General features: G+C 53.7%; 84 protein-coding genes and 2 pseudogenes (2 of these 86 cut by a window edge). 36 read left to right on the top strand and 50 right to left on the bottom strand.

Annotation, left to right across the window (positions count from 1 at the left end):
• On the bottom strand, positions 1-820 hold the 5' end (the start) of the coding sequence (locus tag NYE69_RS05780) for a beta-mannosidase (RefSeq protein WP_340925049.1). It extends 1,727 nt beyond the left edge of the window; only the first 820 of its 2,547 coding nucleotides appear in the window; the start codon lies at positions 818-820; its stop codon lies off the left edge, out of view.
• 258 nt (positions 821-1,078) lie between these two features.
• Between NYE69_RS05780 and NYE69_RS05775 the strand changes: the two genes are divergently transcribed.
• The 5 genes from NYE69_RS05775 to NYE69_RS05755 all read left to right on the top strand — a co-directional run bounded on the left by NYE69_RS05775 (position 1,079) and on the right by NYE69_RS05755 (position 7,638).
• Positions 1,079-2,398: an ABC transporter substrate-binding protein gene (locus NYE69_RS05775; protein ID WP_445744753.1), complete on the top strand. Its 1,320-nt coding sequence runs from the start codon at positions 1,079-1,081 to the stop codon at positions 2,396-2,398.
• Positions 2,399-2,415: 17 nt separating this feature from the next.
• Entirely contained in the window at positions 2,416-3,312 is an 897-nt protein-coding gene (locus NYE69_RS05770; RefSeq protein WP_155620729.1) for a carbohydrate ABC transporter permease, read from the top strand.
• Positions 3,309-4,142: a carbohydrate ABC transporter permease gene (locus NYE69_RS05765; protein WP_155620730.1), complete on the top strand. Its 834-nt coding sequence runs from the start codon at positions 3,309-3,311 to the stop codon at positions 4,140-4,142. The genes NYE69_RS05770 and NYE69_RS05765 overlap by 4 nt, the downstream gene beginning before the upstream one ends.
• A 9-nt stretch (positions 4,143-4,151) precedes the next feature.
• Positions 4,152-5,951, top strand: coding sequence for a cache domain-containing sensor histidine kinase (locus NYE69_RS05760; protein ID WP_445744752.1), 1,800 nt, complete (start codon positions 4,152-4,154; stop codon positions 5,949-5,951).
• Between the two features lie 151 nt (positions 5,952-6,102).
• A complete protein-coding gene (locus NYE69_RS05755) occupies positions 6,103-7,638 on the top strand; it encodes a response regulator transcription factor (RefSeq protein WP_155620732.1) in 1,536 nt (511 codons plus the stop codon).
• A 92-nt stretch (positions 7,639-7,730) separates the two neighbouring features.
• Here the strand turns inward: NYE69_RS05755 and NYE69_RS05750 are convergent, their stop codons facing one another.
• Both NYE69_RS05750 and NYE69_RS05745 read right to left on the bottom strand, forming a co-directional pair.
• On the bottom strand, positions 7,731-7,961 hold the full coding sequence (locus NYE69_RS05750; RefSeq protein ID WP_036626639.1) for a hypothetical protein: 231 nt from the start codon (positions 7,959-7,961) through the stop codon (positions 7,731-7,733).
• A gap of 169 nt (positions 7,962-8,130) precedes the next feature.
• The gene (locus NYE69_RS05745) at positions 8,131-9,168 is read right to left on the bottom strand and encodes a tellurite resistance/C4-dicarboxylate transporter family protein (RefSeq protein ID WP_340925041.1); all 1,038 of its coding nucleotides are present in this window, start codon (positions 9,166-9,168) and stop codon (positions 8,131-8,133) included.
• Between the two features lie 225 nt (positions 9,169-9,393).
• Between NYE69_RS05745 and NYE69_RS05740 the strand changes: the two genes are divergently transcribed.
• The 6 genes from NYE69_RS05740 (at position 9,394) to mmsB (ending at position 17,972) form a co-directional block, all read left to right on the top strand.
• Positions 9,394-10,407, top strand: a complete 1,014-nt coding sequence (locus NYE69_RS05740) for a substrate-binding domain-containing protein (protein WP_155620733.1) — start codon at positions 9,394-9,396, stop codon at positions 10,405-10,407.
• Positions 10,388-12,259, top strand: a complete 1,872-nt coding sequence (locus NYE69_RS05735) for a cache domain-containing sensor histidine kinase (RefSeq protein WP_445744751.1) — start codon at positions 10,388-10,390, stop codon at positions 12,257-12,259. Before NYE69_RS05740 ends, NYE69_RS05735 begins: the two co-directional genes overlap by 20 nt.
• Complete coding sequence (locus NYE69_RS05730) at positions 12,252-13,529, top strand: response regulator transcription factor (protein ID WP_340925037.1); 1,278 nt, start codon at positions 12,252-12,254, stop codon at positions 13,527-13,529. Before NYE69_RS05735 ends, NYE69_RS05730 begins: the two co-directional genes overlap by 8 nt.
• Before the next feature lie 437 nt (positions 13,530-13,966).
• The gene (gene chvE / locus NYE69_RS05725) at positions 13,967-15,136 is read left to right on the top strand and encodes a multiple monosaccharide ABC transporter substrate-binding protein (RefSeq protein ID WP_340925035.1); all 1,170 of its coding nucleotides are present in this window, start codon (positions 13,967-13,969) and stop codon (positions 15,134-15,136) included.
• Between the two features lie 138 nt (positions 15,137-15,274).
• Positions 15,275-16,804, top strand: a complete 1,530-nt coding sequence (mmsA, locus tag NYE69_RS05720) for a multiple monosaccharide ABC transporter ATP-binding protein (RefSeq protein WP_340925033.1) — start codon at positions 15,275-15,277, stop codon at positions 16,802-16,804.
• 4 nt (positions 16,805-16,808) lie between these two features.
• Positions 16,809-17,972 carry a multiple monosaccharide ABC transporter permease gene (gene mmsB, locus NYE69_RS05715; RefSeq protein ID WP_340925031.1) on the top strand — a complete coding sequence of 388 codons (1,164 nt, stop codon included), beginning with the start codon at positions 16,809-16,811 and terminating at the stop codon, positions 17,970-17,972.
• A 690-nt stretch (positions 17,973-18,662) separates the two neighbouring features.
• Here the strand turns inward: mmsB and NYE69_RS05710 are convergent.
• From NYE69_RS05710 to NYE69_RS05680, 7 genes are all read right to left on the bottom strand, one after another.
• A complete protein-coding gene (locus NYE69_RS05710; protein WP_340925029.1) occupies positions 18,663-22,076 on the bottom strand; it encodes a GAP1-N2 domain-containing protein in 3,414 nt (1,137 codons plus the stop codon).
• A gap of 2 nt (positions 22,077-22,078) precedes the next feature.
• Positions 22,079-23,335 carry a TRAFAC clade GTPase domain-containing protein gene (locus NYE69_RS05705; RefSeq protein WP_036626650.1) on the bottom strand — a complete coding sequence of 419 codons (1,257 nt, stop codon included), beginning with the start codon at positions 23,333-23,335 and terminating at the stop codon, positions 22,079-22,081.
• A 262-nt stretch (positions 23,336-23,597) separates the two neighbouring features.
• Positions 23,598-24,245 carry a beta-mannanase gene (locus tag NYE69_RS05700; RefSeq protein ID WP_155620746.1) on the bottom strand — a complete coding sequence of 216 codons (648 nt, stop codon included), beginning with the start codon at positions 24,243-24,245 and terminating at the stop codon, positions 23,598-23,600.
• A gap of 20 nt (positions 24,246-24,265) precedes the next feature.
• Positions 24,266-25,558, bottom strand: coding sequence for a vWA domain-containing protein (locus NYE69_RS05695; protein ID WP_340925025.1), 1,293 nt, complete (start codon positions 25,556-25,558; stop codon positions 24,266-24,268).
• A 395-nt stretch (positions 25,559-25,953) separates the two neighbouring features.
• Positions 25,954-28,323, bottom strand: coding sequence for a transcription initiation factor TFIID (locus NYE69_RS05690; RefSeq protein WP_340925022.1), 2,370 nt, complete (start codon positions 28,321-28,323; stop codon positions 25,954-25,956).
• Positions 28,323-31,712, bottom strand: coding sequence for a tubulin-like doman-containing protein (locus NYE69_RS05685; RefSeq protein WP_326043895.1), 3,390 nt, complete (start codon positions 31,710-31,712; stop codon positions 28,323-28,325). The genes NYE69_RS05690 and NYE69_RS05685 overlap by 1 nt, the downstream gene beginning before the upstream one ends.
• 231 nt (positions 31,713-31,943) lie before the next feature.
• The gene (locus tag NYE69_RS05680; protein WP_445744750.1) at positions 31,944-33,758 is read right to left on the bottom strand and encodes a vWA domain-containing protein; all 1,815 of its coding nucleotides are present in this window, start codon (positions 33,756-33,758) and stop codon (positions 31,944-31,946) included.
• Between the two features lie 368 nt (positions 33,759-34,126).
• Between NYE69_RS05680 and NYE69_RS05675 the strand changes: the two genes are divergently transcribed.
• Together NYE69_RS05675 and NYE69_RS05670 are read left to right on the top strand one after the other, a co-directional pair.
• Entirely contained in the window at positions 34,127-35,080 is a 954-nt protein-coding gene (locus NYE69_RS05675; RefSeq protein WP_340925014.1) for a hypothetical protein, read from the top strand.
• Positions 35,070-37,145, top strand: coding sequence for a hypothetical protein (locus NYE69_RS05670; protein ID WP_340925012.1), 2,076 nt, complete (start codon positions 35,070-35,072; stop codon positions 37,143-37,145). Before NYE69_RS05675 ends, NYE69_RS05670 begins: the two co-directional genes overlap by 11 nt.
• A 686-nt stretch (positions 37,146-37,831) precedes the next feature.
• Here NYE69_RS05670 and NYE69_RS05665 read toward each other — a convergent pair.
• The 12 genes from NYE69_RS05665 to NYE69_RS05610 all read right to left on the bottom strand — a co-directional run bounded on the left by NYE69_RS05665 (position 37,832) and on the right by NYE69_RS05610 (position 55,290).
• Positions 37,832-38,911, bottom strand: coding sequence for an NAD(P)-dependent alcohol dehydrogenase (locus NYE69_RS05665; protein ID WP_340925009.1), 1,080 nt, complete (start codon positions 38,909-38,911; stop codon positions 37,832-37,834).
• Positions 38,912-38,946: 35 nt separating this feature from the next.
• Complete coding sequence (locus NYE69_RS05660; RefSeq protein ID WP_340925007.1) at positions 38,947-40,629, bottom strand: glycoside hydrolase family 13 protein; 1,683 nt, start codon at positions 40,627-40,629, stop codon at positions 38,947-38,949.
• Between the two features lie 34 nt (positions 40,630-40,663).
• Positions 40,664-41,608, bottom strand: a complete 945-nt coding sequence (rbsK, locus tag NYE69_RS05655) for a ribokinase (protein WP_340925004.1) — start codon at positions 41,606-41,608, stop codon at positions 40,664-40,666.
• A 2-nt stretch (positions 41,609-41,610) separates the two neighbouring features.
• Complete coding sequence (locus NYE69_RS05650; protein WP_340925001.1) at positions 41,611-42,615, bottom strand: LacI family DNA-binding transcriptional regulator; 1,005 nt, start codon at positions 42,613-42,615, stop codon at positions 41,611-41,613.
• Between the two features lie 46 nt (positions 42,616-42,661).
• Complete coding sequence (locus NYE69_RS05645; protein ID WP_340924999.1) at positions 42,662-44,797, bottom strand: ADP-ribosylglycohydrolase family protein; 2,136 nt, start codon at positions 44,795-44,797, stop codon at positions 42,662-42,664.
• A gap of 16 nt (positions 44,798-44,813) precedes the next feature.
• A complete protein-coding gene (locus NYE69_RS05640) occupies positions 44,814-45,656 on the bottom strand; it encodes a carbohydrate ABC transporter permease (protein WP_340924995.1) in 843 nt (280 codons plus the stop codon).
• A complete protein-coding gene (locus tag NYE69_RS05635) occupies positions 45,653-46,522 on the bottom strand; it encodes a carbohydrate ABC transporter permease (protein WP_340924992.1) in 870 nt (289 codons plus the stop codon). The genes NYE69_RS05640 and NYE69_RS05635 overlap by 4 nt, the downstream gene beginning before the upstream one ends.
• Before the next feature lie 74 nt (positions 46,523-46,596).
• Positions 46,597-47,853: an extracellular solute-binding protein gene (locus NYE69_RS05630; RefSeq protein WP_340924988.1), complete on the bottom strand. Its 1,257-nt coding sequence runs from the start codon at positions 47,851-47,853 to the stop codon at positions 46,597-46,599.
• 382 nt (positions 47,854-48,235) lie between these two features.
• Positions 48,236-49,126: a nucleoside hydrolase gene (locus tag NYE69_RS05625; protein ID WP_328269572.1), complete on the bottom strand. Its 891-nt coding sequence runs from the start codon at positions 49,124-49,126 to the stop codon at positions 48,236-48,238.
• A 656-nt stretch (positions 49,127-49,782) separates the two neighbouring features.
• The gene (locus tag NYE69_RS05620; protein WP_328269571.1) at positions 49,783-50,694 is read right to left on the bottom strand and encodes a TetR/AcrR family transcriptional regulator; all 912 of its coding nucleotides are present in this window, start codon (positions 50,692-50,694) and stop codon (positions 49,783-49,785) included.
• A gap of 83 nt (positions 50,695-50,777) precedes the next feature.
• Positions 50,778-53,927: an efflux RND transporter permease subunit gene (locus NYE69_RS05615; RefSeq protein ID WP_328269570.1), complete on the bottom strand. Its 3,150-nt coding sequence runs from the start codon at positions 53,925-53,927 to the stop codon at positions 50,778-50,780.
• The gene (locus tag NYE69_RS05610; RefSeq protein WP_340924985.1) at positions 53,920-55,290 is read right to left on the bottom strand and encodes an efflux RND transporter periplasmic adaptor subunit; all 1,371 of its coding nucleotides are present in this window, start codon (positions 55,288-55,290) and stop codon (positions 53,920-53,922) included. Before NYE69_RS05610 ends, NYE69_RS05615 begins: the two co-directional genes overlap by 8 nt.
• 166 nt (positions 55,291-55,456) lie before the next feature.
• Between NYE69_RS05610 and NYE69_RS05605 the strand changes: the two genes are divergently transcribed.
• From NYE69_RS05605 to NYE69_RS05595, 3 genes are all read left to right on the top strand, one after another.
• Complete coding sequence (locus tag NYE69_RS05605) at positions 55,457-55,834, top strand: MerR family transcriptional regulator (RefSeq protein WP_340924981.1); 378 nt, start codon at positions 55,457-55,459, stop codon at positions 55,832-55,834.
• 344 nt (positions 55,835-56,178) lie between these two features.
• Positions 56,179-56,922, top strand: coding sequence for an SDR family oxidoreductase (locus tag NYE69_RS05600; protein WP_036626677.1), 744 nt, complete (start codon positions 56,179-56,181; stop codon positions 56,920-56,922).
• A gap of 250 nt (positions 56,923-57,172) precedes the next feature.
• The gene (locus tag NYE69_RS05595; RefSeq protein WP_340924977.1) at positions 57,173-58,126 is read left to right on the top strand and encodes an Rpn family recombination-promoting nuclease/putative transposase; all 954 of its coding nucleotides are present in this window, start codon (positions 57,173-57,175) and stop codon (positions 58,124-58,126) included.
• 173 nt (positions 58,127-58,299) lie between these two features.
• Here the strand turns inward: NYE69_RS05595 and NYE69_RS05590 are convergent, their stop codons facing one another.
• From NYE69_RS05590 to NYE69_RS05565, 6 genes are all read right to left on the bottom strand, one after another.
• Entirely contained in the window at positions 58,300-58,485 is a 186-nt protein-coding gene (locus NYE69_RS05590; protein WP_328272443.1) for an aspartyl-phosphate phosphatase Spo0E family protein, read from the bottom strand.
• Positions 58,486-58,710: 225 nt separating this feature from the next.
• Positions 58,711-59,046: a hypothetical protein gene (locus NYE69_RS05585; protein WP_340924973.1), complete on the bottom strand. Its 336-nt coding sequence runs from the start codon at positions 59,044-59,046 to the stop codon at positions 58,711-58,713.
• Positions 59,047-59,314: 268 nt separating this feature from the next.
• Positions 59,315-60,310 carry a 2-keto-3-deoxygluconate transporter gene (gene kdgT, locus NYE69_RS05580; RefSeq protein ID WP_340924969.1) on the bottom strand — a complete coding sequence of 332 codons (996 nt, stop codon included), beginning with the start codon at positions 60,308-60,310 and terminating at the stop codon, positions 59,315-59,317.
• Between the two features lie 41 nt (positions 60,311-60,351).
• The gene (locus tag NYE69_RS05575) at positions 60,352-61,386 is read right to left on the bottom strand and encodes a tripartite tricarboxylate transporter substrate binding protein (RefSeq protein ID WP_340924965.1); all 1,035 of its coding nucleotides are present in this window, start codon (positions 61,384-61,386) and stop codon (positions 60,352-60,354) included.
• A 170-nt stretch (positions 61,387-61,556) separates the two neighbouring features.
• Entirely contained in the window at positions 61,557-63,893 is a 2,337-nt protein-coding gene (locus NYE69_RS05570) for a helix-turn-helix domain-containing protein (RefSeq protein ID WP_340924962.1), read from the bottom strand.
• Positions 63,894-64,072: 179 nt separating this feature from the next.
• On the bottom strand, positions 64,073-65,044 hold the full coding sequence (locus NYE69_RS05565) for a DMT family transporter (RefSeq protein ID WP_340924958.1): 972 nt from the start codon (positions 65,042-65,044) through the stop codon (positions 64,073-64,075).
• 144 nt (positions 65,045-65,188) lie between these two features.
• Here NYE69_RS05565 and pdxR point away from each other — a divergent pair, with 144 nt between their 5' ends.
• Positions 65,189-66,589 carry a MocR-like pyridoxine biosynthesis transcription factor PdxR gene (gene pdxR, locus NYE69_RS05560; protein ID WP_340924954.1) on the top strand — a complete coding sequence of 467 codons (1,401 nt, stop codon included), beginning with the start codon at positions 65,189-65,191 and terminating at the stop codon, positions 66,587-66,589.
• A gap of 582 nt (positions 66,590-67,171) precedes the next feature.
• Here the strand turns inward: pdxR and NYE69_RS05555 are convergent.
• A complete protein-coding gene (locus NYE69_RS05555; RefSeq protein ID WP_036626687.1) occupies positions 67,172-67,498 on the bottom strand; it encodes an L-rhamnose mutarotase in 327 nt (108 codons plus the stop codon).
• Between the two features lie 260 nt (positions 67,499-67,758).
• Here NYE69_RS05555 and NYE69_RS05550 point away from each other — a divergent pair, with 260 nt between their 5' ends.
• The 8 genes from NYE69_RS05550 (at position 67,759) to NYE69_RS05515 (ending at position 78,998) form a co-directional block, all read left to right on the top strand.
• Positions 67,759-69,375, top strand: coding sequence for a spore germination protein (locus NYE69_RS05550; RefSeq protein WP_036626689.1), 1,617 nt, complete (start codon positions 67,759-67,761; stop codon positions 69,373-69,375).
• A 51-nt stretch (positions 69,376-69,426) separates the two neighbouring features.
• Positions 69,427-70,632: a Ger(x)C family spore germination protein gene (locus tag NYE69_RS05545; RefSeq protein ID WP_340924947.1), complete on the top strand. Its 1,206-nt coding sequence runs from the start codon at positions 69,427-69,429 to the stop codon at positions 70,630-70,632.
• A 7-nt stretch (positions 70,633-70,639) separates the two neighbouring features.
• Positions 70,640-70,879 carry a hypothetical protein gene (locus NYE69_RS05540; RefSeq protein WP_340924945.1) on the top strand — a complete coding sequence of 80 codons (240 nt, stop codon included), beginning with the start codon at positions 70,640-70,642 and terminating at the stop codon, positions 70,877-70,879.
• A gap of 47 nt (positions 70,880-70,926) precedes the next feature.
• Positions 70,927-72,042 carry a GerAB/ArcD/ProY family transporter gene (locus NYE69_RS05535; protein ID WP_340924943.1) on the top strand — a complete coding sequence of 372 codons (1,116 nt, stop codon included), beginning with the start codon at positions 70,927-70,929 and terminating at the stop codon, positions 72,040-72,042.
• Positions 72,043-72,302: 260 nt separating this feature from the next.
• Complete coding sequence (locus tag NYE69_RS05530; protein ID WP_340924939.1) at positions 72,303-73,271, top strand: phosphodiester glycosidase family protein; 969 nt, start codon at positions 72,303-72,305, stop codon at positions 73,269-73,271.
• 1 nt (position 73,272) lies between these two features.
• Complete coding sequence (locus NYE69_RS05525; RefSeq protein ID WP_340924936.1) at positions 73,273-74,292, top strand: bifunctional glycosyltransferase family 2/GtrA family protein; 1,020 nt, start codon at positions 73,273-73,275, stop codon at positions 74,290-74,292.
• Between the two features lie 976 nt (positions 74,293-75,268).
• On the top strand, positions 75,269-76,498 hold the full coding sequence (locus NYE69_RS05520; RefSeq protein ID WP_340924933.1) for a nitrate/nitrite transporter: 1,230 nt from the start codon (positions 75,269-75,271) through the stop codon (positions 76,496-76,498).
• Positions 76,467-78,998: a molybdopterin oxidoreductase family protein gene (locus NYE69_RS05515; protein ID WP_340924930.1), complete on the top strand. Its 2,532-nt coding sequence runs from the start codon at positions 76,467-76,469 to the stop codon at positions 78,996-78,998. The genes NYE69_RS05520 and NYE69_RS05515 overlap by 32 nt, the downstream gene beginning before the upstream one ends.
• Before the next feature lie 410 nt (positions 78,999-79,408).
• Here NYE69_RS05515 and NYE69_RS05510 read toward each other — a convergent pair whose 3' ends face one another.
• A complete protein-coding gene (locus NYE69_RS05510; RefSeq protein WP_340924927.1) occupies positions 79,409-79,849 on the bottom strand; it encodes an Hsp20/alpha crystallin family protein in 441 nt (146 codons plus the stop codon).
• A gap of 313 nt (positions 79,850-80,162) precedes the next feature.
• Between NYE69_RS05510 and NYE69_RS05505 the strand changes: the two genes are divergently transcribed.
• Positions 80,163-80,369: a hypothetical protein gene (locus NYE69_RS05505; protein ID WP_340924925.1), complete on the top strand. Its 207-nt coding sequence runs from the start codon at positions 80,163-80,165 to the stop codon at positions 80,367-80,369.
• A 13-nt stretch (positions 80,370-80,382) separates the two neighbouring features.
• The gene (locus NYE69_RS05500; protein WP_340924922.1) at positions 80,383-81,009 is read left to right on the top strand and encodes a TetR/AcrR family transcriptional regulator; all 627 of its coding nucleotides are present in this window, start codon (positions 80,383-80,385) and stop codon (positions 81,007-81,009) included.
• A 37-nt stretch (positions 81,010-81,046) separates the two neighbouring features.
• Here the strand turns inward: NYE69_RS05500 and NYE69_RS05495 are convergent, their stop codons facing one another.
• Positions 81,047-82,111: a copper amine oxidase N-terminal domain-containing protein gene (locus NYE69_RS05495; protein ID WP_340924920.1), complete on the bottom strand. Its 1,065-nt coding sequence runs from the start codon at positions 82,109-82,111 to the stop codon at positions 81,047-81,049.
• Positions 82,112-82,299: 188 nt separating this feature from the next.
• A complete protein-coding gene (locus tag NYE69_RS05490) occupies positions 82,300-83,034 on the bottom strand; it encodes a DsbA family protein (RefSeq protein ID WP_340924917.1) in 735 nt (244 codons plus the stop codon).
• A gap of 195 nt (positions 83,035-83,229) precedes the next feature.
• Here NYE69_RS05490 and NYE69_RS05485 point away from each other — a divergent pair.
• Together NYE69_RS05485 and NYE69_RS05480 are read left to right on the top strand one after the other, a co-directional pair.
• Positions 83,230-83,472 (top strand): annotated as a pseudogene (locus tag NYE69_RS05485) (acetyltransferase); the annotation flags it as partial.
• 1,544 nt (positions 83,473-85,016) lie between these two features.
• Complete coding sequence (locus NYE69_RS05480; protein ID WP_340924914.1) at positions 85,017-85,550, top strand: hypothetical protein; 534 nt, start codon at positions 85,017-85,019, stop codon at positions 85,548-85,550.
• 61 nt (positions 85,551-85,611) lie between these two features.
• Here the strand turns inward: NYE69_RS05480 and NYE69_RS05475 are convergent, their stop codons facing one another.
• Both NYE69_RS05475 and NYE69_RS05470 read right to left on the bottom strand, forming a co-directional pair.
• Positions 85,612-86,151 (bottom strand): DoxX family protein, encoded by a 540-nt coding sequence (locus tag NYE69_RS05475; protein WP_340924911.1) that lies wholly within the window; start codon positions 86,149-86,151, stop codon positions 85,612-85,614.
• 791 nt (positions 86,152-86,942) lie between these two features.
• Positions 86,943-87,644, bottom strand: a complete 702-nt coding sequence (locus tag NYE69_RS05470) for an SDR family NAD(P)-dependent oxidoreductase (RefSeq protein ID WP_340924908.1) — start codon at positions 87,642-87,644, stop codon at positions 86,943-86,945.
• A 241-nt stretch (positions 87,645-87,885) separates the two neighbouring features.
• Between NYE69_RS05470 and NYE69_RS05465 the strand changes: the two genes are divergently transcribed.
• Positions 87,886-88,329: a hypothetical protein gene (locus NYE69_RS05465; protein WP_340924905.1), complete on the top strand. Its 444-nt coding sequence runs from the start codon at positions 87,886-87,888 to the stop codon at positions 88,327-88,329.
• A 118-nt stretch (positions 88,330-88,447) separates the two neighbouring features.
• On the opposite strand, the gene NYE69_RS05460 is transcribed toward NYE69_RS05465, so the two are convergent.
• Positions 88,448-89,233 (bottom strand): protein-glutamine gamma-glutamyltransferase, encoded by a 786-nt coding sequence (locus tag NYE69_RS05460; protein WP_340924902.1) that lies wholly within the window; start codon positions 89,231-89,233, stop codon positions 88,448-88,450.
• A 158-nt stretch (positions 89,234-89,391) separates the two neighbouring features.
• Between NYE69_RS05460 and NYE69_RS05455 the strand changes: the two genes are divergently transcribed.
• The 3 genes and pseudogenes from NYE69_RS05455 (at position 89,392) to NYE69_RS05450 (ending at position 94,138) form a co-directional block, all read left to right on the top strand.
• Positions 89,392-91,359, top strand: a complete 1,968-nt coding sequence (locus tag NYE69_RS05455) for a BglG family transcription antiterminator (RefSeq protein ID WP_445744749.1) — start codon at positions 89,392-89,394, stop codon at positions 91,357-91,359.
• Positions 91,360-91,762: 403 nt separating this feature from the next.
• Positions 91,763-92,054 (top strand): annotated as a pseudogene (locus NYE69_RS33625) (PTS fructose transporter subunit IIB); the annotation flags it as partial.
• Positions 92,055-92,152: 98 nt separating this feature from the next.
• Positions 92,153-94,138, top strand: a complete 1,986-nt coding sequence (locus NYE69_RS05450) for a fructose-specific PTS transporter subunit EIIC (protein ID WP_445744817.1) — start codon at positions 92,153-92,155, stop codon at positions 94,136-94,138.
• A gap of 833 nt (positions 94,139-94,971) precedes the next feature.
• Here the strand turns inward: NYE69_RS05450 and pyk are convergent.
• The 4 genes from pyk to NYE69_RS05430 form a co-directional block, all read right to left on the bottom strand.
• A complete protein-coding gene (pyk, locus tag NYE69_RS05445; RefSeq protein ID WP_340924893.1) occupies positions 94,972-96,387 on the bottom strand; it encodes a pyruvate kinase in 1,416 nt (471 codons plus the stop codon).
• Positions 96,388-96,495: 108 nt separating this feature from the next.
• On the bottom strand, positions 96,496-96,834 hold the full coding sequence (locus NYE69_RS05440; RefSeq protein WP_036626738.1) for a DsrE family protein: 339 nt from the start codon (positions 96,832-96,834) through the stop codon (positions 96,496-96,498).
• Positions 96,831-97,214 (bottom strand): hypothetical protein, encoded by a 384-nt coding sequence (locus tag NYE69_RS05435; protein ID WP_340924885.1) that lies wholly within the window; start codon positions 97,212-97,214, stop codon positions 96,831-96,833. Before NYE69_RS05435 ends, NYE69_RS05440 begins: the two co-directional genes overlap by 4 nt.
• Positions 97,211-97,537: a hypothetical protein gene (locus tag NYE69_RS05430; protein WP_340924882.1), complete on the bottom strand. Its 327-nt coding sequence runs from the start codon at positions 97,535-97,537 to the stop codon at positions 97,211-97,213. The genes NYE69_RS05435 and NYE69_RS05430 overlap by 4 nt, the downstream gene beginning before the upstream one ends.
• Before the next feature lie 106 nt (positions 97,538-97,643).
• On the opposite strand from NYE69_RS05430, the gene NYE69_RS05425 reads away from it, so the two are divergent.
• A complete protein-coding gene (locus tag NYE69_RS05425) occupies positions 97,644-98,684 on the top strand; it encodes a serine hydrolase domain-containing protein (protein WP_340924880.1) in 1,041 nt (346 codons plus the stop codon).
• Positions 98,685-99,189: 505 nt separating this feature from the next.
• Here NYE69_RS05425 and NYE69_RS05420 read toward each other — a convergent pair.
• The 7 genes from NYE69_RS05420 to NYE69_RS05390 all read right to left on the bottom strand — a co-directional run bounded on the left by NYE69_RS05420 (position 99,190) and on the right by NYE69_RS05390 (position 108,241).
• Positions 99,190-100,026, bottom strand: coding sequence for a carbohydrate ABC transporter permease (locus tag NYE69_RS05420; RefSeq protein ID WP_328269838.1), 837 nt, complete (start codon positions 100,024-100,026; stop codon positions 99,190-99,192).
• The gene (locus tag NYE69_RS05415) at positions 100,026-100,901 is read right to left on the bottom strand and encodes a carbohydrate ABC transporter permease (protein WP_340924877.1); all 876 of its coding nucleotides are present in this window, start codon (positions 100,899-100,901) and stop codon (positions 100,026-100,028) included. The genes NYE69_RS05420 and NYE69_RS05415 overlap by 1 nt, the downstream gene beginning before the upstream one ends.
• A 105-nt stretch (positions 100,902-101,006) precedes the next feature.
• On the bottom strand, positions 101,007-102,284 hold the full coding sequence (locus NYE69_RS05410) for a sugar ABC transporter substrate-binding protein (protein WP_340924874.1): 1,278 nt from the start codon (positions 102,282-102,284) through the stop codon (positions 101,007-101,009).
• A 200-nt stretch (positions 102,285-102,484) separates the two neighbouring features.
• On the bottom strand, positions 102,485-104,050 hold the full coding sequence (locus tag NYE69_RS05405) for a response regulator (protein ID WP_340924871.1): 1,566 nt from the start codon (positions 104,048-104,050) through the stop codon (positions 102,485-102,487).
• Entirely contained in the window at positions 104,028-105,809 is a 1,782-nt protein-coding gene (locus NYE69_RS05400) for a sensor histidine kinase (RefSeq protein WP_340924868.1), read from the bottom strand. Before NYE69_RS05400 ends, NYE69_RS05405 begins: the two co-directional genes overlap by 23 nt.
• 375 nt (positions 105,810-106,184) lie before the next feature.
• Positions 106,185-107,297 carry a mechanosensitive ion channel family protein gene (locus NYE69_RS05395; protein WP_340924865.1) on the bottom strand — a complete coding sequence of 371 codons (1,113 nt, stop codon included), beginning with the start codon at positions 107,295-107,297 and terminating at the stop codon, positions 106,185-106,187.
• A 59-nt stretch (positions 107,298-107,356) separates the two neighbouring features.
• Entirely contained in the window at positions 107,357-108,241 is an 885-nt protein-coding gene (locus NYE69_RS05390) for a LysR family transcriptional regulator (RefSeq protein ID WP_340924862.1), read from the bottom strand.
• Between the two features lie 266 nt (positions 108,242-108,507).
• On the opposite strand from NYE69_RS05390, the gene NYE69_RS05385 reads away from it, so the two are divergent.
• Together NYE69_RS05385 and NYE69_RS05380 are read left to right on the top strand one after the other, a co-directional pair.
• The gene (locus tag NYE69_RS05385) at positions 108,508-109,464 is read left to right on the top strand and encodes a YeiH family protein (protein ID WP_340930286.1); all 957 of its coding nucleotides are present in this window, start codon (positions 108,508-108,510) and stop codon (positions 109,462-109,464) included.
• 183 nt (positions 109,465-109,647) lie between these two features.
• A complete protein-coding gene (locus NYE69_RS05380; protein ID WP_340924857.1) occupies positions 109,648-112,518 on the top strand; it encodes a YhgE/Pip domain-containing protein in 2,871 nt (956 codons plus the stop codon).
• Positions 112,519-112,940: 422 nt separating this feature from the next.
• On the opposite strand, the gene NYE69_RS05375 is transcribed toward NYE69_RS05380, so the two are convergent.
• The 4 genes from NYE69_RS05375 to essC form a co-directional block, all read right to left on the bottom strand.
• Positions 112,941-113,099, bottom strand: a complete 159-nt coding sequence (locus NYE69_RS05375; protein ID WP_340924854.1) for a hypothetical protein — start codon at positions 113,097-113,099, stop codon at positions 112,941-112,943.
• A gap of 273 nt (positions 113,100-113,372) precedes the next feature.
• Entirely contained in the window at positions 113,373-113,678 is a 306-nt protein-coding gene (locus NYE69_RS05370; RefSeq protein ID WP_340924851.1) for a WXG100 family type VII secretion target, read from the bottom strand.
• Between the two features lie 89 nt (positions 113,679-113,767).
• Positions 113,768-114,058, bottom strand: a complete 291-nt coding sequence (locus NYE69_RS05365) for a WXG100 family type VII secretion target (protein WP_036626770.1) — start codon at positions 114,056-114,058, stop codon at positions 113,768-113,770.
• 8 nt (positions 114,059-114,066) lie between these two features.
• A protein-coding gene (gene essC / locus NYE69_RS05360) for a type VII secretion protein EssC (RefSeq protein WP_340924845.1) crosses the window boundary here: on the bottom strand, positions 114,067-115,343 show its 3' portion. It continues 2,851 nt past the right edge of the window; the window shows 1,277 of its 4,128 coding nt (coding positions 2,852-4,128); its start codon lies off the right edge, out of view; it ends in the stop codon at positions 114,067-114,069.

Genomic DNA, 115,343 nt, shown 5'->3' with positions numbered 1-115,343 from the left:
CCCCCAAGCCCCGGCACCACCACAGCTTCGGCTGCGCCAAGTTCAGCGGCAGCTCCACCTCCTGCTGTCCCGGCTTCAGAGCAACCTGCCGCTCCCATACCGCTTCCCCGGCGGAGACGCGCAGCCGGCCTTCCCACGCGGCGGCCGCTTCCACCTCCACGACCGCCGCCAATTCGGCAGCCTCCGGCGCAACGCGGTCCTGGCGGATGAACACATCGCGGAGGACCGGACCGCCCCACGCTTCGATCCGGGCTTCCCGCCAAATGCCGCACGTCACCAGCCGCGGTCCCCAATCCCAGCCGTAATGGTAAGGAGCTTTGCGGGCAAATACGCTGACTCTGCGGTCCCCAAGCCCGCCCAGCTCCGCTTGGTCGTTCGAAGCCGGCAAATCGTAACCTAGCCGCTCCAGCTTCGGCAAATCTTCGGCGATCGGGGAACGGAAGCGCACCGTGACCGTATTCGTTCCTTCGCGGAGCAGCGCTTTAATGTCCGCCCGCCAGGAGCGGAACATATTGTCGGCCGACAAAACATGCCGGCCGTTCACCGAAACGTCCGCATACGTGTCCAACCCTTCAAACACGATTTCGATTCGCGGCAGCTTCGCCCACCCTTCATGCAGTTCAAACGAAGTTTGATACTCCCAATCCTTCTTGTCGATCCACTGCAGCTCATGCTCATTCGTGCCATAAAACGGGTCGGGAATCAGCCCGTTCAGCCGCAGGTCCGTATGCACCGTTCCCGGAACCCGCGCCGGCAGCCACTCCGCTTCATCGCACGCCTTGAATTGCCAATCGCCGAGCACATATCGTTGGTTGTTCATAAGCCCTCCTCAAGTTGTAAGTTATGAACCCTATTATAGTCGATAATCGTTATTTTTTGTTATATTATTTGTTAGCAACATAACTGCCATGTTTATTCCGAAACTATCATATAAATAATCTATTTCCATCTACTCCTCCGCCTAAAAACAAGCAAAACAAAGACAATAAAAAATAACACAAGACATTTTCATTATTATAACAAAGCGATACAATCAATCTGTAAGCGCTAACATATCTTTGTAAAAGGGGCGATCACATTGAAAAAACAACTCCTGATGACTTTCATGCTGATCTTTACATTCGCAACCGTACTGGCCGGGTGCGGCGGCGGAGGGAGCGCGAACGGCGGCGGGAACACAGCTCCGCCGCCGGATAACGGAACCACCGCCGCGGATAACAAATCGGGCGGCACAAGCGGACAGCTTAGCGGCAAGGTGACCTTTCTGACCAACCGCACCGACATGATCGGCAAGGAATACGACGAATACGTCAAACGGTTCCACGAGAAGTATCCGAACATTGAAATTGAATTCGAAGCCAGCCAGACGGACTACAACCAGCAGGCCAAAGTCCGCATGGCCAGCGGCGAGCTGCCGGACCTGATGTTCGTCCCGGACATTCCGAACTCCGATTTGCCGAAATATTTCGCGCCGCTGGACGATTTGGGACTGAGCGCGGAAATTACGTTCAAGGATTTCAAATCTTACGACGGCAAGCTGTACGGTATTTCGACGGGCAACTCCACGTCCGGGATCGTCTACAACAAAAAAGCGTTCGCCGACGCCGGCATTACGGAAATCCCGAAAACCTGGGACGAATTCCTGGCCGCCTGCGAAAAGCTGAAGCAAACCGGCGTCATTCCGCTGGCCTCCAACTTCAAGGACAAATGGCCGCTGAACAACTGGGTATTCGATTTGCCGAGGGTGATTGAAAACAACAGCAACTTCCCCAACGAAGTGATCAATACGGACGCTCCGTTCACGATGGATAACGGGTACGGCAAAGCGATGTCCCTCATCAAGGAGCTGGCCGACAAAGGCTACCTGGAAAAAGATATCAACTCCACCAACTGGGAGCAATCCAAAAAAGACCTGGCGAACGGCAAAATGGCCATGTACTTCCTGGGCAACTGGGTGATCAACCAGGTGATCGGCGTCGGCGCGGAGTCCGACAACATCGGGTTTTTCCCGCTGCCGTTCGATGACTCGGGCGCGAGCAGAGCCGCGCTTAGCCCCGATTTCTTCTATGCCGTCAACAAAGACAGCAAAAACCTGGAGGCGGCGAAGGCTTTTCTGAAATGGATGCTCGAGGATTCCGGTTACGAGGATTTCGCCGGCTTTATCTCTCCGTTGGAAGGCCGCGAATCCAAGCTGTCCCAATTGGCCGAGTTCCAGGCGAGCGGCGTGGAGCTGCAGGAAGGCACGCCCGATGATCCGAAGGTAGTCGAAATCCGCAACAAGGCGCAAATCGATCTGCCGGCGATCGCCCAGGAATTCGTCTTGGCCAAAGACCCGCAGGCCGTGCTGGACAAATGGAACAAAGCCTGGGCCAAAGCGAAGCAGGAGCTGGGCTACTAAGAAAGAAGGGGAACGGCATGTTTGGAACGCTGTCTTATAAAGCGCAGAAAAATATCATTATCGTCTCGTTTTTACTCGTCCCGCTCGCTTTGCTCCTGCTGTTTACCTACTATCCCGCGCTGAAGCTGGTCATGTTCAGCTTCACCGATTGGGACGGGTACAGCCCGGAGAAGCCGTGGGTCGGGCTGGCCAATTACCGGGAAGTGTTTACCAACCCGGACATTTTCGGCGTATTCGCCCATAACTTCGCCTATTTTGTCATGGGCATCATCCAAAATATCATCGCGATTTACTTCGCCGTGATTTTGAACAGCAGGCTGCGCGGCCGGAACTTTTTCCGGCTGCTGCTGTTCCTGCCTTACATTATGAACGCCGTGGCCGTCGCTTTTATGTTCGGCTATGTTTTCGATACGACCCAGGGTTCGCTGAACCTGTTCCTGCAAAGCATCGGGCTGAAGCATCTCGGCGAAACGAGCTGGCTCGGCACGGCCGGCCTGGTCAACTATTCGCTTGCTTCGACCGGGCTGTGGCGGTTCATGGGCTATAACATGGTGATTTACATCGCCGCTTTGCAGGCGATCCCCCGCGACATGTACGAAGCGGCCAAAATCGACGGCGCCGGGGCCATGCAAACGTTTTGGCGGATTACGCTGCCGAACATGAAGCCGGTCATCCAGTTGAACCTGTTCCTGACCGTCACCGGCGCGCTGGAGGTGTTCGATCTTCCGTTCGTCCTGACCAAAGGAGGGCCGGCCGGCGCGAGCCAAACATACGTGCAGCGGGTAATGGAGACTGCTTTTGCTTACAACCATTACGGGCTTGCTTCGGCGATGAGCATCATTTTGCTGATGTTCGTGATCATCGTCGTGGGGCTTCAACAGTTTGTGCTTAGCAGAGGAGGAAACGGCAAATGAGCGGACGTAAATTCACTTTCCCGGATGCGCTGAAATACCTGACCTTGCTGATCGGGGTTTTTGTCGTGCTGTTCCCTCCATACGTCGTCATCGTCAACTCCTTCAAATCAAGCGATGAATTTAATACCGCCAGCACGATGGCGCTGCCGCAAAGCTTTTTCAATTTTGAAAATTTCAAGATCGTGTTTGAACGGGGCGGCCTATTGAGCGGGTTCGGCAATACGCTGGTCATTATTTGCGTGTCCCTGGTCTTCAATATCCTGTTCGGAACGATGGTGGCTTACGTGCTTGGGCGGTTTTCTTTTAAGCTGAAAAAAGCGGTTTTCGGCCTGTATCTGTTTGCGACCGTCATTCCCGGCATTACGACCCAGGTCGCTACCTTCGGCATCATCAAATCGCTGGGCCTGTACAACACGCTGGGAGCTCCGATCATCCTGTACGTCGGCGCGGACGTGATCCAGATCATTTTATATTTGCAGTTTATCCGCAACATTCCCGTCGACCTCGACGAAAGCGCCATGGCCGAAGGCGCCTCCCTGTTCCGGATTTACCGTTCGATCATTTTTCCGCTGCTGACACCGGCGACGGCCACGCTGATCATTTTGAAGACGATCAGCATTTACAACGATATGTACACGCCGTACCTTTACATGCCGAAGCAAAGCCTAGGCGTGGTGACGACGGTGCTGATGCGCTTCCAGGGCGTCAACGTGGCCGACTGGAACCTGATTTGCGCGGCGATCCTGCTGATTCTGCTGCCTACCGTGGTGCTGTATTTTTTCCTGCAAAAATATATCTTTGAAGGCGTTACCAGCGGTGCGGTAAAATGAGGTATGATCTTGCGAGCCTTGTTCCGAAAAGCCTGGTTGTTATTCGCCAACTTATCCATGCAAAAAAAGCTGGTGATCGTCTTCGTCTTTCTCATTTCGCTGCCGGTCACCTATTTCAGCTACACTTCGTACCGTTCCAGCTTCAGACTGGTGCAAAGCAGCACGACCGAGGCCGCCCGTCTGATGACGGACAACGCGATGGACAAAGTGGACCGTTATATCGCCGATTTGAAACGGTACACAAGCCTGCCCTTGTACAACAAAGAAGTGCAAAAATATTTGGACCAGCGGGGAACGGATTGGGACAAGAGCACCTCCATCGATATTTTTCTGATGTATTTGAACAATACCAAGGATGAAATTTTGTCCGCCTACCTGGTGGACCGTTACGATATGGTTTATTACAACCGGAAGCCGGGCATCAACGTACTGTACCCGGAAACGCGGCTCAGCGAGTGGAAGGCATTGGCGCGTAAGTCCGGTTCGTCTCCCGCCCTCGCCGGCACACATGCGATCCGCGTGAACGAAACGGAGAGCCGCCAGGTGTTCACCGTCGTCCGCCCTATCCGTTCGGTCAGCTCCTTGCACGATATCGGTCTGATCGCGATCGATGTCGACGCGAAGCTGTTCGACGGGATCATCGGGCCGCTGAATGCCGTGACCCATGGCGACGCCCTGATCGTGGACGAATACGGAAAGGTCGTGTACAACGCCGATCCCGGCAAGCTGGGCGAGGATTTAAGCGGCAGCCCTCTGCTGGCGCCGGCCGCAGGCGCGCGGGGCAGTTTCCAGCTGGCTATCGGCGGCCGGCCTTACATTTGCGTCTACACTTCGTCCGCGCAAACCGGCTGGAAAACGCTGGTCTACATTCCTTTGACCGAGCTGCTGGCGCCGATGAAGCAAAACCGCGATAAACTGATAATCACGACGTTGTCCGTTATTTTTTTCGCCCTGCTTGTGGCCATGGTTATCTCCTACGCGCTCACGAAGCCGCTGAAACGGACGGTGCAGCTAATGAAGCAGGTGCAGCGCGGCAAGCTCGACGTTCGGGTCAACGTCAAATACAATGACGAAATCGGCCTTCTGGGCAGCCAGTTCAACCGGATGATCGCCCGCGTGAAGGACCTGCTCCATGAGGTGGCCGAAACGGAAAAGAGCAAGCAAAAAGCCGATATGCTGGCGCTGCAAAATCAGATCAACCCGCATTTTATCTACAACACGCTGGAAGCGATCCGCATGCTCGCCGAGCTGAACGATGATGACCGGGTCGCCGAGCTGACCTATCTGCTGGGTCTGCTGCTTCGCTACAGCATTACCCGGAGCGCCGACGAGCAGGTGACGGTGGCCCAGGAAATCGACCATGTGCGGAACTACCTGCTGCTGCTGCAAATCCGCTTCCCGGACAAATTCAGCTTCCGTGTGGAGATTCCGCAGTTTTTTTATCCGCTGCCGATCGTTAAGCTGGTTTTTCAGCCGATTGTGGAAAACGCGGTGTTTCACGGTCTGGAAAAAAGAGAGGGGCCTGGCACCATTACGATCCGAGCGTGGAATGAACTTGGCGACGCCATCTTCACGGTGCATGACGACGGCGTCGGGATGACCGAAGAACGCCTCGCCTCCCTGAACCATAGCCTGACGGACGGTAAAACGGACAAATTCGGAATCGGGCTGCGCAATGTCCAAGAGCGGATCCGGCTTCATTACGGCGCAGGCTCCCGGTTGACCGTCAGCAGCCGGGCGGGCGAAGGCACGACGGTCACGGTGAGAATCGCCGGCTTGCTCCGTAACGGCGCGGGGGGAGTTGGATGAGCCAGTTAAAGGATGACCATGGCTGGCTTGGAGGCCTGACCACGGCTTCGACCAAGTCGAAATGCCGAGACGTAAAGCCATATTGCCGAGGTGCTGACCGTAATGCCGTACTTGCCGGACGTAAACGGAATGATTCAAAGGGGGAAATCCTATGCTGCGAATCGCGATCGTGGACGACGAGGCTTCGATTCGGGAAGGACTGGGTAAGATGATCGGCAGGGAGAGCGGCCGCTTCGTCGTCGACGGTTTGTTCTCCAATGGGCAGGACGTCCTCGATTATCTCGGGGAAGCCGACCTCGACGTCATCGTCACCGATATCCGCATGCCCGTGGTGGACGGACTGGAGCTGAGCAAACAGGTAAAGGCCATCAAGCCGGAAATCCGCTGCATCATCATGAGCGGGTTTAAGGATTTCGAATATGCCCGGCAGGCCATCCGGTATTCCGCCGTGGACTATCTGCTCAAGCCGATCGACAAGAAGCAGCTGTTTGCCCTGCTTTACGCGCTTGATGAGGAGAAAACGGCGGCCCGCGGCAAGGAGCGGCAAATCCGTTCAGGATTATTGCTCTCTCATTTCAAAAGCTTCGCAGGAGGGGCCGGCCTTGTTGGACCCGGCGCAAAGCTGCCGGAGCTTTCTCTGCCGGATCCTTATTTTGCCGTATATGCGATCAAGGGCTGGCATCCGGAAGCCTTGCGCGCCGGGCTTGAGCAAACCCTGCGCCTCCCCGTTCGCTTTTGGGATCTGGTTGACACCGGCGAACCGGTTCTCGCTTGGATCTGTTATTTTTCGCAGCAGCCGGACCAGGAAGAACTCCGCCAATTGACCGCGGTTTTGGAAGCGATATGCCACCCCCGCCGCACGCTTGCCGGCTCCAGCTTCGTATATGGCGATCCTGCCATGCTGGGCAGGGCTTACGCGGAAGCGAAAAGCGCCTGCGAGCTCGGCATTTACGGAAGCCAGACGTGGAATTACCGTGAGGCCGGCGGCAGCGCCGGGCCTGACAGCGGCGGGCCGGATATCGGTGGTCCGGATATCGGCGAACGGTTTGCCGCCTGCCGCGATGAATGGGTCGAGCAGCTGCAAATTTTAAACGTTCCCCGGGCGGCCGCCTGTTTGGAGCGAATGTTAGAGCAGGTAAGGAAAGATCGGGCTCCGCTTGAATCGGTCATTTTACTGTGCCGTCTCGTGCTGGACACCATCTCCGCCGAGCTGCACGAATGGGGCAAAATATGGCCCCGCGCCAAAGCCAAACAGCTGGAAGCCGAGCTGTTGTCCTGCCTTAGCTTTGATGAAATCCGGCAAAAATTTGTGGACGAATTGACCGGCGCTTTGCAACAGGTCCGGGCCGGACGCCTGGCGCAGGCGGGGAAATCGGTCGAAACCGTCAAGCGCTGGATCGCCGAACATTACAACCAGCCGGCCGAACTAAGCCAGCTCGCTCGTATGGTCTATTTGACGCCCAGCTACCTGAGCAAGCTGTTCAAACATGAAACCGGCATGACGATCACCGATTACCTGATCGAGGTAAGAATCAAAAAAGCGAAGCTGCTGCTGCGCAAATCAAGCGAGCTGAAAATCCACGAAATCGGCTGCGAGGTCGGCTATCCCGATCCGGCCTATTTCAACAAGCTGTTCAAGCGCATGGTCGGGGTGACGCCCAACGAGTACAAAAGGATATCGCAGTAAAATAAGGTCGTATCACAGCCTGCGGTTCCGCCCGTTTCAGTGCAATACCGGACCGAAGCGCAGGCTGTCCGCTATTTTACGGGATAACAAGCTTATTGCGCTTGCTCGTAGTTGACATCTTTTTGATAGGAGTAGACAAGCCCCCCTCCTGCGGCCAACAAAACCAAAGGTATAATGACCCACCATAAATTCAGGTCAAAAAGGCTGTAACTGAAATTTCCGCTTCCGGGTCTGAGGTCCTCCAAAGCCGAGACGATAAACCCCGTGCAAATAACGATGACTCCCGCCAACAGCGATGTGCACCCCAAAAACAATTTGGTCATAGACGTTTCCCCTCCGAACTCAAATGCGTTTCCGGCAGGAAAAGCTCTCCCTAGCCAGTGAATATTGTTATGTACTTCCATTATTGCAGATCCCGCCCATCTTATAAAGCTCGGCTAAAACCGGCGGGACGATCAGGAAATAACAAGGCTCCGCTTGCCTCCCGTCTTCTCATCTCCGGGCTTGAAACGAGCGAAATTGGTGGTGAATAAAGCCGGCCATCACGGCTAACCAGGCGATGATCGCGATAACCCCCATGATCCGTGGGATCATGACCAAAAAGGACAGTTCTAAGGCCTGCGATAACTGGTAAGTACTGGTCGTATACATCGCCAGCGGGAACACCATCCCCCAAAATTGCGGATCGTAATTCAGCGGATAACGGTGGTAAACATGACGCCACACCATCAAAATAAACAACAGCGGAATCCACCATGTTCCCGTAATCCAGAAAAACAAAGTAAACCCGCGCAAGAAAGGAAGCAGTTCGGTCAGAAACGGCCAATCCGCCGCATGCAGCATCAAGGTGGAGCCGGCCAGCGTCGTGATCGCCACCGCTCCCATGTTGATCCAATAAGGCGGAGTAAGCGCCGAATATTTCAAGTCGACAAAAGTAAACCGGTAAAATATTAATGTGATGATGTTCAGGTACAGCATACAGCCGAGCAAATACATGCACAGCGCAAAAAACAGGACGATCTCCCTCCCTTCCGCCATGTGCGGGGAAATTAACGTGCCGAGAACGGAAACGGATTGGGTGGCGACGGCGGCGATCAGCCAGGCTCCGTTAATACCTTCGCCCAGCGTGGGCTTCTTTTTTCTCACGGTCACGGCCGTAAAAAAAGTATACATAATAACAGCCCAAAGCAAGATACCGAAGATCCAAAGCCCTGTGGAAATGTTGCCGTTATGCGCCACGATCGCCCATTGGCTGCCGTACACGCAGGTCGCCGCCGTGCAGGTAAAAAAGCCCGGCCCTTGACTGTGGCTGGTCAGATCTTTGCTGACCCGGGGAAAATATTTAATAAGACGGATCAACGTCAGGACCCACAGCATGACATAGATACAGGTGTTCAAATGCAGCAGCAGCCCGGATACAAACGGAGCCCCCAGCAAATGCAGCGCAATGGACAAAGCCCCGGTGGCCATCGCCATTGAAAAATAACCCGGAAACAGGTGTTTGATCTTTTCGTCCATCACCCTTAACATACTTAACCATCCCCGCCTTTTAAGACTTGACTTCCTTCTATTCTTCCCCCGCGCTCAGAAACTTAAATTTAGCTTACCACGATTTAAAATAACAATATTGTGACTGAACTAACCCGGCAGCTTAACGGCGTCGCAAAAACATAATGATATTTTCCGGCGAAACATAGTATGATGTTGTCGAAGTTCATCTCCTTTTTCGGACCTATCTTTTGAAAGGGGTTTCATATGAAAAAGATTTGGATCGTCTATTTGCTGCTGATCGCCTGCTTTGCGCTTTACGTGCTGGATTTCCGGGCGCAGCAGAGCCGCATGAACGAGCAGTGGAGAACGGGCGGCCTGCGCGGGGAAATCGGCGAAAAATATGTCATGGTAACGTTCCAAATGGGCATCGATTACTGGAAAAGCGGGCTGAAAGGCTTTGAGGACGCGGCCCAGGCCTTAAACGTATCGGTGGAATACCGCGGCTCCACCCAGCGCGACGTCCATGAGCAAATCACCGTATTGGAGCAGGTCATCGCCAAAAAACCGGCCGGCATCGCCATCTCCGCCATCCATCCCTCCCTGCTGACGGCCACGATCGACAAGGCGGTCGACGCCGGCATCCCGGTCGTCCTGTTCGACTCCAACGCGCCGGGGAGCAAAGCATATTCGTTCCTCGGCACCGACAATTACGCGGCGGGCGTGGAGGCTGCGCGGAAAATGGCCGAGCTGGCGGGCGGCCAAGGGGAAGTCGCCGTCGTCACCGCCCCGGATCAGCAAAATCATCAGGAGCGTACGGACGGGTTCGCCGCGACGATCGCCGCGGAATTTCCCGGGATGCGGATCGTCGAGGTCAAAAACGGCAAAGGCGATCAGCTCGCTTCCCGCCAGGCCGCGGAGGAAATTTTGCGGGCGCACCCAAGCGTCTCCGGCATCTTCGCCACGGAGGCAAACGGCGGCATCGGCGTAGCCGAAGCGGTGCGGGCGGCCGGGGCCGGGTCTAAGGCGGGCAACGGCCCCCGGATCATCAGCTTCGACACCGACAAAGGCACGCTCGACCTCGTCAAAAGCGGGGACATCGCCGCGACCATGGCCCAGGGCACCTGGAACATGGGGTATTGGTCCCTGCAGTTTTTGTTTTCGCTGAAGCATGGGCAAGGCGGCTCGCCAAATGCCGGGACTGCGCGGATTCCCCGGCAAGCCGACACCGGCATCACCGTCGTGACGCGGCAGAATGTGGATGATTACTATGCGAAATAAACGATACGGGCAAAGCTGGGAGCTGCGCCGTTTCACCCTGAACAACCTGCCGATCCGCTACAAATTGATCGTGCATTTTTTGCTGATCAGCATCCTTCCTTCCATCGGCTTGGGCCTGTTGACCAACTGGACGGTCGACCGCATCATCGAACGCCAAATTACCGACAATACGCTGCAGTTGATCGGGAAGGTAAACAAATCGCTGGAAACCTACGTGGAAAATTTGCAAAACATGACCTACTTTATCTCTTTTAATCCGGAGGTGCTGCGGTTTCTTGAGGGACAATCCGAAGCGGACCACTTCGAGATCCGCAAATTTCTGCAAGGCTTTACGACATTGTACTCTGAAGTGGCCGGCATTTTGGTCGTCAACAGCCAGGGTGACTACATCAGCAACGAAATGTACGCCAGAACTCCGGAAAAGCTGACCGCGGAAGATTGGTACAAGGAGGCGGTGCGGAGCAAAGGCATCTTCAAGGTGATCGGCCACCCGCATCAGCGCAATGTAACGACGCACGTAAGCTACAAGGACAGCGAGGTCGTTTCGGCCGTCAGGGCGATTCTCGACCCCGACACCCAGCAGGTCAAAGGCGTTGTGCTGATCGATTTGAAGCTCCGCGTGATCGCCGAAGCCGCGCAGGACGTCAGGTTGGGCAAAACCGGATATTTGACGGTGCTCGACCAGGAAGGCCAGCCGATATACGCCCCGCCGGAGCCCTACACCGACCGCATTCCGCTGGAGCGGATGAACCTGGAGGGCTCGGGAACGTATTCGGCATGGGCCGGGGGACGCGATCTGCAGTTCATCTACCGTGTCTCTCCGTTTACCGGCTGGACGACGGTCGGCGTTTTTACGATGAAAGAGTCGGCCGCGGAAATGCGGGAAATCCGTTTTTACGTCGTCAGCTTCGTGTTTGTCGTCTGCATGCTGGGCATGACTGCTTCCTTCTACTTGGCCCACTCGATCTCCAGGCCGATCGTCCAACTCACGTCCTTTATGCAAAAGGCCCAGTCCGGCGACCTGACGATCCGCCACTGGAGCGACCGCACCGACGAGATCGGCCATTTGGGCCGCAAGTTCAACGCGATGCTGCAGCAGATTGGCCGGCTACTCTCGCTGACCGAACTGCAGGAGCGGCAAAAACGCGAAGCCGAGCTGCGCAGCCTGCAGGCGCATATCAAGCCGCATTTCCTGTACAACACGCTCGATACGATCCACTGGATGGCCCGCCGCAAAGGCGCGGACGATATCGCCGAAATGGCGGAATCGCTGTCCAAGCTGTTTCGGATCGGGCTGAGCAAAGGCAACGACATCATTCCGCTGAGCGACGAACTGGAGCATGTCCGCAGCTATTTGCAAATCCAGCATGTCCGGTACCAAAACAAGCTGGATTACACGCTGCATATCGCCCCGGAGCTTCAAGGCGTTTATGTCTTGAAGCTGATGCTGCAGCCGATCGTGGAAAACGCGATTTATCACGGGATCAAGGAGCGCCGGGGGCCGGGGCATATCGTGATCGAAGCGGCCGAAGACGGCGGCTTGCTAGTGGTCACGATCCGCGACGACGGCAAAGGCATTCCCCCCGAGCGGCTGGCCCAGTTGCAAAGGCAGCTGCAATCCGCGGGGGCAGCCGCTGCCGAACTCCCTTCGCCGAAGCCTGAACCGGCCCCCGATTCCGCGGATGGCAAGGGGTACGGCATGCTGAACGTGCAGGCGCGGATCGCTTTGACGTTCGGCGCCAAATACGGAATCGCCATTCAAAGCGAATTAGGACGGGGAACGGTCGTGACGGTGACGCACCCGCTGATCCGGGAGAACAACGTACGTTGGGAGAGGATAAACCATGAGTGAGCGTATGGAGAAGGGCATGAACAAAAACAGTCTGTCCCCTGATTTCCGCTGGAAGGTGCTGATTGCCGACGATGAGATGATCATTCGGGAAGGCATCCGGGACAGCGTCAACTGGGAGCAGCTGCGGCTTACGGTTGCCGCGGAAGCCGAGGACGGCGAAGAAGCGCTGGAACTCGCCGTCCGGCATCGTGTTCATATACTGCTCGTAGACCTCAATATGCCGATCATGGACGGCATCGAGCTGATGAAGCGCGTCCGCGAGCAGCTCCCGGGCTGCAAAATCGTCATTATTACCGGCCATGACGAATTCGCCTACGCGCAAAAGGCGATCCGCCTTCAGGTCAAAGATTATATCCTCAAACCGGCCAACCCGGCGCAGCTCGAAAAGGTGCTGCTGCAGGTCCGGACGGAGCTTGAGGAGGAGGCGGAACGGCAGCTCCATTGGCAGGCCGCCTCCCGGCAAATCTCCCGCAGTTATCCGCTGCTGCGGGAACGGTTCTGCCAGGAATGGGTGGACGGCAGCATGACGGAGGCCGAGATTTTGGAGCAGCTGCAGTTTCTAAAGCTGCCTGCCGCCTGCCCGGATTGGCTTGGCGTGATCCGGCTGCGCGAGCCCGCCGGCGCGCCGGCGGCCATGAAGGAATCCGAACGCCAGCTGTACTTGTTCGCGATCGAAAATATCGCTTCCGAACTGCTCTCCTCCTACCCCAAGGCGATATTCCGCGACCCGTTCGGACTCATCGTCGTACTGCTGTGGAGCCTGGAGGCGGAAGCGGATTTCCACCGCATCGAAACCGCGGTGCGGGCCAACCTGAAGATCGCCGTCGACGTTCATCTGGCCGAAGGCGGCAGCGGCGGCGGAGTGACGGACCTGCCCGCCGTTTACCGCAGCGGCAAAGCCGCGGTGATGAAAGAAACCGCCATCTCGCCTTTGGTGCGCCGGGCCAAACAGTACATGCTGGAGCACTTCGCCGACCGCCGGCTGACGCTGGAAAAAATGGCCGGGGCGCTGCAAACCTCCCCCGTCTATTTAAGCCGGGTGATCAAGCAGGAGCTGGGCGCCTCGTTCAACAGCTATTTGACGCAAATCCGCATCCGCCGGGCAGCTCAGCTGCTGAACGCGACGGAGCTGACGATCGCGGAAATCGCCGAACAAGTCGGCTATGAAACGCAGCATTACTTCAGCACGGCGTTCAAACGGACCACCGGCATTTCCCCGCTCCAGTACCGCAAAGGCGCGTTCAACCTCAAAGAAGAAGGAACCGAGTGACCCCCGGTTTCTTCTTCTTTCGTTTTTTTCCCTTTTTTGTCCGGGTGTATACCGCGTGTATACCACGTATATTCTACGCTAACGGACTCAAATGACCTTATTTGCTGATTTCCCGTTACATTTTGTGATCTCCTGTTTCTGCGGCAATAGAGCCCCTAGTGTCCTTTACGCTACATCACCTTCGGCGGCGTCCTTCCCCCGGCACACCTATTTCAAAGCTGTGCCAAAACTTTAGTTGGATTTTTATAAAAAGAGTAGATTCATTGTAAATACGCCCTCCCCTGTCCCTTGCTATACTCATCTTGCAAACGCATTCAAACCATATAAGCCGAACTTATGATTGTGCGGTTGGAGGCAACCGGATGAACTGTTCTTGCCTACTCCGGTACGATTCTTTGGTTCAGCTTATATAGAATTTTCAATCGGGAGGTTGGGTCATGAAAAAATTCACGACAATCCTGCTGGCGCTGGTCGTTGTTCTGACGCTGGCGGCATGCGGAAACGGCGGGGCCGGCGGCAATGGAGCAACAGGCGGCAACGGAGCCGGCGGCGGCAACGAGGCCGGAAGCAGTACCGGCAACGGCGGCAGTGGCGGTGGCGGAAACTCCGGTGCCAGCAAAGGCACGGTTGGCCTCGCCATGCCGACGAAATCGTCGGAGCGTTGGGTGGGTGACGGCCAGAACATGGCGAAGGAATTCGAAGCGCTCGGTTACACTGCGGATCTGCAATACGGGGAAGACGTCATCGAAAATCAGGTATCGCAAATCGAAAACATGATCACCAAAGGCGTGAAAATTTTGGTGATCGCGGCGATCGACGGGGGCTCGCTGACCGATGTGCTGCAAAAAGCCCATGATCAAGGCATTCAGGTCATCGCCTACGACCGCTTGATCATGAACAGCGAATACGTCGACTATTATGCCACCTTCGACAACTTCAAGGTCGGCGTGCAGCAGGCCGCCTACATTGAAGAGAAACTGGGCCTCAAAGACGGCAAAGGCCCGTTCAACATCGAGCTGTTCGGCGGCTCGCCGGACGACAACAACGCTTATTTCTTCTATGACGGCGCCATGTCGGTGCTGCAACCTTATATCGACTCGGGCAAACTGGTCGTGCGCAGCGGACAGACGAAAATGGAGCAAATCGCCACGCTGCGCTGGGACGGGGCCACCGCCCAGGCGCGGATGGACAATTTGCTGAGCGCCCACTATTCGACGGAAAACGTCGACGCCGTGCTGTCCCCGTACGACGGCATCAGCATCGGCATCCTCTCCTCGCTCAAAGGCGTGGGATACGGCACCGGCGACAAGCCGCTGCCGATCGTGACCGGCCAGGACGCCGAACTCGCTTCGATCAAATCGATTCTGGCGGGCGAACAAACGCAAACCGTATTTAAAGACACGCGCGAGCTCGCCAAAAAAGCGGTGGCCATGGCACAAAGCATCCTCGAAGGCACGGAGGCCGAAGTGAACGATACCGAAACATACGATAACGGCGTGAAGGTTGTCCCTTCCTATTTGCTGGAGCCGGTCTCCGTGGATAAGGACAATGTGGAAAAAACGCTGGTCGAGACCGGTTATTACACCAAAGAGGAGCTTGGCTTGTAGCCCCGCGGCCGGAGATACGCGGACTACGGAAATGGCATCACAGCAAGCCGGTACAGCGGCAAACCGGCTCCCGCGGCGGACGGCTTTCCCGGCCGCCGCTGTTTTACATCAACGCGGCAGAAAGGCAGGTGGCGGCACTTGCGAAAACTTATTTTGGAAATGAGGGGCATCACCAAAACGTTTCCCGGCGTCAAGGCGCTCAGCGACGTCAATTTACAGGTAGCGGAAGGCGAAATCCACGCGCTTTGCGGGGAAAACGGTGCCGGAAAATCTACCCTGATGAAAGTGTTAAGCGGCGTTTATCCGCATGGCACCTATGAGGGGGACATTTTGTTTAACGGCCGGTTTTGCGAGTTTAAGGATATCAAGCAAAGCGAACAGCTCGGCATCGTCATTATCCATCAGGAGCTGGCGCTGATCCCGTATCTGTCGATCGCGGAAAATATTTTTCTCGGCAACGAACAAAAAAAGCGCGGGCTTATCGACTGGAACGAAACGACGATCAAAACGCGGAAGCTGCTCGAAACCGTCGGGCTGGACGAATCGCCGGCCACCCGGGTGCTCGATCTCGGCGTCGGCAAACAGCAGCTGGTGGAGATCGCCAAAGCGCTGGCCAAACAGGTCAAGCTGCTCATCCTGGACGAACCGACGGCGGCGCTCAACGAAAGCGACAGCGAAAACCTGTTGGCGCTCATCCTGGAGCTGAAAAAACAAGGCATCACCTCGATCATCATCTCGCACAAATTGAACGAAATCAGCAAGGTGGCCGATGCGATCACGATTTTGCGGGACGGCAAAACGGTCCAAACGCTCGATATGAAGGCGGATCAGGTGACCGAGGACATGATTATCAAAGGCATGGTCGGACGCGATTTAACCCATCGATACCCTGAACGCGAACCCCGTATCGGCGAAGTAATCTTCGAGGTTCGGGGTTGGGAAGCCTACCATCCGCAGCAGGAGGAGCGGAAGGTGCTGGACGATATCAACCTGACGATCCGCCGCGGCGAAATCGTCGGGATCGCCGGCTTGATGGGCGCGGGCCGAACGGAGCTGGCGATGAGCATCTTCGGGCGTTCTTACGGCAGGCAAATTAAAGGCCGGCTGTTCCTGCACGGAAAAGAGGTCCGGTTCGACTCCATCAGCCAGGCTATTGCGCACGGCGTCGCTTATGTCACCGAGGACCGCAAGCAATACGGCCTGATCCTGATCGACGATATCAAGCGGAATATTTCGCTCACCAGTCTTGGCAGGCTGTCCCGCCGCGGCGTCATTCACGAACAGGAGGAAGTGCTTGTCGCGGAGGAGTACCGGAAGAAGCTCAATATCAAGACGCCGAGCATTTTGCAAAAAACGGTGAACCTCAGCGGCGGCAACCAGCAAAAGGTCGTGCTCAGTAAATGGATCTACGCGCAGCCGGAAATTCTCATTCTCGACGAGCCGACGCGCGGCATCGATGTTGGAGCCAAATACGAAATCTACTCGATCGTCAATCAGCTCGCGGACGAGGGCAAAGGGATATTGTTCATTTCTTCGGAGCTGCCGGAAATTCTCGGCATGTGCGACCGCATCTATTGCATGAGCGAAGGGCGAATCACCGGGGAGGTCGCCCGCAAGGATGCGACGCAGGAAGTGTTGATGAAATCGATGACTCGAGGCAGGGGGTAGGCAGATGCAAGCAGTTAGCGAACTTTTCCGCAAAAATATCCGCCAGTACGGGATGATCATCGCACTGGTGTTCATTACGGTGTTGTTTCAAATTTTGACCGACGGGATTCTGTTGAAGCCGCTGAATATCACGAACTTGATTTTGCAAAACAGCTACATTCTCGTGCTGGCGATCGGCATGGTGCTCGTCATCATCACCGGACACATCGATTTGTCCGTCGGTTCGGTCGCGGCCTTTATCGGCGCGCTGGCGGCGATCATGATGGTCGACTGGCAAGTGCCCACGTTTCTGGCGGTGATCCTTGCGCTGATCATGGGGGCGCTGATCGGAGCCTGGCAGGGCTTCTGGGTCGCTTACGTCAAAATCCCGGCGTTTATCGTGACGCTGGCCGGCATGCTGCTGTTCCGCGGCCTGACGATGATTGTGCTGGGCGGGCAGTCGATCGCACCGTTTCCGAAATCGTTCCAACGCATCAGCTCCGGGTTCATCCCCGACTGGTTCGGCGGCGGCGGGCTGCACGTATTAACGGTCGTGCTCGGCATCCTGCTGTCCATTTTGTACATCTGGCAGGAATGGAAGGAGCGCCGGACGCAGATAAAGTATCAGTTTGAAGTGCCGCCGATGTGGACGTTTATGCTGCAAATCGCCGTGCTGGTGGCGGTGATCAATCTTTTTACCCTGGTACTGGCCACCTATAACGGCATTCCGAACATTCTGATCATCCTGTTCTTCCTGATCGTCATCTACTCCTTCGTGATGAACCGCATGGTCCCCGGCCGGCATATCTACGCGCTCGGCGGCAATGAGAAGGCCGCCACGCTGTCGGGGGTCAAGACGAAAAAAGTGACGTTCTGGGTGTTCGTCAACATGGGCGCGCTGGCCGCGCTCTCCGGCCTCATCTTCGCCGCCCGGCTCAACTCGGCCACGCCGAAGGCCGGCACGAACTTTGAGCTGGACGCCATCGCAGCCTGCTTTATCGGCGGTGCCTCCGCTTCCGGCGGCATCGGCACCGTAGTCGGCGCGATCATCGGCGGGCTCGTCATGGGCGTGATGAACAACGGCATGTCGCTCATCGGGCTTGGCGTCGACTGGCAGCAGGGCATCAAAGGGCTCGTCCTGCTCCTCGCCGTGGCATTCGACATCTACAATAAGTCGAAGACGAATTGATACGGTTGGTCAGGCTACTGCAAAACAAACAGGCCCCGCCTCGGAAATCCGGACGGGGGCCTGCTCGCTTTTCGTAAAAATTACCTTTCCCCCAACTCCTTGCTGGGAAATGGCTGTTACAGCGTGTCTACTTTCTAGTTTACATCCAAATAGCGGTAATTTAAGTCGTTATTTTGATCATATTGCCCCACTCTCGTCAAATAGCGGAACTTTTTGTTCCTATTTGGGGGCCAAGATGGAAAAAGGGGGCCCAGGGCCCCCTTCCACTAAAAATAGCGGCAAAAAATTCCTCTATTTTATCTGGACTCCCTACATTGCCGATTATAACGCCCTTTTTTACCGCTATTGCCCTGGCCTGCGGCGAGTTCTTTATCCTACTCCCCGTCTGGCATGGGGAGTACGATGGATCGGGGCTTGCGAAAGGCGGCGAAACGCAAAAGTGCAGGCGATTTCCGTCGAAATGACTCGAAACGAGCGTCTCAACTGCAAAAGTGCAGTTCATCCCCAGCCATAGTACCATATCCTTCCAATTTCACACAAAACAAATGCATTTTTGCATTTCACTTGCGCTTTAAGGGCCTTTGGCGGAAAATCAACTGCACATTTGCAATTGATTTGGTTACGCCACCCCATTACTATCGTCAACTTGGCTATCTGGCCACACTTCATAAGCGCACCCGCCGCATACGGTTATTGTTTCGGAGATTCTACTGGAGATTCTACCGGACTCATCATTGACTGGGCCTCTTCGCGAGTAATGACCGTAAACTGTTGATCGCCCAACTTGATCAGGCTACCTGCCGGGACATCCAGCTTCATGCCTAATGAAACCGCAACACGATACGGGTACGCCGACTCCTTCATTCCTTCGCCCCCAGCCCCGATTGACTTATCGGACTTGGGATTGGAAGCATCGTCAAGCTGACCGGTGCCGGATGCTCCGGCTGAATTTGTTCCGGCTTTATTGGTTTTGCCGGCCGGATTGGTCTCGGTGTTATTAGTTTTATTGGTTGCGCCGTTTGCAGCAGTTTTATCAGTTTTACTGGTTTTATCGCTTGTATTGGCTTTGTCTTTCGTATTGGTTTTGTCTTTCGTATTGGTTGCATCGGCCGCGTCGGCTGCATCGGTTCCTCTGGTTCCCTTGGTTCCATTGCCTGCACCCGTTGTATCCGTTGCTTTGGTCGCGTCCGTTGCATTGGTTCCGCCGTTTGAACCGGCTTCCTTATCTCCGGATAGTCCAGAGCCCTGGTCCCCTGCCGTTTCCTTTACACTTTCCTTCGTATTTCCCCCGGCATTTCCCTGCACATTTTCTTTCCCGTTTTCCTTCACATTTTCCTTCGTATCTTTAGCGGCATCTCCCTCATTTCCCCCTGCAGCCGCATCATCACTTTTCGCATCGTCGGTTCCTGCTCCGCCGGCCGCGCCGCTCGGTCCGGTCGTCCCCGCCGTCCCCGAATCTCCGGCACCGGAACTTTCAGCGGTACAATTGCTTTCGTATTTCAAATTCGTAAATTGCTGAGCGGAGCCCCCCGAAGACTCGATCGTCAAGGCTGACGGAACAAAGGCAGTACACTGCTCCGCCCCTGGGAACAGAAATACAAGCGAAGTCGTTTCCGTATCATCGGCACCTGCAACGTTGTCTGCGTAGACAAGCGCCTCCGGTTCCTCTGCCTGAGCAGGCGGCTGGTTTGCTTCAACAGGCGTTTTGGGCCCCAGCATCCCTTGCTGCTGCATCACGAACAAAATACCGGCGGTCACAACCAGACCGGAGGCCAGAACGATCATGGTCGCTCCGACTTTTTTCCCGTTTTGGGCCAAAAACCGCTTCAGCGGCGAGGAGAGCGCCAGACGCGCCTCAGCAAACACCTTCGCCAGCGGCGCTCCCGCTTTCTCGAAATAAAGGGTCCGGTACTCCTTACTTTTAAATGCGCTTCTGTCATATTTGTCAAAATACCTTAACAGCGCCGCGGCGTAGGCTGGAACCAGGCCCTTGGACCCGGCGAAATACGGATGGCCTTGCGACCACAGCATGAACTCGTAAATCGTTTCCTTATCCTTGGCATGCTGATGGAGATACTCCAGCACCTCATCATAATCGGCAAACCCGGAATCGGCGTCTTGATAAAACGCCAGCACGATTTTTCCAAACTGCACCAGCTCGATGCCGGACTGCAGCCACTCGCGTCCCAACTGCTGTACCCGCTTCATGTCACTTGCGGACAAAGCTTGAAAAATATCCTCCATAGACTCACGCCGGGTAAACCATTCGTACAGCGTCTGCAGCATATCGGCATGATTGCGCTGCCGGCCCTCAAGCTGCAAACCGGCAAAAGCATCCGTTCTGCCTAAAAAGGCGGCGGACACCACTTGGTCCTGGGTCAGCTTGTCCACTTCCAGGTCATTCAGCAGCAGGTTTTTGGCGGCCAGCGAAAGAAGCTCCGCCAACTGCGAATCGGCCATCGTCATTCCGCTGTCAGATAGAGGCGTTCTTTCCCATTTGCGGATATTTTCCAGCACCATGTGTACGGCGGACAGCAAGCGCTGCTGCTTGCGAAGCTTGTCCGTTAAACTCTCAACGGCATATTCCTGAAAAGAAGCGTTCCGCAGCAAATCCGGCTGGGCGATCGCCCAGCTATGCACGATGTTCAGAACTTCCTTGGGCCCCTGCGCTTCGGCCAGCTTGTTGCGGATGTAAGGCTCAAACAATCTGTCGGACAGCCCGTCAAGCTTCAGGACTGTGCCAAAAAACGCTTTGCTCAGCTCGGGCTGGCTCTCGGCCAAAGCATACAAGGCGTAAGCAAGCTCTGTCCGTTCTTCCGCCAGCGCTTTGTTAATCGCATGAATCAAATAATTGACCAGCTTGGGACCATAATTCCGGCCATCCAGCCGGTAATAATCCCTGAAGCATTCCACGACCGCCAGCTCGGGGATATTCCGCTGTTTTATCCGGTCAAACTCCCGGTCGAAGGCGGCCAGAAATATATCGTTCAGCCGCAAGCTTGAGTCCGGGGCGTCCGCGGGCTCCAAATAACCGAGCAGCCCCCGCAGCACCGTTAATTTATGATTTTCGTATAAATCCCAACGGCCTTTTTCCACCTGGTAAAACACGCACAGCTCGTGGTAAACGGACAACAACCCCCGGCTTTGCGGCTCCTTGGCCGCAAGCATATCATCCGCGAAGCGATGGAAATCCTCCAAGCTTTCAAGCTCACCCACCGCGCGCCATACAAAATCGAGATAAGGCTGCCTGCCGTCATCCACCTCATCCTGCGGCAGCCGTCCGGCAGCGAGATCGAACACATATTCTTTTTCGATTTCCCGGTCACCCGGCCGCAAGCTTCCGCGCTCCACGAATTGCAGGTGAATATGTTTGCGGCTCTGCGGCTCCTTGGCGTAAGTAAGGAATCCGAAGCGCCGGCGTTGCTCGAACGGCAGACAGGCGAACAACACTTTAAGCAGCGCCGCGGCGTATTGCGTAATCTGCTCCGCCGGAACATCCAGCGCAACATATACTTTTTTTCTGCCTTCGCCAACCGCGGTCATAACGGCAAACAGCAGCCGTTTAAAGCTTTTCTCGTCCAATTTCAGTTCATCCAGCAATTCGCCCGCCGGCAAACCGGATGGGCCGCTTTGCCGGAGCAGCGGGTTCCGCTTCCGCTGCGGGAGATGCTCAAGCTCCGGCAGCACCCGGCCGATCTCCTGGAAATATTTTTCGGCATAATCTGCTTCAAAATAACGGCTGTAGTCGGTGACGATCTCATCCCGCCGCGCCGCCGGAATCACGTAGTTATGAGTAAGGAACGCGCTGCGCAGGCCGGTAAAATCCACAGGCTGATAAATGCTCCGTCCCAGCACCGTATCTCCGCCATCGGTATGGAATAAATGGATCGCCGGCGGATAGCCTGCGGCCTCCTTCTCGCCCCGGGAAGCCAATTCCGCGGGAGCGTCGTATACGCAGAATGGATGGAGCTGCTTCTTGATAAACACGGAGTCCAACCCGTCCGAGGCCGCAACCGTATCAAAACCTTCCGTTCCGCGAAATAACCCGCTCCGCTCCCTTGTATAGATTTGCTGCTGAATCATTGCGGGAGAAACTTGCTTCACGATCATTCTCTCCCCTCAATGTAATTCAATTTGTACAGCAGCCAAATGAACGGTTCGTCCACGCGAATCGGCTGCACGACGTTTTGCAGCTTCTGATCGACCGGATTGCTGCCGAGCGCGGATACCGCAAAATATCCCGTGTTTTTGAAGTAAACGTCCATCGTACCTTTAAAGGGCCGATCCACTTTCTCAATAAAACGGCGGATTTCGCCGTCGATATTTTCAAATTCGGTCACATTAAAATATTTACGATGCACCACATGGTTAAAAATATTGCTGTTCGACTTGATGTATTCTCCTTCTTCATCCTTCAAGGCGTGCAGCATATCGCTTTTCGTCAGCACAACCGCGGTCGGGATGTCCGTTTTCCCCTTATCCTCATAAGCGATAAAATCCCCGAACATCGTCAGTACCACATCGCGCGGTTCATCATATTGCGACACCCACTCGCCCGGTTTGTCTCCGGCGTTGATGCGAATTTTCTCGCGGATGGAGCGGATTTGCAGCGGATCGACCATGAACAGTAGTCCTGAGGAGTTTTTGATATGCTGCCCCTGCAAGCCAAGATAGTCCTGATCCACCATGCCTTCGCCCGCTACATCAAAGAAAACGAGCGTGAGCGGCGGCTTCGACTCATCCTTGAACACAAATTGAAAAATAAAAGGCTCCTGCATTTTCTCTTTCTGGGTCGATGGCAAGAGTTCGCCGCGCTCAAACAGCGGCTCTTCATAGATGGTCCGGAATTTGCGGCTGATTTCGGCGTTAAGCGGCATACAAGCCGCGTCAAAATGATCGGCCGTCGTATTCTGCAGCGTATGAATCAATGAAGTCATATAAACGGATTTTCCCACCTGGGAGGCTCCGATGATGGAAATAATATTGCTGGGCACTTTGCCCGCCGTTACCGGCAGCTCGTTATGACAGTGCGGGCATAATCTGCGCCGGGTCACTTCCCCATAGCGGTCGTTTAGTCCGGTCAGGACATGATCCGAATAGATCAGATGCTCTTCCGGAACGTCCTGGGGGCGCAAAATCGCCTCAATTTCATAGACGGTATCGAGACCGAATCGCTCCCTGTATTTATTCAGCGCTTCGTCCTCGCCAAGCGCGTAGTCCTCATCGTCTTCACGGTAATGCGTCGCCCTGAATACAACTTCATCCGGTCCGAATTTACTGAAGCAATAGGGGCAGACAATATCGTAAAACAACGGCCGCTCTTCGGCCGGGGATTTCTTTTTAAACAAATCAAACAGACCCATCGTGTTCCTCCTCTCACTATATAAGTTGAACTATGGATTGGATGCGATAGGGCAGCCGTGTGAAATGTTCTTACGATCGCTGTTGTTCGCGGATTTTTTTGATTCAATAAATTCAAACAAGGTAGAAATCCGCTCACAAAGGCGACCAAGCGTATGCTTCCGATGCAGCTTTCTTCCAGAAAGCTTTTAGTTTCTTCAGAATCATTTCCCACTCTTGCCTTACTCGTTCCCTACTTTAGTTCAACTTATTATAGTAGCGCAATTATTCCGGAATCAGTTCGTACAATCTCCCGTACTTAGGGCCGTCGGTAAAAAACAGCCGTACGTAATCATTTTTCCCTACCTCGATCGGAGGCAAGGTGCTTCTGCCCGGCGGGAAATCCCTGAGAAAAGGATATACGGTCCCGTCATCGATACTTACCGGATAACTGCCCTGCTTTTTCACATAACAAAGCGCCTCTTTCGGAATCTCCACTTCCGCGAGCACCGAGATCTGCACCGTTTTATATTTTCGCAGCAGACCGCTCTTATGAGAGACGGAATAGCGGATTTTGGCCCGCCCCGTACTGAACTCCACGGTGTTCCGCCCGTCAGGCTGATAGACCAAACGTTTGTCCCCGTCATCCATGATGCAGGCATAAACCGTATAGGCGACGAGTCCAATCGTGTCGATCCGGTCCGCATAACCTCCCGCCGCCTTATACTCTTCACGGGTGTAGAGCTTCAATCCGGCGGCAGAAGGGGGATTGCGGTACTCCCCCTGCCGCTCCCGCTCTGCGGACCGCTTGTCGATATAAACCGCCTGTATTCCTTCAGGCCACTGCCACTGCAGCTTGCAGCGATCCTCATCGATCTTGTAACTAAGCTGCGTGATGAGCGGCAAGCCTTCCTCCGCCTCGACGAATCGCATCGCAATGCCCCCTTTGCCCTTTAAAATCCGCTATTGCGCCGGTTTCGGGCAGGCTCCTGATATCCGGCCGCGCCGTTCTGAACAGCAGCTCCTCTACGGCGCATAGCAGACCGGACACCGTCCGCCGGGACCGGTACGGCAAGCGTGAACATCGTCATCACGGCGGCCAGCACGAGGCAGGCAAGCAGCCGGATCAGCGCGTCTCCCGGTTGCCATCCGCCGAGGCCTTGCTCCAGCAGGACGCCCGCAAGCAGTCCGGACACAGCTCCGCCTATCGTAAAGCTTTTGGCCAAATGCCGGTTATCGAACATCATGCCGAGCGCGAGGCCAAGCAGCGCGCCCAGTCCGAGTATAAACACGATTCGCAGAATCATGTAATACGGGCTATTTTCCATCGTTCCGGTACGCTCCGTCACTAAAGTGCGTTCATCCCGGTTGTTGTCGTATATTTTCTGGAACACAAAGGTCAGGTTGGACGCATCGGCCACATCATAATATTGCCCGCCGGTTTGAGCGGCGATTTCCTGGAGCAGCGCCGCCCCTTCAATATTGCCTCCCGGCGCGCTGAGGCCAAGGCCGATCGTATTTACGGCTACGCCGCGATCCTGGTAATCGGCAAGCACTTGCGGCAGGTTAACGGAGCTGACCCCGTCCGACAGCAGAATCGCCATCGCGCCTCTGGAGCCGGATTGCCCCTTGATCTGTTCCATCGCCGCTTGCAGCGCCTCGCCGATATCCGTTCCCGCATTCGTCGGTTCAAGCGCGTCGATCGCGGCGTTGACTTCGTTTTTTGCACTCTGATCACGGACACGGATGAAAGGCTGAATGAGCACGGGCTGATCATCGAAACTGATAACGGCAACCTGCTTGCCGCTATCCATTTGCCCGACCAGGGACTTCGCCGCTTCATAACGGCGGTCATCCGGATCGGTCTCCTGCATGCTCCCGGAATTATCAATAATCAGGACGATATCTTTCACCGTTCGCGCCCGTCCTACATTCAGCTCATACAAAAACTCAAAAAGCGCTCCCGCGAGCAGGAGCATGACCAAGGTTACCGGAACGAGCAGTTTCCACGAAGTACCGACATACCGCTGCCTCCAGGACGCCCCGCTCAATCGCGGGGAGATCATTTCGGCAATCAGGCAGAATAAGCCGACGGACAAGGCCAGGATGCCAAAATAGAGCCCCACCACGACAAATCCAGGCAGCCTGCCCGATAGCTCGCCAAGCAGCAGTTCGCCGATCACGGCCCCAACCGCTCCGCCGATGAGACTGAACAGCACCAGGAGCCAGTTAATTTTACGCTGCATTCTTGCACTTCCTTCCTTTAAGAGGTAGTTCAAAAAGCCATCTTTTGATCACGAAGTAAACCACGAAGTTATTCGGCATCGAATCTTGAATTCAGCCGGGCCTTCCGTTGCTCACGTACCCAAAACGTACGCTCCGCTACTCAGACCCTAGCTTCATCCAACCTTCTCGGTGCTCAAAACCTGTCTTTTTGAACCTTCATTGAAACGGTAGTTCAAAAAGTCATCTTCCGATCACGAAGCAAGTCAAGAAGCGGATCGGGTGTCGAATCTTGAATTCAGCCGGGCTTTCCGTTGCTCACGTACCCAAAACGTACGCTCCGCTACTCAGACCCTAGCTTCATCCAACCTTCTCGGTGCTCAAAACCTGTCTCATCATAATTTTGGGGGCGGGCAGGTCAACAGAGCTCTGGCAGCCTGGATTGGTCGATTCCGTGAAACTCGTACCCGTTTTTGACATAAGTCTCATAGTACACTTTCCCGTTTACGTAATACATCAGATCTTCGAGGTGGAAGCCCCCCATCAGATTCAGCTTCTCTACGCCGCTGCTGCGCTTCTCGTGCACACAACCAAGCTTGTAAATTCTCGACGACTCATCCGCCTGAAAAATATGCTGCACAAACTCGCTCGTAAAATCGCCGAAAACATATTTTTCCTCATAGCGGTGCTCCTGGGTGTAATCGTAGAGACGAAGCTGGATCGCGGCATTATCCTCCAAAATGCGGTACAGCTTCTTGAACAGCTCTTCCTTGGTAAGCACGGACCTGTTGCCGTATTCTACCGTCACATTGGCGCGCTGCAGCAGTTCCTCCTCGAACGCGCGCGAAAACATCGGCGACGTTAAAATCGCGGTGCGGCATACTCCGATGAGCCGGTCCGCCAACCCCTCGATCCCATGCTCAAGCAAGCGGCGGGAATCCCCCATCATACTGTCCGCAAAAAACGCCTGCTTTCCCCGTTTGCTTTCCCATTGCTCCATAATTTCGGCGGTGACCCGCTCGTAGTACTCCATAATATTCTGGCCGATATAATCGTCCGCGGTCTGGGTGCTGACGAGTGCCGTGTCGCGAAGCATTTGCTCCATCACTTCGAGCTGATTGATCACGGCGCGGTACCGGTCATGCAGTTGCCGAATCGCTTCTTCGAACTTGGCGATCAGCGTTAGCTTCGTTTCCAGCAGCAGGATTTCCCTTCTTCTGGAATAAACCTGGTCAAACAAATAACGGATCAAGCTGCGTAAATTATGCCGGTCCATCATCGGCAGGCGCGGAAAGCTCTGCTCCTCCACCCAGCCCTGACGGAATTGCTCCAGCTCGGCTTTGGCCGATGCCAGCAGCATCTCCGTTTCCCTGCGGCCGTTCCTAAGCTGGTCCATAATGCCCGAAGAGCCATCATCCGCCTCATCCGCGGTCCAGGCCGCCAAGGAATAGATCTCCACATCGGGATGCTGCGAAAGCGACTGCTTGATCGCCGCGTCCAGCCATTCACCGGCCCGGAATTCCTGCAGACGGCGCGCCGCCTCCTCTTGGAAGTTGCTGCGGAAAAAGGCTTCCCCGCCGCCGCCGAACAAAGCTTCCTCGGCTTCCTTCAAAGGCAGCTTGCGGATTGCCGCGTAGCTAATATCGTTCATCATCAAACCATGCATTTCGTTTAAGCGTTCCTGCGAAGGCGTCAACTGCAGGGAGGCGCGATCCAGGGCTGCTGCGTCCACTCCGAAAAAGGCCAGCTTCTCCGCCGCCGATAACCCGGGCTCCTGCTTCATCCTCGTGAGCAATCCCCTGTAAAAATGATACAGAACGGCCAGCGCGATCGACTGGTTCGGACGCTTCACCTTGGACAATCCGGCCGAAACAAAACCCTGCCGCCCGGATTCGGTCATGATGTTGTTTTTGAAGGAAGTATTGTTGTAAGCCGCATTGTTCGCGTGGAACATCTGCTCCTTGTACTGCCTGTTCTTAAGCAAACTAATATGGGATATCGCCTCATAGCAGCCTTGCATTCCCTGGTTTGAGGCAATTCCCCGTTCGTCGCGATCCGATAAAATATAGACGAGATCGAACAATGGCGAAGGCGGATGCGAAACCGGAATCGCCAGTCCGTCCTCGGTAACGTGAAGCGGGGCGGTCAATGCGAAATCCGGCTGCTGCATCAGGTTCAGCTCGCGCAAAAAAGCGACGCCAAGCGAGCTGCTGTATCCAAAAGCTTCGGCCCCTTCGCGCTCGTTGATCAAGGCGTACAAATCCATTTGCACCGCCTTGAACGACTGGCGGAATATCGCTTCCGCGAGCAGCGATATTTCCGGAACCAGCACATTAAACGGATCGTCGACCCGCGTAACGATCGAGAGGCGCACCCGGTCAAAGGCCGGGTACAGCCTTCCGTACTCCGCCAGAGCTCCGCTGGCCTGCCGTAAAACACGGTTAAGCTCCGGCAAGCCCTGCGCATCCGCATAGAACCGCCGGTATAGGCCGGGGCGGAGCGTTTGCGGGTTCGCCTCTTCTTGCGCCGCCACCGGAAAATGATAGTCCAGCAGACGAGCGTCAGCAGGCTCGCCCGCGGAGCCTGCGTATAAATAAATCAATCCCTCGCTGTTTTCCCATTTCTTCTCGTTCATCCGCATGATCGGCTGGATGGCCTCACGGCTTTTGTCTCCGATAAACAGAAACACGGCGGGATAATGAATGCTGCTCTGGTCATCGCCCCCGGTCAGCCGCTCTTCGGACCGGTCATACTCGGCGGCGAACTGCGCAAGCTTCCGTCTGACCATTATTTCAGCCTTCTGCGGATGTCGTTCAGCTTCGCGGCAACCTGCTTGTAGAACTGATACATTTCGTCACCGTTCGCCAGCGCCGCTCTTTCATATTCCAGCGAGTCCCGCCCCTCCAGGAATCGTGCGGCCAGCTCATCGAGCGTTTGCAGGAGCGGCTCGATATTTTCGGAAGCCGTCAGCTCCGCGGCACGGCGCGACGCCTTGCGCATCAGTGTGCTGCGGCTCTTCTCATCCAGGCCTCTGAAATGGACAAACACTTCATATTCCACATAATTCTGGCTTTTCATCAGGTTGGCAAAAGGCTCCCAGGCCTCTTCTTCCGGATCGCGATCGTATACATACAGCGCGCCTTTCTTCGTCACCGTGCCGGTATACAGCGCCTCAATGAACTGCTCGAGCCACTTCTCCTCATCCTGATGCTGCTCCAGCACCGCGTCCAGCTTCGCCGCCATCGCCGCGATTTCAACGTACTTGGCGATTTCCTGCCGTACGGCGGCCGTCAGCTGCGGCGAACGGATCAAATTCTCCTTGGCCATCTCTTCGTTGATGCTGCCGAAGATATCCTTAACGCTCTCCTGCGGAAGTCCCTCCGCAAGCAGCCGCTTAAGTTCGACGGCCGCCCGCTTCACTTCGCCCAAATTCGGCTTTGCGGCCTCAAGGCGCATATCGTACGCCGCCAGCTTATCCTGCAGGGAGAACGGCTTCGTGAACACGACCGAATAACGGCTGCTCGTATTTTGATCGGCGTCCTTTTCCACGATGACCTTTAACGCCAGCGCTTTGGCAAACTCTTCGCGCACGCGGGCATTATAGCTTTTCACGCGCGGGTTGACGTAAGTTTCGCCCCAGGACTTCTCAGGGATCGGCGACGGCAGGTAGGTCCAGTTGTTCTTTTCCGTCTGCACCAGGTGGCGGCCGATGCCTTCTTTATCGAGAATCGTCCGTTCGTAGCTTTCCTCGTAAACCTTAAGCGGCGTGTAGACAAAAAGCGGCACGCCGTTGCGCGTGTTCAACCAGAAAATGCGGTTCTTCACTTCGCTTTCCTTCACCGTGAAATGGGACTTGCCGATCGCATTGTTCTGGTAATTGCGAATCCCCTTCAGGATGCTCGGCGCCTTGACCGGAACGGATACAAACCCCCAGGAAGGGAAATGCAGGTTGCCCGTGCTGTTCGACAAATGGAACACCGGCACGGCCTCTTCATCCAGCTTGCTGGCGATATGGCGCTCGACGAATTTTTCGATCGGCTCATCCTGTCCGTATTTGATGATCAGGAAATCCTCCATCGATTTCGTAATGAGATCGCCGAATTTTTCCGAAAGGAAATCGGAAATGGAGCTGACGATATCGATTTCCTGCTCTTTGACCCACTGGTTCGAGTTGTCCAGCAATTCTGCTGCAAAATCGCGAATGAGATCGTCGACATCCTTTTGCTCCATAATGCCGCTGACCACTTTGGAAATGTCAGGCACGCTGACGATGTTCCAATAGTAGGTTTTGTTGCCCTTATGATCCACCTGCTCTTCGCCGCTCGTCAAAATGTCCCCGTTCTTGGAGAAAATCGAGCTGAGCGCGTTCAGGATTTCCGTGAATACGCTGTAAATGCGGTTGTTTTCCCGGTTCAGCAGGTCGTACAGGTCCTCGTAAAATTCGATCATTTGCTCGGTGCGCTCCACATCCGCGTGGAGCCAGTATTCATTGATTTTGGCTTCAATATAGGCGTTTTTCTTCTTCTCCTTGGATACGAACGCGCTTTTGGCGTCGCCCAGCTTCTCCTGGGCATGATCCTGCGCCGCTTCAATCTCACGGGGAATCCTGAGCAGATTCTCGCGCAGCGTCTCAATGTAGGAGAGCAGCATCTTCAGCAGGCAGAAGCCTTTTTCCGTATGAATCAGCCTGGAGACATAAAACGGCCCCTGCTCCGGATGCAGGAACAGCCGGCGAATCTGGTCGCTGAACTGCTCCAGAAGCTCGCCCGGAAGCTGCTTTTTCGCCTTGATGTACTCTTCTCTGGCCCGGGCCAGGAAGGATTGCTCCAGCTCCGTATCCAGGTTCACGACCTGGGACTTCACGACGTTGGCATAGCTCAGCCGTTCGCTGTTTTCGTAACCCGGAAGCGGCTCGGGCACGCGGGCTTCGAAGGTTTTGACGATGCTGTCCAGATCGACGCCCAGCTTGCGGGCAAACTTCTCCACTTCCTCCTGGGTCGGAGCCTGATGGAACATTTTCTCCATCTTGTCGAACAGACGGTAGGCCAAATAGGTCGTCATCTCTTCGATTGGCAGCACCGCCGAGGAGGCCCCGATAATGTTGTATTCATAGTTGGCCGGATAGACCTTGTTCATTTGCGCAATATTCGTGCGGATATTGCTGATATAGTCATGGATGGCGAATTCCTCGCCGGACTGCTTTTCTTCATTGGCCATAAAGTTCGTAATGTTCTCGGCGGTTACGTTCATACAGTAGTCATAGGCGTTTTCCAGCAGCTTGCCCTCCGTATTGGTCGCCGAGATCAAATGGCACAGGTTGAACGGAGGCAGCGGAGAGTTGACGTTCAAAATATTGCCGTACTGCTGCTTGAATCTTTCGCTGCGATGATCCACGTTCATCCAGTAATCAAGCTCTTTCAGCGCGGCGTAGCCGTTTTTCTTGATGTACTCGCGCGTATGCTCGCTAAGGCTTTTGTTGGACAAATTGATATCCGGCGTAAACAAATAGCCCAGGATATTCACCCGGTCAATCCCGGCCGAGCCGTGATCGCGCTCGATAATGCCGCGTACGATATAAGCGATATCGAGGAAGCAGCCGCTGCCCGTGCCGCCGGACAAGCCGGTAAGCAGAAACACCATCAGCTTCTTGTTGGTGCCCACGGACAAGGTTTTAATTTTCTTGTCGATCGCCTGTACGACCTGGTTGATCTTCGTGAACAGCAGCAGCCGTCCGGCCTGACGGACACCGGCCGCGCCGTTCATGCCGTCGGTGATGCTAAGCTCGGGCGACAGCCAATCCGTAATGTACGGCTCCAAAATGCTGCGGTTTTGCAGCAGGCCGCCGATCTCCGGGTTGGACAGCAGCACGAATTCATTGATCGGATCGAGGCCGATGCCTTTGTACCGTTTGCTGCGATCCTGCTCATTGGTCTCAAACGCGAGAAATTCCACATTGTCCGGCTTATCGCGTTTTTTCTTGGACAACGGATCTTCCGGCAGCCTGAATCTGCGGTTAATTTGATATTTCAAGCGCAGCAGGGCATCGATCCCGGTTCCGCCAAGACCGATAATGAGGATCGGGTTATCAATCGTATCTACTCGAATTTTATCGCTGACGATCCCTCCGCCAAGCGAAACATCCAATTGCTGAATATGCTCTCTAACGATCGGCTTCATTTGTTTTCCTCCTAGAATAGGGTCGATAAGTTGAATTATAGATTGTACGGATAAGGGCAGCCGTGTGAAATGTTCTTACGATCGCTGTTGTTCCCGGATTTCTAGAATTAAGTAGATTCATACAAGGTAGAAATCCGCTCACAAAGGCGACCACTGCCGTTTCTTCAGAACCATTTCACACTCTTGCCTTACACCCCCCTTTCTTTAGTTCAACTTATATTGATTAAGCAGTCACACCAGGTACTCGATGAAAATCGTTTTGTCGATCTGTTGCAGCGACAAGGACACGCGATCCCCGCTTTTGAGCTCAAGCCCGGCGGCGGCATCCACGGCCCGTCCGGATTTCTCGAGGCGCGCGGCCGAAGCGTTGCGCAGGGTAATGCGGTCTCCCTTGGCCGGGGTGAACACGACTTTCTCCGTTTCCTTCAGTTCGGGCGCCAGCTGCAGCAGCTGATGGAGATTAAACTTGCCCTTGAACGCGGTAAGCTTCTTATATTGCGGGAAGGATTTCTCGCTCGTGTTCTCGTCGCGAATCTCGATGACGATCTGGCCCACGAAGCCGCGATTCGCTTGCTTGACCGTGCCGGCAATAAAGTAGGCGGCCGCGGCGAGCACGGCTAGAGCCACTGCCGAACCGGCAACGATCAGCCAAGGGAACGGCTTCTCTGCGCTCCCTGCCGGGGGACCGGCCGGCGTAGCCGCCGCTCCGCCGGCGTTATCTTTGGCGCTCAGCGTCACCGGATCGGTTTCCCGGTAGAAGCTTTTTTCCTCGGCGCGGACCTTTAATTCATAATCGTGGGCTTCGGCAAAACGAAACGTTCCTTCAAATCGCTCGCCCGTGTTGTTCAGCTTCAATTCTTCCGTTTTGCCGCTATCCAGGTCCTTCACGATGAGCACCGCGTTCATGTTCGTGTACAGCTCGTCATTTTGCAGCTTCTGCCCATTGCTCGTCAGATACGCTCCGATGTCCACCTTATCACCCGGCTTGTAGCTCTTCGCGGCGATCTTGTCCATCTCCAGCTTGAGATCGTAGTTAAAGACGAGATTGATGTCGATTTTGTCCTTGGCCGCGCCCTTCACTCTGAGCTTCCAATCCCCCTCGGCGGGAGTCAACAGCTTAATGAGGGAATAGCTCTTCGACTTGGACAAAATCACGTCGTCCGAAGGCACCGCCACTTTGTCGCCGGAGGGGTTCACCAGCTCCGCTTCAACCGGTTTGGACGACATAATGGAAATATTCGCTTCGAGCACATTGGCGTTCGGCACGTTCACCGTCACTTCCTGGAAGCTGCCGGTGCCTGTCATGCTCTGGATCGGTACAATTTTGAGCTTCAAATGACTGGCGAAGATTTCACTAAGGATTTGTGGGAGATCGTCCGCCGAGCTGGTCGAGAACGATTTTGCCCCCGTCTGATCGGCCAAATCCTCAAGCGGCGCCTTGTTCAGCTTGCCGTCCGCGTTCAGCCCGATCGTATAGATCGGAATGCCCGCGGCCTTCGCTTGATCAACGGCCTCGCCAAGCTCCCGGTCGGACTCGCTTTGCGTCCGTCCCGAGCTTTTGTTGAAATCGTTGTTGCCGTCGGCCAGCAGCACGATCATCGGCTCGTGCCCCGGTTCGGCCCCGTTTTGCAGCACCTTCACCGCCTCCCGAACACCCACCGCGATATCGGTGTAGGGGCCTCTGTCCAGTCCGTCGATAAAGTTCTTTAAATCCTGCTTATCCTCCGGAGACTGAATCTTCAGCAGCGCCTTTTCCCGCTGGACCTTGTCCGTATAAGCCACAATCCCCACCTTGTCGCCTTTCGCGGATAGCATGTCGATGAACATCTTCATCGCTTCATTTCCGACTTTATTCGTGTCGCTCGTATTCATCGAGTTGCTTATATCGACAACGAGCACGGCATCGATCGACGAAGTCTGCTGAGCCGCGGCTCCTTGCGCGGCCGCCGCAGCGCCGGCCATAGCGACGCCGGCAAAGGACGCCAGTAACCAAATGACCATCAAAACCGTTAATATACGTGCGGATTGTTTATATCGATGCTGCATAATATTGCCCCTTTATTTTTAGATATAAATGCATGGTCATAAAGATGACTTTCTGAACGGCCTCGCAAAATGAAAATAGAAGCAGTTCCAGTTATATACTATACTAATGATAATAGATAAACCTTAAGAAAAGGTTACGAAAAAACCAGATCGCACCGCCATTATTCGCTAAAATCCGTCTTACGTCGTCATCCTCACATTAATTACGAAAGGAAATGGGATATGGTTACATACGGATGCCTCGTCCTGTTGTTTTTGTTTGCCATCATTAAGTCCTGTATATATTACTCTCGCAGAAACCGAATTGTTGCACCGCCGGAGCTCGACAGAAGACTTCTCCAATTAATTAACAGTGAAGAGAGAGAGCCATGAACAAGAAAAAAACGGTTATTCTGCACCCTCCATTAAAAACGAAATATGCCTACGAAAAGTTAAGATGCTGCAAATATTGCCAAAGCTATACCGCGCTAAATGAGGAGAAATGCACCGCCTGCGGCAAAACCGGTCTTATTCCGGTGACGCAAAAAGCGCGTCAAGCAGCGCGGCGCGCCCAGCACAATGATCTGCTGCTGGGTTTGTTTCTCACGCTGCTCGCTATTCTGTTCAGCCAGACCCTTCAACTTATGGCCATATCAGCCGCAACGGGGATTATGCTTCTTGGGCTGCTCTATTTTGTTCACCGTAAAACGCTCCACAGCCGCATTTCAGTCAAGCTGAACGAGCTGTTCCACCGCGATCGCGATAAAATCGCCGCAGGTCTTGTACGTAACCTTGAGACTGCTGTTGCCCAAGAGGATGAAGGGCGCTCCTATGAGATGATGCGGGAAGTCGCCAGGATCGTGCAAAACGACCACATCCGCAAGCTGCAGCTGATCCTGTTGCAGTCATTTGTGCTGAGGAAAGATATGGATCTGGAGCTTACGCCGCTCCTGCTGGAAGATTTCGATTCCGATCTGGCCGCGTATATTGGCGAGCTTGCCAAAATTAAGCGCGAGCTCATTAAAGACAAAGCTTTTCAATATGTTATCAAGTATGAGCGGCAAATCCTGGATATGGAGCGCGGGGAAGACATCCTGGCGGGCGTGGCCGGAGCGGCCGTTAGGTTGAAACGCTACGTTCTAGCCTATTCGGACTTCATTGCCCGATATGCCCGCAAGCTTCCCAAGGACCGTTTCCTCCGGCTATTCCGGATGATCGCCGATTCGCCCGATCTGGATTGGGGAGAGCTTATGGCCGAGACCGCCCGAATTCATAAGGAGAAATACCAGTGGGATGCCGACTTTCAACAAATAAAGCCGAGGTCTGCCGCCTATGACGGTTAGAAGATGGTTCACCCTGCATTATCTGCTCATGCTGTTATGTCTATTGACGATTCCGTTGCTGGTCCACAAGGGCATCGGGATATCCCAGAAGCTTGCCGCCATTCAAACGGCGGAACGTTTATACCACGGGAAGCAGCTTATAGAAGCCGAGGACTGGTACCGGAAGGCGCGGATTAACCGGAGCATACGCTACAAGGAGGAACTTATATCCTCACGGCTGGAGGAGCTCGCCCCCATTTCCGTCATGAAGGAAGACTTGGCGAACATTGCCGAACAAGCTTCCCGCGCGGATAGCGAGCGTGATTTTGAGCTGCTTATGGACGCCTACACCAAGCTTAAGCAGGCGCAAAGCCGTTATTTGACGCCGGAAGAGCCTTACAACGACTATTACCGTCAGTTGTCCGAGCATTACCGCTTCCCGCAAAACTTCACCGGTTATTTCAGAAGTTTTAAAACGATGTTTCTGGAGCAAATGGACCAAAATCTGACCGCTTCGAGTTATGAGGATGAATCTTTTAGGCGGAATCTGCTGCGCATTCCCGGGGGCTTGCTCGGTACGGAGCAGGAATGGCTTGATGAACTAATTACAGCCTTCCGGAGGTACGACGAAACCAAGCTGACGCGGATGGCCGCCGAAGGGCTCGTCGAACCCATGCTGAGCGATGCTTCCGCCATGCTTGCGGAATACAAGTCCAATAACCTGGAAGCCCCCTGGATCATTTCCGAAGCGGACAGCTTGATTGAAGCGCTGCTGAAAAATGACTGGGACAATGACGACTACGCCGCTTTCGCCATGCACGCTCGGCAATTCACAACATTCGCTAGCTCTGCCTATCCGGAGTCCAAGGTACTCTCTTTAGCTAAAAGCCGAATGGAAGAGTTGATGCTGCGTGCCGAAAAAAACGCGGCAAACGGCGATTACCAGGAGGCGATCGACCTTTACACGGCCATCGGCCACTATCAGGATACGCAGGCGGAAATCAGGGCGGCCGAGTTGGCCTGGACTTTGGCTGAACCGGCCCGGATGCTTCCTTCCCCGGCGGGTGGAAGCGGCTATGCGCATATCGTGAGCGGACGCGACCGTTTCGGATCGAAGCTTTATGTAGCGGCGACAGACCAAAACAATAAGCTATATTTTGGCCGCATGAACGCGGAGGAAAGCGTGCAGATTTTGTCCAATCAGGCCCTCACTCCGCAGGAACAAATCCGCACTATTGCGGTCGATCCGGACTTAAGTACGGATACCAATCCCGTTATCGTCATCGAAGCGGCATCCGAGGCGAGGAACGCCCGTTATGCCGCATTTGAAGTGCGCGAGAGCAACATTGCGCTCCTCTACTCCATAGAGGGAGACAGCCTGACCATCCAGCCGGATGGAACGCTTCTGGTGGTTAATCCGGTTGGCGAAGGGGAAGGACAAACGGCGATATTCGTCCGTTCCGGCGGCATTTATCAATTCGCAGGCGTCAAGCAGGATATCCTGGATATTTCCGCCGACAGCGTCAGCCAGTATCCCAACTCGCTGGTCCGCTTCACCTGCACCGTCATCCGTTCCGGAGCGGGAGAAGCGCTATGTATGGGCAGCAATAGCTTAATCCTGTTAAGAGGAGATATCCCTCCTTCCGCCGAAGCGGTTAATGTCACCGTCACGGGACGCTTTAAGCAGTACGCCGAACAAACTGTAGATGAGCAATTAATAGGACAAATCGCAGCGGCGCTGAAGGGACAAACCGGCGGGGAAACGAGCGGACCGAATGGGGAAGGACAAGTTGAGGATCAGGTTGAGGATCAGGTTAACAGTAAGAGTGAAGGATCAGGTAATGGGCGGATCGGGAGCCAGGTTGAAGAGCAGCATGACAGGCAGATTGATGAGCAAGCTGCAGGACAGGTTGCAGGATCAGGTGACGGGCAAATTGAAGGGCAAGCTGCTGGAAAGGGTGAAGGAACGGGCGATGGGCGGGCTACAGGACCGGGCGAAGGAGCGCCGAATGGACTGCTGCAAAGCCTTGCTGGAGCCAATCAAATATCGGTTCCCGTGGTCGAAGTAGAAACGATCCAGCAATAGGTACATTTCTACGCTAACGGTTGGGAGCGCGCCTATTGGAGCGAAAAAAACGAGATTCCATTTCTGGTGGTTGTGAGCGAGTTTATTTAGGCGAAACAGCCCTTTTCCTAAGAAAACACGGGGAATAAGCTCGATCGCAACCGTTACATCTTGCAGGTCCCCATTTTTGCCCAATTAGCGGCGCTCACAACCATTAGAATTTTCGCGTTCTGTCTGAGAAACTCAAGCGAAGAACATAAGGGAAAAAAATGGCGTTATTCCATCGGTATCCGTCCTTTTGAGAGAAATAGAGGAAATTTATGTCGCTATTTTCCCCGGCCGCAAGGAAATGCATGCGTTCGGGACCATTCACAGGGAATAAGGACAAAAAATACCGCTAATGGGGAGGAACACGCCTGGCTCCGGATAATAAGAACATAAATTTCCGCTATTTTCAACGGCACAGCCGGCGACGGGCCGCCATCGTCGTTCCAGAGGCTGACGGCGGGCAGCTTTGTGTCATTCCTGCAGCCAACGGTGGGCAGCTTTGTGTCATCCCTGCAGCCAACGGTGGGATCGTCTTCATCGTTGCAGCAGCCGGCTGCAAATCGGCGATTTCCAGTGGGCCGAGCCCCCTTTCAACAGACAAAAAAACACCACAGCAAAGAGGTCTTCTCTCTACTGTGGTGTGCCCATACTACTTGATATTAGTTCTCCCCAAGCTCCCCGCCGCCGGGGTAAATCATCACCTTGACGCTGGTTTCTTTGTTCGTCCTTGCCAGTTCGACCGCGTTTTTGATGTCGCTCAGCGGGAATTTATGCGTAATTATTTTCCGGATATCCTGCTTGGCACGGCTTAAAATCTCGATAGCGGCCGGATACGTATTTGCGTAGCGGAAAACACCGCACACGTCTAGCTCGGCGTCGATCAACGCCCCGATATCGACCGGCACGGCATCCTTGGCCGGCAAACCGACCAGGACGATCCGTCCCCCGCGCTTTGCGAACCGGATCGTGTCGGCGATGGCCCCGGGATTTCCGGAGGTCTCGATGATCAAATCGAAGCCTTCTCCCCCGGTCAGCGCCACCAGCCGCTCCTCCAAGGAACCCGGGGCCGACGGATCAAACACCTCCTGGGCTCCCATATCCAAAGCCAGCTTGCGACGAAACTCGACCACATCGCTGCCGAAAACCTGGGAGGCACCGAACATTTTAGCCGCCTCCAGCGCCAGCAGCCCGATGGGACCGAGCCCGAGGACCAGCACCCGGTCGTACGGCTGAATCCGTCCCCGCTTTACGGCATGAAATCCGACCGACAAAGGCTCGAGCAGCGCGCCTTCCTCGAAGGACATCTCCGCCGGCAGCGGAAACAAAAAATCGCTGCGGACGGTCACGTAATCGGCCCAGGCCCCGTCCACCGGCGGGGTGGCCATAAACGCCACCTCCGGGCAAAGATTGTAGCGCCCGCTTTTGCAATACGCGCATTTGCCGCAGGTGACGCCCGGCTCGACGGCGACCCGGTCGCCCGCGCGGACATTGGTCACCCGCTCGCCCGTCTCCACCACCACGCCGGCCAACTCGTGGCCCAAAATCAGCGGCTGCTTCACTTCATAGCGGCCGATCCGCCCATGCTCGTAATAATGCACGTCCGAGCCGCAAATCCCGATACAGTGCACCTTGATCAAAGCTTCATCCGGTCCCGGCTTGGGAACGGGAACCTCCCGTACCTCCAGCTTAAACGGCGCATCCAGCACGGCAGCCTTCATCATCTTCATCATCTTCTCCATCCCTCGCAATCCCTCCTAAATGGAAGCTAGTTTAACTAACGCTCCAGCCGAAACACAACCGCTTCATAAGGACGCATCGTGAAGCTGCTCTGCTTCCGGTCTGGTCGGTCCGGGTAATTGGACAGCACAACATCCCGTTTAAAACCTGCAAACTCCGGCGGAACGGTAAATTCCGGAGCATTGCCGTAGAAGTTCAGCACGATCAGGAACGCCCGTCCTTCAAACGTGCGCGAATAGACGAAGATTTCCGGGTGATCGTCCAGCCAGCCGTCGTATCTTCCGTAGATCAGCGCCTCGTTTTCCTTACGCAGGCGAATCAGCGCTTTGTAATAATTCAGGACCGAATCCGCTTCCTGAAGCTGCCGTTTCACGTTGATTTCGCGGTAATTGGGGTTAATGTTGATCCAAGGCACGCCGGTTGTAAACCCGCCAAACAGCGAATCGTCCCATTGCATCGGCGTGCGGGCGTTGTCGCGGGCCCGGTAAGCGATCCTGCGCATCGTTTCCTCGACATCTTTGCCGTCCATCAAGCGTTCGCGGTAGAAGTTGTAGATTTCCACATCGCGGTAATCGGTCAGCTCCTTAAACACGACGTTGGTCATGCCGATTTCCTGTCCTTGATAAATAAACGGCGTGCCTTGCATCAGCATAAAAAAGGTAGCCAGCATCTTGGCGGATTCCTTCGGGTAGTTGTCGGGATCGCCAAAGCGGGAGACGGAACGCGGCTGATCGTGATTTTCCAAATAGAGCGCGTTCCATCCGATGCCCTCCAGCCCCGTCTGCCACTTCTTCATGATTCCCTTCAGCTTCGCCATCTCCCAAGGCCCGAAATCCCAGCGGCCTTCCGGACCGAAATCGAGATTGACGTGTTCAAACTGGAAGATCATGTTGAAGGCCCCGTTCTCTTCGCCGATCCAACGGTCGGCTTCAGAAATCGGCGCGCCGCTAGCTTCCCCTACCGTCATAATATCGTAGTCGGCAAAAGCTTCGCGCTTGAACAGCTGCAGGAAATCATGGATTCCTTCCACATTGCGGTGCCCGTCCATGGCATCCACATACCGCAGCTTGTGCGGGTTGGGCATATCCGGCAGCCCCGGCAGCTTCTTAATGTGCGTGATCGCGTCGACCCTGAACCCATCGATACCCTTATCCAGCCACCAGCGGATCATGTTGATCAGCTCCTGGCGGACTTGGGGATTTTCCATGTTCAGATCCGGCTGTCTCCGGGAATACAGATGCAGGAAATATTGTCCGGTCGTCTCGTCGTATTCCCAGGCCGAACCGTTAAACATCGATTCCCAGTTGTTCGGCTCGCCCCCGTCCTTGCCGTCCCGCCAAATATAATAGTCGCGCTTCGGGTTATCGCGGGAAGACCGGGATTCGATAAACCACGGATGCTCGTCCGAGGTATGGTTCAGCACCAGATCCATAATAACTTTCATACCCCGCTCATGGATGCCGGACAACAGCCGGTCAAAATCCTCCATCGTGCCGAATTCGTCCATAATGTCCTGATAATCGCTGATATCATAACCGTTATCGTCATTGGGCGATTTATAGATCGGACAAATCCAGATGACATCAATCCCCAGCTCTTGCAAGTAATCCAGCCTGGAGATGATGCCAGGAATGTCCCCGACGCCATCTCCATTCGAATCCATAAAGCTCCGCGGATAAATTTGATACGCAACCGCTTCTTTCCACCATACTTTTCGCATTTTGGTTTCCCCCATAACATCTTCATCCACGATTCTAAACGCTCCCTGCGAGAAACAGGTCCACCTCCGAAGCCTCGGGCATCCCGTTTTGGGCCCCAAATTTGGTGACCGCCAGCGCCGAGGCGGCGACGGCGTATTCGGCCGCCTCCTTTAGCCCCAAGCCTTTGGCGATGGACACCGCAAGGGCCGCGTTAAAGCAATCCCCGGCTCCCGTCGTGTCCGAGACCTCCATCTTTCTGCCGGGAATATGGAACGTACGGCCGGACGCATTCATATGCACCACGCCATCCGCCCCAAGCGTAACCATAATGGAAGGAAGCCCTTTATCGATCATCCTCCGCATGGCGGCATAAAGCGCAGAGAAATCGGTTACTTTCAAAATCTCCGGCATGCCCGCCAAAATGGACAACTCCTGGCGGTTTGGCGTTAACAAATGCAGCATCGGGTAAATTTCTTCCGGCAACGGCTGGGCCGGAGCCGGATTCAGGATGATTTTTTTGCCAATCCCATGCGCGTATTTAATACACTCTACCACTGTATCCAGCGGAATCTCCAATTGCAGCAGGACAACATCCGCCCGGTCGATATGCGACTTGCGCTGCGCGATATCGGACCAGGTGATTTTTCCGTTCGCCCCGGGTACGACCACAATCCGGTTGTCCCGGTCGTGGACCCAGATCGAAGCGATTCCCGTTTTCTCCTCCGGCATCACGTTCAGTGCCTGAACAATGGAATACCGTTTTAATTCCTGCAGCATCTGCTCGCCAAAGCGATCTTTTCCCACAGCACCGATAAAAGATGTTTCCATGCCGAGCCGGGAAGCCGCCACGGCCTGATTCGCCCCTTTTCCTCCGGGCAGAAGCTTGACCCCGGCGCCCATGATCGTCTCTCCTTTTTCGGGTAGAACCGGGGTCTCTATGACAATATCCATATTCATACTGCCGATTACGACAATATTAGGATTTTGCATGCCTGTCATTGCTACTCACTATCCCTTCGCGTTGAATCCCTGATGATTAATGACACGTTGATCTCGATGACCTCGGCGTCGAATTTCGTATCCCGTGCTTCGATCTGTTGTACCAGCGTGCGCGCCGCTTTTTCTCCCATTTCGTAAATGGGCTGGGCGACGGTCGTCAGTTCGGGTTCGATCATTTCGGCCAGCTTAATGCCGTCGAATCCGCATACGGCGATGTCGTCTGGCACCTTCACACCCTTCCGGTGAAGCGCCTTAAGCGCGCCGATCGCCATAAAATCGTTGCCGGCAAAAATGCCGTCAATGTCGGGATGCCGCAGCAGCAGCGTTTCGACCGCCTGCATCCCGCCCTCCAGTTGAAAGTGACCGGGCGCCATTAATGAAGGGGTATACCAAGAAAAAGATTTAACATAGTCTTCGTAACCGTTTAGCCGTTCCTGGGCGGTGACGATTTCCTGTGGACCATAGATGTGGGCGATCTTTTTGCAGCCTATGTCAAGCAGATGCTTTACGGCAAGCTGAGCTCCCTCGTAGTTGTTGCAGCGGATTAACGTGCATTTTTCCGTATCGGACGAACGGTCCAGCACCACCACGGGAATATTGTCCCGGCGAAGCTTGTTCAGTTCCTCCTGCGTCAGATAATTGGAGGCATAGATGATCCCGTCGATGCGCCGTTTGCGCAGCGCCTCCAGATAGCTTTTTTCCTTAAAGTCACGGTTGTCGGAATTGCAGAAGAACACGGTATAACCCCGCTGCTGGCAAATATCCTCCACGGCCCGGGCCAGTTCGGAAAAAAACGGGTTTGTAATATCAGGCAAAATTATAGCGATCGTAGGCATGCTGCGATCCGCCAACCGGCGGAATATCAGCGGCTCGTACCCCAACTGCTCCATAGCATCCATTATCCGCTGTTCCGCCTGCTTGCTGACATATCCATTTTGATTGACCATGCGGGATACCGTTGCAATCGATACCCCCGCCAGTTCCGCCACATCTTTGATCGTCGCCAAGTTTCAACACCACCACATAGTTTCTATATATATATTTACAGCAAATTTACAGTAAAGGCTTTACTTGATAGGATGAATAGGCCGTACGGCTTCCGCCGTCATTGCCGAAGCCGATGGCGCCGCGCAAATAAGGCGCGTCTTCATCGCGATACTGAATGGCCGGGCTTCCGTCGATCGAAACCTCGATCAAGGAGCCCCTTACGCTGACTTCCAGTTCATAGTCCAATCCATGCTTCCAGGGGAACGGCTGGGATTGCAGCATGCGGTAGCCTTCGAAATTTTTGTACAAGGCAATCGTTTGCCCTGGTGCCAGTCCGACGACGTACCCCCGCATCGCCCCCTGCACGCGGAACAGGACGGAATGCTGCTCGCCTTTGAGCGGTTTCAGCTTGACCCGGAACCGGTAATCGTCCCACAAATGCGAACCTGTATAGCATTCGGCCGGTTCGAATCCGTGGCCGCCGGCCAGCCGGCCTTCCTCCAATCTCCATATCCCCCGCAGGTAAGTCATCTGCGACACCGTCTGGTGCAGGGCGTTCCATTTCTCCATGCGCTGGGAGGCAAAATCGACGGCATAATCCGCAGCCCCATACACTTTGAACTCGTCCAGGAACCATTTCAGGGAAAAAGATTTCTCCCGCAGGCTGGAATCTCCGCTCACCGTGTACTCCATACCGACCTTGCCAATCGCCGCGTTCTCGGCATACGGAATTTGGTAGCCGACCCGCTGCCATTCTCCATTCAAAACGAGCGGGGCGCTGTACAGGCGGTGTCCGGTGAAGACATCCTCCGCAAACAAGCGCACATGGAGGCCGGTGCCTACCGCCTCGTCGAGCTTGAGCCAAGCTTCCACGGTCTGTCCGGGATATACGGTCGGCGAGATGTCCGGATCGTAGCGGCTGTCGTCGAAATCGCCCGGCGAGCCGTACGTCAGGAAAAACACGTCGAAAGTCGTTCCGGTAAACACCGAAGGCGCCGTAAGCTGCAAGGATCGCTTTCCTTTGTAAGCCTCGCGGTCCGTATTGGCGAGCAAAATCCGCTCATTCCCGCGGTATTTCCATTCCAGCGCATGCGTGGAACCGGGCAGTTCAAAATGCAGATAATGGGCGCTGTCGTCCCGCAAAATCTCCTCCCATTCCGGGATCGGCTCCCCGTTTAACTTGCTGGCCAGCTTGGCCGTATCGGTGGTGATTTGCGGAATCGTCCGCAAATTTAAGCTGCCCAAAATGCCGGAGCAGCAGACGAAATCGTTGATCGGGTCTTTCCACTTTGCCTCGATTCCGCCGGGGCCGTTCAGAACACCGAGAATCGTTCCCACATTCCCCACATTGCAGTCCGTATCCCACCCGCACATATTGCAGATATTGATCGTCCGGCTGAAGTCGCCCTGCCCGTACAATAAGGATAACACGATTACGGCCGCGTTAGGAATAATATGGCAGACCCCTTCATAATGCTGGTACCCGTATTTTTCCTGAACATAAGCAAACGCTTCGCGCCAGTCCTCCGGATGCTCAAGGTGAAAGGCCATGATATCCCGCGCCATCCGCGCGTAATCGCTGGTTTCCTCAATGACGGACAATCCGTCCGCAAGGATCTCCTCCACCTTACCCTTCACAAACGCGGATGCGATGCAGGCGGCAATAAAACGCCCGCCGCGGATGCCGTCCCCGCCGTGCGTGACGCTTGACATCATCCCCGCAAGCTCCGCCGCTTTGAACGGATCGCCCGGGCATACCAGCCCCCAGCAGTCCGAGAAAATCTGCCCGCCGATCTGCTCGGCCGCCGTTTTGCCGTTCTGCTCAATGGAACCGGACAGCGGAGCGGGAACGCCGTTTTTCAAATTCAGGTAAGCCGTATGCTCGGTCGAAACGCCGTAGCCTCCCCACCAGAAGAAGCCGTGCCCTTCCCCCGCGTAGTTCCGCAGCGTATGGGCCATTTCCCGCTCCGTTAGCCGGTTTGGATCAAAGTCGGCCAACGCCCGCATAAAAAATACCGGGCCATTGATATCATCATCCGCCGCAAAATGCTTGAACAAATAAGGATAGTCCGTAATTTCCCCAAAGGTTTGTCCGATCCGTTCGTAGGACCAGCCCTCGATATTGGCGCCATGCACCACACCGATCACCTTGCCTAACCAGCCTCCATACAATTTTTCCATGTAGTCTTTAGGAAATGCCATCCGTATCACCCCGTTATTAGCTTTTAACAGCCCCGCCCGTTAAACCGGCGATAATTTGCTTTTGGAAAAAGACGTACACCAGCATAATCGGAATCACCGTCATGACGAACGATGCAAAGGCCAGATTGTAATTAAACGAATATTGCGATTTGAAGTTATATTGGAATAACGGAAGCGTCCAAAACGTTTCCGATTTGTTCAAAATCAGCAGCGGCAGCAGGAAGTCGTTCCAGATCCAAAAGGAATTGACGATAATCACCGTGGCGGTCAGAGGAGCCAGCAGCGGAAAAATAACCGAGCGGTACGTTCTGAATTTGGAGCAGCCGTCCACCTCCGCCGCCTCTTCCAATTCTTTCGGAATCGTCGTACGAATGTAGCCTACATATAAGAATACGCCTTGCGTTAGCGCATAAGTCACGTAAAGCAAAATCAGCCCGAACCGGTTCAGCAGGTCAAGCTCCGTCATCAGTCGGGTCACGGGCAGCATGATCACCTGGAAAGGAATGATAATTCCCATAATAAACAGGATGTACAACGTTTTGAAATACCATTTGTTCATATTGCGGCTGATGGCGTAGGCCGTAAGCGGCACAACCAGCAGGATCAACAAAATCGAAACCACCGTAATCAAAACGGAGTTGGAGAAAAATTGAAAGAAATTATTGTTGAACAGCACTTCCTGGAAATTGCCCAAATACAGCTCCGATGGGAAAGCAAAAAAGTTTCTGGCGCTTTCCTTGCTTGTTTTGAATGCCGTGATCACCGTCAAATAGAGGGGCAGAAAAATGACAACCAGGCCGGCGGACAACAAAACATAGCTGACCGCGGACAATCGCTTTTCACTGCTGCCGTTCATCATGCATTCACCTCCAGCCTGCTCATGGAGCGGATCTGTACGATCGATACGATGGCAATGATAACGAACAAGACGATCGCCAGCGAGCTTGCGTAACTGAATTTAAATTCCTGAAAGGCAAAATTGTAGACGAGCAATCCTACGCTCTCCGTCGTTCTGCCCGGTCCTCCTCCTGTCATCGCCATAATGTAATCAAACGCGGTGAGCCCGCTTTTGGCCGAGAGGATTACGACGATATTTAAGGTCGGGATCAGAAACGGAATGACGACGGAGCGGAACCGCTGCCAAGGGGTGGCGCCGTCCAGGCTGGCCGCTTCGAGCAAATCCTTGGGCACGCTCTGCAGAGCCGCCAGGAACAGCAGCGTCGGAATGGCCAAGCCTTGCCACAGGCTGACGAACAACAAGCCGAAGAAGGCCCAATCCGGATTGGACAGCAAATTCCGCGACAGCACATCCGAGCCGACGGCTTTGCCAAAAGCCGGAAGGGCCTGGGAGAACAACTGGTTGAAAATCAAACCGACGGTAATCATGCTGAGTACGGCCGGGAAGAAATACGTCGTCCGGTAAAACGATTGGAAGCGGCGAACGCGATTGAGCAGCAAAGCGATCACTACGGCAAGCACCACGGTCAGGACGATCAGGCCCAGCGCATATTTAAAGGTAAAGCCTAGGCTGCTCAGAATCCGGTCATCCTGAACCAGCCGCACATAGTTGTCCACCCCAATGAAATGACTCGTCTTGCTCAGCCCGTCCCAATCGCTCAGACTGTACAAAAATCCGTTCACCATCGGGTAAAGGAAGAAAACGGCGTACAACAGAAGCGCCGGCAGTGTAAACAAGTAATGGGCATATCTGTTGAATGTTTTCATCACAATCCCCCTCTTTTCAAAAATAAATGTGGAAACCGGAGAGAATGATGCATCCTCTCCAGTCCGACTTTATCTTACTTGCCAAACTCCTGGTTAATCCATTTCAGCAAGGCGTCCTTGTCTTTCATAATCAGATACGCGGAGGTTTCCGTGCCCCAGCTGGAATCAAGGCCCGCCTTCCAGTTAAAGTGAAGCCATGGATAATAACGTCCGTCTTCCGTAATCAGCTTGGTGACATCCTCCGTTTGCGGAGCGTCCGCTTTGACGCCCGTGATGGTGGAAGGAGACTTCTCATTGTCCGCCAAATATTGCGCCGTCTGCTGATCGGCCATAAACTTCACGAACTTTTTGGCCTCTTCCGGGTGTTCCGTGGAAGCGGAGATCGCCAGCGCGTAATCGATGCCGCCTACGACAGCCCCGTTACCGCTTTCATTCGGAATAGGGAACATCTTGTATTCATCTTCCATCCCGGCTTGTTCGATCACCGGGACAGCCCAAATGCCTTGCGGAAGCATGAGTGCTTGTCCCGTGGCAAACAGATTTACGGCATCCGGATAATCCGCTCCCGCAGCGTCAGGCTGGCTGTTGTCGCGAATAAAATCCATTTGCGCTATCAGCTTTTGAATGCCAGGATCGTCCGCCGCCTTGACCGAAGTGTCCTGGAAAAATCCGTTGGCCGCTTCATAACCGACGGCATTGGTCAGCAGCGCTTCGGTGAGATGGCCCGCGGACCAGGCTGCCTTAAAGCTGGTGGCAAACGGGATAGCGCCCTTCTCTTTAATCGCCGCCGCGGTTTGCTCCAGTTCCGCCCAGGTTGCCGGCACCTTCAAGCCGAGCTCGGCAAATTTATCCGCATTATAAAAGATGCCGTAAGCGTTTACTGTCAGCGGCGCGCTGTAGTCTTTGCCGTTCACCTTGACGCCGTCCAAAAATTGCGGATTGATGTTCGCAAGCACATCGGTGCCGGTCAAATCCATAAAGTAATCGGACTCGGCTTGCGTTTTGAAATCGGATTCATTCGGAAAGATGGACATGATATCGGGCGCATCGCTGCTGGCCAGCCGGTTGTACAGCACCTTTCGCGAATCCGGAACCTGCACCTGATTGACTTTAATGTTCGGGTTCTCCGCCTCGAAATTGGCGATGATCTGGTTCAGATAGTCCTTGACTTCGGACTTCTGGTTGAAGATTTCCAGCGTCACCTGCTCCCCCGAACCTTGTTTTGCGTTTGCGCCTTCACTTGCGCCCCCGCCGGACGACTTGCCTCCGCATCCCGCCACGACAAGCATCAGAGCCAGCATCGAAATCCCTAATATTTTCTTTGTTTTCATATAGAGCCCCCCTGTTCATTTAAGTGCGTGTTCAAAAAGGTCGGTTTTCAGCACCGAAGATTATGCTTCCGATGTGCGTTTTTTCAAAACGCTTTAGGTCGGATGAAGCCAGGACCGAGGAGCGGAGCGTACGTTTTGGGTACGTGAGCACCTGAAATGTTTCCGTAGGAAACATGCTTCGGAAGCATATGCTTGGCCCGGCTGAATTCAAGATTCGATGCCGAGTTACTACTTGAATCTACTTCGTGATAAGAAAAACTTATCGATGTACTCTCAAAGAAGACAGACCGCGATTAGCGGTAGTTTTTCTTGCGATATAAGGAAGCAGATACTTAGTAGTCAATTCTTTCTTATATCTTCAAAAGCGGACTTTTTGAACAACCTATTTAAGCAATCTTTGCAAAAACAGTTGAATGAAAGCTTCGCTTTTTACCCCGACGGCAGCCAGCACATTGGTTTCCATCGGCCGCTCGAAGAATACGTCTCTGTGTTCGACCGTCATCCCCCTGGTAAACTCCCCTTTGCACTCTATGGAAATCTTTTTTGGCGCAAGGTCCAACAAATCCGGATGACTAAGATAAGCAACCGTCAATGGATCATGCAGGATAGGGAGATGTTTCGACGAATCCATCCACATCGTTATCAGGCGCGACAAAAAATCGGTTTCCATTCTCCCCGCGCGCTTGATCCGATCCACATCGGCCTGGGTTAACCGACACTGCAGGGTGACGTCGAGGCCGATCATCGTCAGCTTCAGCCCCGCATCAAAGACGATTCTCGCCGCTTCGGGATCACACACGATGTTCCACTCCGGGTAAAAAGCCGAGTGCATCCCGCCCATCATCACAATGTTGGCGCCCCGCATCACCTCGGGAGCTTTCATCACCGCACAGGCGATATTGGTCAGCGGGCCGATGGCGACAATCGTCAAATCTGGGTCGCGCCGCACCTGATCGATCAGAAAATCCGCCGCATGCTGCTCGCAGTTGAGATCGATGTCCCGGTATTCCTCCGCCCACTGGCACGGAATGCTGGCGGTATCCGTCTTGTTGATCAGCGGGCTGCCGATGCCGGTCGCCACAGGAATGTCCAATCTCCCGTAAGCTTTAAGCAATTGCAATGCCAATTTTGTACGCAGGCCGGTGTTTCTGTACACCGTCGTTAATCCGGCCAAGTCCAGTTCCGGGGAATTCAGAGCCAACACAATAGCCAGCGCGTCGTCGATATCGTCGCCGATATCCGTGTCTATGACGATCCGTCTTATCCTTACCACCTCTTTCATAGGATTCAAAAAGCGAGCAAGACGGAAAATCTACCATACAAAATGATAATAATATGTAAATTTTACATCATTCCCGGCTTTTTATAGCGCTATCATAGCAAATGAAAGCGTTTCTATCAAGCTATTTTCAATTATATTTTTTCGTTTATTTCTTCCAAAATCTCGAAAATCCCTATATTACAAGGGTATACCGCGCTACGATTTATTTTTATACACTCCATTTTTAATTGTGTAAATTTTACATAGACTATTTGAGAAACTCAGCGAAAAAATAAGTTCAACCGCCCCACTACTGCCGATAAAAAGGAAATAAGCTCGCTGGCAACCGTTTACATTATTGTATTCTCTCGTTTCAACCCAAATAACGGCGCTCACAACCGTTTGATTTTGCGCGCTCCACCTATAATGAAAACATAAGCGCAAAAAGTGTCGTTATTCCGGTGATACCCGTCCATTTGAGAGAAATAGAGGAAATTTATGTCGCTATTTTCTCGAATCGCTAGGAAATGCCCGCGTTCTGGACCACTCATAGGCAAATAAGGACAAAAAATTCCGCTAATGGGGATCAACATGATCATATCGCCGATTTCTAAGCTCACAAAGCAAAAAGCCCGGATCCAAGATCCGGGCGGCAACGCAGTAAAGATTCAAATTTGTGACGAGGGTGCCTCCGGCTCAAAAACCCGCCTTAACTGCCCGCATTCGTCACGCAGCTCGTCAAGCTGCTCAAGGTAATACAGCAACGCTTTGATGACGATGTTTTGGTTTAAGGAGTCCTTTGACTCTGTTTTGATTTGGGCAATGGCCTGAAGGTAATCTTGCTTTTCGGAATCGCTCAGGGATGCGTGATCTTGGATGATCGACTCCATTCTGCGATACACCCGCTGAAGCTGACGCGATCTCATCACCGGCGTAACGTCCTCCGGCCAGCAGTTCATGATCCAGGAAGGTGTCTCAAACAACAGCGGCATATCCGGTTTTTTGAACTTCAGCCCTTCGACCACTACACCGATCAAGTATTCAATATAAACCGCTAACTTACGGTTTTGGTCATGGGACAGATTCGGACCGCACACCCGGGTGTACACAAACATGATGCTGACCGCGATAAATGACACGTCCACGGCAAATCCGTCCATTTGCTCGCCGTACAGATCGACAATACTGTCCTGCAACCATGTAAATACTTTACGTTCAACCGTCATCACTGCGTTTTGTATGTGTTCATTTTCAAAAAAATGTTGCGCTGGATCCAGAAAAAAGTCGAGATAAGTGTGATATTTAAAAATATCTTCCAGATAAATCAGGCATAACTCGATGATCCGGTCGCTTTTCGATAAATCCACTTTGCGATAGAGCCGCTGGACCTGTTCCTCCAGCTCTTCGGTAAAAATCTCGAGCACTTCCAGCAGCAGATCCTCTTTACTGGGGAAATACTTGTAAAACGACGGCTTGGTCATGCCGCTTGCCTTGGCAATTTCATCGATCGTCGTTAAAACAAACCCTTTCTCCTGAAAGAGTTGAAACGCCGCGTCAATGATCGCTGTTTTCTTACTCACACCGTATGATCCTTTCTTCAGGGATTGATCTGCGAAATAAACGCACTCCGTAAAAGACCCTGCCCGCTAAACGAGCGGACTGCTTACATGGTCAGCGGGTTATTCGGCCCTTCCGGAAGATGGCCCGAAGGTCCCCCCGGTCCGGCATCCCGTTTTGCTTTCCGCTTCTGGCGTTTTTCTTTATACAAGGCTACCACCATATACAAAGACGGAACGACGATCAAAGTGAGCAACGTCGAAAACATCAGCCCGAAAATAATCGTGTAGGCCATCGGCCGGAACAGGATGCTTCCCGTAAGGGCCAGCGGCAACAAACCGATGATGGCGGTCAGCGAGGTCAGCAGGATCGGCCGGAAACGGGCCGAGGTCGCTCCAATGACCGCTTCCTTAAGCTCTACGCCTTCGCGGCGCGCATCCTCGATAAATTCGATGAGTACGATCCCGTTCCGCACGACGATCCCCGCCAGGGAGATGATCCCCATGATGCTCATGAAGCCGATCGACGAGCCGGAAATAAAGATGCCGATGACTCCGCCCGCCGCAGCCAGATATACCGTCGTCATAATGATGACCGGCGCCGACAGCGAGTAGAACTGCACCGTAATCAGCAGCAGAATCAGGAAGATGACGATAATGAACAAGTTGCCCAAATCCGCGAAAATCTCGGCCTGATCCGACGTTTCGCCGCCAAGCGTCCAGGTATAGCCATCCGGAAAATGCATGTCGCCGAGGAGAGCGCTAATTTCCGCATTAAGCTCCGTTGCGGTTTTGCCGCCTGTCGCATCAGCCTCCACCGTAACGGTACGCACCAGGTTGTAGTGCTGAATTTTCTGGATGGAGAACGACGGCTTTAATTCCGCGAGCTGCGATAACGGCACCTGCACGCCTTGGTCATTGGTTACGTTAATTTGCTGGAATAGATCGCTAGGGTTGCCGTCCTTGTTTTTCATATACAAATTAACATCGATGATTTGTTTCCCCGTGTCAAAATCGCCGATATCGAGGCCGTCGCCCATCAGCCGCAGCGTTTGGGTCAAGGTCCGGTAATCCACCTGATGCTGTTTCATAGCCTCTTCGTTAACGGCAAACTCCAGCGTATAGCTTTGGTTTCCAAAATTGTCTTTGATTCCCGAGGTGCCGTCCACCCGGGCAATTTTCTCCTTCACCTGCTGGGACAGGGTCTGGAGTTCAGCCAAATCTTCGCCCGAAATCCGCACGGATACGGCCGCTCCAACCGGAGTCCCCAGCCGCGGAATGTTCGTCGTGATGGTGGCCCCAGGGTGCTGTTTCTTCAATTTCTCCTGCCAGGATTGCACCGTTTTTTCCCAGTTGTATTTCCCCTCTTTGCCGGCAACCGCGATTTGGCCGACCGTCGGCGAAGAGCTTACCATGTTCGTGATGTCCGAAAATAATTGCGGTGCCTTTCCGCCAACGCCGTAGCTGACCGTCTCCGCTTCCGGCTGCTTCAGCACCCACTCGGCGATGCTTGACAGCACGCGATCCGTTTCCTGGAACGACGTTCCGACCGGCATTTCCACATTGATGTTCACGTTCGGATCTTCCGCCTGCGGAAACAGATCGATCGGCGTCAGCAGCGCAAAACCAAACGAAGCCGTGCCGATCAACAGTCCGGTCAGCGCGGTAAGCAGAGGCCGCTTCAGCACCTTTGGAATAATTTTACCAGAATACCACTGCGTTGCACTATGAATTTGTTTACCAAGCAAACCGGGCGGCTTTCCCTCGCCTTTTTTCGCTTGACGCTGGACTCTGCGCTTCTCATGCCACTCGCGGAAAATCGGGATGATCGTCAGCGACATCGCCATGGACGCCAACATGGAGCAGGAAATCACGATCGGAATCGGCTTGATGAAGGAGCCGACGTCGCCCGTAAGGAACAGCAGCGGCATAAAGGCAAAGATGGTCGACAACGTGGCCGTCAGAATCGAAATGGAAACCTCCTTCGCTCCTTTTACGGAAGCGTCGGACGGGCTTTCTCCGAGTTCGCTGAGCCGCCGCTCGATGTTATCGTTGACGACCACGGCGTCATCCACCAGAATCCCCAGCACGATAATCAGACCAACGATCGTGATTTCATTCAAGGTTACCCCGGCCAGCGGCAAGGCGATTAGCCCCAGCGCGATCGAGACCGGAATGGCCAAGGCCACAAAAGCCGCCGTCAGCAGATTAAGACCAAGCATACAAACGATAATTACGGCGACGATCGCAATCAGCATCTCCCGGGTCAAATCATTAAACATTTTGTCCACGATTTCCAGTTGGGCAAATGCCGTCTTAAACATCACGTTTTTCGGCAAGCCTCCGGCCAAATCGCCAAGCTTCGCCGTAATGAGCTTATCCATCGAAGGCACATCCGAGCCCGTCTGCGCGTTGACGTTGACCAGAATGGCGGGCTTCCCGTTATAATAAGGCAAATATTCCGGATCGCTATACCCCAGCTTGGCTTCGCCGACGTCTTTTAAATAAACAGGGAACCCGTCTTGCGTCCTCATAATCAAAACATCATTCAGTTTCTTAACGTCATCCAAACTTTTGACCATCAGCTGATAATTGCGGCTATCGTAACTTAGGTCGCCCAACGGTACGCGCTCGTTCATCTTTTGTACGGCTTGAATGACCATTCCCCACGGAATTCCGTATTGCTGCAATTTCTGCGTATCGATCTGCACGGCGACTTCACTGTCGGGAATTCCTTGGATTTCCACGCCGGCCACGCCTTTTACCGTCTGGATCTGGTCGCGCCATTCGATCATCGTATCGTTCAGCGTGTACAGGTCCTCCCGGTTATCTGCGTAAATCACATAGGAGCCGACAAAAGCGGAGGCCAGGTTATCATTGACGACCGGCTGATTTACGTCGTCCGGCAAATCGGCGGCGGCGTCCTGGACATTCTTGCGCAGCTCGTCCCAGGCCGCTTCGGCGTCTGCGTCCGCGTAGGCCTCCACCGTAATGCTGGAATACCCGCTTCCCGAAGTAGAGATGATGTTCTCTACGCTATCCACCTTTTTGATCGCCTGTTCCAGCACCTTGGTGACGGATTGCTCCACCTTTTCCGGGGTCGCCCCCGGGTAAACCGTCGTCACCAGCGCGGTCTTCACCACCGCATCCGGCATATCCTGACGGGCCAGCCCCGTAAAGCTGTACACGCCGACTAAAATAAGCATCATGAAAAACAACAGGGTGATTTTGCGTTTTCTGACCAGAAAATTAATCATTGGCCGTGTCCTCCGCCGTTACAATGGAATCCCCGTCAAACAGCCCTTCGGCTCCGGCGGTCACGACGACATCTCCCTCCTGCAAACCGGACAAAATCCGGAAGCGGTTATCAATGATTTCATCCCCCAGTTCGACGGTCGTTTTTACCGCTTTTCCGCCCGCATCACGGAACACGTACGGCTCCTGGCCCTTGCTGATCACGGCTTCAGCCGGGACGAGGATCCCCTTTTGATCGGAAACTTGAAGCCCCGCCTTCACAACCTGTCCCGGGAACCAATCCTTGTTCGGGTTAAGAACGTTCACTTCCACGGAAATCGTGCCCGTCCCCGCATTGGTTTGCGGATAAACGCGGGTTACGGTTCCGGTCCGGGTTTCGTTCCCCAACGCCACATCAACCTTCTGCCCTTTCTTCCAAGCGGAAATTTCGCTGTCCGGAACCGGGAGCAGCACTTGCAGTTCGGCGGTCGACCCGATGACAAAAGCCGGGTTTCCCGCAGCGGCGGCCTGGCCGGACACGGCCATTTTTTCCAGTATTGTACCGGATACGGTAGCCGTCAATTTCGTTTTGGACAGGGCCAGTTCGGCCTGCTCCTGGCTGGCCAGCGCGTTTTGATACCCCGCCTCGGCTTGCGTTTTGGCGGCCAAGGCCGATTGTTTGCCGGACTGGGCTTGTTCAAGCGTGGCTTTGGCGGTTTTTAGCTGCTCAGCCGTAGCGCCGTCGGTCAACTCCTTCAGTTGCTGCTTTGCGCTGTCCAGTGTGTTCGCCGCATTTTTTAGCTGAAGTTGCGCTTGCTCGTAATCATTAAGCGAAATTAACCCTTGCCCATATAAATTTTGGTAACGCTCGGCATCGGTCTTTGCTTTGTTATAAGCATCTTCCGCTTGCTTCACCTGATTTTGGACTTGGGCCAGCTGCTCCTCGGACGCTCCCTTCTTCACTGCGGACAAATTAGCCTCGGCGCTTTGGATTTGCGCTTCGGCCTGAGCGAGCCCCGCCGCGGCGGCGCTGACTTGGCCCTTGGCCTGGGCTACGCCGCTTTTGGCCTGATCCAACCCAATCCGGGCCTGCGCGTCATCCAGCACGGCCAGGACATCTCCTTCTTTGACTTTGTCGCCAACTTCCACCAACGTCTGTTTGATTTCTCCGGATGCTTGAAACGTAACGGTCGCCGAATCGGCGGAACGCAGCGTGCCCGATAGATCATACACCGTGTTCAAAGGTTCTAGTTTCACCTGCATGACCTCGACGACTGCCGAATCGCCATTCGCTGCAGCGGTTTCTCCATTGCTTCCTGAAGAACATGCGGTTAAAGACAGCGTGAACATCGCCGCTATCATTAGCCATAAGCAACGTCCTTTCATCTGGATATCCCCCTCCTATTTACTTATCGGTAATTTTTTTAACTCTAAAGTAACTCGCCGATTATGCAGTTGTCAAGCGATGCCCTGGTGATTGATTTTGTAGGCGGCAGTGTGTTAGCATGATCCTCAAAATATTGGAGTCAACTCTTTTTTTGGAGGGAAGATTATGTCTACGATTAAGGAAGTTTCGGCGGAGAGCGGTATTACGCCCTATACGCTTCGTTACTATGAACGGGAAGGTATACTGCCGGGCGTTAAGCGCGATCCGAGCGGCAATCGGCTGTACGACGAAGAAAGTCTTGAATGGTTGAATTTTATTTTGGCGCTGCGGTCGACGGGCATGCCGCTTGCCAAAATTAAAGAATATGTGGATTTGTACCGGGAAGGCGAGAGCACGCTCAAAAAACGCAAACAAATGATGCTCGAGCATAAGAAAAAAGTAGAAAAGGATCTTGCGGAAACGTATAGATATTTGGAGCAAATCAACTACAAGCTGGCGTTGTACGACTTGCAGGAAAAGGGAGCATTTCTTAAGCTGCCCTGAAGCAGCCGCAGGCTCTTTGTGACAGGAAACCAAGCGTGTCCCCTTGCGGGGGCACGATTTTTTTGGAATCCATAGTTAGAGTTTAGTATAAGGTTATTTGGATTATTTTTCCTTTAAATTCTAACGGTTGTGAGCGCAAGCAAACGGACTGTTTCACCCAAATAAGCGTGCATGCAACCGTTATAAAAGAAACCTTCGTTTTTTCGGCCGAATAAGCGCTATGCCAACCGTTAGCAAAGAAATGCGCTGCATATCGACACTTGACTTATAGTTAACTCCACTTATTAATATAAACTCTGGGCCAGCAAAGTCTGGTTAAATCTTATCCAGGGAGGAAACACCTCATGAATGTAAAAGTAGCGATCATCACAGGCGCCAGCAGCGGAATGGGGGCGGCTACAGCCAAGCTCCTCGCCCAGCACGGGATCAAGGTCATGCTGGCTGCTCGCCGGGAAGAACGGTTGAAGCAATTGCAGACAGAAATCCGGGACGCCGGAGGCGAAGCCGGTTACAAGGTGACGGACGTCACCTCGCGCGCGGACGTTGAAGCATTGGCCGACGAAACGATTAAAACCTTCGGACAAATCGACATCATGATAAACAACGCGGGGATCATGCCGCTTTCTTTTTTCCGGAATTTAAAGGTTGACGAATGGGAGCGGATGATCGATGTAAACATTAAGGGCGTCATGTATGGGATGGCGGCCGTATACAAGCATATGGAGGAACGCAACGAGGGACATATTATTAATTTCTCGTCTATTGCAGGACATCTGACCTTCCCTTCCAGTTCCGTCTACAGTGCCACCAAACATGCGGTACGGGTGTTAACGGAGGGCATGCGGACCGAGCTGGCAGCGCATCAAAATATTCGGACAACCCTCATCTCCCCCGGCGCCGTTGAAACCGAGCTGTACGGCACTATTACCGACAATTCGATTTATCCGGAACTAGAGAAATTAGGAAGCAAAGAATGGCAGCAGCTTGACCCGAACGATATTGCCAAGACGGTGTTATTTGCCATTCAGCAACCGGCGAACGTGATGATCAACGAACTGATTGTCCGCCCTACATCGCAGAGCCTGTAAAAACGGCCCTCCCCCATGGGAGGCAAACGTTGGATTTTCAACATATGTTTTATATAGTGAATGTATCAGGGAAATTGATAACAGTAAACGATCCCGATTTAGATTGCCAAAACTCCCGCCCGGGTTTACACTAATAGTAGAGGAATACCAAACGAGTGAAGCACACTCGCGATGCGCTTATTAGGCGTTCGCGGTGTGCTTTTTTGTGCTTTCGGTTATCACACCTCGTATAGAAAGGAAGAGTGATTTCATGAACGCCCATGTGCAAGAAGTCCGGGAAAAACCGTTTGGACCGGATTATGGCAAAGGCTACATCCCTCACGATGAAGCCTTTAAAAAGCTGCTGCAAACTTTTTTCGCCGAGTTTATTGCCTTGTTCTTCCCCGAGCTCGGCAAACTGCTCGATCACCGCCAGACCCGTTTTCTTATGCAGGAGCAACTTGTTGACTTGGTTGGTGAAGAAGCGCGAACGCTCGACTTGCTGCTGGAAACAAAGTACATAACAACAGATGCTTTCATCCTTATTCATCTTGAGCCGCAATCGCATAAACAGCCGGATTTCCACGAGAGAATGTTTATTTACTTCAGCCGATTGTTCGAACGCCATCGGAAAGAACATAAGCTGATCATTCCGATTGCCGTGTTTACCGGCGATAGTATGCATGGTGAGCGAAACTCGCTTAGCATGGATATCCCCGGTCAGGAAATCCTGCATTTTCAATTTCTGAAAGTGGAATTGCGGAATCATCATTGGCGAAAATTTGTCGATTCCAACAACCCCGTTGCTGCTGCCTTACTGGCTAAAATGGGGTACAATAAAGGGGAAGAAAGAGAAATGCGCTTGGCGTATTTGCGGATGATTTTACAACTAAGAAAAAGGTTAGATAGCGCAAGAATAAAGCTCATTATGTCCTTTGCCGACTTATACTTCATGCCTGATCCGAAACAGGACGAAGCGATGCTCTATGAATTAACCAATCAATATCCGGAAGAGAGGGAAGCTATTATGGAACTTATGCCGGCCTGGATGCGTCTGGGGTATGAAAAAGGGCGGGAGGAAGGAATAGAAGAAGTAGTGAAGGCAGTTCAAACTGAACGCCAAAACATTGCTCGCAGGCTCATTGCCAAAGGATTTTCTTTGGAGGAAGTAGCCGAAACTATCAAATTGCCGATTGAGGAAGTACGGAAGTTAAAGAATTCCTGAACAAGCATATTTAAGTCTCTTTCCGCCAAATTTTAACGATATCTCGGGAAGGCATTCCATCGCGCGCAAGCTGATTTCAAAAGGCTTCTCCTTGGAGGAAGTCGCTGAAACGTTAGAGATCCCATCGAAGAAATTCAATAGCTAAAAAATTGACCAAAGGACAAAGCAGCCGACTAAGCAATCGGCTGCTTTCTTCGTACATCTGTTAAATTGACGTTGTTGTACTTATTGAGCAGCCCGTCCAACAGGACCGACTGATGAATGACCCGTTTGTGCCGCAGCCCGTACCGCTGGGCCAAGCGATTTAATTCTGTTCTCTCCATCTCTATACGGAGTTTCATTCTCTCCGAATTGCTCATAGCTCTCACCCCATGAACATATTAGGAGATGTTGCCAAATATTATATACCGTCACCTACTGCAGAATATAAAAAATACCAAAATTTTATAATTCCATAATATCCACTAAGATAGCTGGACCCTAAGATTGGGATGATTACTTTTTATAAATATTAGTTCCACTAACCCTGCCAAAATGTCGTTACCAAACCAGTTCCTCCAACTACCGTGACACTAAACATCAGCCTATCCGAAACCAACCAAGACATTTTCTTTTTTATTTTTCCACATCATCCTGCAAAGTTTATTATACTCTTGAGATTGCGAGCAAACACCAAATAATGCCAAACTGCGCTCTTTTTCTGACTCGAAACCATAAAGCGGTGCTTGACTCAAAACAATCAGAAAAACCTGCAAAAGCCAGGCTGCCGGAGAAACTGCAGCAAAAACATAAGAGCAAAAAATGTTGCTATTCCAGAGATATCCGTCCGTTTGAGAGAAATAGAGGCAAATTATGTCGTTATTTTCAGAAATCATTGGAAATTTACGAGTTTTGGACCATTCATAGAAAAATAGGAACAAAAAGTGCTCCTAATGGAGATGAACATGCTTGGCCCCGGATAATAAGTACATAAAGTGCCGCTATTAAACACGCCGGCGCCTCATCGTTGGCCGTTCCATTGGCTGGCCGTCAAGCTCCAAAATAGAGCTATAATAAAGGGCCGCTATTTTGAACCCCAGCCGAGCCGATGGTTCGCCAGACCAGCAGCCCGCTGTCAAGCACAGATTTCCTGGTTAAGCCCTTTCTCTGCCGGACTTTATACCGCTTACCGGCCGTTTCCGGCTTCATTTAGACCTTGACCTGAGGCGGGGTCCCGTCGGATAAAGCTCTCCCCGCCTTCTTCTTCATGTACTGCGACCAATAAGCGGTCAGAATAGGCACCAGAATGGAGGTCACGACAACGCAAGCGGCGACTAAAGCGGTGGCCGATTGGGCCGCCGGCATAAATTCCGGTTTCATATTGGCGACGATCATCGGATTGGCCACGGCGGCGCCCGCCGTGCTGGATGCGGCAAGTCCGGCCGTACCGTTCCCCCCGCCCACATATTTGTCCGCCAGGATCAACGGAATCCCCGTGATGATGATGACGGAAACGGCAAGCAGTACGCCCAGAAGCCCCGTTTGCACAATAACCCCCAGATCGATAGAACATCCTAACGCAAAACCGAAGAAAGGGATCATCGTATGGGTAGCTTTTCCGAAAAAATCGCGAAGATCATGATCCAGATTGCCCAGCAGGAAACCGATCAAAAACGGAAGCACCGCGCCGACGAACACCTGCGGTTCGAAAGCGGCCAAACCTGTGGCGCCCAAAATCAACATGGTGACCAAAGGCCCCGATTCCAGGGACATCAGCACAAAAGCGCCCGCTTCTTCCCTGGTTCCGTACTGCTGCATAATCGAAGCGTACAAACCGCCGTTGGTCATATCCATCGCGGCGATCAGCGCAAGCGTGGACAAGCCCGCAAAAAATCCGCTTTGAATCCCCCCGGCCGGCAAAAATTGCGAAGCGGCGAGGGCCACGACCCAGGCTACAATGATTTTGGTCAGCACCAGCGTGCCCGATTTTCTCAGCACCGTCCCCGTTGCCCTGACATCGATGGCCGCCCCCATACAGAAAAACCATACGGCCAAAATAGGGATGGTCCCCGTCATAAGCCCGTTTGTAAATGAACCGAAATAATCTCCGGCCCCAGGGAAAAATGTGTGTACAACCGCTCCCAACAGCAGCGGGATCAACATCATGCCGCCGGGAATCCGATCCAGAGTCTTTTTGATTTTCATGTCAAATCCACCTTTCGCGCGTAATAGAATGCGCTTTCATTTCACTTGCGGCCCAGTCCCAGCTCCGGAATCAGCGCCGCGTACAAATCATGGCTTTTTTTCAAATGCCGGCTAAATGCTTTGCCGTCCCGGACCAGCAGACCAAGCCCCATGGAGCTCATCTCACCGATAAATTCAGGCTCCCTGGTTCCTTCAATGAAAGCTTCGGCCAGCGAATCTCTGACCGGTCCGGGAGTTCCTTTCGGTACGGCCAAACCGCGCCATGTTCCCGCGAACTCCACATGCAGTCCGGTTTCTTCCGCCAGCGTCGGAACTCCCGGGAGGGCTGCCGCCTCCCCATCTCCGATGATGGCCAAAGTACGCAGTTTTCCCTGCTCAACATAGCTTTTGACTTCGGCCGGGCTCACCGGCACGGCGTCAACGAAACCGCTAAGCAGCGCCGATATGGCGGGCCCCGCTCCTTCGTAAGGAATATGCGTGAACTTTACGCCCGCTTCTTTCTCCAGCATGGCGGCAGCCAAATGCCAGACGCTTCCCGTGCCGGCGTTCCCCATTTTGACCTCACCGGGATGGGCATGCGCATCATCGAGAAATTCCCGGACACTTTGCCAGGGAGCATCCGCTCTGACGGTAATCGCGGCGGGATCGCGGTTCGTTTGCGCGATGGGAATGAAGTCTTCATACGTCACCGGAAGCAGCCCCAGATGCGGAAGGGTCGTTAGCTCGGCGACAAGAAAAGTTACCGTATAGCCGTCCGGTTTGGCGTGCGCTCCCTCCGTCAAACCGATAGCCCCGCCGCCGCCCGTGCGATTGACCACGACAATCGGTTGACCAAGATGTTCTTCGGCCGCTTGCGCGAGTGCCCTTGCGGTAAGATCCGTACCGCCTCCGGCGGCGTACGGTACGATCAAAGTAACGGGTTTCTGCGGGAAATCGGCCGGCGGGTTTGCCGACTTCGGGCGGTCAGACAGGACGTACGCCAGCATGATACTCAATACTACCGCTATTCCGATCATGTACGCTCCCATCGCCGGCCGTCGTGAACCGGCTTTCGCTGTTCCGTTTTTTCCGTTCATGCCATTCCTCTTTTCCGCTAGTTCAGCTAGTGTTGTTCCCCTGCGGCGGTCACCTCCGATTGCAAAGCAGCCAAATCAGCACCTAAGCACGTGAGCGCACCTAGTACGTGATTTATTTCTCAATGGCAGTGTAGTCGAAAGAGCCGCGGCGGGACAATCGGATAATCTCCTTACGAATCTTCAAATATTCCGAATTTGCGCGTTTTTGCCGGATCTGCATATCCGCCGGAAAATTTGTTGGTTTCCCGGTATTTTCCCGGCGTCATGGATTTGTTTTTGCGAAAAGCCCGGATAAAACTGTTTTCGTTCTGATATCCGACGCGCAATGCGATATCGGCCACCTTTAGCGGCGTATCCTGCAACAGCTCGCAGGCCTTGTCCATCCTCAGGCTTGTCAAATAATCGTAAATCGTGCTGCCTGTCTCCGTTTTGAATATGGCGCTTACCGAGGAAATCCCCATGTTTACATGGTCGGCAATCTCTTGCAGCCCGATATTCGCCTGATAATTTTGCTCCATAAATTCAATCATCTTCCGTGCCAAAATAAATTCCTTCGTCTGCTTCCGGCATGCAAACTCCCGGGCCAGCGTACCGGCCAGAAGACATAGCAACGCTTCCGCCTCGGCCAATTCCATGGTGGCCAGCTTCGACCACGTATAATCGTCCGCCTCGTCGGGGACGGGCAGGCCGCGCGCCTCCGCTATGCTCAGCATTTCCGCCATAAGCCGGTCAATGAATTTATAGGCGCTTTCCGGATGGATCCGCCTGCCGCCTATGTCCTGCATCCAACGATGCATCAGCTGTTTGCTTTGCTCTTCTCCGGACGTTTGCAGCGCTTCGGCCATTTCCGTCTTCCAGCCTTCATGAATGGTTGACGGGACGCCGTCTCTTCGGACGCTGCATTCCCGATAATCCCTGGCTTGGCCGTACCCTTCGTACAAACGGTAGGACAGCGCCTCCTTCGCTTCCGCATAGGAACGGTTGATTTCCGGGAGATGGGACACCTCTCCCCCGATCCCGATCGATACCGACAAGTGCAAAAATTCGCGAATAGCTTGAATCAGCTGATCGGCCGCGTCCTTGTACGAACAGGCCTCCGGCGCCTTCCCTTTTGGCTGAAGCAACACCGCCATGTCCTCGTGATGCGACGGCATCGTCACATGGCGCCAAAACGGCTCCAGCTTCTCGCGGACAATGTTGTCCATCGCGTATTTCAGCAGCATGCGGTCCTCTTCCCGATATTCGGCGGCAAACCGCTGGTAACGGTCGATGGATATAATCAGCATGGCGAGCGGAGCGGCCGTCCAATCCTGAAAATAACGTCCCCATTTGGCCTGCATCTCCCTTGAGCCGATCGCCCGGTTCAACACCTCCCCGATCAGCTTCGTGCGAAGCTCCGGCAAGCTTTGCTCGGCAACCAGCGATTTGATGCGGAAATCGCCCACCCACCGGTCGAGAACATGCTCCAGTTCGTACAAGCTGCCGCGGCCCGGTGATTCCTGCCCAGCCTGAAGCAGGGCGTTGATCCGCTTCAACGGCCGGAATGCGGCATAATTGTAGTAGTACATGGCCGCGCAGCCGACCCCGGCGGAAATGAGAGAGAACAGCAGGAGCATGTTGCGCGTCAGCGTGACGCTTTTCAGCAGCTCCTCCAGAGGGACCAGGGACACCAGCCGCCAGCCGGTCGCGTCGGAGAAGGCCTGATTCGCCATGTAATCCTGGCCGCGCACCTTGACGTAACCAAACGGCCGGACGTCCAGATCCGCGATAACCTCTCTCATTTCCTCCGGAGTAAAGGGAAGATTCAGCTTGGGATAAATCAGCTCGTCATCGAGATTGAACACGAATTGAAAATCCGACAAATGGGTGTAGGTTTTGGAAAAAAGGCTGTCATAGTCCAGATTGACGATCACCGCCCCGCCAGCTTCGCCGCCGCGCGCAATCGGCCGCACCAGGGACAGGACCTCCGTCTGCCCGGCGAGACGCTGGGGATTCGTGCCCTCCTCCTCCCCGCCGCCACCGTAGACCCTTCTTTTGATCAGCAGCGGTTTATCACGGATTTCCTGAATCCAACCGGACCACTCCGAATCGGGGGCATTCGACCACGCCGGGTTCCCTTCAAACTGGGTGGATATTACCGTCCGATCCCGGAACTTGACGAGGTGAATCGAATGAATATCCGGCTCTTTAAGGCGGCCGTGCAAATAAGCGCGCAGCTCCTGCACCGATGGTTCACGCCCGCCGGCCTGCTCAAAGATATACGCCAAAACCCCCTGATCGAAGGAAATGTCCACCGCCTCGTTATCCGCTTCGCGGAACGCCCGGTTGGTCACGTCCAGGTTGATTTGCAGCAATTCCACATTCGGGGCGTTTAGTTCCGTGTCCAGTCCGCTCCTATACTGGGAATAGGAATAGAGCCCGATCGAGGTGATGCAGACCGGCACAAAAACCGTAAGCAGCAGAATCAGCCTCGTTTGCTTGTTCTGAAGTAAAAATTTCAATTTCATGCGGAACATCCTTATGCTTCACCCTTCCAAATCTGTAGCTGAATTTTTTCCGTTAAATACACTTTACACCAATTTAATTCCATCACAGTGAATTTTTTGATTCACTGTGCGGATCGCTCAAAACGGGAAACAGTCCCTCCCGGGCTCGGGAAGGACTGCCGACATGATCAGCTGTTCAATTAAATCCGATTAGACAGCTCGCTCCATGATTTTTCCGCCTGCTCCTTTTTCGGTTCAGGCTGGGATTTTCCCGCAATCAGGATAATCCCCAAGATGACCAAAAGCCCTCCGACCCACTGCAGCCAATACGACGATTCGCCCAGAACGAGAACGGACAACAGCAAAGCGGTAAACGGCATGAGTCCCGAGAAAGCGGCCGCCGTCGCGGCCGGGCATCTTTGGATGCCGGCAAACCATAACAGGAAAGCCAGCGCCGTCACAAACGGACCGTACCAGACCAAAGCCAGCCATTCCTGCCATCCGATCGTATGCAGCGAAGAAAACGGATGTTCAAAAGCGGCCGGGATAAGGCATAGGAACATGGCCGTGGCGGTAACAAGCATGGTTTGGGACATGGGCGGAATGGCCGCTCCCTGCGAGCCTTCGGATTTCAGCGCAAATCCGCGCGACAAAATGTTGAACGAGGATTCGCTGATCGCCGCCAAAAGCACCAAGCCGTTGCCGGCGAGATGATCCAAGCTCATGGCCCCGAGTTTTCCCGCCGAAAACAACTGGATCAAAACAACGCCGCCGATGGCGCTAACGATGCCCAGCCGCGCGCGCCGGCCGACCGGTTCCCTCAACACGAACGCAGCGAGCAGAACGGTGACGGCAGGCGTTGCCCCCGTCAGGATCCCCGCCTCTCCGGAGCTCGTCTTTTCAAGACCGGTCAGCAAAAACAGGCGGAACAAAAAAATACCGAACAACGCCTGCAGGAATAACAATCCCCCGTCTCTAAACCGCAAGCGGCGGCAAGTATCCTTCAGCTCTTTCCAGCCGAGAGGGAGCATCAGGCACAGCGCCAGAAATAAACTGACCCCGGTAATCGTGAAAATTCCAAGCTGGCCGCCAAAAAAACGGGCCGCAATCACGGAAGTGCCGGCCAGCGAAAACGCTCCGGCCAAACATGCCATTCCCTTTAACCGTTCCAACGGATCACATCCTTATAAAGTTTTGAGCGATGGTACAAACCGGAAATCATGATACAATCGGAGGTAGTCTTATCTTAAAAAAGCGGCCGGCATCCCGTAAAGAACCGGTTCGGCGCAAAAATAAGCGGTCCAGTTGGAGGTTCTATGTGGGGAATCGAGTTGCAAAAAGACGGTGAAATACCTTTGAAAAGGCAGCTTTATATGGCGCTGAGCGAGCGGATTTTGAACGGCGCGATCAAAGCGGGAGAAGCGCTGCCCTCCACCCGGGGACTGGCCCAGCAGCTGAAAATATCCCGCAATACCGTAGTGGAAGCTTATGACATGTTGGCGGTCGAAGGTTTCGTTCTAAACCGCCCCGGTTCGGTTGCGCGGGTTGCCGGCGGGCTGGTTCTCGAACAGCTGACTCCGCCGGCGGAATCGTCGAGAGAGGGACGGCCTGCTCCGGTGCCGCTTTTGGCCGACTTCCGGACAGGCCATCCGGATTTGCGGCTGTTTCCCCGGTATCTTTGGCAGCAGCTGTCGAAACGGACGCTGCAGGAAATGCCGTACGATCTCCTGGGATACACGGGACCGCAAGGGCTGCCGAGGCTGCGCGAAGAAATCGCCGCGCATCTGCTCCGCAGCAAAGGCCTATCCGCGGCTCCGGAGGATATTTTTATTACGGCGGGCGCCACGCATGCGCTAAATTTGGTCACCGACCTGCTGTACGAGGAAGGAAAGCCGATCTGCATGGAAGACCCCTGCAACCGGGGGATGCTGCAGATCATGTTGAACAAGGGATATGCCGTCAATCCAATCCCGGTCGACAAGCTGGGGGTTCAGACCGAATATCTGCAGGGTCAGCCCAGCTGTGCGGTATATGTAACGCCCTCGCACCAGTTCCCGCTGGGAGGGGTTTTGCCGGCAAGCCGCCGCACCGCCTTGATCAGGTATGCCAGGGAACAAAACAGCTACATCGTCGAGGATGATTACGACAGCGAATTCCGGTATTACGGCGACCCGGTAGCCCCGTTGTACGCCATGGATCCCGAGCGGGTGATCCACATCGGCACGTTCAGCAAAGTGCTCGTCCCGGCGCTGCGGATCGGCTATGTCATTCTGCCGGGCAAACTGCACCAGCGCTGGCGGCAGCTGCGCACCCATTCGGATGTGCAAAACCCTCCGTTTGAGCAGGCGGTTTTGGCCGAGTTTCTGCACCGCCGGAAGTTCGACCGGCATATTCGTACGGCGACAAAACATTACGGAGAGCGCCGTCAGACTCTTCTTGCATCGCTGAAGGCTCATTTCGGGGATATTTGGCATGCTTGGGGCGATGCTTCCGGACTGCATCTGGCCGTCCAGTTCCCGGGAATGGAGTTGGGCGAGGCCTTCGCCAAGAACTGCATCAACCATGGAGTCCGCGTCACGCCGGTGGAGTACCACTGTATCAATAAAGGAAAACATACGGACAAGCTGCTGTTTGGTTACGGCCATATGGAACCCGAGGATATCGAAAAAGGGGTCGCTTTGTTTCATGAGATTGTTATGAGATTTCAGAGGGAATGAAATCTGGGGCATGGATTCTGGGGTATGGACTCCAAAGAATGGACTCCGGGGCATGGAACCCGGGGCTTAGACTCCAGGGGACGGACTCCGGGGGAATCAACTCCCGCGACGAAATGCAAAAGTGCAGGCGATTTTTGTCAAAACCTCCCGAAAACAGCTCGCCAAATGCAAATCTGCAGTTCATTTCCGGTCAATAGATACTTTTTTATCAAATGGTCGCAAAACAGATGCATTTTTGCATTTCGTTCGCTCAAAGGAGGAAATTTGCCGGAGCTCCAAATGTACTTTTGCAGTTGATTCAACGGCCCTCCCTTCCTACTCCAGCCCCACATTGGAAATATCCAATAGATTTACCGAAACCATCCTAAAAGCGGGCCTCCAATCGGAAAAATCCAATAGATCTCAGACAAAACGTTCTTTTGCCGAGCAAAAAAATCAAATCTATTGGATAAATCCAATCAGACCGCCGGTTTTCCGGACAACAAACAAGTTCTATTGGATATATCCAACGTCGGTGGAAGGCAGATTAACCGCGGTACCCATTACTTCAAATTACTTCAAATTACTTCAAATTACTTCAAATTACTTCAAATAAAAAACTTCCCGCATCGGAACGATCGGGTTCGGTTCGTTGAAATCAAACGAGCCTTCGACCATCCCCGACGTAATCGCGTTCCAGCGCTGGCACGCCTCGCTTTGGGCAATATAGTCGAACGCCGCGTCCACGTCGTCACACTCAAAGCAATAGAAAAACTGGTTCCCCTGCTGAAAAATCGAATAATTGCGGATGCCCGCCTTGCTATGCTCCTCCAGCACCTCCGGCCACGGGTTCAAATGCATTTCCACATAGGCGTTCAAATGTTCCTCCTTCACGCGCCAGGTCCAGGCGAATTTCCCGCTTTGTTCCATAAATATCCCCTCCATTGTCTTAGCTTGAAACTCGAAAACCGTGAAAAAACACCCCCGGAAACATTCTGCCGGAGGTGTCGGATAGCTCTATTCTAATATAATCCCGTCCATTCGGCGATATGCAAAGGCGAGAAATCAAGCGGCTCGGCCGATAACCGGCATTTAAATTATTTCATCCCAAGCGTGCCGCACCTCCCGTTTGGATAACTCTTCCTTCGGCAATAATGAGGCTAAAAACACCCTTGAGAGGGAGAACAGCGATGCGTTACCGCAGAAAATTCCATAATAAGTCCGCCCGTTTATTCAAGAAAAACACGGACTCCGGCGACCGGGTTTCGGCTTCGGCTGAGTCCGAGCCTGAGCCTACCGCTTTATTCGAAGAGCTGGAGACAAATTTACAGGCCATCCGAGAGACGCTCGGCAATAGTACGGATATCATTATCCGCAACCTGCCGGTCGGTTATGAAGGGAATCAATCCATAGCCATTCTATATACCGACGGATTAGCCGATCAGAATATCATCACCGATTTCATCATGAAGTCCGTCATGCTGGATATCAAATTATTTGACCGCGCCGACCGTAAAATCGCCCTTCCTTCCGATGCCATACAGGCCTTGAAAAATTATGCGCTGACAATCGGGGACATCAAGGACGTCAGCGATTTTGACGCCTTATACCAGGCGCTGCTGTCCGGAGACACAATCATCCTGATCGACGGCCATAAACAGGGCATTGTTTGCAGCACTCCCGGCTGGAAAGATCGGGCGGTCACCGAGCCGTCCGCCGAAAACGTCGTCCGCGGCCCCCGGGAGAGCTTCGTCGAATCGCTGCGCACCAACACGGCGCTGATCCGGCGAAAAATCAAAGACCCGAATCTATGGCTGGAGACCATGCAAATCGGCCGGCTCACCCGGACTGACGTGGCCATCATGTACATGAAAGGCATCGCCAACGACAAGTTGGTGCAAGAGGTACGCGACCGCCTGAATCGGATCGATGTGGGCAGTATTTTCGAAAGCGGATATATCGAGGAATCCATTCAGGACGAAACGTTCAGCCCGTTCCCGACCATTTTCAATTCCGAGCGGCCGGACGTGATCGCGGCCGCGTTAGCGGAGGGCAGGGTAGCTATTTTGGTGGACGGAACGCCGATTGCGCTGATTATCCCAACATTGTTTTCTTCCTTTCTCCAAGCCCCGGAGGATTATTACCAGCGCGCGGATATCAGCAGCTTTGTCAGGCTGCTTCGTTACCTTGGGATCCTCGTTTCCTTGTTCGGACCATCCATGTACGTCGCCTTCACGACCTTTCATCAAGAGTTGCTGCCGACGCAACTGCTGATCAGCCTGGCCGCGCAGCGGGAACAGGTCCCTTTTCCGGCCTTTATCGAAGCGCTGCTGATGGAGTTGACCTTCGAGATTTTGCGCGAAGCCAGCATTCGCATGCCCAGAAATATAGGCGCGGCGATCTCCATCGTCGGCACGCTGGTCATCGGACAAGCCGCCGTTCAAGCGGGTATCGTGTCGGCAGCGATGGTCATTGTCGTGTCATTTACGGCGATCTCCAGCTTCATTCTGCCGTCCTATAATATGTCAATCGCCTTTCGCCTGCTGCGGTTTCCTTATATGGCGCTGGCCGCGTCCTTCGGCTTGTTCGGCATCATCGCGGGGGTTATCGTTCTGGTTTTACATCTGTGCAGCCTTCGTTCTTTCGGAATTCCGTACATGGCCCCGTTCGCTCCGCTCATCCCGGCGGATAACAAGGATTCGATCATCCGGCTTCCGCACTGGATGCTGGGCTCCCGGGTCCGTCTTATCAACCAGAGCAATATTACGCGCCGGAACAGCACCCCGCCGAAAAAATCGCGGGAATAACGCGCTACCGCAACAAGCAAATCCCGCAGCGCATGCAAAGGAGACTTATCCATGAGAAAAAACATGGCTTCTCTGATCCTGCTGCTTTCCATCGTCCTGCTGATTACCGGCTGCTGGAATCGCAGAGAGCTCAACGAACTCGGCATCGCCGCCGCGGCCGGCGTGGATATGGAAGGAGGCCGCTACCGTCTTACCGTACAGGTGGTGGATCCTGGACAGGTCACCGCGCAAAAGGGGGCGAGCGGCGGCGCCCCCGCCACGTTGTATACCGCCGAAGGGGATTCCGTTTTCGAAGCGGCGCGGAGACTGACGCAAATCAGCCCGAGAAAAATCTATTTCTCCCATCTTCGCGTATTCCTGATCGGCGAGTCGCTGGCTCGGCAGGGTATCGGGGAAACACTCGATTTTTTGTTCCGGGATCACGAATTTCGTCCCGATTTCTATTTGGTCGTCGCCAAGGGGGCAAGCGCTTTGGAAACGCTCAAGATCATGACCCCGCTCGAACCCGTTCCGGCCAACAAGCTGTTTTCGTCGCTGGAAACCTCGGAGATCAACTGGTCCCCCAGCCTTGCGATTACGCTGGACGAGTTGATCGACAACCTGGCCAGCTCAGGGCAGAGTCCCGTATTAACCGCGCTGGAAATCAGCGGGGACCCAAAAATCGGGGAAAACAAAGATAACATCACCAGCATCAGCACGCCAACCCAGCTAAAATATTCCGGTTTGGCCGCATTCAACAAAGACAAGCTTGTCGGCTGGCTAAACGAACAGGAAAGCAGAGGATATCATGACATCCACGGCGGCATCAAAAGCACAATCCTGCATATCCCCTGCCCGGATGGCGGCAAAGTAATCATCGAGTCTATCCGCAGCAGCACGAAAGTCAAGGGGAGCGTGATGCAGGGGCAACCGCAGATCGATATTCAGGTTACGGCGGAAGGCAATGTCGGCGCGGCCGGCTGCAAAAAACTGGATATAACCGACCCCAGCACCGTACCCGGTCTGGAGAAAGAAATTGAGGAAAAGCTTATCAAATTTATGGAAGCGGCGATAGAAAAGGCGCAAAGGGAGTTCAAAACCGATATTTTCGGCTTTGGCGAAGCCATTCACCGCAGCAACCCTAAGGCTTGGAAGACGATGGAAAAAGATTGGAATGAAGAATACTTTACCGGGCTGCCGATAAACATCAAAACGGATTTCACCATCCGCCGCATCGGAATGATAACGAACCCGGTCGCGGAACAAATAAAGGAGTAGACATGCCATGCTATGGAGCGCAGGCGTCCTGATCGTGGCCGGCATCATCGCCTGGTTCGAGCTGCCGGCACTCTTAAAACAACAGCAGAAAAAAGACCTGTGGGCCTTTTGCATGCTGCTCGCAATTGCCGTAGGAATCTCTATTCCGGTGCTGCTAATTCGCCATTTTCCCAGTCCGTTGCTTGTGCTAACGGTCGTATTCAAACCGTTTATTGATTTTTTGTCGGCGGTCGGATTAATCCCATGAGCAAGAGCAAATCGACCGTTTAAGAAACGATCCGAGGTGAATATCTGTTGAACGAAGTACATATCTCCCTGCGCCAGTTGACGATCGTCACGATCCTTTTTACGGTGGGAAGCGCTATTTTAATCACCCCTTCCGGCATGGCCGAGTCAGCCAGACAGGACGCCTGGATCGCCGGCCTGATCGGAATCGGTGCGGGCCTGCCGCTCGTCTGGATGATGGCTAAGCTCGTCAACCTGTATCCGCAAAAAAACTTGACTGAGATCATAGAAACGGTGTTGGGAAAATGGGTCGGAAAAATCGTTTCCCTGCTGCTCGTAGTCTCGTTTTTTAGCGCCCCTACCGCGGTAATGAACGACTTAGGGGATTTTATGACAACGCAATTGATTCCGGAAACCCCGATTGAAGCCATCATCATCCTGTTCGGGGCCGTGGTTCTCATGGGCGTCCGCCTGGGGGTCGAAGTGATCGCCCGTTCTGCGGAGCTGCTGTTTCCCTGGTTTCTCCTTCTTTATTTTCTATTGGTTGTGCTGGTTGCCTTCAATATAGATCCGCGTCATTTGCAGCCCGTCCTGGAAAACGGCTTCCCCCCGATCTGGCAGGCGGGGTTTACTTTTCTCAGCGTCGCTTTTTTGCCGCATATTGCACTGCTCTTGACCCTCCCGGCTTCTCTGAGCCGGCCCGCCCTGTTCGGCAAAGGCATCGTTCTCGGCAGCTTGATCGGCAGTTTGATGCTGGTGGCCGTCATCACCCTGGCCATCCTCGTCCTTGGAGTGGAAGTTACGTCAAAAAGCTTGTACCCAAGTTATGTACTGGCCCAAAAAATCGACATCGGCCACTTCTTGCAGCGGGTCGAAACCATCATGGCCATCATGTGGTTTTTTTCGCTGTATTTCCGGATTACGCTTTACCTGAGTTCCATTACGGTATCCCTTGCCCAAATTTTCAATTTGAAGGACTACCGGCCGCTCGTTTGGCCGCTGGGGATGCTTTTCATCGTCTTGTCGTTCGTCGTTTACCCCAACGTCCCTTTCAGGCAAGCCTGGGACGCCCGTACCTGGCCGCCGTACACTTTGGTCATCGGGCTTCTGCTCCCCCTTCTGCTGTTAGCTGTTCATGCAGTCCGTCATCGCTTATCCAAGAAAAAACGGACGCAGCAAACATGATGAGAATAAGCATCCCCTTTGACAAGCCGGCCGCCAGCCCGGCTTCTTTTTTTGCATAATCGCCGGCCTCCCTGGTGTATTTCCTCATCCGCCTTCGTCACTCTCTCCCCCCTTTTCACCAAACCTTCAACTCACCTTCAGTTCCGTTTCAGTTTACCGCCTTATGATGTAGTTGCCGGGGCGAAACCGTGTATCATGCTGTTCTTCACACCTTTTCGTTTTCGGTTCGGATCTAAACTTCAAAGCGGAGGGTGAATAAGATGAGCCTACAACAAGAAACCGGCCGCCGGAAATCGAAAAAAATGCTGATCATCGCCGTGATCGTTCCGGTGCTGATCGTCGGAGGAACGCTGTACGGGCTGGCGGACCGTTATTTAATTAAACATGTGGAGAAGGTGGTGTCCGGGGAAGGCGCGCCGCCGGGCGGATCGGCCCCGCAGGAGAACACCACATCTTCGGAGGCCGGCGCTCAATCCGATGAGTGGAATTATACGAGCGATGATCTCCAGATCCATATCGATCAAGTGCAAACCGGTTCCGGAGCGGACAAAATTACGTACTATGTGGCCGACGTGCAGGTGAAGAACCCGGGCAGTCTGCTGTCCGCCTTCGCCGAAAACGGCTTCGGGCGCAATATTACGGAGAACACCTCGGAGATCGCCTCCAACAACGGCGCGATTTTTGCCGTCAATGGCGACTATTACGGATTCCGGGGCGACGGGGTGATTATCCGTAACGGAACGTTGTACCGGGATGAGCCGGCAAGAACGGGGCTAGCGTTATTCAACGACGGGACGATGAAATCTTACGATGAAACAAAGGTTTCTTCGTCGGCATTGCTGGAGCAGGGGGCGGTCCAAACATTATCGTTCGGGCCGGCGCTGATCGAGGACGGGAAAGTGAACACCGATTTGGACAACGTGAAAATCGATACCAATTTCGGCAACCGCTCGATTCAAGGCGCCAATCCCCGCACCGGTATCGGCCTGATCGCGCCAAACCATTACGTGTTTGTCGTCGTCGACGGGCGCAAGGAAGGCTACAGCCGCGGCATGACGTTGACGGAGTTCGCCCGGGTGTTTCAAGATTTAGGCTGCACCGAAGCTTACAATCTGGACGGAGGCGGCTCGTCCACCATGTATTTTATGGGCCGGGTGGTCAACAATCCCCAGGGCAAAGGGCGGGAGCGCGGCGTCAGCGATATCCTCTACGTGAAAGAGGTGAACTGAGATGACGACGATTCTGATCCCCGCCTATGAACCGGACGAGCGGCTGTTGAATTTGATCGGACAGTTGAAAAAAATGCCGGATACCTGGATCGTGATCGTCGATGACGGCAGCGGCGAGGCGTACCGCCCGATTTTTGACTCGGCCCGGGCGGCGGGATGCATTGTGCTGCGGCATGAGGTCAATCGCGGAAAAGGCCGGGCCCTGAAAACAGGCTTCCGCTATTTGCTCGATGCCGGGCAGCGCGGCCCCGTGGTCTGCGCCGACAGCGACGGCCAGCATCTGCCCGCCGATATCGGCCGGGTCGTCGCCGCGGTGCGGGAGCAGGGCTGCAGCCTGGTGCTCGGAAGCCGCCGCTTTACCGGCAAGGTGCCGCTGCGCAGCCGGTTCGGCAACGCGGTGACGCGATTTGTCTTCGCTTTTACGACCGGGACGAAAATTTACGACACGCAAACCGGGCTTCGCGGCTATTCCTCCGGCATGCTGGAATGGTTGTGCTCGGTTCCGGGGGAACGTTTTGAATATGAAATGAACCTTTTGCTCGGAGCCAAACGAAAAGGCTGCAGTCTGGCGGAAGTGTTTATCGACACGGTTTATCTGGACGACAACAAGTCCTCCCATTTCCGTCCCTTGGCCGATTCCGCGCGGATTTACCTGCCGATTCTGCTGTTCAGCGCCTCGTCCATCCTGTCGGCGGGCATCGACTTCGCGCTGCTGTTCTTGCTTCAGGCATTCAGCAAAAACCTCGCGCTTTCAGTCGCGGGGGCGAGAATTTGCAGCTCCGCCGCCAACTTTGCGATGAACCGCAGGTTCGTGTTTGCCCGCGGCCACGGCCGATCGGCCAAGCTGTACGCCTCTTTACCGCGGTATTTTTCGCTGGTTCTGATCGTATTGCTGCTGAATATGGGCCTGATGCACGTATATCACGACCTGGCCCGCATCCCTTTGATCGGGGCGAAGCTGCTGACCGAAGGTTCGCTGTTTCTGTTCAGTTACTGGGTGCAGCGCAAGTATGTGTATTAACAATGATAAGATGCATATTCTCTTTTCGTTTTAGCGGTCGCCACGGCTTAATGGCCGCAATAGAGCTAGAATAATGAAGGTTATTTGCGCTCAAAACACACCGATTTCAAATTGGAACGGCGCTCCCAATCGTTAAAATTTAGAACGAGCCTGTTCGCACTAGCGCTGCATTTAAAGCTGGCAAGATACCTTTTCTGGGCACTCCAAGATTCTAACGGTTGCCACAAGCGCTATTTGCTCCAATACGGTTGATTTCAAATTGTAACGGTTGCCATGGAGCTTATTTCGCTGAAAACCGGTAATTTTTACTTGGAGGCAGGCAAATAACGGCGCACGCAACCGTTAGACTTTAGAAAAGGTCTTTTTTCGGCAAATAACCGCTGCTGCAACCGTTAGATTTCCGGCAGGCGGACAGTATCGATTCGAAAGCCAACGCTTTTTTAAAAAAATCTTGAGCAAAAGTTAATGCAACGCCAATGCTTATTCCGTTAAATAGCGGCCGCCGCAACCATGGAATTTCCGGCGTTGCAATGCCTGCTTACAAACATGAGTTTTTACCGGATATCTTAAACGGTGCAAAAATTAAGCGAGATACTTGCGGGAAGCCGAGTAAGTCAACGTAGGTTCATGTCATTATATATAACGTAAATATGATATATATTTTGTAATCGTATTAAACATACCGAAAATTTCACTTATATTTATGTATAAAAGTATTTATATGTAAAAATTATGAAAGTTTTTTGTAATTTATATTGACATAATATTTTTCTGCCTCATATAATTTAACTACGTTCACAACGTCGTGACGCTTATATTCCGGTCCCCGCACAACGCTGTGCCGGCCGGTGGCAACGGAGCCGCACGGGCAATCGCTAACGATTGCTCCTGCGGCTCTTTCTGTTTTTTTGCAGGTTGCAATTTCAAAAAAAGAAATGCCCTTGAAGGGCATGAAAACGGAGAGGAGTTTGGTGGGATGGAACGAAGCGGATTTTGGAAAAGCGGGCATAAGCCCTCGCTGCTCAGCGCATTTCTTTATTTTGACGTCAGCTTTATGATTTGGGTGCTGATCGGACCTCTGGCGGTCATTATGATGCAGGATTACCCGATGAGCGCCTCGCAAAAGGCCAACTTGGTCGCCCTGCCGGTGCTCGGCGGCTCCGTGTTGCGGCTGGTGCTCGGCGTACTGGCCGATCGCATCGGCCCGAAACGGACCGGCCAGATCGGCATGATCGTCACCATGATCCCGCTCATTTATGGCTGGCAGTTCGTCAGCTCGCTCGGCGAGCTTTACGTCGTCGCCCTGCTGCTCGGCGTGGCCGGCGCCTCCTTCTCCGCCGCGCTGCCGCTCGCCAGCCGCTGGTACCCGCCGCAGTATCAGGGCCTGGCGATGGGGATCGCCGGAGCGGGCAACAGCGGCACGGTGTTCTCCACGCTGTTCGCCAACCGGATCGCCCAGCATTACGGCAGTTGGGAGGTCGTGTTCGGACTGGCGCTGATTCCGATCGCCGTCGTGTTCATCGTATTCACGCTGCTGGCCAAAGACAGCCCAAGCCAACCCGAGCCCAAGCGGCTGACGGATTACGCGGCGGTGCTCGGCCAGCGGGACACCTGGCTGTTCTGCATGCTGTACATGGTCACCTTCGGCGGCTTTGTGGGCATGTCCAACTATTTGACGATTTTTTTCAACACCGAATATGGGCTGAGCGCCGTCAGAGCCGCCGACTTTACGACGCTCTGCGTAATCGCCGGCAGCTTTTTCCGGCCTGTCGGCGGCTGGCTGGCCGACCGGGTGGGCGGCATCCGCATGCTGCTCGCGCTGTATGGCGGCGTCGCCGTCACGATGGCGCTGATCTCCTCGCTGCCGCCGCTGCCGGTAGTCACGGTGCTGCTGTTTATTTGCATGATGTGCCTGGGCATGGGCAACGGCTCGGTATTCCAGCTCGTCCCCCAGCGCTTTCAACAGGAAATCGGCGTCATTACCGGGATCGTCGGCGCGGCCGGAGGGCTCGGCGGGTATTTTTTACCGAATATCCTCGGGATTTTAAAGGAATACACGGGCTCGTATACCCCCGGCTTCCTGATTCTGAGCGGGATCGCCGTCGCCTGCATCGTCACGGTGCTGCTGATCCAAGGCGAGTGGAAACGAACCTTCCTCGAAAGGAGCGGGGCGTATGACGCTTATTCCTACAGCCGCCAATCCTGACGGGCGCCTCCGCACACACTGCTGCTTCTGCAGCATGCAATGCGGTATCGACCTGCATCCGGCGGGCGGGGCGGCCGATGCGCTCGGGTACGAGGCGAAGCCGAGTCCCGATTTCCCCGTGGCTACCGGGAAGTTGTGCCAAAAGGGCCTGCACTCCATTACTCACGCAGCGCATCCCGGGCGGATTCTAGCTCCGCACCGTAAACAGGATGAATGCGGGGATGGCGGCAGGTTCTTGCCAGGGGGCGCATTTGGCGCGGCGGGAAGGTCTGCTAGTGCTGCGCGGCGGCGAACTACGCCTGGCGCGGCGGGACCGTCCCCGGCGTGGCGGCCCGCATCCTGGACGGAAGCGCTCGACGACATCGCCGCCCGGATTCTCCGTCTGCAGGAGCAGCACGGCCCGGACAGCGTCGCCGTCTTTGGCGGCGGATCGCTGACGAATGAGGTTTGCTATCTGCTCGGCAAATTCGCCCGCGTGGCGCTCCGCACGCGGTACGTGGACTACAACGGCCGCTACTGCATGTCCTCGGCCGCCGCCGCGCAGCAAAGAGCTTTCGGCATTGACCGGGGGCTGAATTTTCCGCTGGACGATATCCCCAAGGCCAAATATATCATCCTGGCCGGGACCAACATCGCGGAGTGCCAGCCGACCATGATGCCGTATTTGCTTGCGGCGAAGAAGCAGGGTGCCGTGCTCGTGACGATCGATCCGCGCCAAACGCTGACCTCCAAAATCGCCGACATCCACATCACGCTGCAGCCGGGCCATGACTCGCTGCTCGTCGGTGGCATGCTGCACGTCCTGCTTGAGGAGAACCTATACGACGCGGAATTTGTGTCGGCCCGCACGGAGGGGCTGGAGGAGGTGCGTGAAGCCGTGCGGCCTTTTCCGCCGGAGCGGGTGGCCGCGTTGACCGGGGTGGCCGAAGAGACAATCCGCGCCGTGGCCCGGGGATTTGCCGCCGTGGAAACCGGGATCGTCCTGACGGCGCGGGGGCTGGAGCAGCAAGTCAACGGGGTCGAGCATACGCTGCAGTACATCAACCTGTGCCTGCTCGCAGGGCACATCGGCAAGCCGGGCAGCGGGTTCGGTTCCGTGACCGGGCAGGCCAACGGGCAAGGCGGTCGCGAGCACGGCCTGAAGGCCGACCAGCTTCCCGGCTACCGGTCGATCGAAGACCCGGAGGCCCGGGAGCATGTGGCCCGCGTCTGGGGGATCGATCCGGCCGAACTGCCCGGCAAAGGCGTCTCCGCCTATGAGCTGTTCGGCAAAATTTTGGACGGCGGCATCAAGGCGATGCTCATTCTCGGCTCCAATCCGGTCGTCTCCAGCCCCAACAACGCCCGGGTCGCCGAGGCGCTGGGCAAGCTCGAACTGCTCGTCGTCGTCGACCTGTTCGAAACGGAGACCGCGGCTTATGCGGATTGGCTGCTGCCGGGCACGTCCTTCCTGGAAGCGGAAGGCACGCTGACCAATCTGGAGGGCCGGGTGTTTCACCGGCCCAGGGCTTTTGCTCCGGCAGGGGACAGTCTGCCGGATTACCGGTTCCTCTGCGCCCTGGCCGAGCGGCTGGGCCGGGGGCGGTATTTCCGGTACACGTCGGTTTCGGACGTGTTCGATGAGCTCTGCCGCGCTTCCGCCGGGGGCATAGCCGATTACAGCGGCATGAGCTATTCGCGGCTGAAGGAAGCGCAGGGGCTGTTCTGGCCGTGCCCGGCAGCCGGGGAAGAGGAGACGGCGAAGCCAGCGGGCCAGCCCGAGGAGTGCAGAGCCGGCGGCGCGTCAGGGACGGCGGGCGGCGGGGCGGCTGCCGAGGGCGGGGGCATCCACTGCGCCGGAACCGCCTTCGGTGACAAAGCCCGGCTCGGAGCCGGGGCCGGGGCCGCTGCCGAGGCCGCAAACGCGAACGGGAACGGGCTCGAAGCCGCTATCGGTGCCGAGCCCGGAGCGATGCCCGCAGCCGCTGGGCTTCGCCGCGGGGGCCACCCCGGGACGCCGCGGCTGTTCGCGGGCGGCGTCTTCCCCCGCGCAGGGGGCCGCGCCCGCCTGCACGGGATCACGCCCCGGCCGCCGGCGGAGAGCGCAGATCCGGACTACCCGTATCTGCTGACGACCGGCCGGCTGGCGGGCCACTACCTGAGCGGCGCGCAAACCCGCCGCACGGAGGCGCTGGCGAAGAAGGCGCCGGAGCCGGTGGCGGAGCTGCACCCCGCCCTGGCCGAGCAGCTTCGCCTGCGGCAAGACGAGCGCGTCCGGCTGACGACCCGCCGAGGCTCGTTGGAGTTGACCGTCAGGCTGGCCCCCGGCATCCACCCCAAAACCGTGTTTGTCCCGTTTCATTGGGGCGGGGAGCTGGCGGTCAACCGGCTGACCAACGATGCCCTGCACCCCATCAGCCGGATGCCGGAATTCAAAATTTGCGCCGTGCGCGTGGAACGGGTTGAACCTGTGAATGACCCGGAGGTTCCCGAAACGGAACGATTGGAAAAAATTCAATAGATTGACGGAAACCAAACGCCATTTTGAACTCTCATTGGAAAATATTCAACAGAATCCGCTCCAATCGCCACTAGCGTTGCATTTAAATCTGGCAAGATACATTTTCTGAGCACACCAATGCTCTAACGGTGGCCACAAGCGCTATTTGTTCCAAAAACGTTGATTTCAAATTGTAACGGTTGCCATGGTGCTTATTTCACTGAAAACCGGCTATCTTGGCTTGGATTCAGGCAAATAACGGCGCTCGCAACCGTTAGATTTCGGATAGCTTTCACGGGAAAGCTTGAGCAAAAGTTAATGCAAAACACAAAAAGGGCTGTGCCAGGAACCCTCCTGTCCAGCCCCTATATTTAACTCTGTCTTCTTAACCCAGTCTCTTAACCTAGTCCTCTTAACTTGGACCTCTTAACTCAGTCCTCGATTTGAATGCGTTTCGATTTCGTTTGCCCGCGTTTCGGCACTTCCAGTTTCAACACGCCGTCTTTCAGAGACGCGCGAATGCCTTCTTCGTCGATGTCCTGAACGTAAAATCTGCGCACGTATTCACCGTAGCGGCGTTCCTTCCGGACGATTTGCTGCTTGGAATCTTCCACGTTGTTGTCTTCCTTGCGCACCGCTTTGATCGTCAAGTAAGGACTAGCGTAGCCAATTTCGATTTCATTTTTTTGAAATCCCGGAAGCTCGGCTTCCACCAGATAAGCGTTCTCCGTCTCGCGAATATCCGTTCTGAAGGACATTGCCTGGCTTTTCAGCGGCATGAAGAAATCGTCGTTAAACGCATCGTTAAAAGACTTCATCCATTGACTCAACGCATCTTCTCTGTGTCTTCCAAAAGGAATCAAATCAAACATCATTTATTCCCCTTTCTTTGACCTTATTTGACCTTACACCCTCATTATATGCTTGCGATCAGAGAATGACAAAAGCGATCTCCGGCCAAAAAAACCGATTGCGGGGCATTTTAGGCCAATTTTTAAGGGAGCTGCAGACCAGCCTGTCCATTTGACCTTCTTTGACCTTAATACATTCCCTTGTTCATTCCCCGAATTGTATGTATTTATATCATGACCCGGATTGACGGCAAAAATTCCGCATGCTAAAATCTGATTAATCAATCAAATAAAAATTCGATCATTCAATCAACTTGCTGAAGGAGGAGTCTTCATGCATCAAGACAGCAAGGAGAAGTTGGCCCCTGATTCGCCCGATTGGCTCGGCAAAACGCTGGCTTTTCTAAGCGCTCTTCTAGGCGCAGGGGCATTTTGGTATACTTGGTATAGTTACCAGGACTGGATGGCCGTTCCCGGGATCATCTTGGCCTTGGCATTGCTCGGGGCATTAAGCAAAAAAGACCCTAAAAACGAAGAATAGTTGGAGTAATCATATGAACGATAATCACAAACCGGAAACAAAACAATCTTTCATTGCGGAAGCAAGACGCGAGCAGATCATTGAGGCTGCGATCCGGACGTTGGACGAAATCGGCTATGTTCACGCGAGCCTGGCCCAAATCGCCAAGCGCGCGGGGATCAGCACTGCGCTTATTTCCTACCATTTCGCGGATAAGAACGATTTGATGAATCATCTGTTGACGAAGCTGGTAGAATTATCGACCGTCTATGTACTGGACAAGGTGCGCCCGGCGAACACGCCGGAAGAAAAGCTGGAAGCTTTTATCAATGCCAGCTTGGCCTATCAGGGAACCCATCCCGCCCATAATACCGCTTTGATCGAAATCGTCTTTAATGCTCGAACCCCGGACAATATTCCTTACTACAAGTTAGACGACGGGAATGAAGAGGAAGATCCGCTTGCCCGCGAGCTGAAGACGATTCTGCAGGAGGGTCAGCGCCAAGGCGTATTCGGAGACTTCCACGCGGGCGTTATGTGCAAGATGATTCAAGGGGCGATCAGCGAATACATGCTCACTTCAGCCCATAACAAAGAAACGGACTTGGAGACTTACAGCAACGAGCTGGTGAAAATCGTGAAGCGAGCTGTGGGGAAATGAACAATCAAAGCGACCCCGAAGGGTCGCTTTGATCTTGTTATTTTTCGCTTGTCTCATTCACTTCATTGTAAATAATGACGGACTGTGTTTCCGGCTCCCACTTCACCGTGGCCTCAAACGCCTCGCTGATAAAGCGGACCGGCACGACGGTGCTCCCGTCGATTACGGCGGCCGGCGCGTCAAGCGTTTGCTTCACGCCGTTCTTGTACGCGGTTTTGCTGTGGATGATCAGTTTCAAGGTAACTCCGTCCTTGGTTACGGTAATCGACTTATCCGACGGATCATAGGTTACTTCCGCCTGCAATGCTTCGGAAATGGCACGGAACGGCACCAACGTGCTGCCATCTTTTACAATCGGTGCTACCTCCGTCGCGGGCTCTTCCCCGTTCACATACAGCTTAACGCCCTTTTTGCCGAGCTTGTCATACAGCTTGCCGAGCTTCTTGTAAGATTCAAGGTTGGTTATGTCAGCCAATACCGCTTCTTTCTGGACGTAAACCGCATCGGTTACGCTGCCGCCCCGTTCCAGCAGATCCGCCGCTTTGGTCAAAGCCTGCGCCGTCTCCTTGATCCCCTCAAGTTCCGACCTCATTTCATCCGTCAGTTGAGCATCGTATTTGGTCAGCAAAAGATCGGCCAGAACAGCCCCCGCCGGCTTGTCCTTTACGTTTTCGATCGCTTTAAGCAGCCCTTTGTACCCTTTGTGGCCTGGACCATACGTTTCCGACGTGACGGTTGCCGGTTTATCTTCCTTTTCCTTAACCTCTTGCTGTTCTTTAGCCTCCTCGTTTGCCTTTGAGGCACCATTGCTCTGGCTCTTACCTTGGCCTCCGTCTTTGCCGTCATCGCCATGCGGCTTGTCCGCATCCACCGTGTCCTTATCTTGATCGGCTTCCTTGGCTTGATTTCCCCCCTTGTCATCGCTTGTATTGTCGGCTTTTTGGCTTTCTTGTCCCCCGCCTGATTTGACCTGAGAACCTGTCTCCGCTTTCTTGTCCGTCCCGCTCGCGCGGCCTGCTTGCCCCGGCTTGGCCAAAGCGTTTCCCGCCGACAAGCTTACCGCCAAAATACAGGAGAGTGTGATGATCCAGCTTTTTTTCATGTGTTTGTTGCCCTCCCTATCATGTTTGTTGTTCCTATATCTTATTTCGGAAGAGTATTACATTTTTGCGAGGGGGGTGTGACGAAAAAAAAGAGAATATTGTCGAAAAATAGGACTCAGGATCTTGAAAATTACGGAATAAAATAAGAAAAAGGGGCCATGCCGGCCCCAAAACTTTCATTCGATTCTTATTGACCATTTTCCAAAGCCAATTTCGCTTCGATCGCCGCCGCCAAATCTTCATAAGAAGAACTGTCCAGCAGTTCGCCGTCCACCATAAACTGCGGCGTTCCGTTGACGCCATAGAAGCCCGCGGTCTTAAAATCTTCCTTGACCGGCAGCATGTAGGTCCACTCTTTCAAGTCCTTGGCAAAACGTTCGTAATCGATGCCGTCAATATGGTTTTTGACGAAATCGAGTAGAAATTCAGGGGTAGCCCAAATTTCCGATTCTTTTCCTTGGTTCGCGTAAATCTCGCGCTTAAACTCCCAAAACTTTTCGTTGCTTTGCGCAAAGATCGCTTCTCCCGCGCTGGCGGCCATGATCGAATCCCGATCTATGAAAGGAAAGTTCGTAAAGAACAGCTCGACTTTGCCCGTATCGATAAAGTCTTTTTGAAAACGTCCCATGTTCTCTTCTTCCCATGTTTTGCAGGCAGGACATTTGAAATCGGCAAATTCCATGACCTTCACCTTGGCGTCCGGACTGCCCAAATGCGGCTGCTTCTCGTATTTCAGCCCTTCTGCGACAAATTTACCCTTGATTTCCGTGTAATTGGGCAACCCGTTAAGATCCGCGGAAGCCGTCGAATCTCTGAGAAAAATCACGGCAAGGGCAATGATCGCCAGGCTCAAGAGAACGATTAAAAGCAAATAGGTGCGGTTTGAAACTTTCGGCTGTTTGCCCGCCTTTTGTTGAGTCATCATTAATTCCCCCAATACTCAAGTTTTTCCTAAATTTTATCGAATAAGCCCAGCTATAAATGTAATTTAAGTCACATTATACCTCTTTTTTGGAAAATTGTGAGATAGTGTAATTTGATCAAATTGACCGAAATATAAAGGGAAAGTGTAATAATAATAGAAATAATTTATACAACACGAAGGAGGAATTTTTATATGCCCGGTGTGCATATTGGCGATGGAGCAATCATTGCAGCCAATTCTGTCGTTGCCAAAGATGTCCCCCCTTACCATATTGCCGGCGGGAATCCCTGCCAAATAATTAAGCAAAGATTTGATGACGAACTCATCAATCATCTCCTTACCATTAAATGGTGGGATTGGTCTGCTCGGAAAATTTTTGATCATCTTGAAGCTCTATGCAGCGGGGATCTAACAAAAATTAAGGAAATTCAATAGCTTATCAAGAAGGCTTATTCTTGCGGGGTATGTCTTATACGATAAAAAAGGAAAGGAAGGGAATTTTTTGATAAAAAAACAAGAAGACAAACAATTAGCTCGGATAATTTTTGGAATTAGTTTATTTGTTGTCTTTCCATTTATAATTTTATTCTCGGTTTTTCAATTAATTGTACGCATGTTCCTTTTATCTGAAATTCCCCCTCAAGTTACAAACACTGAATTTATTTTTTTTCTAAGCGTATCTATTGGATACCTTGCATTAAGTTCTCCAAGCATTTTATTTCTCTTTAGATCAAAGGTCCAACTATTTTTTCCCGGCGTTTTATTTTTTGCAAGCTTATTGGTATGGATCTTTACGTCTTATAATACTAGTAATCCTTACAATATTAATACACTTGGCATTACTACAAATCTAATCTTATTTTTAATTACAACAATTAAATTTTTAAAATTATATTATAAATAAAGAAAGGGCTCAGCCTAATAATCAGCGCTTGACCGTAAAGCCGGCAATCGATCGTGGCAAGAAATATCGGCAGATCAACATCCGCTGTCCGGACGCTTTGCACGATTATCCCGTTTGATCCGGAAGCAGAGAGGAAGATAAATTCAGGAGAAGAAAATGTGTTTGGGAGACAGCCACCTCAGAGCCAAAGAAAGAACGACATTTAATTTAAATCAATCGTTAAAAAATAATTTTCTAATTCCTCAATGTTATGAATATAAAAGATGATTTTCACATGATATTCATCAATCATCATATAAACTTCTAGCCGGGTTCTACCTTCAAGATTCGCAATATTAATTTGGGCGGAACCGCTCCCCTTTTCTTTCAATAGACTAACGATTGTTTCCGACAGTCCCTTATTTTTTTTGTGTATCGATGGACTGATAAACAACAATATCCCCTTCATGATACACAAACAAATTATCGTTTAATGTATATGCACCCTGATTATTTTTTGAAAGTATATCGGCAGAAGAAATTGCCGCATTATTGATTACTACATTTAATTTCTTTTTGGAGTGAACTGCTGCAAGACTGCTATTGTTTGAAAAAAATAATGCTGCCGCAAATAGTAAAACTATAAATCTAAGTGAACATTATCTCATACCCGCCTTCCCCAATATTTTCCATTCTCAATTATAAAACAAAAAACACCAAAAGTTACAGGTAAAACCTTAATTTTAGCAACAATTTTCAAAAAAATGAGTCTACATAAATGGAGTCTTCAAGTGTATCCTATACTCTTAATCAGGATCTAGCTTTTAGGTGGATAATGGCGTATGACGGGAGAGATCATGATGAAGTGAATTCGCTCGTTACAAGTAATTTCAAAACCGATATTTACCAAGAGTTTAGATGATTATGCTGTAAAAGTTGAAAAGTGGAAATTTGCTTTTGATCAAAGCGAAATTAAATCAGTGACTATAGTGCCCAAATCAACGCAAAACTTTGATCGTTATACCGTATTTTCCGGAGCTACTTTTGGAAGATAACAAAGACAATAACATAATTCGAAAATGGGAGAGTTTGATTCATGGCAAAATTATTGAAAATATGGCTTTTTACGATTAGTTTAAGTTTATTATCTGGTTGTTATGTTAGTCATCAAGGTAATGTTAATGGATCGGAGAAGGCGAAAAATTATCCAAACGAGAGTAAAGGTACGGAGGAAAACTCCGAATCCGAATATATAGTTTTTACTAAAGTTCAGGATCTGGAACCCCCGACGCTTTCCGACTTTAAGGAAGGTGTAAATGTTGATTTATCACAGTATGAGAAGAGCTTTTTCACCGATGAAATCATTGGCATGGTCGGCAAGAATTTGGAAGCTATCGTAAATCATGATGAAACACAGTTTAATAATATTGATAACTATCAACCTGGAGTGGAGTACGACTTTCACGAAGTTACATTAATTGAAAAAATCAAAGATATCGGACGGATTAATGTGGCTATTGCATTTTTAAGAAAGAAGCATGATGATACCATTGAAAGAGGAACTGCTCATTATTCGTTCCTGCAAAATATAAATGGGGATTGGGAAATAACGCTGATTGACGCCAATTAAAAAACGCGAGCCCGGGGGTTCTTGCCCTCGGCGCTCGCGTTCATATCCTGAACGGTGGCGGTTAAGCCGTGCGTTTCATATTATGCGGTTGTTCCGGGGTCGGAAGCTCCGTTCCGGCTGCTCCGGGTTTGCGGAACAGTCTGCGCAGGTAAGGAAGCACGAAGTAGTCGAGGCCGATTTTGCCGGCATTGGCGGCGGCGACAACCACCAGCACTTCAAGCAGCAGCATTTGCGCGTTCGTGCTTACCGTTCCGCTGAAGAGGAACGCCGCGTTCATCACCAGGCCCATCAGGGCGGCGAAGGTGGTGAAGGTGCCGAGGATCAGTCCCAGGCCGACCAGGAACTCGCCGTAAGGAACAAGGATGTTGAAGATGCCTACGTTAGGCAGGGCGAAATGTTCCAGGAAAGTGGCCCACCAGCCTTGGACGGCGGGATGATCGCCCGTGCTGTTCGCGATCGCGCCGGTGAGGAAGCCCGCGGCGTCGAAGCCGCCGGTAATTTTATGATACCCAGCTTCAATCCATTGGTACCCGAGGTAAACCCGGATGACGGTCAGCAGCCACATGGCGATTTTATTGGTTCTCAGGAAGTTGTTAAACATATTTACCACTCCTTAAGTTGGTTTGTTCGGTTGTTTTTGTTTTTTAAGGATGATCACCTTTGATGTCTTTATTATAAGTGATTATTTTCACAATATATGTGATTTAAATCACATATATCACAATTTTAATTAATAATTTTTTAAGTATTTAGTTCTAGCAGCTTTCGCGGCGACTTCATAGACCCGATTCGGCAGTTGTTGCAAAGCCATCGCGTCAGCGGAAGCGCCCGCTTCCCACTCCTGCGCTCTCATAGTCTCATAGTCTACGCATTGAATGGAATAGTTGCAAAATATACAGTTGCTTATCCGGCGATGCTCCCATAGCGCTCGATAAGTGCAAAACCTGCAATTAAACTGCTATCTTTCGAAGGAATGGCGGAATATACGGGAAATAACTGCATGAAATGCAACTAACGAAGGATTGGGGCGATTGATATCCAGTTAGTTGTATGATTTACAATTAACAGTCAGTCCCCGGCCGATCAAGGCTATATCCCCAAAAAGGCTATTCCCACCAAAAAAAAGGAGGCTCCCGCCCCCTCTGCTTCCGCGCAAAGTGGAAGCCCCCTCCCTATGTAACTTGCCTTATCCTCGGCCTTTGAAGTCTTACGGACCTGAATGGCCTTATTTCCTTGAAAAGAACCCGTTTCAATTTTTAATTTTTAATGGACAGGAGAGCCGCTATTTGCTCGAAAATGGCCGGATACATGCTTATTTGCGCCGAATAAGGTCTGTGGTTTTCACTCAAATAGCGGCGCTGGTGTCCGTTAGAATTCGGCATACTGCCTGCCTTAAAAAGGCATCGCCCGGCCTTCACGGTCGATCATCCAGGCTTCGGCATCGGCCGCGATTTTGCCTTCGATGAGATCCAGGATGCTGCGCGCCGTATCCGCCGGATCGCCCGGGGCCTCGCTGCCGCCCATCGGGGTGCGCATCCAGCCGGGATGCAGCGCGTATACCGCGAAGCCTTGCGGGGACAGCTCCTTGCGCAGCTGGGCGGAGAAGAAGTTGAGCGCCGCCTTGGAGAGCCCGTAAGGATAGTCCCGGCCGTGGGCCCACGAGAAGCATCCGGCTTCCGAGGATACGTTCAAAATGCAGGGGCGGGCGCTGTTTTTCAGCAACGGCAAAAAGTGCTTCACCATTTTCATCGGCCCAAGCAGATTCGTCCGGAAGGTGTTCTCCACCGCCGCAAATTCAAGCTGCTCGATGGACCGCTCGCGGGCAAGCAAAATGCCGGCATTGTTGACCAGCGCGTCCAAAGCTCCCCACTTGACCGCCATCGCCTCTTTGGCTTTAAGCACCGACTCTTCCTCATCCACATCCAGCTCCAAAAGCGTCAGCCGTCCCGACGCCGTGGCCTGCAGCTCCTTCAGCGGATCCAAGTCCGTATCCAGCGACCGGAGGCCCGCGGCTACCTCATGACCTCGCCCCACCGCTTCCTTGACGATTTCTTGGCCTAGCCCCCGGCCCGCTCCCGTAACGATTATTTTCATGATATCAACAACGCCTCCTATTCGAATCATATTAAATTTAAAATTTGAATCCGTTTTCAATTCGCTTGGTTGTCGACTTTTCCGGCGGTTAACTCACCCTCATCTTAGCACACGGTGCGCCGTTTCGTAACCAAATAGTGGCAAGCCGGTCATGATTCTTTGGCCCTATGCTTGTCCGCACTGCACAAATGCCCATATACGCGAATATACTGCATCATGAAAAAAAGGAGGAATTGAGCTTATGCAACCCAATCCTAATGTTTATTCGTCTTACGGGGCCAACCCGACCGCGCCCATCAGCCAGGTCAGCCCCGCGTATTATGAGCCGGCAGAGCACGGCCACAAAAGACATATGAAGGAAATCTGCAAGAGATACCATCATCATCTCATTCACGTCGAAAGTACCGACGGCAAAGTGTTCGTGGGCATTATTGACGGGATGGACGACGATCACGTGTATTTGCTCGTTGCCGTAGGCGACACGGACGGCGATGACCGTGCTATTCTAGGAGGCTATCCGTTCGGCGCTTTCGGGTTCGGAGGTTATCCATACGGCGGCTTCTACGGTGGAGGCTATGGATTTGGCTATCCCTTTTATGGATACCCCCGGAGATTTCGCCGCTTTATACGCCGGCCTTTCCCGTTTTTCGGGCTCAGAAGATTTGCCTTCCCGTTCTTCTATTAATCACGAATCAAAGCCACGGCCACTGGATGGTGCGATCCAGTGGTTTTTTCGCATATTCATCTATATGAAAAACTACTTAAAAAAATCCGGGGAGGCGCTAATGGCGCCCCCTTTTTTATTAAACGGCTGGTTTGCGGCGGTATACTTGGCTGCCGATTCTCGCGAATACGCCGCTCAGGCTGCGGATATGCTCGAAGTTCGGATAGACCACATCGTCAAGCATATACGCCGAAACTGTGCTGCCCGGCCTTCTTCTGCGGTTCAGCGCTTCGATGATTCCGGACGAAGAACGAATGCCTACGCCATGGCCGTAGAATTGGTCCGGTCCCAGCATAATGCCGTTCTCTCCCTGCCACTCCGGGGTAGCCGGATTGTGGTCGGGATTTTTGAAATAGAAAATGTCCCCCGGGTAAGCTCCAAGCATCCGGCTTCCCTTGACAAACCCGAGATCGCTGTCATACTGCCAATCATACAAGTACAGGTTGTTAAAGTAAGTGTTGAACGCAGAACGCGGGATTTGTTCCGACACCGCTCTGTACACAACGAGAACCATCGCCATGGAACATTCAAAGGCGTAGAGCGAACCGTTGACAAAAATATCACGGATGGCATCGGCGGAAGCCACCCCGCTTCGCAGCCGGAAGCCCCCTTCCGCGGTGCGAATCCAATACGCTTCGTTGCAGCGGGAATTGGTGTACGTGGCAAACTTCACCCCGCTGGCATACAGCGCCCGCGCCGACTCCACGATGCGGCTGCGAAGGCCAAGCTCGAACAAGAGCGCCTCCAGCGATACGTACGCGTAAGTGACCGGGCTGGCTTCCTTGGCTTGCACGATGGATCGCTCCAGCTCGGGGAGCGCCACCTGGCCTAACCGGATTCTGTCTCCGGGCGGTAAAACAATCATTTTTTCCCCTCCGTGTTCATTATTTTGGGGTTGGTTAGGTTATTGTACGTGCAAAGAAGCGTTTTGGTGATGATTCGATTGAATATCGGCCCCCAGGCAATGCTATAATATAGAGCGATTTGAGCAATTTTACAACCTAAAGCCATTTTATTCGAAGGATGTTGAAGGACGGCATGAACGATCGGCAAAAAGGAATACTTCACATGCTTTTAAAAGAAAACCGCTCCCATGTTCGGGTTCAGGATATAGCGGCAGAACTGAACTGTTCGGAGAAAACGATCCGCAACGATTTCGATGAGATCGAACGGTATTTGGCGGAGCACACCACGGCCGAGCTGCTGCGTAAACCCGGGATTGGCGTATCGCTCGCGATCGGGGAAAGGGAAAAAGAGGAGCTCTTGGCCACGCTCGTCTGGTCCGCCTCGGATCAGGATTACAAAACGGACGCCAAGCGGTCCGCGGCGATCGCCTACCGGCTGCTGATGGAAAGCCGGCCCACAACGATACGGGAGCTCGCGGCGCAGCATTTCGTAAACAAGGCCGCCATCAAAAAAGATCTGGAGCGGCTTCAGCCATGGTTCAAAAAATACAACCTCGCCATCGTCTCCAAACAAAGGGTCGGCGTCACCGCCGAAGGCGAGGAGCGGAATATACGGGCCGCTTTGTCCAAACTGTCCCAACTGACGGGCCAAGCCGGAAACCAATTCATCAAGAACAGGTTTGCGCCCCACGAAATCGAGCTCGTTACCCGCGAGTTGAAGCGGCTGGAAACGGAGGCCGGGCTTGCTTTCACGGACGAAGCTATGGACAATCTGCTCGTGCATACGCTGCTGATGGTGCGGAGAACGAAGCTGAAGCAGCCGATCTCTTTCTTGGAGCAGGAAAGGTCGCTCATTCGGGAAAAGCGGGAATTCCCCTGGACGGAAGCATTCGCCCGGAGGCTGGAGCGGGTTTTCTCCGTCCGCTTCCCTGAAGATGAGGTGGCCTATTTAACCGCGCATATCCTCGGCGGAAAAATCCGCTCCCAGACGCGGATCGAAGCCGGCTTCCCCGAAAGCGGCCCGACCGGTGCTTCCGATCAGCGGGACCATGTCTCCGGCTTGGCGGAATCGCTCGTGCGGAGAATGTCCGCGCTGACCCTGGTCGATTTCGCCCGGGACCCGATTCTGATGGAAGGGCTGCGCATTCACCTGCATTCGGCGGTAAACCGCCTAAGCTATGGACTGATCGTAACCAACCCGATGCTTCCGGATATCAAGAAGATGTATCCGTATATGTTTGACATGGTCATCGACGCCACCCGCCGCATGGGTGACGATCTCCCGTCTGCGATTCCCGAAGAGGAGGCGGCGTATCTGACCTTGCATTTTCAGGCCGCGGTGGAACGGTTAAGCCAACCCGCGGCGAAGCCGAAGCAGATTATCACGGTTTGCCATATGGGGATCGGCGTGTCGCATATTTTGCGTACCAAGCTGGAGCGGAAATTCCCGGAGCTGAAGGTGCTGGATTCCGTCCGCAAGGTCGATTTGCCCGCTTATCTCGCCCGGGAGACCGTCGATTTTATCGTGTCCACGACGCCGCTGGAGAACGTCAAACCACCGCATATCGTTGTATCGCCGCTGCTCGATTCGGGGGATATCCGGAAGCTCGAAGGGTTCATCGGCCGGATGAACGAGGAAAGCGATCCTTCCGATTCGGGCTCCATCCTGCGGCAGTTTACCCGGCCTTCCCTTGTTTTCCCGCTGGCCTGCTTTGGCCACCGCTTTGAAATCATCGAATATCTCGCGAACCGGCTGCATGAGCAAGGTTTTGTGGAGCAGGATTATGCCCACCAAGCGTTGCTCCGGGAACGCGTCTCGGCGACAACGATCGGCGGCGGCATCGCCATTCCCCATGGCGAACCCAAGCTGATCCGAAGTTCGCAAATCGCCGTAGCCACCTTAAACGAACCGCTGGATTGGGACCAGGAGAAAGTGTCCGTCGTGTTTATGCTCGCCCTGGACCATCGGGACCAGGACAGCATGAAGAAGCTGTTCCAGCGCCTGTCGCTGCTCAGCGAACAGCCGTCCGCGGTCGAGCGCATCATCCGGGCGGACACCCCCGAGGAACTGCTGGGATGTCTGTAGGTAGGACAGCCCATATAAGTTGAACTAATGAAATGTAAGAGTTAGGCAAGAGGGTTCTATTCTAAAAGAAATATCCATTTTAGAAATTGAACCTAGGCGAAATGATTCTGAAGAAACTAAAAGCTTTCTGGAAGAAAGCTGCTTCGGAAGCATAGGCTTGGTTGCCCTTGGGAGCGATTTCTAGAGCATCTGAATTTAGTTAATTAAAGAAATCTGCGAACAACAGCGATCGTAAGAACATTTCTCACGGCTGCCCCATTGCGTACAATCAATAGTTCAACTTATATAGAAAAAAATCGGTTTTTCCGGAACTTGCGGCAAGAATTAAAATCTTTTCCGCCCTTTTTCTGCGCTAAGATGGGGTTGTAAGCGATTACTATTCGATACAGGGGGGACCAAAACCATGAAATTGTTGGCCATCACCTCATGCCCAAACGGGATTGCCCATACGTATATGGCGGCGGAAAACTTGCAGAAAGCCGCGGACAAATTAGGCATTGACATGAAAGTGGAAACCCAGGGCTCGATCGGGGTGGAAAACCAGTTTACGGAGGAGGAGATCCGCCAGGCGGACGGGATCATCATCGCGGCGGACAAGTACGTGGACAAAAGCCGGTTCATCGGCAAAAAACTGCTGGTGGCGGGCGTACAGGAAGGAATCCGCACCCCGGAAGAACTGATCCAAAAAATGCTTCGCGGCGAAGCTCCCGTGTACCGGGGGAGCAACGAGGCGGACGATCGTCCCGCCAAGGCCGCGCCGGGCAAACAGCAAAACCAGTTTTACCGACATTTGATGAGCGGCGTTTCTTACATGATCCCGTTCATCGTCGTCGGCGGTTTGCTGATCGCCATTGCGCTGTCGATCGGCGGTGTGCCGACGCCGGGCGGCTTGCAAATTCCCGAGGACTCGTTCTGGAAAACGATCGAGAAGCTGGGGGCCGCGTCCTTTACGTTTATGGTGCCGATTCTGGCCGGGTTCATCTCCTTTAGCATCGCGGACCGGCCCGGATTGGCGCCGGGTCTGATCGGCGGCTACATCGCCGCCAACGGCAGCTTCTACGGCAGCGAAGCCGGCGCCGGGTTTATCGGCGGGATTATCGCCGGCTTCCTCGCCGGTTACGTGGCCTTGTGGATCAAGAAATGGAAAGTGCCGAAACCGATCGTCCCGATCATGCCGATCATCATCATCCCGGTGCTTTCCTCGCTGATCGTCGGCCTGGCCTTTATCTATCTGCTGGGCGGCCCGATCGCCCAGGTATTCGCTTGGATGACCGCCTGGCTCGCCAGCATGCAGGGGACCAGCTCCATCCTGCTCGCACTTATTCTCGGCGCCATGATCTCCTTTGATATGGGCGGCCCCGTCAACAAGGTTGCCTTTATGTTCGGCTCCGCGATGATCGCCGAGGGGAATTATCACGTTATGGGCCCGATCGCCGTGGCGATTTGCATTCCGCCGATCGGTCTCGGCCTGGCCACGTTTATGTTCAAGCGGAAATTCCATGACGCCGAGCGCGAATCCGGAAAAGCGGCCTTTACGATGGGCTTGTTCGGCATCACCGAAGGCGCGATTCCGTTCGCTTCGCAGGACCCGCTGCGCGTCATTCCGAGCATTATGGTCGGCTCGATGGCCGGTTCCGTGATCGCCATGCTCGGAAACGTCGGCGACCGGGTAGCTCATGGCGGGCCAATCGTGGCGGTATTGGGTGCGGTGGATAACGTGCTGATGTTTTTCGTCGCCGTGATTATCGGGGCGATTGTGACCGCATTGATGATCAAGCTGCTTAAAAAGGACCAGGTTGCCCCCCAGTTGGCCGGCGGTTCCGAAGCTTATGAAGAGGCCGCGCCGGCTGCGGAGCTGAGGGGACGGGCACAGGAGCGGCGGCTGGAGCAGCGGAGCGAGCAGCAGTTGGAACGACGGTTGGAAGCGCCGCAGGAGCAGCCGCACGAGCAGCGGCTGGAACGGCAGTTGGAAGCGCCGCAGGAGCAGCCGCACGAGCAGCAGCTGGAACGGCGGTTGGAAGAGCCGCAGGAGCAGCTGCACGAGCAGCGGGTGGAACGACAGTTGGAAGAGCCGCGGGAGCAGCTGCACGAGCAGCGGGTGGAACGACAGTTGGAAGAGCCGCGGGAGCAGCCGCACGAGCAGCGGCTGGAACGACAGTTGGAAGAGCCGCGGGAGCAGCCGCACGAGCAGCGGAGCCAGCAGCAGTTGGAACGGCAGCACGAACAGCAGCAGGAGCCGCAGCAGCTGGACTCGCCCGTCATAACCAGCCGTGATGCCAAGGCTGGAACCGGAGCCGATAGACCACCGGAACAACGCTCGGTCAGCAAGCTGACGGACATCCTTGATTTGAACCTGATCGAGACTTCATTGACCGCATCGACGCGGGACGGCGTCATCGATGAAATGATCGGCAAATTGGAAACGGCAGGCGCGCTAACCTCGCGGGAGGAGTTTAAACTGGCAGTTCTAAACCGCGAGCGGGAAAGCTCCACCGCAATCGGAATGAATATCGCCGTTCCCCACGGGAAATCGTCCGCCGTCCTCAAGCCGCGGGTCGTATTCGGGATGAAGCCGGAAGGCGTCGACTGGGACAGCGCGGACGGAACGCCGGCGAAGCTGATCTTTATGATCGCCGTCCCTGCCGAAAATAAAGGCAACGAGCATCTAAAAATTTTGCAGATGCTGTCCCGAAAGCTGATGGACGACAGCTTTAGAGAGCGCTTGTTGAACGTAAAAACCAAGCAAGCGGCCTACGATCTTCTGGATGAGATTCAATAATGAGCAATAGGCACTCCCGATACAGCTAGCTGCCCCGGAGAGTGCCTTTTTTTTTGCAGGATCGGAGAACGATTGGGAATAGGAGCAATATATGTCCCTATTCTCCGGATTGGACATTTGACTCGCCAAATAGCGGCAATTTATGTCGCTATGCCTCGGCCATTACGCCGATCCCCCCATTTGCGCCAGTCCAATGGAAAATAGCGACACAAAAATCCGTTATTTCGGCGAGCTTTCCGAAAACCTCAAATATAGGGACCTTTTTTGCCGTTATGTCACTTGTGTTGCATCAAGTCTTATCCGACAAGTTACATTTTCTGGTCACACAACTATTCTAACGGTTGCCACAAGCGCTATTTGTTCCAAAAACATTGATTTCAAATTGTAACGGTTGCCATGGAGCTTATTTCACTGAAAAACGGCTAATTCTGCTTAGATTCAGGCAAATAACGGCGATCACAACCGTTAGAATTTAGAAAAGGTCTTTTTTCGGAAAATAGCCGCTGCCACAACCGTTAGATTTTCGGCGGGCGACAGTACGGTTCGAAGACCAAGACTTTTAAAGAAACCTTGAGCAAAAATGCCACGCTAGTGCCGAAACGCGCTATGTGCTATGTCTGCTGTATCCACTACGTCCGCTATATCCACTACGTCCGCTATATCCACTACGTCCGCTATATCCGCTACGTCCTCTGTGTTCACTATGTCCACTATATCCACTATGTGCACCATGTCCACTACGTCCACTATATCCGCTATGTCCGCTACGTCACGTTATGTCAGAGAAGCGAGCGGCTAGACCCTTCTACGTGGCAAACCGGTTCCGTTCCTCTTTAAATCTGCCGGATTTGGATCAAGTTGGTGGTCCCCGCCTGCCCGAGCGGCAAACCTGCGGACAGCACGACTATGTCCCCTTCTTGTGCGTACCCGGACTTTACCGCGCTTTGAATCGCCGAATCAAACATCTCGTCGGTGGTGGTCACCGGCCCTCCCAAATAAGGGAAGACCCCGGACAAAAGGCATAACTTGACCAGCACATGCGGGTGATGCGCGATCGCCACGATCGGGGCCTTTGGCCGGTATTTGGACACCATCTGGGCGGTAAAGCCGCTTTCGGTGGAGGTGAGGATCACTTTGGCGTCCAGCTCCAGGGAAGCGCTGACCGCACCTTGGCTGATTACCTCCGTGATGTTGGTGGCATGCAGCCTTCTTCTGCGGTTGAATTGCTCGCCGTAGTCTATCATCGACTCCGCCCTGCGGGCCACCGCCGCCATCGTGCGCACGGACTCCACCGGGTATTTGCCGGCCGCCGACTCCCCGGACAGCATTACGACGTCGGCCCCCTGCATCACCGCGTTGTACACGTCGCTCACTTCGGCCCTCGTCGGCCGCGGGTTCACCTGCATCGACTCAAGCATATGCGTGGCCACGATCACCGGCTTCCCCGCCAGATTGCACTTATCGATGATCTCCTTTTGCCTCACCGGCACTTCCTCGACCGGCACCTCCACGCCCATATCCCCGCGGGCAACCATGATCCCGTCCGACGCCTCGATAATGTTGTTAAGGTCGGCAATCCCTTCTTCATTTTCGATCTTGGAAACGATCTGCACGTGGCCGGCATTCTGCTCCTGCAAAATCCGCCGCACTTCGCGGATATCATCCCCTTTCCGCACAAACGAAACGGCGATCATTTCCACGCCTTGCTCCAGTCCAAAATGAATGTGCCGGATGTCCCGTTCCGTCACCCCGGGCAGCGTCGTTTTGATGCCGGGCAGGTTCACGCCCTTGTTCGGCTTGAGCTTACCGCCGCTGACGATGCGGCAGCGGATCTCCGAGCCTGCGGCGGTCAGGACGCGCAGCTCCACCAGCCCGTCGTCGATCAGAATCCGGTCGCCCTCCCGCACCACCCTGGGCATATCGGGATAATTGACCGAAATCCGCGCGGCATCCCCGGCGATCTGCTCGGTCGTTAAAACCAGTTCCTCGCCGGCCTTTAGCTCAGCGAACGGTTCACGCAATTTGCCGATCCGGACCTCCGGCCCTTTGATATCCATCATGATGGGCACAAACGTGTTTAACTCCCGCGCCGCCTCGCGCACCTGAGCGATCCGCCGCGCGTGCTCCTCCAATTCTCCGTGCGCCATGTTCAGCCGACCCACCGTCATTCCCGCCCGAATCATGTCCTGCAGCACCCCGACGGCATCACTAGCCGGGCCAAGCGTACAAATGATTTTAGTGCGCAGCATGCTAACCCTCCTTCGAATTTCACATTTTTCTTCCAGTAAGGTATAGTATGCTTTTTTTGTCCTTCCAATAAACGAGACCGCACGAATCCGAATCACGGATGATGGGCCTTAAGCGATCGTGATCACCTCGTATTGTTCCGCCAGTTCCAGGAAACGCCCCATGCTGGACACCTCGCCGGCTGCCAGCCGATCCCGAATCCCGTAATAGTCGACGCAGGTGCCGCAGGCCAGCACGGGCACGCCGCGCGCCTCCAGCTCCTTCAGATGCAGCGAAGCGAACGATTGCTCCGTCAATGCCAACACGCCCCGGTTTACGCAAAAAACCGCGGCCGGCAGCTGCTCCCGCTGCTTCAGCAGCGTCGCGAAGGTTTCCAGCAACTGCGCGCCAAGCTCCCGTTCACCGCTGCCTATACTGTCCGTCGTAAGAAAAATCACTTTGTTTTTCAATTCTCCGTCTCTCCTTTCAACTTCTCATCCAGCAATTCAAAGGCTTGCCAAAGCTTATCCCCGGGAACCGCATCATAACGGTCGCCGATGCTGACTTCAAAATAGCTTCCTCCCGCCGTCCGTTCCTTTACATAATGGGAAAGACCGACTCCGGTCTCCCCGCAAATTTCGATCAGCATTTCCTCCATCCGCCGGCTGGACAGCCCGGCATGGACATGGAACATGTTGGATACCGGAATTTCCGGCAGGGTCGTGATGCCGCGGCAGCGGTTATACATTCCGGCCAGTTCCCGCGCTTGCTCGTAATAGAGCTCCATTTTCCCGATTCTTTGCTCGTAATAATAATCCGCGCTGAGGATATATGGATAAAGGCTGATCAAATCGCCGCCGTGGCGTCTTTTCCATACCTTGGACTCCTGCGTAAACTCCGGCTGCCCCGCCAGGATCGCTCCGGCAACGCCGCCGCTTCCTTCCCCAGAACGCCGGCCATCTTTGCTTCAAAATCCTCGATCACTTTACCCGCGCCGTACATATCGCTTTCCACTCCGCCGTCCACTCCGGCGAGCGCCGCCTTCAGCACGTCGACTTCTCTTCTGCCGTGGCCAGTAAGCGGGTATTCAGCCCGGTCAAAGACCTCTTTCAGTGTCTTCCGTTCCGGTTCCGGTCCCGGTTTGGGCCCCGAATGATGTTCAAGATCGTTCAAGCGTTCCATCTCCCCTCGCGGTCTTTTTTCACGTTTCTCGCCCGCTTGCCAAGCTAAAGCTATTATAGCTCCAAACGCCAACGTAATCGAACCGCCCCTTGCCGGAGTGAGGCAGCTTCCCCAGACCCAAGTCCAGCCTCGAATCCACGGGCAGCATATCCGCAATCTCAAGCAGGTGGAGCTCACCGAACCCGTTGGCACGGCGTACCAATATTCGAATCTGAATTACGATATTTTGGGCGGCATTATCGAAGCCGTTTCGGGGATGTCTTACGGGGACTATATCAAGCAAAATATTTACGCGCCGCTGGGCATGACGCACAGCTATGCTTCACCAAACTCCGCGCAGGACCTGGCTACAGGCTATCAGCCGATGTTCGGACTTATGCTGCCGACGAAAATGATCAACCACGAAGGTACGGTTCCTTCGGGATATTTGGTCTCCAGCGCCGAGGACATGTCCAAATACCTGATCGCTCAAATCAACCAAGGGCGATTCGGAAATACGTCCGTCGTATCCGAGCGGAGCGCCGCGCTCATGCATGCCCCGGCGATCCAAATGTGGGGCAGCCAATATTACGGCATGGGGTGGAGCATCGACAAGGACCGCAATTGGGTGTATCACGACGGCTCGACGGAAAATACATATTCCAAAATGATCATCGGCGGCGACTACGGCATCATTTTTCTGGTCAACTCGATGGATTTCTTCCATATCGACGCTTACGATCAAATCACGGCGGGAATCGACCGTATTCTTCACAGTGAGCAGCCCATCACTGCCGGAATGGATAGCTATCGAAAGGATTTCCTGATCGTCGATGCCGTTGCGCTGGCCGTTCTGCTGTATCTGGTTTTGTCCGTTCGCCGCCTTTTCCGGTGGAAAACCCGCTTTAAGCCGACCAAGCTGCACATCGCCATCCAGGTGCTGTCGATTACATTCATCCATGCGTTCATCCCGCTGGCAATCCTGTTCGTGCAGCCCAAGGTCCTCGTGCCGTGGCCTGTCATTTTCGTATTTCTCGCGGGCTTGGGCCACTTCATGTATTACACGTCGATTGCGCTGCTAGCGATCGGGATTATCAAATTTCCGCTTCTCGTCAACAGTATCCGCAAACAAAAAAACGGCCGCAATCTGGCCGTGTAGCGGGTTGCGGCTCCGTCCGCAAAAGGATGGGCAGCCGCCTTTATGGCTGCTGCCGCAGCTTCTGTTGACACCATCGCCGCTACCAGGCTTCTTATCTTATACGGCAATTTTCCCCAGGTTGGGCGAAAATAAAGCCTCTGGGGCAGAAGCAAATCACGTAATGCAAAAGTGCAGGCGAATTTCGTCGAAACTTCTCGAAACAGGCAGCTCAACTGCAAAAGTGCAGTTCACCACCTTTGTATATTACATAATTTTACAATTCAATTCAAAACAAATGCACTTTTGCAGTTCATCCGCTCGAAAACGAAGATTGGCGAAAAATCGGATGCACTTTTGCAATTGAACCAACTAATCAACGGAAACGAAGCAGACATTTGTCTTTAACCGACGATTACTTTACTACTTTACATGCATCGGCCGACCGGCTACTTTATCGCAGGAGGGTACGCATAACGCCGGCTGTACGCTTTATTGCGCCAAATGCCAGCTACTTTACTCCCCCTAATTACTTCACCGCTCCCGCCGCGATGCCCTTGATGATGTACTTTTGGGCAAACGCATAGAAAATGACGACAGGGATGATGGTCAGCGTCAGGCCCGCCATGGCCTGGTTCCACACGATCGTGAACTCTCCGAAGAAGTAGAACGTCGACAGCGGGATCGTGCGCAGCGCTTTATCCGACAGCGTCAGCGACGGCAGCAGATAGTCGTTCCACGTCGCGATGACGTCCAAAATGGCCACGGTAATCGTGATCGTCTTCAGCATCGGGAACACGATCCGCCAAAACACGCCGAATTTCGTGCAGCCATCCAGAGTCGCGGCTTCCTCCAACGCGATCGGAATCGATTTGATAAATCCGTGGTACAAAAACACCGCCATACTGGCGTGAAACCCGATGTTCATGTATATGAGTCCGCCATGCGTATTCAGCATCGGGATGTGAAGGTTGGTGCGAATCCAGTCCATGACCTGCATCAGCGGCATCATCAGCGTTTGGAAGGGGATCAGCATCGTCGCGACATACGCCATAAATATCCATTTGCTGATTTTCGTGTCGCGCCGCACCAGCATCCAGGCGGTCATCGACGACAAAATCACCACGAAAATGACCGTCAAAATAGTCACCAACAGCGAATTGCCGAGCACCCGGAAAAAATTCATCTTGTCGATCGCGCTCGCATAATACTCAAAGTTGAGGCTTTGCGGCAGCGCCAGCGCGTTGGTGTACAGCTCCGCCCGGTTTTTGAAGGAGTTGACGAGCATAATATAGATCGGGGACAAGAAAACAAGTGCAAGAATGAGCAGTAAGACGGAAGGAATCCATTTGCCGGCACGCTTCATTACATCTGCACCTCTTTCTTTTTCGTAATGATAACCTGTGTCAGCGTTACAACAGCCACGACGAGGAAGAACACGATCGCTTTGGCCTGGCCGACGCCGTACCGGCCGTACCCGAAGATTTCGTTAAAAATGTTCATGGCGAACATTTCGGTGGAGTTCACGGGACCGCCGTTCGTCAAAGACAGATTCACGTCGTAGATCTTAAACGCGCCGGAGAGCGTCATAAAAAAGCAGATCGTAAAGGACGGCATAAGCAGCGGAAACACGATTTTGGTCAGGCGCTGCCACATATTCGCGCCGTCGACCTTCGCCGCCTCAAGCGTTTCATCCGAAATCCCTTGAATCCCGGCGATATAAATGATCATCGTATAACCGGCCATCTGCCACGTAAACACAATGACCATCGCATATAGCGCGAATTCCGGGTTGATCAGCCAGTTGAAAAAGAGATGATCGAGCCCCGTGTTGTTCCCCAGATACTTAAAAATGTCGGTAAAAATAAACTTCCAAATGTAGCCCAAAATCAGCCCGCCGATCAGGTTCGGCATAAAAAACAGCGTCCGCGCCAGGTTGCTCGTGCGAAGCCCGCTGGTCACCAGCAAGGAGAACAAAAGCCCGAAGACATTAACCGAGATCAGCGCCAAAATCGTGAATTTGATCGTATGCCAAGCCGAAGAATAAAACCGCTCATCATGAAAAATGCGGGCATAGTTGTCAAAGCCCACGAACACTTTCGGATCGGCGGGAATCCCGTTCCAGCTGATGAAGGAGTAGTACACCCCGATGATGAACGGGATGATCACGACCGTCGTAAAGATGATAAATAACGGCATGGTAAACAACGCGTACCAGAGCTTATCTTTGTTACTGCGCATAAATCCACCCCATTTCCGGGAATTTGCTGTGAAACACGAAAGCCTAACGCCATCAAAATAGAGTTAGGCTTTCGTGGAATGATTTCCTGAAACGTCAGCTAAAGGTTACTTTGCCGCATTGGCCCAAGCTTTATCCAGGTTTTGCAGGAACTGCTGGCCGGTCATATCCGGATTCAGGAAGAACTCGGCCGTTGCCGGAGCCAGATCGTTTACGATGATACCTTGCGGGAAGTAGTTGAAGGCCCAAGGAATCGTTTCGCCGCTCTTCGTCGCTTCAAATACCGCCTGCGATAACGGATCGAGGCCCGCCGCTTCGATATTGGTCATTGCCGGGATAAATTTGAACTCGTTTACGATCGTATTTTTGCCCGTTTCGCTCGTGAACAGCCAGTTCAGGAAGGCGTTGGCCGCTTTGATTTCCGCTTCGCTCGCTTCCTTGTTAATGACCCAGCCGCCCGGAATGTCCACGGACAGCTTCTTGTTGCCGGCAATCGGCAGCGGCATCATGCCAATGTCCAGATCGCCATAGTCCGCGAGCATCGAATAACTCCAGTTCCCTTGGTGAACCATCGCCGTTTTTCCGGTGGCAAAATCCCCCATTTGCGTGTCGTACGTCACTTCCATCGGATTCGTGGAGTTGGCCCGAATCACTTCCATAAACTTGGCGAACTCTTGGAATTCCTTGGTGTCAGCCATTTTCACTTCGCCTTTGTTCAACTTCTCGACGAACGCTTTCGGATCTTCCTGAAGGGCGAACGGAGTATTGATGATATGTCCGATCAGGAAGTACGCTTCCTGGGAAAGGCTCAGCCCGTTAACACCTTTGGCCTTTAGGCCTTCCATCGTAGTCTTGAAAGAGTCGAAGTCGGTCACTTTGCTTGGGTCGACCAGGCTCTTGTTGTACACCAGACCGAAGCCTTCTACGCCCGTCGGCACGCCGACCACTTTGCCGTCGACTTCCAGGGCCATGTTCGGCGCGATATTTTTGACATACTCTTCATTGCTCATATCGTAGTAATAGGACTTGAATTTTTCCGCCTCCGCGCCGGCCCCTACGCTAAAGATCGTCGGACCTTCCTTGGCGGCCAGCTTGGCTTGGAGCTGGGTCATGTAAGCATCGCCGGCAGAGCCCCAAACGTCGACTTCGTTACCAGTTTCCTTTTTGTATTTTTCCGCCAATCCCTCCAGGGCTTCGGCGATTTCGACCTTGTTTTGGAACAGCGAAATCTTCGCTTGTTTTTCCGGTTGATTGCCGCCTCCGGCACCGCCGGCATTATTCGCGGCATTGCCCGCATTGTTTTTTGCGTTGCCTCCGCAAGCTGTCAAAGCAACAACTAACGCCATCGTCGCGATCAAACCAAGCGCTTTTTTCGTTCTTTTCATTCCTGTCCCCCCGATTATGATGTCGTTTGTGGTGATGAAACCCCTTACACGTCCATTATATTGGTTATGGACCTGGGCAATACAGGGGATATCATCGCCTTTTGGAGTAAAATTTGAAACTAAACAAAAAAGGAAAGAAAGAGGCTGCGGCAGCTTCTTCCTTCCTTTGTTATTCCATTCGCGGCGGCAGGTTATGCATTTTAGCCGTCCATCCGCGGCCGGGGTGCCTTATGATGCTTGCGGTACTGCGTCGGCGACTCGCCGGTAAACTTTCGGAACACTTTGCCGAAATAATTGTCGTCCTCGTACCCCAGCATCCGGGACACCTCAAGCACGGTTTGGTCCGAATGGCTGAGCAGGGACTTGGCTTTTTCCATTCTTAGCCCGGTCAAATAGTTCATCACCGTGGTTCCGTAAGTTTCCTTAAATTTCTTGGCGATATATTGGGGACTGAAATGAAAACGTTCCGCCAACGAAGACAGGCTGATGTCAGCCCCGATATTGGACGAGATGTAGTGCTGAATCGCATGGATGCTTTGGAGCGAAGCCAACCCTTCCCCTTCCGACTCGATCATCAGCCAGAAAATATGCGTCAGTTCCTGCCCCCATTCCTCCAAATCGCCGATCCAAAGCGACAGCGTTTCCGTCTGATGCTCCTGATGGAGCTGGCGGGAAATGCGGGCGATCAGCAAATTCATTTCCATCGTGTAATGCTGCAGGTCCTTTAAAGATAAATACCCGAGCTGCCGGAGCTCCCGCACAAAAGAACCGATCAGTTCGGCCATGTGTTCCTTGTCGCGTTTTCTTAAAGCCTCCAGCAGGAGAATTTCCCGGTCGATAAACGTCACGGCATGGCCTGGCTTGCCCGCACCCCCTCCGCCGTCCAAAACATTGGCCTGAAGAATTTCCGTTCTGGCCTCTTTGATGGCGGACAAAATTTCAGCGCTGCCGTACTTTTTCCGCACAAACCCGGAGAAGACGTCCAGCTTGATCGCGGACAGCCACGACTTCTCCAGCTTGGCTCTGTAATGTTCCACATCCGCGGCGGGAGCTTCCCCCTCGGTCAGAATGCAGAAAAACGAATCGATCCGAAAAAAATAATACCGGCCCAATGGCCGCAGAACGTCCTTGATGATGTTGCGTACGGAGAACATAAGCAACGCTTCGTCCCCCATAAAGCTGCGGTCGACGATCTCCGTCAGGTTCCTCGGCAAAAAGAGCAGCAGGTAAAAGTCTTTAACGGGAAAGCCCGCCTCCTGCAGCACTTGGCGGACGCCTGCATGATTGACGGATTCCGCTTGCAAATACGTGGCCATCCTCTGCTCCTGGAGCAGGGTGTTGGCTTCATGAACCTGAAGGTTCCGGCGCAGCTCCTCGCTCCGGTTTTCCCGGCTTTCCAGAATCTCCCCGACCGCCTTGGAAACGGCCTTGTTCAAGTCGTCGATCTTGAATGGCTTCAGCAAATAATCGACTCCCTGCGCCAGCAGGGTCGCTTTGGCATAACGAAATTCCTGGTACCCGCTCAGAACGATCACCTTGGAGTCCCATCCTTCCGCCCGCAATTTTTCCAGAAAGGTCGGTCCATCCATACGCGGCATGCTCATATCGCACACGATCAGTTCCGGCGCCTCGCGGCGCACGATCTCAAGCGCCTCCACGCCGTCCTCGGCCTGCAAAATTTCGGTCATTTGATAGCTCGGCCAGTCGATGGCCAATTCAACGCCTTCCCTGACATGCTCCTCATCATCCACGATCAGTACTTTCATGCGGTTCACGCTCCTTCTCCGGTTGATAGGGGATGGACAAAGTGACGGTCGTCAGCGCATACGGCTTGCTTTCGATGTCCCAGGCAAATCCTGGTCCATAATACAACTGCAGCCGCTTTAATACATTAACCAAACCGATGCCGACCCGCGATTCGAGCTTGGCGGAAGAATCCGTATACGCACGGCGGATGTCGCCGATCATGTCCGGGGCGAAGCCGCGCCCGTTATCGATCACGCGGATGATCAACCGGTCGTTCAGCTCAATTTCCACACGGATGGTCCCTGTACCGTTCCCTTTTTCAATGCCGTGCACGATGCTGTTTTCGACCAGGGGCTGCAGCACCATTTTCGGCACCCGCAGGAACAACGCCTCGTCCGGGCAGCTTTGCGAGTAATCCAGTTTATGCTTAAACCTTCCTACCTGCAGCGAAATGTAATGGTTCAAGTGCTCCAGCTCGTCTTGCAAAAGAACCTCTTCATGATCGATATCCATATTGTAGCGGAACATCGCTCCCAGCTCGGCCAGCTTGTCGCTCACCTCGTGCGCGTTTTTCTTGATCGCCAGCGTGCCGATCGATTGCAGCGTATTGTACAGGAAATGCGGGTTGATCTGCGCCTGAAGCATTTTCAGCCGGGCGTCCGCGACCTCCAGCTTGTACCGGTACTGCTGGTTCCAAAGCGCGTCCAGTTCCGCGGCCATGTCCTGAAGACGGTCCTCCAGAAGGCCAAGCTCGTCGGTCGCTTGCGAACCGCCTTGAATGTTGAAATTGCCCATCTGGATTTTTTTGATCTGGCCGAGGATGCGTTTGATCCGCAGCAAAATCACATACGAGATGACTCCCGCCATAACGGCGACAAAACCGGTCACGGCCACCTGCAGGGCCAGCGATCGGTTCAGCGCCTGCCTGCCCGCCTGCTCTATGACGGAGCTCGGGATGAATTTCACCAGCGTAATGGGCAACCCGTAGGAAACGTCCGTGTAGTAAATGTATATTCCCTTTCCCTTGGGGTCATGGATCAAGCCTCTGGCATCCCCGTCCGCAGCGGCGATTTTTCCGCGCAATTCCTGAATCCAATCGCTATCGCCGGCCGCGGAAGCAGTCGAATACAACAGCTGCAAATCGTTTTGCAAAAGAATGTATACATCCCCTTGCTCGGACGTCGACAACGGTTCCACCAATTCCTTTAATTCTGTATTCCGCACCGTAACCGAGGTCAGGCCCAGCGTTTCACGGCTGGATATGTCCACAAACAGCTTGTTGATCTGCAGCCGCTTCTCCCCGTTTACTTCAATAACCGCGTACTCCTCGTTATAGCGTTGCCCTTCCGCGGGGAGCCGGCGGTGGACAAAATCGGGAATGAGCTGCCGCTCGTTCAGCCCCGATTTTACGTTAAACTGGCGGTTGGTCAGCGCGCTCTTGTAGGTCACCGAGCGGATTTCCGTATAGCTGCCGTAGAGGCGCTGCATTTTTTGATTGATGTACACGGCCTCCGCCGGAGTCTGCATCTCCTTTTTGGTCAGCAGGCGCATCAGTTCGGGGTCGCCGTAGTAGGACAACGTGAGCAGCATGATGTCATGGATGTATTTATGAACGCTCGACATCGTGATCGCCATCGATTTTTGGTTCAGCTGAACGAGCTGATCCTGCACCGAACGCCCGATAATCTGGTAGGACATGTAGCTGGAAATCAAAAAAGGCACAATGGTGGCAGTCAGCAGGCCCAATAAAATTTTGGTAAATAAACTTCGCTTGATCAAGGACATGGCATCCTCGCCCCCGTAAACGGTTTCTTTCCTGTCAGTAAACCTTATTCCGCCGCCGGGTGTCAACTCTCGGATTCAGTATGCGCTTTGGGGCGCAAGAAAAACGCCTAACGGCGTCCTTTCTGACTCTGACTTCTACGTAAGAGCGATTGGAGGGATGTGGACACTGCTCTAACGGACACCAACGACCTTATCCGTCCATTTCCCAGGTATTTCCCAGCCTAACGGACCCACATGACCTTATTTCGCCCTAAACGAGCTAACCCGGGCCGATTCGGGGGAATAACGTCATCTCTGTCCGTTAGATTTTACAAACCTCCGTTTTTCCGCAAATAACGGCTCCGGAGTCCTTTAGCCTTCAGATCTTGTTTACTCGTACGGCCGGTATGCCCTGGACATTTCCCCTCCGCCATCCGCCAGCGCCCCTTCCAGAAACACCCGGTGCGAAGGATACGCCAGCTTGATGCCTTCCTCTTCCAGCACCTGCAGCAAGGCCAAATTTATACCCTGCCGGGCCGACAAATATTCCGCCCAAACCGTGGACTTCGTAAAATAATATATAAAAATGCCCAAACTGCTCTCGTTAAAATCGGTGAACTTGACGTGAATCGTGCCGGGGTCGATTTGCTCGTTGTCCCTCAGCAGCCGCTCGATCCGGGAAATGGCCGCAGCCAGCCGCGCGCGGTCCGAATCCAGCGCCACACCGAGCGTAAAGCTGACCCGGCGCTTGCCCATCCTGCTCCAGTTGGTGATCGGCTGATCGGCCAGCGCCGCGTTCGGCACCGTAATCAAAGCATCCGCGAAAGTGCGGATTTTGGTGCTGCGGAACGTAATGTCTTCCACCACCCCTTCGGCGGCGGGCGTTAGAATCCAATCCCCTTTGGCGAAAGGCTTTTCCAAAATGATCACGATGCCGCCGAAAATATTGCCGAGCGTATCCTTGGCCGCCAGGGCGACGGCAAGGCTCCCCAGTCCCATGCCGGCCACCAGGCCGTTGATGCTAAAGCCCCATTCCGAACCGATTAGCGCGATCGTCAAGACGATAACGACAAACCGCAGCACCTTGGACAGGAACGGAATCAGCATGCTGGAATCGTCCAGCCGGATTTTTTTGCCGATTCCTTCAAGCAGCACGGACGATTGGGCCGATAAAATATACAAAGCCCAGCCCGCTAGAGCAATGACGGCGCTGCGGAACAGCGGGTCAAGGCCGATGGCCAGCTCCCAGCTGCGCGGCAGCAAATATTTGACGCCCAAATAAACGCCCACTAGTACGAAAAACGACCGGAACGGCCGCTCAAGCACCTGCTTCCACAGTTCCCCCTTGCCGGATGCTCCGAATCGTCGGTTCAGCAAGGCAAAAATATACTTCACCAGCACTTTGTTGAACAGCGCAAAAAGCGCGATGATCAAGACGGCGATCCCGATATCCGCCCACCTGATCTTGCTGATATTATCCGCAAGCCCCTCCCAAAAGTTCATAGATTAGACACCTCCCGGCTAAATAAAGTGCCATTATACCATTGCCCGTTTTATTTTGTCTAAATGGAGGGGGACCTACGCAGAAGCTCCATAAACACTTCCATCGCTTTGGTATAAAATGGAGCCGTACGTGTGATCAAGGAAAATTTGCGGGTAAACGGAAAACCTTCGACATCCGGCTCCCGCAGCGTTCCGAGGGCAATTTCCTTGCGCACCGCGGCCCGGGACAGGAAGCTGATGCCCAGCCCCGCCTCGACCGATTCCTTGATGATTTGCGTGCTGCCGAACTCCATCAGCCGCTCCGGATAAACCCCCTGTTCGGCAAACATTTTGTCCGCCGCCTCGCGCGTGCCCGAACCGGGTTCCCGGACGATCCACGTCTCCTCCCGCAAATCGGAAAATTTCAAGCCGACGCGCCCCGCAGCCTTGTGCCCCGCCGGGATCACGATCACCATGGCGTCATCGGCGATCGGCTCAATGCGGAATTGCGCGTCGCGAAACTCGCCTTCGATAATGCCGATATCCAGCTCATGTCCGCCCACCTTCGCTTCGATCTCCCTGGAATTTCCGATGGTGATCGCCGGCCGGATTCCGGGGTACAGCTTCATCATCTCCGCCACCACATGCGGCAGCACATATTCTCCATACGTATAGCTTGCACCGATCGACAGATTCCCGTACGCGGTATGCTTCAAATCATCGATCAAATACTGCATCCGGCCGTACAGCCCGGAAATTTCCCGCGCATGGTGGTAGACGATCTCCCCCGCCTTGTTCAGCCGGACGAATTTATTGCTTCGCTCCAGCAGCTTGGTCCCGAGCTGCCGCTCCAGCGCCCCGATATGCTGGCTGACGGCCGGCTGCGTCATATGCAGCGCTTCGGCGGCGCGCGTAAAGTTTTGTTTTTCGGCCACCGTTATGAACACTTTTAAGGCCAAATCCATAACCGCATCCCCTTCCCCATGAACCAATAATAACTATTTACTTATCATAATGATTTAAATGAATAATTTTACTTATTATTAAAACCGATTTATGCTGTTTACGCAAACCAGATGGAGGTGATTTTGTGACTATTCGAACAGACCACGGCCGCCGCGCGGCGGCAAAATCCCATGGATTGCCCCGCCACCCCCGGGGATTCGCCCAAACCGGCAAAGCCGCTTTTGCATTTGCGGTTCGCACGCGGGCGGGCGCTTGGGGAAGCGGTATCGCCTTTACGCTGATCATCGCCTTGCTTGGCTACGGTTTGGCCTGCCTGCCCGGGTTGGACCGGGCCGGTCAGTTGGCCTGCTCCATCCTGCTCGCCGTCCTCTACCGGCAACTCTGGGGATACCCGGAGAAACTGCGCGCAGGGATTCGTTTCTCCTCGCAACAACTGCTGCGGCTCGCGATCATTTTGTTCGGCTTGAAGCTGAACATCGGCGTCGTGCTGCAGCAAGGGCCGGGCTTGCTGCTTCGCGACGCCGCGGTTATCGTTTTCTCGATCCTGGCGACGAGGCTGCTGGCCAAATGGCTGAAAGGGGACCCCTCCCTCTCCCTGCTGCTTGGCATCGGGACCGGCGTTTGCGGGGCCGCGGCCATCGCCGCCGTTTCCCCGATTCTTCAATCCAAAGAGGAGGACACCGCCATTGGCGTCGGGATCATCGCATTGGTCGGCACGTTGTTCGCCGTCGCTTACACGGTTATTCGCCCGTTTCTTCCGCTGAGCGGGGTGGATTACGGGATATGGAGCGGCGCCAGTCTGCATGAACTCGCCCACGTCGCGCTGGCTGCGGAACCGGCCGGACCGGACGCGCTCGCGGTCGCCCTGCTGGCCAAGCTGGGGCGCGTTCTCCTGCTGATCCCGCTCAGCCTCCTGCTGATGGTATGGATGAAACGGACCGGCAGAACGGGGACGGACGCCAAAATCACATTCCCATGGTTTCTCCTCGGTTTTATCGCCATGAGCTGTCTCGGAAGCTTCCTCATCGGCAAATATATTCTCATTCCGCAAGCAGTAATGAACGGGGTATCCTCGCTGACGACGTTTTTGCTGGCGATGGCTATGGCCGGTCTCGGCTTGAACGTCGACCTGCGGCAGCTGCGCGCCAAGGCGCTTCGCCCGCTCTTCGCCATGCTGACCGCCTCGCTGCTGCTCAGTCTGTTGACGCTCGCCACGCTTTAGTTTTTGATCGTTTTATTTTCGCATAACAAGGCTTCCTCCGGCAGGATGCCTTGTTTTTTTGTGTCTTCGGACGGCCAGGCGGCATTTCTTGAAAACTTTCTTGAAAAAGATGAAAGTCCGGCGTATAATACAAAATGAACATTTTAGTCATTTAGTCATTTTTCGATAAAGGAAGTATGCCTGATGAAAAAATATCGAAGCCTCATAACGTGGTGGAAAAAAAGCATCGATAGTTTGCGCCGGTTCCAGGCTTCGATGGCGAGCCTGGCGGCAAGCGCAGGCCGGGGAATCGGGCGCGCCCTCCGCTATTGCGGCGTTAAAACCCGCCTTGGCCTTCAGCGAAGCCGGCAATTTCTCGCCCGCCAGGGCGGCTACCTGAAGACGGAAACCTTGAATACCGTCAAAAACCGGGAGGTCATCGTACCCGTTCTCGGTTTGCTGCTGATTCCGCTGCTGTATAGCGGCGTTTACCTGATCGCCAACTGGGACCCGTACGGCAGAGTATCCAATCTTCCGGTCGCCGTCGTCAATTTGGATAAGCCCGTTAAATTTCAGGGCAAAACGATTGATATCGGGAACCGTTTGGTCGACAATTTGCAGCATAACGACAGCGTGGATTTTCAGTTCGTTTCCAAGGAAAAAGCCGAGCAGGGTCTAAAAAACTACGACTATTACCTGCTGATTGAAATTCCGCCGGGCACGTCGCAGGCCGCGACCACGATCCTTGACCCGAAGCCGCAGAAAATGGAGCTGGTGTACAAGGAAAACAGCGCCTACAATTTTTTGTCCGCTTCGATTTCCGATAAAGTCGTGGAAAAAATCCAGAAGGAAGTTTCGGCGGAAGTGACCGAAACGTTCACGGAGGAAATGTTCGAAGCCTTGACCCAAGTGTCCGATGGACTGCGCGACGCCAGCGACGGCGCGGGCAAGTTGGAATCGGGCCTGAAGCAGCTCGGCGACGGCATTTCCGAGTTTAAAAAGCAAGTAAACGGCAAAATCGACGCGGCGATGGGCTCCGCCGATCAGCGGCTCGATTCGGTCATCGACGAATACGGCGACAAGCTGCACGAGCGGATCAACGAAGAGATCGACAAGGAAATCGCCGCAAACAAGGACCCGATCGATACGCGCCTGCACGAGGAAGTGAACAAGGCGATCGCGGACAATGCCGGTACCGTGAAGCAGCGCATGCATGACGAAATCGACGCCGCGGTCCAAAACAACGCCGAATCGGTGCGCAGCGTGCTGCATGAGCAAATCGACAAGGCCTTTGCCGAATACGGCGGCGACGTCCGCGCACGGATGCACAAGGAGATCGATTCGGCGGTGGACGAATATTCGGAGCAAATCCGCGGCAAGCTGCACAGCGAAGCGAATGGGCTAATCGACGAGTACAGCGGTAAAACCCGCAGCCGGATTCATTCGGAAATCGACAAGGCGATCGACGAATACAGTGACGCCGTCAAGACGTATATTATCGCCAGCGTGGACGATGAAATCAATCAGCAGATCGATCAAATCGTGTCGGACGCCAAGGCAAAAGCGAAACAGCTCGACGATACGTTTGCCCGGGTGCTGAAAGAACTGGAGCCGGTGATCGATCAATTGCCTGCCGACAAGCAGGAGCAAATCCGGGCCCGGCTGGCCGAACTGGAGGAAGCGAAGCAGCAAATCGTCGATTGGATGGATTCGCAGCTGCCCGGTCTGAAGCAGAAGCTGAACGATCGCGTCAACCAAATCATCGGCAAGCGGTTTGACGAAAAACTGCCGCAAATTACGGATAAAATCCACAGCGTCGTCGACGATAAATTCGATGAACTGCTGCCGCAGCTGGAGCTAAAGATGAACAACCTCATCGACGACAAATACGCCGAGCTGCTGCCGCAAATCGTCAGCCGCATCCATTCGGCCGCGGACACCAAGTTGGATGAGTTGGAGCCGAAGGTACAAAGCGAGCTCCATGCCAAGGCGGATGAAAAATTCGACGAGCTGCAGCCGAAGCTGCGGGAGAAGCTCCATGAGGCGGCCGAAGATAAGTTTAACGCGCTGCTGCCGGAAGTGACGAACCGCTTGCACCAGGTCGCGGAAGACAAATATCAAGCATTGCTGCCGGAGCTGCAGCAGCACTTGCACGAAGCCGCGGACGAGAAGTTCGATGAGGCCAAGGGCAAGGTTTCCGAGCTGTCCCATGACAAGCTGGACGAAGTCAAAGGCATCGCCACGGATGCTCAAGGCACGCTGAACGACGCGTTTGACCAGCTGCTGGACGGGCAGCAGCAATTGCTCGACGGCGAACAGCTGCTGAAAGACGAGCTGCGCAAAGGCGCGGAAAAAGCGACGCTGGACCCGAGCGACCAGACGTACAACATGTTTGCCCAGCCCGTGGAAAGCAGCCAGGTCAGCAACCATGACGTGGAATATTACGGAGAAGGGATGGCCCCTTACTTCCTGGCGCTTGGCCTGTTTGTCGGCGCGTTGATGTTCTCGTTGTTTTACCCGCTCAAAAAGACGACGATCGTTCCGCCGAACGGCCCGGTCTGGTTCCTTGGCAAATTCGGGTTCATGCTGGCGGAAAGCCTGCTGCAAACGATCATTCTCGTAGCTTTTGTGCTGTATGGTCTCAAACTGGAGGTTACGAGTGTGCCGGTATTTTTTACGGTGGCCTTGTTCTCAAGCATCACCTTTTACGCCATCATCCAGTTTCTGTCCAGCCTGTTCGGCAATGTCGGGCGGTTTATGATCGTCATCATGCTGGTGCTGCAGCTGTCCGCATCGGCCGGGACGTTCCCGATCGAGCTGACGCCGGAGTTCTTCCAGCAAATCCACCCGTATTTGCCGATGACGTATTCGGTCAGAGCTTTCCGGGCCGTTATCTCCAGCGGCGACTACGTCTTCATGTGGTCCAGCTTAGACCGCCTGACCTGGTTCCTGACCGCAAGCTTGACCGGCAGCCTGCTGTACTTCACGTTGGCGCATTACCTGAAGACCCGCAAAGCCGCGAAAGCGCAACGTAAGACCAATGCGCAGCTGCCGTTGGAATCCTTGAGCAAGTAAATAAGCAGACGTCCAGAGCGGCGTCTGCTTTTATTTTGTTGAGAAATCTGCCTGATCCTCCGGTCCTTCAAAAAATAGCGGACTTATATGTGCTTATTTTCCGGAGCGGCCTCTGATCATCGCCAATAAGGGATTTTTTTGTACTTATTTTCCCATGAACGGCGCAAAAGGCGGTCACTCCCTAACGATTCGAAGAAATAGCGGAATAAAATGCCTCTATTATCATCAAAATGTGGGGTGCCGCTGAAATAACGACATTTTTTGCCGCTAACTCTGGCGGGCTCAGGCATCTAAGATCACCAAGTTTATCTAAGATTACTGAGTTTATCTAATATCACTAAGTTTATCTAAAATTTCTAACTTTAAAAATTTACAGTTTTATCTATGGTTACTAAATTTATCTAGGCCTATCTAAAGGTTACCTAAGGGGTCTCTATATGCTCCAGCTCAATGGTCACGCAGCCCCAGCTTTGCTCCAGCACACTGCCGACATCGTCCAGCACGGCGTCCAAAGAGCCGGTTATTTTCTTCTCATTTAATCTATGCGCCTGCAAAAAAACGCCGTACGCCGTACAGCCCATAATCCAACGACAGCCCGTCCTTTGCGGCTATTCCGAAAAAAGCGCTCTCACACCATGGGGAGAATCGTCCTTGCCGTTTTGTAAAACCAGCTTGCAAATTGGGAATAATCGCTTTGCGCGGCGATCACCGCACGTCCCTGCTCGTCAATAATTTTCCCGGACCCGACCTATTCGCATACCAACAAGCAATCTTTATCCGTCAAAATGGCTTCACTACACTCCCCACTAGACTAAAGATTAGAGCGGGGAGGAACATTGGGCAGAGCTCCAGCTCTATCTCGCCGCTTTTCGCTGCCGCTCCAGCAGCTCTTTTCTCCGCCTCTCCTCATCGGCGTTCCGAACCTCGGACGAGAGCCGGTCAAGAGCGGACTTCATGTTTTCCATTTCCGCGCACAGGCGCTCCATCGCCCGTTTGGCCTGCTGGTTGTAATCCTCGGCAAAAGCTTTGCCCGCCTGCCCCTTCCACCAAGTATCGATGCCGCCAAGCGTGCTCGAAAACCTGCGCTCCGCATTTTTCAGATCCATCGCCTCAGTGTGCACTTTTCTGGACGCGCTGCTGATTTCCCCCGGCGAAACCATATAACTCTCCCCCCTTAATTGATCCGTCATAGGCGAAAAGGCGTGAAGAACAGCTTGGGTTATCATGCTGCTCTTCACGCCTGCTTCGATTATTTACGTAGTGCGCTCGCAATGTCTCTTTCGCTTTGTTCCTTAATATCAGCGATTTTGTTCAGGTTGTTGCTGATGTTCGTTACGCATTCCACCAGCTTATCCAGACTTGGTTTGAGTTGGTTGAATTCATCCACAAAAGCTTTTGCGGAGTCCCCTTGCCACCAGCCTTCCACCGATTTGATCTCCCGGTCGAGCTGATTGATCAGATCGCGGGCATTATTCCCTTTGTTCAGGATGGACTTGGATACGCTGCGCGCCTGTTCGGGGCTAAACGTCAAATTTGCCATTTATTATCTCACCTCCTTTCAAGCACAAGCTCCGGCTTGCTCTCGTAAACACCGGTACGCAGGCCGGTAAATTTGTTCTTCACGATAAAATAACCGTCTCCCGGCTCGAACTCCTTCTCCTGGGCGCCGTATGGGAGTCTGGCGTTAAACAGGCTTTGCTCCTTCAAGCTGCCGAGCAGCAGTCCGCACTGCTCTTCGCGGATTGCTTTGCCCAGGCCGTCCCAGTTGTTCGCCAGCTCGCCGGTCAAATCGGCGGCCAGGACAGCGGCTTTCAGGCCGCGTTCCTGCTTCACGATCCGCTCCAGCAGCTCCTTCAGCGAATATTGGTCGCCCTCCGTCAGCTCGCTGAGCTTGTCGAAGACGAACACGAGCTGCTTCCAGGAGCGGACCAGCGTCTCAGGATCCCCCCCGGCTCTTCGCGTCTCCAGCAGCTTGGAGCGGCGCGCGTCAAGCTCTTCCTTGACGCCGTCCACGAACGAATACATGTCTTCGATCTGCGCCAGATCGGTCACATATGGTTCGTTCATGATCGAGTACAGCCCCATCGCGCCGGAATCCAGCGCGTATACGGCGAGCCCTTCCTCGCCCAGGTTCGCGGCGAGCGCGCGGATCCAGGAGACGAGCTGCGTGCTTTTGCCGCTCAGCGGATCCCCGGCGATCATCAGCACCGGCGTCGCCGTCAGATCGACGAGCACCGGCTGGAGATCCTGGTCGCCAAGGCCGATGGCGATCCGGCTGCCGCCGGCGCCGCGGTTGATTTCGGCCATGTCGATGCGGGCCGGCATGACCGGGATCGGCGTTGCCGGGCGGACCGTCCCGCTGCGGACAAGGACGGCGTAGCGCTCCAGCGTCTGCTCCAGATCGGCCGCTTTGTACTCCGGCACGGCGGTCTGGAACTCCAGCGGCGGCTTCCCCCGCACCAGCGCGCGGCCGGCCAGCTTGGCCGGTTCGAGCCCTTCGGTGCGGCCGACGATGCCGTCGTATTCCCCCTTGTCCGTCAGCTGCAGCGTCACCGCCATTTTGAAATTGACGGCGAATTTGTAGCGGACAAGCGAAGCATTGGTGGCGGAAACGGCCATGTAAATGCCGTATTTTGCCCCTTCCCGGGCCAGCATCACCATCTTCTCGTCGACCGACTCATACGTTTCCGACAAGGCGAAATAGTTGTCGATGACGAGCACGATCGCCGGCAGCGAAACGGGGGAACTGGTGGCACTTGAGCCGGCGGAACTTGAGCCGATGGCACTTAAGCCGGCGGCACTCGAGCTGGCGGCACTTAAGCCAG

The organism is Paenibacillus sp. FSL R5-0527 (genome assembly GCF_038008055.1).
GTDB classification, from domain to species: Bacteria; Bacillota; Bacilli; order Paenibacillales; family Paenibacillaceae; genus Fontibacillus; species Fontibacillus macerans.
Note: the sequence above shows the minus strand (reverse complement) of the source record. Positions and strands in the feature narration are given on the sequence as shown.

What these genes read in the sequence shown, in the direction of transcription:
- NYE69_RS05595 (WP_340924977.1), top strand. Translation starts at nt 57,173, where the DNA reads ATGAACGCCCATGTGCAAGAAGTCCGGGAAAAACCGTTTGGACCGGAT.
- NYE69_RS05675 (WP_340925014.1), top strand. Translation starts at nt 34,127, where the DNA reads ATGAACAAGAAAAAAACGGTTATTCTGCACCCTCCATTAAAAACGAAA.
- NYE69_RS05370 (WP_340924851.1), bottom strand. Translation starts at nt 113,678, where the DNA reads ATGGTTTCGCCGGGGGAAATCAGCAGCGCGTCCAGAAAAGTGCACACT.
- NYE69_RS05575 (WP_340924965.1), bottom strand. Translation starts at nt 61,386, where the DNA reads ATGAACGGAAAAAACGGAACAGCGAAAGCCGGTTCACGACGGCCGGCG.
- NYE69_RS05660 (WP_340925007.1), bottom strand. Translation starts at nt 40,629, where the DNA reads ATGCGAAAAGTATGGTGGAAAGAAGCGGTTGCGTATCAAATTTATCCG.
- NYE69_RS05465 (WP_340924905.1), top strand. Translation starts at nt 87,886, where the DNA reads ATGCAACCCAATCCTAATGTTTATTCGTCTTACGGGGCCAACCCGACC.
- NYE69_RS05520 (WP_340924933.1), top strand. Translation starts at nt 75,269, where the DNA reads ATGGAACGAAGCGGATTTTGGAAAAGCGGGCATAAGCCCTCGCTGCTC.
- NYE69_RS05680 (WP_445744750.1), bottom strand. Translation starts at nt 33,758, where the DNA reads ATGCAGCATCGATATAAACAATCCGCACGTATATTAACGGTTTTGATG.
- NYE69_RS05500 (WP_340924922.1), top strand. Translation starts at nt 80,383, where the DNA reads ATGAACGATAATCACAAACCGGAAACAAAACAATCTTTCATTGCGGAA.
- NYE69_RS05410 (WP_340924874.1), bottom strand. Translation starts at nt 102,284, where the DNA reads ATGAAAAGAACGAAAAAAGCGCTTGGTTTGATCGCGACGATGGCGTTA.
- rbsK (WP_340925004.1), bottom strand. Translation starts at nt 41,608, where the DNA reads ATGACAGGCATGCAAAATCCTAATATTGTCGTAATCGGCAGTATGAAT.
- NYE69_RS05690 (WP_340925022.1), bottom strand. Translation starts at nt 28,323, where the DNA reads ATGGTCAGACGGAAGCTTGCGCAGTTCGCCGCCGAGTATGACCGGTCC.
- NYE69_RS05395 (WP_340924865.1), bottom strand. Translation starts at nt 107,297, where the DNA reads ATGAACTTTTGGGAGGGGCTTGCGGATAATATCAGCAAGATCAGGTGG.
- NYE69_RS05750 (WP_036626639.1), bottom strand. Translation starts at nt 7,961, where the DNA reads ATGACCAAATTGTTTTTGGGGTGCACATCGCTGTTGGCGGGAGTCATC.
- NYE69_RS05490 (WP_340924917.1), bottom strand. Translation starts at nt 83,034, where the DNA reads ATGACTCAACAAAAGGCGGGCAAACAGCCGAAAGTTTCAAACCGCACC.
- NYE69_RS05455 (WP_445744749.1), top strand. Translation starts at nt 89,392, where the DNA reads ATGTTGAAGGACGGCATGAACGATCGGCAAAAAGGAATACTTCACATG.
- pyk (WP_340924893.1), bottom strand. Translation starts at nt 96,387, where the DNA reads ATGCTGCGCACTAAAATCATTTGTACGCTTGGCCCGGCTAGTGATGCC.
- mmsB (WP_340925031.1), top strand. Translation starts at nt 16,809, where the DNA reads ATGCAAGCAGTTAGCGAACTTTTCCGCAAAAATATCCGCCAGTACGGG.
- NYE69_RS05665 (WP_340925009.1), bottom strand. Translation starts at nt 38,911, where the DNA reads ATGGAGAAGATGATGAAGATGATGAAGGCTGCCGTGCTGGATGCGCCG.
- NYE69_RS05600 (WP_036626677.1), top strand. Translation starts at nt 56,179, where the DNA reads ATGAATGTAAAAGTAGCGATCATCACAGGCGCCAGCAGCGGAATGGGG.
- NYE69_RS05700 (WP_155620746.1), bottom strand. Translation starts at nt 24,245, where the DNA reads ATGCGATTCGTCGAGGCGGAGGAAGGCTTGCCGCTCATCACGCAGCTT.
- chvE (WP_340925035.1), top strand. Translation starts at nt 13,967, where the DNA reads ATGAAAAAATTCACGACAATCCTGCTGGCGCTGGTCGTTGTTCTGACG.
- NYE69_RS05415 (WP_340924877.1), bottom strand. Translation starts at nt 100,901, where the DNA reads ATGCGCAGTAACAAAGATAAGCTCTGGTACGCGTTGTTTACCATGCCG.
- NYE69_RS05550 (WP_036626689.1), top strand. Translation starts at nt 67,759, where the DNA reads ATGCGTTACCGCAGAAAATTCCATAATAAGTCCGCCCGTTTATTCAAG.
- NYE69_RS05530 (WP_340924939.1), top strand. Translation starts at nt 72,303, where the DNA reads ATGAGCCTACAACAAGAAACCGGCCGCCGGAAATCGAAAAAAATGCTG.
- NYE69_RS05730 (WP_340925037.1), top strand. Translation starts at nt 12,252, where the DNA reads ATGAGTGAGCGTATGGAGAAGGGCATGAACAAAAACAGTCTGTCCCCT.
- NYE69_RS05505 (WP_340924925.1), top strand. Translation starts at nt 80,163, where the DNA reads ATGCATCAAGACAGCAAGGAGAAGTTGGCCCCTGATTCGCCCGATTGG.
- NYE69_RS05610 (WP_340924985.1), bottom strand. Translation starts at nt 55,290, where the DNA reads ATGAAAGGACGTTGCTTATGGCTAATGATAGCGGCGATGTTCACGCTG.
- NYE69_RS05390 (WP_340924862.1), bottom strand. Translation starts at nt 108,241, where the DNA reads ATGGATTTGGCCTTAAAAGTGTTCATAACGGTGGCCGAAAAACAAAAC.
- NYE69_RS05380 (WP_340924857.1), top strand. Translation starts at nt 109,648, where the DNA reads ATGAAAAAATATCGAAGCCTCATAACGTGGTGGAAAAAAAGCATCGAT.
- NYE69_RS05770 (WP_155620729.1), top strand. Translation starts at nt 2,416, where the DNA reads ATGTTTGGAACGCTGTCTTATAAAGCGCAGAAAAATATCATTATCGTC.
- NYE69_RS05605 (WP_340924981.1), top strand. Translation starts at nt 55,457, where the DNA reads ATGTCTACGATTAAGGAAGTTTCGGCGGAGAGCGGTATTACGCCCTAT.
- NYE69_RS05695 (WP_340925025.1), bottom strand. Translation starts at nt 25,558, where the DNA reads ATGCAGCGTAAAATTAACTGGCTCCTGGTGCTGTTCAGTCTCATCGGC.
- NYE69_RS05765 (WP_155620730.1), top strand. Translation starts at nt 3,309, where the DNA reads ATGAGCGGACGTAAATTCACTTTCCCGGATGCGCTGAAATACCTGACC.
- NYE69_RS05460 (WP_340924902.1), bottom strand. Translation starts at nt 89,233, where the DNA reads ATGATTGTTTTACCGCCCGGAGACAGAATCCGGTTAGGCCAGGTGGCG.
- NYE69_RS05405 (WP_340924871.1), bottom strand. Translation starts at nt 104,050, where the DNA reads ATGAAAGTACTGATCGTGGATGATGAGGAGCATGTCAGGGAAGGCGTT.
- NYE69_RS05515 (WP_340924930.1), top strand. Translation starts at nt 76,467, where the DNA reads ATGACGCTTATTCCTACAGCCGCCAATCCTGACGGGCGCCTCCGCACA.
- NYE69_RS05510 (WP_340924927.1), bottom strand. Translation starts at nt 79,849, where the DNA reads ATGTTTGATTTGATTCCTTTTGGAAGACACAGAGAAGATGCGTTGAGT.
- NYE69_RS05645 (WP_340924999.1), bottom strand. Translation starts at nt 44,797, where the DNA reads ATGGCATTTCCTAAAGACTACATGGAAAAATTGTATGGAGGCTGGTTA.
- NYE69_RS05470 (WP_340924908.1), bottom strand. Translation starts at nt 87,644, where the DNA reads ATGAAAATAATCGTTACGGGAGCGGGCCGGGGGCTAGGCCAAGAAATC.
- NYE69_RS05635 (WP_340924992.1), bottom strand. Translation starts at nt 46,522, where the DNA reads ATGAAAACATTCAACAGATATGCCCATTACTTGTTTACACTGCCGGCG.
- NYE69_RS05755 (WP_155620732.1), top strand. Translation starts at nt 6,103, where the DNA reads ATGCTGCGAATCGCGATCGTGGACGACGAGGCTTCGATTCGGGAAGGA.
- NYE69_RS05740 (WP_155620733.1), top strand. Translation starts at nt 9,394, where the DNA reads ATGAAAAAGATTTGGATCGTCTATTTGCTGCTGATCGCCTGCTTTGCG.
- pdxR (WP_340924954.1), top strand. Translation starts at nt 65,189, where the DNA reads ATGTGGGGAATCGAGTTGCAAAAAGACGGTGAAATACCTTTGAAAAGG.
- NYE69_RS05475 (WP_340924911.1), bottom strand. Translation starts at nt 86,151, where the DNA reads ATGTTTAACAACTTCCTGAGAACCAATAAAATCGCCATGTGGCTGCTG.
- NYE69_RS05540 (WP_340924945.1), top strand. Translation starts at nt 70,640, where the DNA reads ATGCTATGGAGCGCAGGCGTCCTGATCGTGGCCGGCATCATCGCCTGG.
- NYE69_RS05365 (WP_036626770.1), bottom strand. Translation starts at nt 114,058, where the DNA reads ATGGCAAATTTGACGTTTAGCCCCGAACAGGCGCGCAGCGTATCCAAG.
- NYE69_RS05590 (WP_328272443.1), bottom strand. Translation starts at nt 58,485, where the DNA reads ATGAGCAATTCGGAGAGAATGAAACTCCGTATAGAGATGGAGAGAACA.
- NYE69_RS05630 (WP_340924988.1), bottom strand. Translation starts at nt 47,853, where the DNA reads ATGAAAACAAAGAAAATATTAGGGATTTCGATGCTGGCTCTGATGCTT.
- NYE69_RS05685 (WP_326043895.1), bottom strand. Translation starts at nt 31,712, where the DNA reads ATGAAGCCGATCGTTAGAGAGCATATTCAGCAATTGGATGTTTCGCTT.
- NYE69_RS05525 (WP_340924936.1), top strand. Translation starts at nt 73,273, where the DNA reads ATGACGACGATTCTGATCCCCGCCTATGAACCGGACGAGCGGCTGTTG.
- NYE69_RS05495 (WP_340924920.1), bottom strand. Translation starts at nt 82,111, where the DNA reads ATGAAAAAAAGCTGGATCATCACACTCTCCTGTATTTTGGCGGTAAGC.
- NYE69_RS05375 (WP_340924854.1), bottom strand. Translation starts at nt 113,099, where the DNA reads ATGGGCTGTACGGCGTACGGCGTTTTTTTGCAGGCGCATAGATTAAAT.
- NYE69_RS05745 (WP_340925041.1), bottom strand. Translation starts at nt 9,168, where the DNA reads ATGTTAAGGGTGATGGACGAAAAGATCAAACACCTGTTTCCGGGTTAT.
- NYE69_RS05570 (WP_340924962.1), bottom strand. Translation starts at nt 63,893, where the DNA reads ATGAAATTGAAATTTTTACTTCAGAACAAGCAAACGAGGCTGATTCTG.
- NYE69_RS05735 (WP_445744751.1), top strand. Translation starts at nt 10,388, where the DNA reads ATGATTACTATGCGAAATAAACGATACGGGCAAAGCTGGGAGCTGCGC.
- NYE69_RS05545 (WP_340924947.1), top strand. Translation starts at nt 69,427, where the DNA reads ATGAGAAAAAACATGGCTTCTCTGATCCTGCTGCTTTCCATCGTCCTG.
- NYE69_RS05670 (WP_340925012.1), top strand. Translation starts at nt 35,070, where the DNA reads ATGACGGTTAGAAGATGGTTCACCCTGCATTATCTGCTCATGCTGTTA.
- NYE69_RS05450 (WP_445744817.1), top strand. Translation starts at nt 92,153, where the DNA reads ATGAGCGGCGTTTCTTACATGATCCCGTTCATCGTCGTCGGCGGTTTG.
- NYE69_RS05705 (WP_036626650.1), bottom strand. Translation starts at nt 23,335, where the DNA reads ATGGGTCTGTTTGATTTGTTTAAAAAGAAATCCCCGGCCGAAGAGCGG.
- NYE69_RS05420 (WP_328269838.1), bottom strand. Translation starts at nt 100,026, where the DNA reads ATGAAGCGTGCCGGCAAATGGATTCCTTCCGTCTTACTGCTCATTCTT.
- NYE69_RS05615 (WP_328269570.1), bottom strand. Translation starts at nt 53,927, where the DNA reads ATGATTAATTTTCTGGTCAGAAAACGCAAAATCACCCTGTTGTTTTTC.
- NYE69_RS05480 (WP_340924914.1), top strand. Translation starts at nt 85,017, where the DNA reads ATGGCAAAATTATTGAAAATATGGCTTTTTACGATTAGTTTAAGTTTA.
- NYE69_RS05555 (WP_036626687.1), bottom strand. Translation starts at nt 67,498, where the DNA reads ATGGAACAAAGCGGGAAATTCGCCTGGACCTGGCGCGTGAAGGAGGAA.
- kdgT (WP_340924969.1), bottom strand. Translation starts at nt 60,310, where the DNA reads ATGAAAATCAAAAAGACTCTGGATCGGATTCCCGGCGGCATGATGTTG.
- NYE69_RS05640 (WP_340924995.1), bottom strand. Translation starts at nt 45,656, where the DNA reads ATGATGAACGGCAGCAGTGAAAAGCGATTGTCCGCGGTCAGCTATGTT.